105 protein-coding genes and 3 pseudogenes (2 of these 108 cut by a window edge) are annotated in these 113846 nt (G+C 61.4%); 50 read left to right on the forward strand and 58 right to left on the reverse strand.

Features of this window, described 5'->3' with window-relative positions; genetic code table 11:
- Window positions 1-316, reverse strand: the start of a protein-coding gene (lpxD, locus tag HSW_RS10600; protein WP_044001903.1) for a UDP-3-O-(3-hydroxymyristoyl)glucosamine N-acyltransferase. It extends 725 nt beyond the left edge of the window; the window shows 316 of its 1041 coding nt (coding positions 1-316); it begins with the start codon at window positions 314-316; its stop codon lies off the left edge, out of view.
- 123 nt (window positions 317-439) lie between these two features.
- Complete coding sequence (locus HSW_RS10605; RefSeq protein ID WP_044001904.1) at window positions 440-1669, reverse strand: HD domain-containing protein; 1230 nt, start codon at window positions 1667-1669, stop codon at window positions 440-442.
- Window positions 1670-2023: 354 nt separating this feature from the next.
- Between HSW_RS10605 and porX the strand changes: the two genes are divergently transcribed.
- The 3 genes from porX (at window position 2024) to HSW_RS10615 (ending at window position 5386) form a co-directional block, all read left to right on the forward strand.
- On the forward strand, window positions 2024-3592 hold the full coding sequence (gene porX / locus HSW_RS10610) for a T9SS response regulator signal transducer PorX (RefSeq protein WP_044001905.1): 1569 nt from the start codon (window positions 2024-2026) through the stop codon (window positions 3590-3592).
- A 78-nt stretch (window positions 3593-3670) separates the two neighbouring features.
- Entirely contained in the window at window positions 3671-4213 is a 543-nt protein-coding gene (locus tag HSW_RS24240; RefSeq protein WP_155832921.1) for a hypothetical protein, read from the forward strand.
- Window positions 4214-4756: 543 nt separating this feature from the next.
- Window positions 4757-5386, forward strand: coding sequence for a cysteine hydrolase family protein (locus HSW_RS10615; RefSeq protein ID WP_044001906.1), 630 nt, complete (start codon window positions 4757-4759; stop codon window positions 5384-5386).
- 15 nt (window positions 5387-5401) lie between these two features.
- Here HSW_RS10615 and HSW_RS10620 read toward each other — a convergent pair whose 3' ends face one another.
- Together HSW_RS10620 and HSW_RS10625 are read right to left on the reverse strand one after the other, a co-directional pair.
- Window positions 5402-7861: an outer membrane beta-barrel protein gene (locus HSW_RS10620; protein WP_081768363.1), complete on the reverse strand. Its 2460-nt coding sequence runs from the start codon at window positions 7859-7861 to the stop codon at window positions 5402-5404.
- Between the two features lie 261 nt (window positions 7862-8122).
- Window positions 8123-9379, reverse strand: a complete 1257-nt coding sequence (locus tag HSW_RS10625) for a pyridoxal phosphate-dependent aminotransferase (protein ID WP_044001908.1) — start codon at window positions 9377-9379, stop codon at window positions 8123-8125.
- A 244-nt stretch (window positions 9380-9623) separates the two neighbouring features.
- Between HSW_RS10625 and tsaE the strand changes: the two genes are divergently transcribed.
- Window positions 9624-10064 carry a tRNA (adenosine(37)-N6)-threonylcarbamoyltransferase complex ATPase subunit type 1 TsaE gene (gene tsaE, locus HSW_RS10630; protein ID WP_231501390.1) on the forward strand — a complete coding sequence of 147 codons (441 nt, stop codon included), beginning with the start codon at window positions 9624-9626 and terminating at the stop codon, window positions 10062-10064.
- Between the two features lie 80 nt (window positions 10065-10144).
- A complete protein-coding gene (locus HSW_RS10635; protein ID WP_044001909.1) occupies window positions 10145-11374 on the forward strand; it encodes an alanine dehydrogenase in 1230 nt (409 codons plus the stop codon).
- Between the two features lie 254 nt (window positions 11375-11628).
- Here HSW_RS10635 and HSW_RS10640 read toward each other — a convergent pair whose 3' ends face one another.
- The 3 genes from HSW_RS10640 to HSW_RS10650 all read right to left on the reverse strand — a co-directional run bounded on the left by HSW_RS10640 (window position 11629) and on the right by HSW_RS10650 (window position 14176).
- Window positions 11629-12225 carry a DUF6134 family protein gene (locus tag HSW_RS10640; RefSeq protein ID WP_155832922.1) on the reverse strand — a complete coding sequence of 199 codons (597 nt, stop codon included), beginning with the start codon at window positions 12223-12225 and terminating at the stop codon, window positions 11629-11631.
- Between the two features lie 132 nt (window positions 12226-12357).
- Window positions 12358-13326: an arsenosugar biosynthesis arsenite methyltransferase ArsM gene (arsM, locus tag HSW_RS10645; protein ID WP_044001911.1), complete on the reverse strand. Its 969-nt coding sequence runs from the start codon at window positions 13324-13326 to the stop codon at window positions 12358-12360.
- A gap of 52 nt (window positions 13327-13378) precedes the next feature.
- A complete protein-coding gene (locus HSW_RS10650) occupies window positions 13379-14176 on the reverse strand; it encodes a DUF547 domain-containing protein (protein WP_044001912.1) in 798 nt (265 codons plus the stop codon).
- A 98-nt stretch (window positions 14177-14274) separates the two neighbouring features.
- Here HSW_RS10650 and HSW_RS10655 point away from each other — a divergent pair, with 98 nt between their 5' ends.
- From HSW_RS10655 to HSW_RS10700, 10 genes are all read left to right on the forward strand, one after another.
- A complete protein-coding gene (locus tag HSW_RS10655) occupies window positions 14275-15372 on the forward strand; it encodes a BamA/TamA family outer membrane protein (RefSeq protein ID WP_044001913.1) in 1098 nt (365 codons plus the stop codon).
- 126 nt (window positions 15373-15498) lie between these two features.
- A complete protein-coding gene (locus HSW_RS10660; protein WP_044001914.1) occupies window positions 15499-16188 on the forward strand; it encodes a TIGR04283 family arsenosugar biosynthesis glycosyltransferase in 690 nt (229 codons plus the stop codon).
- Window positions 16188-17219 (forward strand): NAD-dependent epimerase/dehydratase family protein, encoded by a 1032-nt coding sequence (locus HSW_RS10665; protein ID WP_044001915.1) that lies wholly within the window; start codon window positions 16188-16190, stop codon window positions 17217-17219. Before HSW_RS10660 ends, HSW_RS10665 begins: the two co-directional genes overlap by 1 nt.
- Window positions 17209-18042 (forward strand): SDR family oxidoreductase, encoded by an 834-nt coding sequence (locus tag HSW_RS10670; protein ID WP_081768364.1) that lies wholly within the window; start codon window positions 17209-17211, stop codon window positions 18040-18042. The genes HSW_RS10665 and HSW_RS10670 overlap by 11 nt, the downstream gene beginning before the upstream one ends.
- A gap of 67 nt (window positions 18043-18109) precedes the next feature.
- The gene (locus tag HSW_RS10675; protein WP_044001916.1) at window positions 18110-18442 is read left to right on the forward strand and encodes an arsenosugar biosynthesis-associated peroxidase-like protein; all 333 of its coding nucleotides are present in this window, start codon (window positions 18110-18112) and stop codon (window positions 18440-18442) included.
- Window positions 18443-18589: 147 nt separating this feature from the next.
- On the forward strand, window positions 18590-19639 hold the full coding sequence (gene arsS / locus HSW_RS10680; RefSeq protein ID WP_044001917.1) for an arsenosugar biosynthesis radical SAM (seleno)protein ArsS: 1050 nt from the start codon (window positions 18590-18592) through the stop codon (window positions 19637-19639).
- Between the two features lie 101 nt (window positions 19640-19740).
- A complete protein-coding gene (locus HSW_RS22780; RefSeq protein ID WP_052346342.1) occupies window positions 19741-20199 on the forward strand; it encodes a BLUF domain-containing protein in 459 nt (152 codons plus the stop codon).
- Window positions 20200-20319: 120 nt separating this feature from the next.
- Window positions 20320-22137, forward strand: a complete 1818-nt coding sequence (locus HSW_RS10690; RefSeq protein ID WP_155832923.1) for a PAS domain-containing sensor histidine kinase — start codon at window positions 20320-20322, stop codon at window positions 22135-22137.
- Between the two features lie 229 nt (window positions 22138-22366).
- Window positions 22367-23047: an MIP/aquaporin family protein gene (locus HSW_RS10695; RefSeq protein WP_044001919.1), complete on the forward strand. Its 681-nt coding sequence runs from the start codon at window positions 22367-22369 to the stop codon at window positions 23045-23047.
- Window positions 23048-23195: 148 nt separating this feature from the next.
- Window positions 23196-23660: a hypothetical protein gene (locus tag HSW_RS10700; RefSeq protein WP_155832924.1), complete on the forward strand. Its 465-nt coding sequence runs from the start codon at window positions 23196-23198 to the stop codon at window positions 23658-23660.
- Between the two features lie 15 nt (window positions 23661-23675).
- Here the strand turns inward: HSW_RS10700 and HSW_RS10705 are convergent, their stop codons facing one another.
- Window positions 23676-24593 (reverse strand): flavin reductase family protein, encoded by a 918-nt coding sequence (locus HSW_RS10705; protein WP_044001921.1) that lies wholly within the window; start codon window positions 24591-24593, stop codon window positions 23676-23678.
- Between the two features lie 159 nt (window positions 24594-24752).
- On the opposite strand from HSW_RS10705, the gene HSW_RS10710 reads away from it, so the two are divergent.
- Both HSW_RS10710 and HSW_RS10715 read left to right on the forward strand, forming a co-directional pair.
- The gene (locus HSW_RS10710) at window positions 24753-25658 is read left to right on the forward strand and encodes a M28 family peptidase (RefSeq protein WP_052346343.1); all 906 of its coding nucleotides are present in this window, start codon (window positions 24753-24755) and stop codon (window positions 25656-25658) included.
- 78 nt (window positions 25659-25736) lie between these two features.
- Window positions 25737-26504 (forward strand): DUF2490 domain-containing protein, encoded by a 768-nt coding sequence (locus HSW_RS10715; RefSeq protein WP_044001922.1) that lies wholly within the window; start codon window positions 25737-25739, stop codon window positions 26502-26504.
- Window positions 26505-26686: 182 nt separating this feature from the next.
- Here HSW_RS10715 and HSW_RS25230 read toward each other — a convergent pair.
- From HSW_RS25230 to HSW_RS10735, 4 genes and pseudogenes are all read right to left on the reverse strand, one after another.
- Window positions 26687-26989 (reverse strand): annotated as a pseudogene (locus HSW_RS25230) (Tn3 family transposase); the annotation flags it as partial.
- 74 nt (window positions 26990-27063) lie between these two features.
- Window positions 27064-27718, reverse strand: a pseudogene (locus HSW_RS25235) (Tn3 family transposase); the annotation flags it as partial.
- 263 nt (window positions 27719-27981) lie between these two features.
- Window positions 27982-29037: a response regulator gene (locus tag HSW_RS10730; protein ID WP_044001925.1), complete on the reverse strand. Its 1056-nt coding sequence runs from the start codon at window positions 29035-29037 to the stop codon at window positions 27982-27984.
- Window positions 29015-30658, reverse strand: a complete 1644-nt coding sequence (locus tag HSW_RS10735) for a sensor histidine kinase (RefSeq protein ID WP_316931422.1) — start codon at window positions 30656-30658, stop codon at window positions 29015-29017. The genes HSW_RS10730 and HSW_RS10735 overlap by 23 nt, the downstream gene beginning before the upstream one ends.
- A gap of 102 nt (window positions 30659-30760) precedes the next feature.
- Between HSW_RS10735 and HSW_RS10740 the strand changes: the two genes are divergently transcribed.
- Complete coding sequence (locus HSW_RS10740) at window positions 30761-31069, forward strand: hypothetical protein (RefSeq protein WP_071883097.1); 309 nt, start codon at window positions 30761-30763, stop codon at window positions 31067-31069.
- Window positions 31070-31197: 128 nt separating this feature from the next.
- Here HSW_RS10740 and HSW_RS10745 read toward each other — a convergent pair whose 3' ends face one another.
- From HSW_RS10745 to HSW_RS10840, 20 genes are all read right to left on the reverse strand, one after another.
- Complete coding sequence (locus HSW_RS10745) at window positions 31198-31446, reverse strand: transposase (RefSeq protein ID WP_052346345.1); 249 nt, start codon at window positions 31444-31446, stop codon at window positions 31198-31200.
- Between the two features lie 14 nt (window positions 31447-31460).
- On the reverse strand, window positions 31461-31658 hold the full coding sequence (locus HSW_RS22785; RefSeq protein WP_052346346.1) for a hypothetical protein: 198 nt from the start codon (window positions 31656-31658) through the stop codon (window positions 31461-31463).
- Complete coding sequence (locus HSW_RS10750) at window positions 31655-31966, reverse strand: transposase (protein WP_052346347.1); 312 nt, start codon at window positions 31964-31966, stop codon at window positions 31655-31657. The genes HSW_RS22785 and HSW_RS10750 overlap by 4 nt, the downstream gene beginning before the upstream one ends.
- Before the next feature lie 121 nt (window positions 31967-32087).
- Window positions 32088-33092, reverse strand: coding sequence for an MlaD family protein (locus HSW_RS10755; protein ID WP_044001927.1), 1005 nt, complete (start codon window positions 33090-33092; stop codon window positions 32088-32090).
- Window positions 33093-33160: 68 nt separating this feature from the next.
- A complete protein-coding gene (locus tag HSW_RS10760; protein WP_231501391.1) occupies window positions 33161-33943 on the reverse strand; it encodes an ABC transporter ATP-binding protein in 783 nt (260 codons plus the stop codon).
- A 12-nt stretch (window positions 33944-33955) separates the two neighbouring features.
- Window positions 33956-34870, reverse strand: coding sequence for an MlaE family ABC transporter permease (locus HSW_RS10765; RefSeq protein WP_316931423.1), 915 nt, complete (start codon window positions 34868-34870; stop codon window positions 33956-33958).
- Between the two features lie 171 nt (window positions 34871-35041).
- Window positions 35042-35266: a YgaP family membrane protein gene (locus HSW_RS10770; RefSeq protein ID WP_044004534.1), complete on the reverse strand. Its 225-nt coding sequence runs from the start codon at window positions 35264-35266 to the stop codon at window positions 35042-35044.
- Between the two features lie 207 nt (window positions 35267-35473).
- Window positions 35474-38008, reverse strand: coding sequence for a cation-translocating P-type ATPase (locus HSW_RS10775; RefSeq protein WP_044001928.1), 2535 nt, complete (start codon window positions 38006-38008; stop codon window positions 35474-35476).
- 465 nt (window positions 38009-38473) lie between these two features.
- Window positions 38474-38659 carry a hypothetical protein gene (locus tag HSW_RS10785; protein WP_044001930.1) on the reverse strand — a complete coding sequence of 62 codons (186 nt, stop codon included), beginning with the start codon at window positions 38657-38659 and terminating at the stop codon, window positions 38474-38476.
- Between the two features lie 76 nt (window positions 38660-38735).
- Complete coding sequence (locus HSW_RS10790; protein WP_044001931.1) at window positions 38736-39587, reverse strand: universal stress protein; 852 nt, start codon at window positions 39585-39587, stop codon at window positions 38736-38738.
- Between the two features lie 95 nt (window positions 39588-39682).
- Entirely contained in the window at window positions 39683-40549 is an 867-nt protein-coding gene (locus tag HSW_RS10795) for a universal stress protein (RefSeq protein WP_044001932.1), read from the reverse strand.
- 202 nt (window positions 40550-40751) lie between these two features.
- Window positions 40752-41573 (reverse strand): universal stress protein, encoded by an 822-nt coding sequence (locus HSW_RS10800; protein ID WP_044001933.1) that lies wholly within the window; start codon window positions 41571-41573, stop codon window positions 40752-40754.
- Between the two features lie 31 nt (window positions 41574-41604).
- Complete coding sequence (locus HSW_RS10805) at window positions 41605-41814, reverse strand: hypothetical protein (protein ID WP_044001934.1); 210 nt, start codon at window positions 41812-41814, stop codon at window positions 41605-41607.
- A 20-nt stretch (window positions 41815-41834) separates the two neighbouring features.
- The gene (locus HSW_RS10810; RefSeq protein ID WP_044001935.1) at window positions 41835-43289 is read right to left on the reverse strand and encodes a BON domain-containing protein; all 1455 of its coding nucleotides are present in this window, start codon (window positions 43287-43289) and stop codon (window positions 41835-41837) included.
- A 370-nt stretch (window positions 43290-43659) separates the two neighbouring features.
- A complete protein-coding gene (locus HSW_RS10815; RefSeq protein ID WP_155832925.1) occupies window positions 43660-45147 on the reverse strand; it encodes a L,D-transpeptidase scaffold domain-containing protein in 1488 nt (495 codons plus the stop codon).
- A gap of 156 nt (window positions 45148-45303) precedes the next feature.
- Window positions 45304-46068 carry an LOG family protein gene (locus HSW_RS10820; RefSeq protein WP_044001937.1) on the reverse strand — a complete coding sequence of 255 codons (765 nt, stop codon included), beginning with the start codon at window positions 46066-46068 and terminating at the stop codon, window positions 45304-45306.
- Window positions 46069-46142: 74 nt separating this feature from the next.
- Window positions 46143-46973, reverse strand: coding sequence for a DUF6544 family protein (locus HSW_RS10825; protein WP_052346349.1), 831 nt, complete (start codon window positions 46971-46973; stop codon window positions 46143-46145).
- Between the two features lie 135 nt (window positions 46974-47108).
- Complete coding sequence (locus HSW_RS10830) at window positions 47109-47450, reverse strand: hypothetical protein (RefSeq protein WP_044001938.1); 342 nt, start codon at window positions 47448-47450, stop codon at window positions 47109-47111.
- An 85-nt stretch (window positions 47451-47535) separates the two neighbouring features.
- Window positions 47536-49002 carry an amidohydrolase family protein gene (locus tag HSW_RS10835; protein WP_081768367.1) on the reverse strand — a complete coding sequence of 489 codons (1467 nt, stop codon included), beginning with the start codon at window positions 49000-49002 and terminating at the stop codon, window positions 47536-47538.
- Window positions 49003-49061: 59 nt separating this feature from the next.
- Window positions 49062-50483 (reverse strand): MBL fold metallo-hydrolase RNA specificity domain-containing protein, encoded by a 1422-nt coding sequence (locus tag HSW_RS10840; protein WP_044001940.1) that lies wholly within the window; start codon window positions 50481-50483, stop codon window positions 49062-49064.
- A 504-nt stretch (window positions 50484-50987) separates the two neighbouring features.
- Between HSW_RS10840 and HSW_RS10850 the strand changes: the two are divergent.
- Window positions 50988-51557: pseudogene (locus HSW_RS10850) on the forward strand (recombinase family protein).
- Between the two features lie 97 nt (window positions 51558-51654).
- On the opposite strand, the gene HSW_RS10855 reads toward HSW_RS10850, so the two are convergent.
- A complete protein-coding gene (locus HSW_RS10855) occupies window positions 51655-52269 on the reverse strand; it encodes a hypothetical protein (RefSeq protein ID WP_044001942.1) in 615 nt (204 codons plus the stop codon).
- 99 nt (window positions 52270-52368) lie between these two features.
- Between HSW_RS10855 and HSW_RS10860 the strand changes: the two genes are divergently transcribed.
- The 8 genes from HSW_RS10860 (at window position 52369) to acs (ending at window position 63830) form a co-directional block, all read left to right on the forward strand.
- The gene (locus tag HSW_RS10860) at window positions 52369-52791 is read left to right on the forward strand and encodes an IS1/IS1595 family N-terminal zinc-binding domain-containing protein (protein WP_044001943.1); all 423 of its coding nucleotides are present in this window, start codon (window positions 52369-52371) and stop codon (window positions 52789-52791) included.
- A 141-nt stretch (window positions 52792-52932) separates the two neighbouring features.
- Window positions 52933-54468, forward strand: a complete 1536-nt coding sequence (locus HSW_RS10865; protein WP_044001944.1) for a hypothetical protein — start codon at window positions 52933-52935, stop codon at window positions 54466-54468.
- Between the two features lie 73 nt (window positions 54469-54541).
- Window positions 54542-56044 carry an MFS transporter gene (locus HSW_RS10870; protein WP_081768369.1) on the forward strand — a complete coding sequence of 501 codons (1503 nt, stop codon included), beginning with the start codon at window positions 54542-54544 and terminating at the stop codon, window positions 56042-56044.
- Window positions 56045-56212: 168 nt separating this feature from the next.
- Window positions 56213-56431: a hypothetical protein gene (locus HSW_RS10875; protein WP_044001945.1), complete on the forward strand. Its 219-nt coding sequence runs from the start codon at window positions 56213-56215 to the stop codon at window positions 56429-56431.
- Window positions 56432-56528: 97 nt separating this feature from the next.
- On the forward strand, window positions 56529-59279 hold the full coding sequence (locus HSW_RS10880; RefSeq protein ID WP_044001946.1) for a sensor histidine kinase: 2751 nt from the start codon (window positions 56529-56531) through the stop codon (window positions 59277-59279).
- Window positions 59280-59461: 182 nt separating this feature from the next.
- Window positions 59462-59842 carry a response regulator transcription factor gene (locus HSW_RS10885; RefSeq protein WP_044001947.1) on the forward strand — a complete coding sequence of 127 codons (381 nt, stop codon included), beginning with the start codon at window positions 59462-59464 and terminating at the stop codon, window positions 59840-59842.
- 43 nt (window positions 59843-59885) lie between these two features.
- Entirely contained in the window at window positions 59886-61820 is a 1935-nt protein-coding gene (locus HSW_RS10890; protein WP_044001948.1) for an AMP-binding protein, read from the forward strand.
- 84 nt (window positions 61821-61904) lie between these two features.
- Window positions 61905-63830, forward strand: coding sequence for an acetate--CoA ligase (gene acs / locus HSW_RS10895; protein WP_044001950.1), 1926 nt, complete (start codon window positions 61905-61907; stop codon window positions 63828-63830).
- 117 nt (window positions 63831-63947) lie between these two features.
- Here acs and HSW_RS10900 read toward each other — a convergent pair whose 3' ends face one another.
- On the reverse strand, window positions 63948-64502 hold the full coding sequence (locus HSW_RS10900; protein ID WP_044001951.1) for a hypothetical protein: 555 nt from the start codon (window positions 64500-64502) through the stop codon (window positions 63948-63950).
- A gap of 12 nt (window positions 64503-64514) precedes the next feature.
- Window positions 64515-65669, reverse strand: coding sequence for a zinc-dependent alcohol dehydrogenase (locus tag HSW_RS10905; protein ID WP_044004539.1), 1155 nt, complete (start codon window positions 65667-65669; stop codon window positions 64515-64517).
- A gap of 133 nt (window positions 65670-65802) precedes the next feature.
- Between HSW_RS10905 and cobT the strand changes: the two genes are divergently transcribed.
- The 3 genes from cobT to cobC are packed head-to-tail and all read left to right on the forward strand — an operon-like array spanning window position 65803 to window position 68305.
- Complete coding sequence (gene cobT, locus HSW_RS10910; RefSeq protein WP_316931424.1) at window positions 65803-66960, forward strand: nicotinate-nucleotide--dimethylbenzimidazole phosphoribosyltransferase; 1158 nt, start codon at window positions 65803-65805, stop codon at window positions 66958-66960.
- Entirely contained in the window at window positions 66957-67754 is a 798-nt protein-coding gene (locus tag HSW_RS10915; protein ID WP_316931425.1) for an adenosylcobinamide-GDP ribazoletransferase, read from the forward strand. The genes cobT and HSW_RS10915 overlap by 4 nt, the downstream gene beginning before the upstream one ends.
- The gene (gene cobC / locus HSW_RS10920) at window positions 67739-68305 is read left to right on the forward strand and encodes an alpha-ribazole phosphatase family protein (RefSeq protein WP_044001953.1); all 567 of its coding nucleotides are present in this window, start codon (window positions 67739-67741) and stop codon (window positions 68303-68305) included. The genes HSW_RS10915 and cobC overlap by 16 nt, the downstream gene beginning before the upstream one ends.
- An 83-nt stretch (window positions 68306-68388) precedes the next feature.
- On the opposite strand, the gene fahA is transcribed toward cobC, so the two are convergent.
- Complete coding sequence (gene fahA, locus HSW_RS10925; protein ID WP_044001954.1) at window positions 68389-69672, reverse strand: fumarylacetoacetase; 1284 nt, start codon at window positions 69670-69672, stop codon at window positions 68389-68391.
- Window positions 69673-69814: 142 nt separating this feature from the next.
- Between fahA and HSW_RS24250 the strand changes: the two genes are divergently transcribed.
- On the forward strand, window positions 69815-70570 hold the full coding sequence (locus HSW_RS24250) for a DUF6882 domain-containing protein (protein WP_071883098.1): 756 nt from the start codon (window positions 69815-69817) through the stop codon (window positions 70568-70570).
- A 97-nt stretch (window positions 70571-70667) separates the two neighbouring features.
- On the opposite strand, the gene HSW_RS10930 is transcribed toward HSW_RS24250, so the two are convergent.
- Both HSW_RS10930 and HSW_RS10935 read right to left on the reverse strand, forming a co-directional pair.
- Window positions 70668-71003: a NifU family protein gene (locus HSW_RS10930; protein ID WP_052346812.1), complete on the reverse strand. Its 336-nt coding sequence runs from the start codon at window positions 71001-71003 to the stop codon at window positions 70668-70670.
- A 227-nt stretch (window positions 71004-71230) separates the two neighbouring features.
- Window positions 71231-72334 carry an Mrp/NBP35 family ATP-binding protein gene (locus HSW_RS10935; RefSeq protein ID WP_044001955.1) on the reverse strand — a complete coding sequence of 368 codons (1104 nt, stop codon included), beginning with the start codon at window positions 72332-72334 and terminating at the stop codon, window positions 71231-71233.
- A 230-nt stretch (window positions 72335-72564) separates the two neighbouring features.
- Between HSW_RS10935 and HSW_RS10940 the strand changes: the two genes are divergently transcribed.
- The 4 genes from HSW_RS10940 (at window position 72565) to HSW_RS10955 (ending at window position 78730) form a co-directional block, all read left to right on the forward strand.
- A complete protein-coding gene (locus HSW_RS10940; protein ID WP_044001956.1) occupies window positions 72565-73824 on the forward strand; it encodes a hypothetical protein in 1260 nt (419 codons plus the stop codon).
- 212 nt (window positions 73825-74036) lie between these two features.
- Window positions 74037-76118: a DNA primase gene (dnaG, locus tag HSW_RS10945; protein WP_044001957.1), complete on the forward strand. Its 2082-nt coding sequence runs from the start codon at window positions 74037-74039 to the stop codon at window positions 76116-76118.
- A 181-nt stretch (window positions 76119-76299) separates the two neighbouring features.
- On the forward strand, window positions 76300-77541 hold the full coding sequence (locus tag HSW_RS10950; RefSeq protein WP_155832926.1) for a glycosyltransferase family 4 protein: 1242 nt from the start codon (window positions 76300-76302) through the stop codon (window positions 77539-77541).
- Entirely contained in the window at window positions 77525-78730 is a 1206-nt protein-coding gene (locus tag HSW_RS10955) for a glycosyltransferase (RefSeq protein WP_197031988.1), read from the forward strand. Before HSW_RS10950 ends, HSW_RS10955 begins: the two co-directional genes overlap by 17 nt.
- 196 nt (window positions 78731-78926) lie before the next feature.
- Here HSW_RS10955 and HSW_RS10960 read toward each other — a convergent pair whose 3' ends face one another.
- Window positions 78927-79550, reverse strand: coding sequence for a hypothetical protein (locus tag HSW_RS10960; protein ID WP_044001958.1), 624 nt, complete (start codon window positions 79548-79550; stop codon window positions 78927-78929).
- A 207-nt stretch (window positions 79551-79757) separates the two neighbouring features.
- Here HSW_RS10960 and proC point away from each other — a divergent pair, with 207 nt between their 5' ends.
- The 4 genes from proC (at window position 79758) to HSW_RS10980 (ending at window position 83754) form a co-directional block, all read left to right on the forward strand.
- Complete coding sequence (gene proC, locus HSW_RS10965; protein WP_044004546.1) at window positions 79758-80561, forward strand: pyrroline-5-carboxylate reductase; 804 nt, start codon at window positions 79758-79760, stop codon at window positions 80559-80561.
- 369 nt (window positions 80562-80930) lie between these two features.
- Window positions 80931-82175, forward strand: a complete 1245-nt coding sequence (locus HSW_RS10970) for a bifunctional 3,4-dihydroxy-2-butanone-4-phosphate synthase/GTP cyclohydrolase II (RefSeq protein ID WP_052346352.1) — start codon at window positions 80931-80933, stop codon at window positions 82173-82175.
- Window positions 82176-82363: 188 nt separating this feature from the next.
- The gene (locus tag HSW_RS10975; RefSeq protein WP_044001959.1) at window positions 82364-82915 is read left to right on the forward strand and encodes a cupin domain-containing protein; all 552 of its coding nucleotides are present in this window, start codon (window positions 82364-82366) and stop codon (window positions 82913-82915) included.
- Between the two features lie 44 nt (window positions 82916-82959).
- Window positions 82960-83754: a hypothetical protein gene (locus HSW_RS10980; protein ID WP_155832927.1), complete on the forward strand. Its 795-nt coding sequence runs from the start codon at window positions 82960-82962 to the stop codon at window positions 83752-83754.
- Window positions 83755-83823: 69 nt separating this feature from the next.
- Here HSW_RS10980 and HSW_RS10985 read toward each other — a convergent pair whose 3' ends face one another.
- From HSW_RS10985 to HSW_RS10995, 3 genes are all read right to left on the reverse strand, one after another.
- The gene (locus HSW_RS10985) at window positions 83824-85563 is read right to left on the reverse strand and encodes a M14 family metallopeptidase (protein WP_044001961.1); all 1740 of its coding nucleotides are present in this window, start codon (window positions 85561-85563) and stop codon (window positions 83824-83826) included.
- 114 nt (window positions 85564-85677) lie between these two features.
- Window positions 85678-86112, reverse strand: a complete 435-nt coding sequence (locus tag HSW_RS10990) for a DoxX family protein (protein ID WP_044001962.1) — start codon at window positions 86110-86112, stop codon at window positions 85678-85680.
- A 118-nt stretch (window positions 86113-86230) separates the two neighbouring features.
- On the reverse strand, window positions 86231-86914 hold the full coding sequence (locus HSW_RS10995; RefSeq protein WP_155832928.1) for a hypothetical protein: 684 nt from the start codon (window positions 86912-86914) through the stop codon (window positions 86231-86233).
- A gap of 161 nt (window positions 86915-87075) precedes the next feature.
- Here HSW_RS10995 and surE point away from each other — a divergent pair, with 161 nt between their 5' ends.
- A complete protein-coding gene (surE, locus tag HSW_RS11000) occupies window positions 87076-87951 on the forward strand; it encodes a 5'/3'-nucleotidase SurE (RefSeq protein ID WP_044001964.1) in 876 nt (291 codons plus the stop codon).
- A gap of 79 nt (window positions 87952-88030) precedes the next feature.
- Here surE and HSW_RS24255 read toward each other — a convergent pair whose 3' ends face one another.
- From HSW_RS24255 to HSW_RS11010, 3 genes are all read right to left on the reverse strand, one after another.
- A complete protein-coding gene (locus tag HSW_RS24255) occupies window positions 88031-88207 on the reverse strand; it encodes a hypothetical protein (RefSeq protein WP_155832929.1) in 177 nt (58 codons plus the stop codon).
- A gap of 69 nt (window positions 88208-88276) precedes the next feature.
- Entirely contained in the window at window positions 88277-89599 is a 1323-nt protein-coding gene (locus HSW_RS11005) for a sensor histidine kinase (RefSeq protein ID WP_044001965.1), read from the reverse strand.
- Window positions 89600-89680: 81 nt separating this feature from the next.
- On the reverse strand, window positions 89681-90367 hold the full coding sequence (locus tag HSW_RS11010) for a response regulator transcription factor (RefSeq protein WP_044001966.1): 687 nt from the start codon (window positions 90365-90367) through the stop codon (window positions 89681-89683).
- 137 nt (window positions 90368-90504) lie between these two features.
- On the opposite strand from HSW_RS11010, the gene HSW_RS11015 reads away from it, so the two are divergent.
- Window positions 90505-91233, forward strand: coding sequence for a TIGR04283 family arsenosugar biosynthesis glycosyltransferase (locus tag HSW_RS11015; protein WP_231501392.1), 729 nt, complete (start codon window positions 90505-90507; stop codon window positions 91231-91233).
- Window positions 91234-91255: 22 nt separating this feature from the next.
- On the opposite strand, the gene HSW_RS11020 is transcribed toward HSW_RS11015, so the two are convergent.
- The 3 genes from HSW_RS11020 to HSW_RS11030 form a co-directional block, all read right to left on the reverse strand.
- Window positions 91256-92815 (reverse strand): glycine betaine ABC transporter substrate-binding protein, encoded by a 1560-nt coding sequence (locus HSW_RS11020; RefSeq protein WP_044001967.1) that lies wholly within the window; start codon window positions 92813-92815, stop codon window positions 91256-91258.
- Window positions 92812-93852: an ABC transporter ATP-binding protein gene (locus HSW_RS11025; RefSeq protein WP_044001968.1), complete on the reverse strand. Its 1041-nt coding sequence runs from the start codon at window positions 93850-93852 to the stop codon at window positions 92812-92814. The genes HSW_RS11020 and HSW_RS11025 overlap by 4 nt, the downstream gene beginning before the upstream one ends.
- A gap of 90 nt (window positions 93853-93942) precedes the next feature.
- Window positions 93943-95367 (reverse strand): T9SS type A sorting domain-containing protein, encoded by a 1425-nt coding sequence (locus tag HSW_RS11030; RefSeq protein WP_044001969.1) that lies wholly within the window; start codon window positions 95365-95367, stop codon window positions 93943-93945.
- A gap of 209 nt (window positions 95368-95576) precedes the next feature.
- On the opposite strand from HSW_RS11030, the gene HSW_RS11035 reads away from it, so the two are divergent.
- The 4 genes from HSW_RS11035 (at window position 95577) to HSW_RS11050 (ending at window position 99388) form a co-directional block, all read left to right on the forward strand.
- On the forward strand, window positions 95577-96569 hold the full coding sequence (locus tag HSW_RS11035; RefSeq protein WP_044001970.1) for a DUF1028 domain-containing protein: 993 nt from the start codon (window positions 95577-95579) through the stop codon (window positions 96567-96569).
- Between the two features lie 82 nt (window positions 96570-96651).
- On the forward strand, window positions 96652-97224 hold the full coding sequence (locus HSW_RS11040) for a SixA phosphatase family protein (protein WP_052346354.1): 573 nt from the start codon (window positions 96652-96654) through the stop codon (window positions 97222-97224).
- 88 nt (window positions 97225-97312) lie between these two features.
- Window positions 97313-98707 carry a M28 family peptidase gene (locus tag HSW_RS11045; protein WP_044001971.1) on the forward strand — a complete coding sequence of 465 codons (1395 nt, stop codon included), beginning with the start codon at window positions 97313-97315 and terminating at the stop codon, window positions 98705-98707.
- A 105-nt stretch (window positions 98708-98812) separates the two neighbouring features.
- Entirely contained in the window at window positions 98813-99388 is a 576-nt protein-coding gene (locus tag HSW_RS11050) for a 2'-5' RNA ligase family protein (RefSeq protein WP_052346355.1), read from the forward strand.
- A 30-nt stretch (window positions 99389-99418) separates the two neighbouring features.
- On the opposite strand, the gene HSW_RS11055 is transcribed toward HSW_RS11050, so the two are convergent.
- The 3 genes from HSW_RS11055 to HSW_RS24260 all read right to left on the reverse strand — a co-directional run bounded on the left by HSW_RS11055 (window position 99419) and on the right by HSW_RS24260 (window position 100875).
- Entirely contained in the window at window positions 99419-99652 is a 234-nt protein-coding gene (locus HSW_RS11055; protein ID WP_044001972.1) for a hypothetical protein, read from the reverse strand.
- A 514-nt stretch (window positions 99653-100166) separates the two neighbouring features.
- Window positions 100167-100412, reverse strand: coding sequence for an OmpA family protein (locus tag HSW_RS25190; protein WP_081768371.1), 246 nt, complete (start codon window positions 100410-100412; stop codon window positions 100167-100169).
- A gap of 235 nt (window positions 100413-100647) precedes the next feature.
- On the reverse strand, window positions 100648-100875 hold the full coding sequence (locus HSW_RS24260; protein ID WP_155832930.1) for a hypothetical protein: 228 nt from the start codon (window positions 100873-100875) through the stop codon (window positions 100648-100650).
- A 175-nt stretch (window positions 100876-101050) separates the two neighbouring features.
- On the opposite strand from HSW_RS24260, the gene HSW_RS11060 reads away from it, so the two are divergent.
- The 3 genes from HSW_RS11060 (at window position 101051) to HSW_RS11070 (ending at window position 104295) form a co-directional block, all read left to right on the forward strand.
- On the forward strand, window positions 101051-102778 hold the full coding sequence (locus HSW_RS11060; protein ID WP_044001973.1) for a S8 family serine peptidase: 1728 nt from the start codon (window positions 101051-101053) through the stop codon (window positions 102776-102778).
- Complete coding sequence (locus tag HSW_RS11065) at window positions 102775-103497, forward strand: hypothetical protein (RefSeq protein ID WP_044001974.1); 723 nt, start codon at window positions 102775-102777, stop codon at window positions 103495-103497. Before HSW_RS11060 ends, HSW_RS11065 begins: the two co-directional genes overlap by 4 nt.
- Before the next feature lie 195 nt (window positions 103498-103692).
- Window positions 103693-104295 (forward strand): hypothetical protein, encoded by a 603-nt coding sequence (locus HSW_RS11070; RefSeq protein ID WP_044001975.1) that lies wholly within the window; start codon window positions 103693-103695, stop codon window positions 104293-104295.
- A gap of 76 nt (window positions 104296-104371) precedes the next feature.
- Here HSW_RS11070 and HSW_RS11075 read toward each other — a convergent pair whose 3' ends face one another.
- From HSW_RS11075 to HSW_RS11095, 5 genes are all read right to left on the reverse strand, one after another.
- Window positions 104372-105655 carry a DUF3570 domain-containing protein gene (locus HSW_RS11075; protein ID WP_052346356.1) on the reverse strand — a complete coding sequence of 428 codons (1284 nt, stop codon included), beginning with the start codon at window positions 105653-105655 and terminating at the stop codon, window positions 104372-104374.
- An 89-nt stretch (window positions 105656-105744) separates the two neighbouring features.
- Window positions 105745-105936 (reverse strand): DUF4266 domain-containing protein, encoded by a 192-nt coding sequence (locus HSW_RS24760; protein ID WP_316931428.1) that lies wholly within the window; start codon window positions 105934-105936, stop codon window positions 105745-105747.
- 97 nt (window positions 105937-106033) lie between these two features.
- A complete protein-coding gene (locus HSW_RS11085; RefSeq protein WP_052346358.1) occupies window positions 106034-107077 on the reverse strand; it encodes an FAD:protein FMN transferase in 1044 nt (347 codons plus the stop codon).
- Between the two features lie 75 nt (window positions 107078-107152).
- Window positions 107153-107641, reverse strand: a complete 489-nt coding sequence (locus HSW_RS11090) for a thioredoxin family protein (RefSeq protein ID WP_081768373.1) — start codon at window positions 107639-107641, stop codon at window positions 107153-107155.
- A gap of 456 nt (window positions 107642-108097) precedes the next feature.
- Complete coding sequence (locus tag HSW_RS11095; RefSeq protein ID WP_044001976.1) at window positions 108098-109432, reverse strand: M23 family metallopeptidase; 1335 nt, start codon at window positions 109430-109432, stop codon at window positions 108098-108100.
- A gap of 275 nt (window positions 109433-109707) precedes the next feature.
- Here HSW_RS11095 and HSW_RS11100 point away from each other — a divergent pair, with 275 nt between their 5' ends.
- Both HSW_RS11100 and HSW_RS11105 read left to right on the forward strand, forming a co-directional pair.
- Window positions 109708-110562, forward strand: coding sequence for a hydroxymethylglutaryl-CoA lyase (locus HSW_RS11100; protein WP_044001977.1), 855 nt, complete (start codon window positions 109708-109710; stop codon window positions 110560-110562).
- Window positions 110563-110878: 316 nt separating this feature from the next.
- A complete protein-coding gene (locus HSW_RS11105; RefSeq protein WP_044001978.1) occupies window positions 110879-111616 on the forward strand; it encodes a (Fe-S)-binding protein in 738 nt (245 codons plus the stop codon).
- Window positions 111617-111696: 80 nt separating this feature from the next.
- Here HSW_RS11105 and HSW_RS11110 read toward each other — a convergent pair whose 3' ends face one another.
- Entirely contained in the window at window positions 111697-112092 is a 396-nt protein-coding gene (locus HSW_RS11110) for a VOC family protein (RefSeq protein WP_052346359.1), read from the reverse strand.
- 968 nt (window positions 112093-113060) lie between these two features.
- A protein-coding gene (gene dapA, locus HSW_RS11120; RefSeq protein ID WP_044001980.1) for a 4-hydroxy-tetrahydrodipicolinate synthase crosses the window boundary here: on the reverse strand, window positions 113061-113846 show its 3' portion. 84 nt of this gene lie beyond the right edge of the window; the window shows 786 of its 870 coding nt (coding positions 85-870); its start codon lies off the right edge, out of view; the stop codon is at window positions 113061-113063.

Below are 113846 nucleotides of genomic sequence, written 5' to 3' on the forward strand. Positions count from 1 at the left end.
CCGGCTCCTCCACGCCGCGCTTGCCGGTGCGCGTGGCCTGCTGGTAGAATTCCAGCAGCGTGGTGAAGCTGGTATAGGGGTCATCTACCCGGATGAGGGTCGCCGTGGTGGGCTGGCGCAGCTCCAGGGTGCGACTGACAATGACGGCCGTGGCCCCAGTTGTGTAGAGGTGGTGCTCGTACTTGAGGTTGGCCAGAAACGACAGGGAGCCGGCCTGGCCCTCTTCAATCTTGGCAAGTCGGTCAATGCGCTGGGTGGCGTCGCCTTCTACTGCTCCGCGCAGCACTTCTGCTATCTGGCCTACGGTAAATTCCATCGGGCAAAAGTAAGGGTTGGTTTTTGGTTTTTGATTTTTGGTACCGTAAGCGGATATCTTTCACAGCATCTTGTTATGCCTCAGAACGAAGCCAAAAACCAAAAACAAGCCCAAAAAAATGCCTCACAGAATTTCCTTGGGATAACAGATATAGTGCTTCTCCACGCGCTGGCTGATGGCGCGGATGTTGGGCAGGTCCGAGGCCTCGGCCACGTTCACTACCCGGCCGCTTTTAGTGAGCACGTCAATGGGGTCTTGGCCGTCGGCATCGTAGGCGTTGTTGCTGATGCGGCCCGTGAGCATGAGCTGGGCCGCGTCGTGGGCGGGCAGGCAGAAATGCTCGGCAATCAAGTCCACGATGCCCAGCTGAAACTCATCGTCGAAAGGCTCGGCCTGGAGCGTGATTTTAAACAGGTGCCGGTCGAGCAGACTTTGGGCCAGGTAGTTGAGAACTTTGTCGGGATGGTCAGCCCAGAGCTTTACCGCGCCCCACACGTCGGTATCATCCAGCCGCACGAAGCGGCGCATCACCTGGTCGTCGTGCTCAAACTCCTGCTGCGTGACGTGGCGCGACAGGAAGAAATGCAGGTTGGGGGCGGCCGGGACTTCCACGCCGGCCCGCACCAAATCCCGGGCACGCTGCATAATGCGAATCACCATCTGCTCGGCTGAGGTAACGGTTTTGTGCAGATACACCTGCCAGTACATCAGCCGCCGGCTCACCAGGAAATTCTCAATACTGTACACAGCCTTCTCTTCCAGCACCAGCCGCTCGTCTACCACCGTCAGCATCTTGATGAGGCGGTCGGCTCCGGGACGGCCTTCCTGCACGCCGGTATAAAAGGAGTCCCGGTTGAGGTAGTCGAGCCGGTCCATGTCTAGCTGGCTGCTCACGAGCTGGTGAAAAAACGGCCGGTCATAAGTGCCCTCGAAGATAGCAATGGCCAGATCCAGCGCACCGTTGAATTGCGCGTTGAGCTTGCGCATGAGGTGCAGGCTCACGGCCTCGTGGTGCACATCGTGGAAGATGCTGCGCTCCAGGGCATGGGAGAGGGGGCCGTGGCCAATATCGTGAAGCAGAATGGCGGCCATGGCGGCCTCGCCCTCCCGGGCCGAAATCTTCACCCCTTTGTCCTTGAGCGTACGCAGGGCTAGCGTCATCAGGTGCATGGCGCCCAGCGCGTGGTGGAAGCGGGTGTGCAAAGCCCCCGGATACACGAACATGGTAAGGCCCAGCTGCTGAATCCGGCGCAGACGCTGGAAGTACGTGTGCTCAATGAGGTCAAACAACAACTCCGTCGGAATGGTCACGAAGCCGTACACCGGGTCGTTGAAGATTTTTTTCTTGTTCATGCGAAGGAGAGGGGCCGGGCTTCGGCAATACGCCAGAAAGCCGACGAAAAGGAACGGAAAGTGGATTTTACCGCTTCCTTCACTACGGGAAGCTGAAGCGGCCAGTGGTACTTGGAGCAGCCGGTATCAACATTTTTCGGCTTCTTTACCGCTGAGTTACCCGGAAAGTATAGCGCGGCCAGAATTTTTTAAACCAAAAAGCACGGATTGGGAGTAAAGCTACTTACGAAACTTCAGTTGCAACTTGTGGCCTCGTGCCCGCATCTGGTACACAAGTGCGGCTACCTGCATTTCGTAGAGTGCGTTTACTGACTCGTTGGGCCCTTGCCTGGCGCTACACCCCAAGTCCCCCCTATGCAACAATACAGCATACTCTGGGCCGATGATGAAATCGACCTGCTGAAACCCCACATTCTGTTTCTCAAAGACAAAGGCTACGAGGTAACCGGCGTAAACTCCGGGGCCGATGCCATTGAGGAAATTCAGGAGAAGACGTACGACATCGTATTTCTGGATGAGAACATGCCTGGTCTCACTGGCCTGGAAACCCTCACCGAAATCAAAGCGGTGCGCCCTACCGTACCCGTGGTCATGATTACCAAGAGCGAGGAAGAGCACATCATGGAGTCGGCCATCGGGGCCAAAATTGCCGATTACCTCATCAAGCCGGTGAATCCCAACCAGATTCTGCTGTCGGTAAAGAAGGTTCTCGACAACAAGCGGCTGGTCAGCGAAGCCACCAACAGCGGCTATCAGCGCGACTTCCGCCAGCTGGGCATGCAGCTCTCCGACCGCCTTTCGGCCACCGAGTGGGCTGATGTGTACAAGAAGCTGGTGTACTGGGAGCTGGAAATCAACGAGACAGAAGGCAAGAGCATGGCCGAAGTCTTCAATATGCAGAAGGACGAGGCTAACACGTACTTCGGCCGCTTCATCACGGAGAATTACGAGGACTGGGTAAACGGCGACGATAAGGAAGCCCCACTCATGTCGCACCAGCTGTTTCAGGAGCGGGTATTTCCGCTGCTCAAGGAAACCGGTGACCAGCCCGTGTATTTCCTGCTCATCGACAACCTGCGCTACGACCAGTGGAAGGTACTGGAGCCCATCATTGCCGAGCTATTTACCGTCGATTCGGAGGAAACCTACTATAGCATTCTGCCCACCACCACGGCGTATGCGCGTAATGCCATCTTCTCGGGCATGATGCCGGGTGAAATCCAGAAGAAGTATCCCAACCTGTGGGTGTGGGACGACGACGACGAGGGCAAGAACATGCACGAGGCCGAGTTCATGGAAATCATGTTCCAGAAGGCCAACCAGAAGCATAAGTTTAGCTATAACAAGGTGACCAACCTGCAGGCCGGTAAAGACCTGCTGGGCAAAATGGCTAACCTGCACAACAACTACAAGTGCAACGTCATCGTCTACAACTTTGTGGACATGCTCAGCCACGCCCGCACCGATATGGCCATGATCCGGGAGCTGGCCGCCGATGAGTCGGCGTACCGCAGCATCACCCGCTCGTGGTTCCTGCACTCGCCGCTGTATGAAATGCTCCAGCAGATTTCGGAGCGTAAAGGCAAGCTCATCATCACCACCGACCACGGCACCATCCGGGTGAAGCGGCCCTACAAGATTGTGGGCGACCGGAACACGAATACCAACCTGCGCTACAAGCACGGCAAAAACCTGGGCTTCGATGACTCCCGCGACGTGTACACCGTGCGCAAGCCGGAGCGCATTTTCCTGCCCCGCGAAAACGTGAGCACCGCCTACGTCTTCACGGTAGGTGACTACTTCTTCGCCTACCCCAACAACTACAATTACTACGTGAACTACTACAAGGACACGTTCCAGCACGGCGGCATCTCCCTGGAGGAATGCATCATTCCGTACGTCACGCTCAGCCCGAAAGGGTAAGAGTCAGAATTCTTTTTTAGGTTACAACGGCAGCTTTCCGGAAGGGAACTGCCGTTTGCTTTCGGAAAAAAATGGGAAATGAAAAAGACTTTCGGGCTGTGTCTGCTAGTATTTGTGTTGGCGACAAGTTGCCAAAATAAGGACGTGAATGGTCAGGCGCATCAACGCGTAGAAGTTGAGAAGCCAAAGACTGATCTGCCTCCAGCACTACTAAAACCTAAAGGAAAGGCCAGAGAATATGTTGTTTTGCCTTTCAGCGAAAAGCATACACATTCACTGGTAGGCGCAAGGCCATCAACCTTGACGGATAAGGAAATAAGCCAGGTATATGCTTTGGTGCAAAAGGCTATTGCAGAATATAATGCTAGTGATACCTATAAAGGTGAATACAGAGGAGCAAATGAACCGATTGATATTGCAAGCTATAGGCTTCAGTTGATACCAGGAATATCAGTTGTTGGGGAGAAAATAATTTGGGTGCAAGGCTTCTGCTCTGATATGCACACAGATTGGAAAACAACTCGCTTGCAGGTATATGATGGAGGAAATTGCTACATCCGAGTCGATATTAATTTGTCTCGAAAGAAATGGTCGAGGTTGACGACTGGGGGTGAAGCATAGGTAAACCGGTATATAAAATAAAGAGGGCGGTCAATTGACCGCCCTCTTTATTTCAGTTACACAGCCAGTGGCCGTTGTGTTTATGGTGGTAGGGGAAATGCACGTCCGTTTCCTCTGCGCCCTGCCGTAACTGAGCTAGAGCGGTGCGGCTTTGGTTCCGGTGTCGAACCCAAAGTAGGTGAGTGAAATCCTTACTAGGGTGATAGAGCCGATACGTGAAGCTGCGGTAAAGCCAGATGCGGCCACGCTGCCGGGATGTCCAGGCCCAGCGCTTTTTAGACTGTTTCATGGGAGTTGTAGGTTGATACCTACAGCTCGTGACAAGTGGCGAAATAACGTTGCATACACTAACTGGTTGATTGCCGGACACGGCCGGCAGGCAGGAAAGATGTGGAAAACTGCCGGAAATAGGAAGGCTACACCAGGATAATTGGGTAACAGTGAAGTAACTCAACTATAACGAGCCGGATGTCATACTGATGTTGCGTAATTATCCGGCAATCAGTAACTTGTTGTATCCCGAAACCCTAACGCCCCACCCTTATGAAGCCCATTACTACTGCCATTATCTTCATTGAGTTTCAGAACGATTTCACTACACCCGGCGGCTCTCTGCATGACGCGGTGAAGACAGTAATGAAGCAAACCAACATGTTGGCCCACGCCGAAGACCTGGTCCGGCAGGCCCGGATGGCCGGGGCGCTTATTGTGCATGTGCCCATCAGCTTCACCGAAAACTACCGGGAGCTGAGTCCCCGGCCCTACGGCATTCTGAAAGGAGTAGTAGACAGCAACTCGTTCCGCCAGGGCTCCTGGGGGGCGGAAATTGTGGACGTGCTCCGGCCACAGGCGGAGGATATTGTTATTGAAGGCAAGCGGGGGCTCGATGGATTTGTGAGTACCAACCTGGATTTTGTACTGCGGCAGCGCGGCATCACGCACGTTGCCCTGGCAGGTTTCCTCACCAACTGCTGCGTGGAATCTACCATGCGCACCGCGTACGAGTACGGCTATCAGGTGTACACGCTCACCGACTGCACCGCCACGGTAAGCGAGGAGGAGCAGCGCCTGGCTTGCGAGAAAAACTTCCCCATGTTCTCGCACCCGCTCACCCACCAGGATTTTCTTGAGCAGCTCCTGACCGCAGAAGTTCCTGAGACAGTGGAGCGGTAGGCAGGCAATGTGGCGTTATTGCACGTTGCCGGCCCGGCGCTTCTCGTCCTCGGCCCCACTGGCCCGGCGACGGGCGGCGGGCACCTTCTCGTTGCCAAAGCGGTAGGAAAGGGCCGCCGTCACCACGCGGGAATCCTGGGCGGAGCGGAACGTTTCGGTCAGCGGGCGGTAGCGGGAAGTAACGCGTAGCGGCGTGGTATAGAATATATCGGTGGCATTAAGCTTGACGGTAGTCGGGCCAAAGCTCTTCTGCACGCCTGCTCCCACCTGCCCGAAGGCCCGCACCGTCTGAAACCCGAAGCGCTCCAGCGAATTGTAGCTCCCATTCAGCTCGGCGCTCCAGCCGTGAGGCAGCGTGAAGGAGTTGCTGGCGCTCAAAATGGCTCCGGGCTGGCTCTGCGGGAGCTGTGCACCTTCCAGGCTGCCCTGGAAGCGAATGTAAAAGGCCTCGGCGCTGGCATATAGCTTCCACCATGGAGCCGGCTCCAGCGGGGCCGTGAACGTCAGGCTCCAGTAGTCCTGACTGTTCAGGTTCACATCGGTGGCCGCTACCAAGCCATCGGTATCCAGCAGGTACACGCTCAGGATGGGGCGGCGGGTGCGAGTGTAGCTGAGCGCGGTGCTGAACTTGTGGTTGAACGTATGCGTCAACTCGGCCTGGGTGCTGAGCTGAGGCCAGAGCGCCGGATTACCCACGCGGTAAGAAAGTGGGTCAACGTAGGAACGGAAGGGATTGAGCTGGTTGTACGTCGGCCGGTCGAGGCGGCGGCTGAGGGAAAAGCCCACCTCGTGGTGGTCAGTTACGGTGCGGGTAAGCCGAAGGCTGGGAAACAGCTGAAAATACCGGCGACTGAACTCCTGGCTCCCTATCTGCTGCCGGCCGTCGGTGGCAGTATGCTCTCCGCGCAGGCCGGCTGTGAGGGTAAGCGTAGGCCGGGAACGGGTCAGACTCACGTAAGCCGCGCTGATGGTTTCCTCGTAGCGGAAGCGGTTGGTAAGGCCCGCATCTACCTGCCGCACGCCATCTTTCTCCCGTTCAAATAGTACGTCATTATCCGATGAAACCCGGCTGGTTTTCAGGCCGGTTTCCAGCCGCAGCCCGTGCCGCAGGCTGCGTACGTAATCGGCCTTGGCACTCCCGATGGTCAGGCGGCCGTTCTGGTCGCCTAGCAGGCGACTGGGAGTGTAGTAGGAGCTAAGCAGGTTGCTGGATTGCAGGTCAAGCGTGCGGGTAAGGTCGTAGCGGGCCAAGTCGGCGTCCATTGTCAGTTCCGGGGTGCCCAGCGAGTCTTTCCGGAATTGATGCCGCAGGCTCAGGTTGGCGGCCACGTTGGGCGTCAGCAGCGTCCGGTGGTTCCGGGCTTCCAACTGCGCCGTCAGCTGCCCTTGGGCATCGTACAACTCCGAGTAGTTACGGCCCAGCGACGGTAAACGACTTGCCAGTCCGCTTACCACCGCCCCCAGAGTAGTGCGGTCGGTGAAGGAGTACTCGATGCCGGCGCGCCAGGTATGGGACTGTATATGGCTGCGGGTGTCGTTGCGCTGCGTAACGAAGCGGACCGGCTGCCCATCCTGCAGGTACGTGCGGTCAAAGCGCAGCTCCTGAAACAGCTGGCGGTCGGTGTACGCGTAAGAGCTATAGAGACTGAGCTTCTGACGGCGGTAATTGAGGTTCAGGCCACTGGTGAACTTGCCGTACCGTCCCCGGCCGTACGCCGCATTGGTGCTGCCATTGAAGCCCTGCCGCTGGTCTTTTTTCAGGCTGATGCTGATAACGCCGGCTCCACCCTGCGCATCGTATTTGGCAGGTGGGTTGGTAATAAGCTCGATACTGCGTATCTGCTCGGCCGGCAGGGCCTGGAGCATGCTGGCCAGCTCCGCCCCGGTAAGTGGCACCCGTTTACCGTCAATCAATACCAGCAAACCGGTTTTTCCGCGCAGCATCAGGTTGTCGTTGGCATCCAACACCATGCCGGGGGCACGGCCCAGCACGTCCAGAGTAGTATTGCCTGCGCTCAGCAGGCTGCCTTCCACGTTCACGATGGTCCGGTCAGCCAGGCGCTCAAACACGGGCCGCTGGCCGGTTACGGTCACCTCTTTAAGCTGTGTTGCTGTTCCGGTCACCAGCCGGAAAGCCAGGGGAGTGGCGGGGCCGGCCGTAACGTCCAGCGGGCCTGCCCAGCCCCGGCCGTAGCCTAGCTGACTGACCGATACCAGGTAACGGCCGATAACGGGTGGTTGCAGCTGAAATTGACCTGCCGCGTCGCTGAATTCAGTTTTGACTACTACTGAATCGGTGGCGCGGTGCAGCGTGACGGTGGCGTACTCCAGGGCTGAGCCGGTAGCAGTTCGTACAGCGCCAGTAATAGGAGCGGGGCGGAGTTGCTGCGCCCGCAAATCAGGGGCACTAAGTAGCAAAAGAACCGTGGTAGCCAATGGAAAGCCGGCTCCCGGGCAGGAAATAGAAGAAAGCATACAGTACACGTTCCGGTGGTTGTGAAAGGCGGAAAGTGCAATAGGAGATAGAGCGGTAACTGCAGATCAAACGCAGCTAAAACAGAGTAGAAACCTCTGGCTGCCACAAAATAGCGGCCGATAGCGGCAACAATATAGATAGTTTATCTTAATCTGATGCAAGAAAACCAGACCGATGCAAAAGGCGGGAAAACAGCCCGAACACACCACCGGCCTTGCAACTGCTGCAAGGCCGGTGGTGTAAAAAGCAGGAATGTAGGTTTACTTCAGTCGTTCCAGGGCAGCACGCAGCCGGGGCAGGGCGGCCTCAATGGATGCCAGCGAGGCACCTCCCACCGACATGCGGAACCACGGCGACGCGCCATCGGTACCAAAGGCACTGAAGGGTACCAGGGCCAGCCGCGCTTCGCTGATAAGGTAAGACGTTAGCTCCTTGGTAGAGGTCAGCACTTGGCCGTCAGGAGTAGTGCGGCCCAGCACGTCCAGCTTGGCCGTGAGGTAGATAGCCCCCATCGGTACCATCGAATCTACGGGCAGACCGTCGGCTTTCATGGCTTGCAGGCCCTGGTGCAACGCGTCGAGGCTGTGCTGCACCTTTTCTTTGAACGCACCCAGAAAGTCATCTACGGCAGCGGTTTGGGGGAGGTAGGTAGCAGTGGCAACCTGCTCGGCCTTGGGAGCCCACGCGCCTACGTGGCCCAGGATTGCCTTCATCTTGTCAATTACCGGAGCCGGTCCGAAGGCGTAGCCTACGCGCACTCCCGTAGCAGCCAGACACTTGGAAATACCGTCGATATAAACGGTGTACTCGCGCAGTTCGGGGCGCAGGTTCACCGGGTCGTAGTGCTCGGTATTGCCGAAAGTCAGTAACCAGTAAATCTGGTCGTAGAGTATATATAAGGGCTTTTCGCCGGGGGCGCGCCGCTTGTTCTCTGCCAGTACTAGGTCGCAGATGGCTTCCAGATCCTCGCGGCTGAACACGGTGCCGGTAGGGTTGAGCGGGGAGCACAGGGCCAGCAGCGTGGCCCCGGCCAGGTGCGGTGCCAGCTCGGCAGCCGTGGGCATGAAGTTGTTTTCGGGGCGGGTGGGCACCATTACGGCCTCGGCCGAGGAGAGGTGGCAGTAGTGGTTGTTGTTCCAACTGGGTACCGGAAATACCACTTTGTCACCGGGGTCTACCAGGGCCAGATAGGTGGCGTAGATGAGCGGCCGAGAGCCGCCCGCCACCAGAAAATCGTTGGGTGAGTAGCTCAGGCCCAGGCGCGACTCCGTAAAAGCCGCCGCCGCTTCGCGCAGGGCAGCCATACCGTTGGCGGGCGGGTAGTTGGTGTGCCCGGCCTGGTAGGCATGGGTAATTTCAGCCTGCAGCTCCGTGGGAATGGGGAAAATAGACGGGTCGAAGTCGCCAATGGTGAGGTTACAGATCTGCTCCCCCTTGCGGATCATGTCGTTGACTTCGTTGCCGATTTTGATGATTTCGGAGCCAATCAGGCTGCCGGCCATTCGCGAAACTTGCATGGTTGGTGTTGGTTTGGGTCGGCCAAATATAGAGGACAGCAGTTGCCGGGCCCGGTCTGGCGGGTAAAAACCTGCGAAAAAACCGGCTGCAACCAGATGATGGTGGAGATGCCGGGCCGCCGGGCCGGCATCGGCAGGCTAGCCCAACCCACCAAGGACAATGCAGAATAGGTAGACGAAAGAAAGCCACTGATTTCGCGGCAGAATAACCAAATTTGCAGGCTCAAGTTATTCAGGCGTACATATGCGGCCTCTCCGGATGATGAATCAGACCATCGAAATTCCTTCCCTCGACGCGTTGCCGGCTGTGGCCGGGCAGGTGCGCGCCGCGGTACAGGGCCACCCCATCATTTGCTTTGAAGGCGAGATGGGGGCGGGCAAAACCACCTTTATTAAAGCCCTATGCCGTAGCCTGGGCGTGCAGGAAGAGGTCAGCAGCCCCACGTTTTCCCTGATCAACGAATACCGCACGGCCCAGAACGAACCCATCTACCACTTCGATTTCTACCGCCTTAACACCCCACAGGAGGCCGAAGACATCGGGGCGCTAGAGTACTTTGATTCTGGCTATCTTTGCCTGATTGAGTGGCCGAGCCGCATTGAGGCCCTACTGCCCCCTGACCGACTGCTCATTACCCTCTCCGTCACCGGACCATCTGCGAGGGAATTAAGAATTAAAAATTAAAAATGGTCAGCTCTGCTTGCTGCAAAATTGACTGTGTGCTCAATTTTTAATTCATAATTCATAATTTTTAATTCAAGAAAATGCCCGACGCAGTGCCCCCCGGATTTGAGTCGCTGGCTACCAGCCGCGCCTATTTCACCCAGGAATCTATGCTGGCCGTGGAAACCCGGAAGCGGAAGCTGTTCATTGGGCTACCCCGGGAAACCTCCCTGCAGGAAAACCGCATCTGCCTTACGCCCGAGGCGGTGAAGCACCTGGTGGAAGCAGGCCACGAAATTCTGCTGGAAAGCGGGGCCGGGGAACCCAGCAAGTACTCCGACCACGAGTACTCCGAGGCCGGGGCCACCGTGGCCTACTCCCAGAAAGAGGTATTTGAGGCGGACATCATCCTGAAAGTGGCCCCCGTCACGTACGATGAGATGGAGTACCTGCGGGCTGGCCAGACGTTGATTTCGGCCCTGCAGTTTGGTTCGCTCACGGCCGAGTACATCACGGCTCTGCTGCGCAAAAAGGTAAACGCCATCAGCTTCGAGTTAATCAAGGACCCCAGCGGTACCCGGCCGGTAGTGCGGGCCATGTCGGAAATTGCGGGCTCCACCGTGATGCTCATTGCCGCCGAGTACCTGGCACGTTCCAACGAAGGCAAAGGCATTATTCTGGGCGGCATTACGGGCGTGCCGCCTTCGCAGGTGGTAATTCTGGGGGCCGGCACGGTAGCTGAATACGCTGCCCGCGCTGCCTCCGGGCTGGGGGCCGAGGTGAAGGTATTCGATAACCACCTCTACAAGCTGCGCCGCCTCAAGCAGAACCTGGGCCAGCCCCAACTCTATACCAGCACCCTCGATACCTTCGCGTTGAACCAGCAAATTCGGCGCGCCGACGTAGTTATTGGGGCCCTGAACGCCGAAGAAGGCCGGATTCCGTTCATGGTGTCGGAAGATGCTATTTCCATGATGGCTCCTGGCTCGGTGGTCATTGATGTGAGCATTGACCAGGGCGGCTGCTTTGCCACCAGCGAAATGACCAGTCATAGCAAACCCGTCTTCCGCAAATACGACGTGATTCACTACTGTGTACCCAACATTGCCTCCCGGGTACCACGCACGGCCACCAACGCGCTAAGCAACATTTTCACGCCTATTCTGCAGGAAATCAGCCAGCACGGCGGTATCAACGAGGTGCTATTTACCAACGAGCATTTCCGCTCCGGCGTGTACGTGTACAAAGGCTCTCTTACCAACGCCAGCATTGCCCGCCGCTTCAACATGCGCTATAAGGAACTGGCCCTGATGATTGCTGTACGTAACTAAATCACGGATTTAGCCGGATGTTGAGGATTACACGGATTTTAGGATTGTGTTGGCAGGTCAGGTCTGTCAGGTTGAGCGGAGTACGTCTGCAGCTTCAGAAAACCTGTTGTTCCGGCAAAGCCAGAACGTCATGCTGAGCTTGCCGAAGCATCTCTGCCGCTTCATTGTAGCAATCCAATGGAGTGGTGGAGATACTTCGGCAAGCTCAGCATGACGTTTTTGTTTGCAATTGCACCTACTAACCCTGCCACTGCTCAGCTTTCCGGGGGCAGGAGGCGAATGATGAAGTTTTTGAGTGGGTTCTTTTTGATGAGGGTGACCAGCTGGCCGTTGGCGTACTGGTACTCATCCTCGCGGCCGGCGCGGGTGGCGAGCCAGCGGCCGGGGCGGCCCGGGCGCAGCGTGAAGTAGTCGCCGAAGTATTCGGCAAAGGCCCGCGCCTGGCCGGCTGGCGGCTCGGCAAAAAACAGGTTCGTGACGGCGTAGCGGATGGGCTGGGTTTCGGTGGCCTGGTAGTCGTGCTTGTACTGGTGGGCCACGATGTCGTAATGGTCGCCCTTCCACTCGGTGCGGGTGCTGAAGTTGCCCTGGTTGGTACGCGCATCTACTGTGGACAGCACCAGCTGGCCGTTGCGGAAGCGGTTGACGACGTGGTAGTAGATGACGACGTGGTAGAACAGGAAATTTACCTGCACGTCGCTCACCAGCGAGTACGTCACCTCGGGGCCAACCGGTGGTTGGCGGGTGGCCGTCATGGTGCCTACCCGCACGCCCGCTACCTCAATGGCGTAGCGCCGTACCTCCGCCGCAGCCGGCGGCGGGCTGGCCGCCGCGGGCAGGGTACCGGACAAAAGCAAAGCCGACAGAAACATGTAGGTAGAGCAGAGAGGAAGTAAGGCGACGAGCAGAACGGTTAAAACACACCAAAGCCCGTCATGCTGAGCTTGCCGAAGCATGACGGGCTTTGGTAGTAATACCGCTGCCTAGCAGCAACCGCCGCCGTCGTAGTGGTAGGTGGAGGGAGAAATGAAGATATCGGAGCTGCCCAGGGCGGCCAGGTTAGCGGCGGTTTTGTCGCACACGGCCAGGGGCTGGTTCTGCAGCAGCACGTGGCCCTTGTGGTCGTCGAAGTATTCTTCGCCGCCGTAGTAGATGGCCGTGCGGCCCGTGAAGATGCAGGGACCATCGGCGGGCATGGGGTCCTTGATGGCGCACACTTCCACGCTCTCGATGAAAATCAGCTCGTCGGTGGCGTAGTGCTGGGGCGAAAGCACCCGGTAGGCGCGCTTGGCCCGCACTTCCACCGTACCGAAGCCGACTTCCGTAATCATATCCAGGTATTGCTGCAGCGGCAAGGAGCCGGTGAGGCAGAGCGCGCGCAAGCGCTCATCGGCCCGCAGCTCATCGCTCATGGGCTGCTCGCAGGTGGGGTCCGACATCACCAAGCGGCCGTGGGGCTTCAGCACCCGGTAGGTTTCCTGCAGGGCGCGGCGCAGATCATCCAGCTTGAAAATGTTGAACAGGCAGTTTTGGGCGGCCACGTCCACGCTTTCGTCGGCCACGGGCAGGTGCAATGCGTCGCCGGCCCGCAAATCCACGAATTCCGACTTAAACCAGTCGTTCTGACGCTCGGCTTCCTGCATGTTTTCGCGGGAGGCGTCCAGCATCTCGCTCACCACATCCACCCCGATGATGGCTCCGGGGCGGCGGCTGAAGTAGGCAAACTGCAGCAGTTCCATGCCCCCGCCCACGCCCACGTACAGCACGGTGGGGCTGTTGGTCAGGTCGCGCGGGTTCACGGTGCTGCCGCAGCCGTAGTTCATGGACAGCATCCGTTGCGGAATGCTCAGGCCGGGCAGCTGCCAGATGGGATTAGTCGTGCAGCAAAGGCCCACCTGGGGCTCCTGGGCCGCCTGGCGGTACACGTCGGCGGTGGTTTCTAAATAGCTCATGCGGGCTGGGGAGAGAAAAGAAAATAAGGCGGGGAGGGGCGTAGCCGGTAGGCTACTGCTTGTTTAGATTCCAGTTATAGTCGAGGTAGTCAATCTTCGTATTGCCGTCGATTTTGGTCGTGGCGTAGCGGTTCACCCACTTCACCACCGACTGCCCGTTCTGTTCCCAGTCGCCCTTGTACCAATCAAAGTACTTAGAGAGCTGGGCCTGGTCTTTGGCCAACTTGTTTTTGGCCGGGTTGTTCAGGAAGTCCCGGCCCTGGTCGTCGAGCTGGGCGTTGAGCTTGTCGGCGGTGTAGGCTTCGTTGCGCAGGCGGGGGCAGGAAATGGAGGCGCACACCAGCGCAAAGTGAATGCGGGGGTCGTTGTATTGCTTGCGCAGAATACCGTGCTCGATGTTGTCGAGGCTCATTTTCTCGCCCCCGATACTGAAGAACTTGGCCGCCCAAGGCGTGGTCACAAATGGAATCTTGATTTTGGAGCCGATGTCCTTGATGCTCTGTATCGGGTAATGGTCCAGAATCAGGCGGATGGTGTAGGCGTTGTAGGCATTGATCCAGAACACCATCTGGTCGTTTTTGGGCCAGCTGCTGGTGGGGCGGTTCTTGCTGAGCTGAGCCAGGTACTGGTTGAACGCCGCCTCATCGGCCTTGAAGCCTTTGTAATCGACGAGGCCCTGGGCATTCACGTGCTTTTTGAGCAGCTTATCGAAAGCCGCGTGATCGAGCGGAGCGGCGGCGGGACGGACGGTGGCTGCCGGGTGGGCAGGAGGGGTACCGAGGGCGGGGGAGAGGCCGGCCAGCGCTAGCGCGCCGCCGCCAAGGAGGGAAAAGGTCAGGAGCTGCTTCATTGGAGGGAATATACGGCGACTTGCCCCGGAAAAGATTGCCCGCCGGCAAACTCCCGGCCGCCGCAACTTCGTAAACCTAGCTTCATCACCCTGCCCGTATGCTCCTTGCCCTTGTGCTGCTGGGCAGTTCCGCCCTCGCCCCACCCGATACCGCGCGGCCCAAACGCCTGGCCCTCATTCCGGTGCCGCTGGTGTACTACACGCCCGAAACCCGGCTGGCCGTGGGCGCCGCCGCCACCGCCACCCTGCGCTTCCGCCGCGACGACGGCTTTGCCGCGGCCCGGCCCTCACAGGCCACCCTGGCCGTGGCCTACACCCAGAACCGCCAGCTGCTGCTGTACCTGCCGTTTCAGCTGTTCTACGACCACAACACCTACTACGCCTACGGCGAGGCCGGCTACTACCGCTACACCTATTACTTCTACGGGCTGGGCCGGCAGGAAGTCCCGCGCGAGCTGTACAGCGTCAACTTCCCACGGGTGCGGGTGAATGCGTTCCGGCGGGTGGGCCACCTATTGGGCGAGCGGGGCCAGCTCTACGCCGGGTTGCGCTACCAGTACGAGGACTACCAGGTGACGCGCGTGGCCCCGGGCGGGCTGCTGGCTGGCGGCACGGTGCCGGGCGGGCGGGGCAGCCGCCTCACGGGCGGCGGCCTGGGCCTGTTCTTCGACTCCCGCGACAACGTGTTTTACCCCCGCAAAGGCGTGGTGGCCGACGTGGGCGCCTTCCTGCGGAACCGGGCCGCCGGGGCCGGGCCGGCCGGCGAAACCACCCGCTTCAGCCGCTACGTGGCCGACGTGGCCGAGTACCACGTGCTAGGCCGTCGCGCCGTGCTGGCGCTCAACTACGCCGGCAGCCTGATAGTGGGCACGGCCCCGTTCAATGCTTTGTCGCAGCTGGGCGGCTCGCGGCGGCTGCGGGGCTACTACGAAGCCCGCTACCGCGACCAGAACCTGGCGTTGGTGCAGTCGGAACTGCGCCTGGAGGTGTACAAGCGGCTGGGCGCGGTGGTGTTCGGGGGCGTGGGCGCGCTAGGCGACCAGCAGACGCTGCTGCGGCTGCGCGACCCGAAAGCCGCCTACGGGGCCGGCCTGCGCTTTACCGCCAACCGCCGGGACCACCTCAACGTGCGCCTCGACTACGGTCTGGGCCGGCAATCCACGGGCTTTTACCTGACCGTGGGCGAAGCATTCTGACCCCTGGCCGCTTGCTTATTCGAAAACTGTGCGGAAGTTGCCGCCGCCTTCCCGCTACTGCTCTTATTGTTCTTACTTGCGACCTTTCCGTCGTGCGCGCCTTCCTTTCTTTCCTGCTTCTGCCCAATGATTAGCGTTATTATTCCTACGTATAACGAAGCCGACAACATTGCCCGGCTGGTGGCCGAGCTGGGCCGAGCAGCGCCTCCCGGCGCGGTGGAGGTGCTGGTGGTGGATGCCCACAGCCCCGACGGCACCGCCGCCGCCGCCCGGGCCGTCGGGGCCACTGTGCTGCTGGCCCCGCGGGCCGGCCGCGCCGCCCAGATGAATTTTGGGGCCCGCCACGCCCGCGGCTCGCTGCTCTACTTCGTGCACGCCGACGTGAGCATTCACCCCGACTACGCGGCCACGCTGCCGGCCGCCGTGGCGCAGGGCTACGCGGCGGGCTGCTACCGGTTCCGGTTCAACTCCCGCCACCCACTGCTGCGCCTCAACAGCTACGGCACCCGCTTCAAGGGCATTATGAGCCGGGGCGGCGACCAGACGCTGTTCATCACCCGGGCCCTGTTCGATGAGCTGGGCGGCTTCGATGAGCGGTTTGTGATAATGGAGGACTTCGAGCTGATCCAGCGCATCCGGCGGGTGGCGCGCTTCCACATTGTGCCCCAGGAAGTGGTGGTATCGGCTCGCAAGTACGAAACCAACAGCTGGCTGCGGGTGCAGCTGGCCAACCTCACGGCCTTTTCCCTGTTTTTTCTGCGCGTGTCGCCGCCCCGTATTGCGCGCACCTACAAGGCCCTGCTCAACTACCGCTGATGGAGGCTGCCAAGCTGCCGCGTGTGCTCCTGACCGGTGCCAACGGATTTTTGGGCCGCCACGTGCTGGCCGAGCTGCTGCGGCGCGGCTACCCCGTGCGCGCCCTGGTGCGACCCAGCCAGGCGGCCGGGGCAGCTCCCGGTCTGCCGCCGCTGGCTTCGTTGCCGATTGAACTAGCAGAGGCCGATCTGAGCCAGCCGCTGGAGCCGACGGCCCTGGCCGAGCTGGGGCGCGGGTGCGAAGCCATTGTGCACGCGGCGGCGCTGGCTCAGGTGAACCCGGCCCGCAACCCGGCCGTGTGGGCCGCCAACGAGGGCGGCACCCGGCAGGTGCTGGCCCTGGCGCACCTGCTGGGCGGCCCTCGGCTGGTGTATGTGGGCACGGCCAACGTGTTCGGCTTCGGCTCCCGCACCCACCCCGGTGACGAAACCCGGCCCTACGCTGGCCGCCGCTACGGCCTCGACTACATGGACAGCAAGCGCGCCGCCACCGAGCTGGTGCTACAGGCTGTGGCCCGCGAGCAGCTGCCAGCCGTGCTGGTGCATCCCACCTTCATGCTGGGGCCCGGGGATGCCAAGCCCACCTCCAACGCCCTCGTGCTGGAGCTGCGGGCCGGCCGCCTGCCCGGCTACCCGCCCGGCGGCAAAAACTACGTGCACGTGCGCGACGTGGCCGTGGCCACCGTCAACGCCCTGACGCGGGGGCGGGTGGGGGAGTCCTACATCCTCGGCCACGAAAACCTGAGCTACCGCGAAGCCTTTGCCCTGATTGCCGAAACCGTGGGCGCCGCCCCGCCCCGCTGGCCGCTGCCGGCCGCCGCCGCCCGCCTCTACGGTGCCCTCTGCGACGTGCGGGCCCGCCTCACGGGCCGCCCGGCGGCGCTCAACTCGGCCATGGCCGCCGTGGCTAATGATGGTCATTACTTCACTGCCCAGAAAGCCCGCACCGAGCTGCTACTGCCCCAAACGCCCATCCGGCAGGCCGTTACGGAGTCCTTTGCCTGGTTCACTGCCCACGGCTATGTTCAGTAACAACGCAGCCCCGCTGCCGCTGGCCGGTAAGGTGGCCCTGATAACCGGCTCCGAGTCGGGTATTGGGCGCGAAACGGCCCGGGCTTTCTGCCAACAGGGGGCGGCCGTGGTGCTTAATGGCCGCCAGCCCGAGCGGCTGGAAAGCACCCGCCAGGCCCTGGCCGCCGAGGGCTACCGGGTAGCCGCCTGCGTGGCCGACGTGACCGACTACGCCGCCTGCGAGCAGCTGGTGGCCGTGGCCATCCGGGAGTTTGGCCGGCTCGATATGCTGGTGGCCAACGCCAGCATTTCCATGCGGGCCTACTTTCTGGACATGACGCCCGACGTGTTCCGGCAGGTGCTGGATAGTAACGTGTACGGGGCCGTGTTTCCGCTGAAGGCCGCCTTGCCGCACCTCATCCGGAGCCGGGGCAGCGTCACGTTCATTTCCTCGATTTCGGCCCTGAACGGCATGCCCAGCGGCTCGGCCTACTGCGCCGGCAAGGCCGCTCTCACTAACCTGGCCCACACCCTGCGCCTGGAGCTGGCCGATACCGGCGTCCACTTCGGGGTGGTGCACATCGGCTTCACCCAGAACGACCCCGAGAAGCGCGTACTCGATGCCGCCGGCCAGCCCGTGCCCATTGCCCACCGCCCGCCCCGCTGGCAGAAGTCGCAGGCCCAGGTGGCGGCCATTATCCTGCGCCACGTGCAGCGGCGGCGGCAGCGCACCGTCATTTCGGCGTTGGGCCTGTTGATTCTCGTCGTACATTCGGTGCTGCCCCGGTTGGGCGACTGGGTGGTGCGCACCTCGCAGCAGCGGCTCCGCAACTTCTACGAATAGCTGCTGCCACTCAATCTGCCTGATCTGTTTCTCTCGTATTTCGTTTAAATCCTCGTTCCTCCCCCTCATGGAAACCTACTACAACCCCGCCGACCTCAAGAAATTCGGCAACATCGGCGAGTTTCAGAAAGAGTTTGCCGATAAGTTCTTCTCCTACTACGGCGCCGTATTCGCCGAAGGCGCCCTCACTGCCCGCGAAAAATCCCTGATTGCCCTAGCCGTGGCCCACGCCGTGCAGTGCCCGTACTGCATTGATGCCTACTCGGCCGATACGCTGGAAAAAGGCTGCACCGAGCCCGAAATGATGGAGGCCGTACACGTGGCCGCCGCCATCCGGGGCGGGGCCACGCTGGTGCACGGCGTGCAGATGATGAACAAGGTGAAAGAGCTTTCCATGTAGCCGGTTTGGGTTGTTCGTTTTTTGTGGTTGGTTTTTCGTTGTTCGGGCTTCGCCGCTTGAGGCGCGGAATGCTCAACCGACCGGATCCGCCCGAGTGTCAGGAAACGAATAACAAAAAACCAACCACGAAAAACGAACGACAAACCCGTGACGAAATCCCTCAAAGCCACCGGCAATCAGCTCGCCGATTCGGCTTTTCAACTGACCGTGCTGCGCCAGGAAGTGGTGGACGTGCTGCACCTGCCGCCTTTTCATCAGAAGATGGGGGAGGCTGGGCTGTTTCCGCTCCGGCCGGTGGCGCCGGCAGTGCTGCAGATCAACGTGGGTAAAATGTGCAACCAGGTGTGCAAGCACTGTCACGTGGACGCCGGCCCCGACCGGAAGGAAATCATGACCCGCGAGACGATGCAGCTCTGCCTCGACGCGCTGGCCCAGACCAACATTCCGACGGTGGACCTGACCGGCGGGGCCCCCGAAATGAACCCCGATTTCCGGTGGTTTGTGGAGGAAATCAGCAAGTTGGGGCGCAAGGTTATCGTGCGCTGCAACCTCACCATTATCGTGGCTAACAAGAAGTACCACGATTTGCCCGAGTTTTTCCGCCAGCACGGGGTAGAGGTGGTCAGCTCCCTGCCGTTCTACAGCGCCGATAAAACCGACCGTCAGCGCGGCGACGGGGTGTTTGCCGATTCCATCCGGGCACTGCAGATGCTTAACGCCGTAGGCTACGGCCAGCCCGGCAGCGGCCTCACCCTGAACCTGGTGTATAATCCGGCCGGGGCCTTCATGCCCGGTCCGCAGGCGGGGCTGGAGCTGCAATTCAAGCGCGCGTTGCAGAAGGATTTCGGCATCGTGTTTAACAGCCTGTTTGCCATCACCAACATTCCGGTGAGCCGGTTCCTGGATTACCTTATCGAGTCGGGCAACTACGCGGGCTACATGGAGAAGCTGGTGAATGCCTTCAACCCCACCGCCGCCGCTGGCGTGATGTGCCGCGACACTATCTCGGTGGGCTGGGACGGGGGCCTCTACGACTGCGACTTCAACCAGATGCTCGACCTGCACGTGGCCAGCCCCAGCCGCCACATCCGCAACTTCGACGCGGTGGCCCTGGCTCAGCGGGCGGTGGTGGTGAACCAGCACTGCTACGGCTGCACGGCCGGCGCCGGCTCCAGCTGCGGCGGTACCGTGGCATAAGTTGCCCTAAGTGGCTGATCAGAAGTGTGAACCAAGAGTAAGTGATGTATTTGCTGCAAGCAGGTCGGATAGATTAGCAAAGCGGGTTGTAGTTTAGCATCATGAAGCACATTGTGTATATAAGCCGGGCTGTACATGCGTTAACTGATGAGGATCTACAACACCTGCTGGACCAGAGTCGTCGGGACAACGCACAGCACGGTATTACTGGGATATTATTCTATAGCCATGGCAACATTGCCCAGCTATTTGAGGGCGATGCTACAACGGCCGATACACTGTATGAGCGGATCAGCCGCGACGGTCGGCATTCGGATGTGCGCAAGCTGATAGACCGGCCCATTGCCGCCCGCAGCTTTTCGGAATGGTCTATGGCATTTCATCCGCTGGCTGCCGAGAGCTTTCAAGCATTGCAGGGATTCTTGCTACCTCATCAGGTTCCGCCGGCCCCCGCCACGCTACCAGTTGCCGATGCACTCTTGGTTGAACTAGTGCGCTTGGCCGTATTCGGTCCTGACCCGTCGCAGCCCTATCATCACACAGTAGCCTCCTCGCTTTAACAAGTAGCTGCTTACTTCCGTTAGTGCTGCCGTGCATTATCTCTTACGGGCCCGCCCTCTCGATGCGTTAATCAGCCCACTTTGTGTTTGCCTTTGAAACCCATTCTCCCTTTTGAGCACATGCTGCGCCAACTACAGGCGGGTGTTGCAATACTGGAAGGCCCAGATCTACGCTACAGCTTTATAAACGACCGGATGCGGGAGTTGGTAGGCGAAGGACAGCTTGGCCAGCGGATAGCAGATCAGCCCGGACTGTTGTCCTCCACATTCCTGGAAGTGCTGCCCCGTATTTATGCGGCGGGGGAGGAATATACGGCTAAGGCCTGCGCGTGTGGTCCCCATCACTGCTACGATTTATCGGTGCAGCCTTACCACGATGAAGAGGGAAAGGTTGCTGGGCTACTCTTGCTAGCAGTGGACGTGAGTGAACAGGAAGTGGCCCGTCAGCGGGCCCATGAACTGGCCCTCACAACCCGCCACCTCGATGCCCGCTTGCGGGTGTTGACGGAAACAGCTCCTCTGATTACTTACACAGTGGATGCCAATGGGAAAACTACCTACGCAAGCCCGCAGTGGTACCGCTTTACGGGACAGCCCCCCACCGCCGACCTCACCGCCATCTGGCCGCTGCTCATCCATCCGGATGACCGCCTGCGGGTGTTATACGAAGCTGAGTTTGCGCGGCGGGCCGGAGCCGGCTGGAATTTTGAGTACCGCCTCCGCCGCTATGATGGAGCGTACCGCTGGCTGCTGAGCCGTGCCTTACCGGAAATGCACCCGCCCGATGCGCCGGTTTACTGGCATGGGGCACTCACAGAAGTACATCAGGAGCGTGAATTAAGCGAGGCCAGGCGCCGGGGTGAGGCTGAGCTCCGGTTTCTGGCTGATAGTATTCCAGAGCTGGTCTGGACGGCCTCAGCCGAGGGCCTGGTTGAGTACTATAACCAATATACACTGGAATACACTGGTCTGACCAAGGAGGAACTGGGTCCCACCGGGTGGGTGGGGTTGCTGCAGATGGAGGAACAGGCTGCTGCCGCCCGCCGCTGGGTGCAGAGTGTAGCCAGTGGTACCGAGTTCGAAGGCGAATACCGCATGCGCCGCCATGATGGTGTATACCGCTGGCATGTCATTCGGGCCCGGCAGCTGAGCGACGGTAGCGGTCTGCGCTGGTTTGGCACGTGCACCGATATAGAAGAGCAGTATCGGCTGCGCCAGGTGCTCCAGACCCAGTACGACGAACTTTCCCGCGCGCATCATAACCTCGATACCTTCGTGTATGCGGCCTCCCACGACCTACGGCAGCCTACCAATAACCTGCGCGGCCTGTTTGAGGAGCTACGACGCTCAGTTACCTTCGCTGACCCTGAACAGGCACTGATGCTACAGATGGTAGATGGCGCACTCTCGCAGCTGGATTCCACGCTGATTGACCTAGCTACTACCATTCGTACTCAACGGCAGCAGCAGGAACCGATAGAAATACTGGATCTTGCGTTAGTACTGGAAGAAATTCTGTTGGTACTTCGTCCTGAAATTATGCAGCGCGGTGCCCGAATTGATGTGCTGGTACAAGAGGCGCCCGGCCTGCGCTACAGCCGGGCCAATTTACGTTCGGTGGTGCACAACTTGGTTAGCAATGCTCTCAAGTTCAGTCATCCTGTCCGCCCTCCTCACATCGTATTGCGGAGCTACCTCACCGCCGAAGACCAACCTGTGCTGGAAGTGCATGATAACGGTTTGGGCATGCACATTGATGATCCGCTGCACCCTGTGTTTCAACTTTTTGCCCGCCAGCACCCGCACGTAGATGGAACCGGAGTAGGGCTGTACCTAGTGCAGCGTATAGTGAGTAGTCAAGGCGGGCATGTATCCGTGGTCAGTACCTTGGGTGAGGGTACTACTTTCACGGTGTACTGGACGGTTCCGACTACTTAACAACGTTAGCCAAACCAACCACAGTAATCCATCGGGCAGACTGCTTAGTACCTGACAGGAAAGTGAAAGTATTGACGCACATATTGGGTATCATAAAAAGTCAGATTGCACTCAAGCAATACAACCAGTCGTGAGGAAGCACTGACAGCTGAGTGATGCAGGCAAAGCTGTCTTGCTCAGTATTCTGCTTTCACACCCGTATTTACTACCTGTTTACTGCCCTCTGCGCATGACTGCTACGCTACGACAATGCCTGCTGGCCGAGGTACTCGGTACGGCCTTTCTGTTGATTTTCGGGACCGGGGCAGTAGTGGTGGACGAGCAGACGCACGCCATCGGGCACGGTGGGGTGGCGGCGGCTTTCGGGCTGATTGTGCTGATTATCATTCAGGGGCTGGGCCACATCAGCGGGGCCCACGTGAACCCGGCCGTGACCATTGGGTTCTGGGCGGCGGGGCGTTTTCCGGGGCGGCGGGTAGTGCCTTACGTGCTGGCCCAGCTGGTGGGCGCGGCCTTGGGCAGCGGGGCGGTGTGGCTACTGGCCGCGCCCGGTTCCTCGTTGGGGGCTACGCTGCCAGCCCACAGTGCCTGGCAGGCCTTCGGGGTGGAGTTGGGCCTGACCTTCTGGCTGATGCTGATTATTCTGCGCGTAACGTGCAGCTACTATGAGCAGGGCCTGCTCGTAGGCATCACCATCAGCAGCACGGTGGCCCTGGAGGCGCTGGTGGGCGGCCCCCTGAGCGGGGCCTCCATGAACCCGGCCCGTTCCCTCAGCCCAGCCCTGTTCAATGGGAACTTCACGGCTGCCTGGGTGTACGTGGCCGCGCCCGTGGCCGGCGTGCTACTGGCCGTGCTGGCCGACCGCCTGCTGGATTTGAAAGCTCCCGCTAACATCCAACCCCCGCAGTAGTCCTGCCAGAAGTTAGGGCCGGGACGGCTCGTTTCGCCGACCCACAGGTTTACCTCGTTTGGTAGTGGTGGCAGGTGGAAACCCTGGTGGTTGGCCTGACTATTGTACCCCAGTAATCCGTTTTTATCTATCCTCTTACCACTGTTTTATGTCGACACCCTCTACCGCATTAGTGGCTGCCTGCTTGCTGGGACTAGCTGCCCCCGGTTTTGCTCAAACTGCCCCGTCCTTTTCCGACCTCAGTACGGCCCGCTACGACCGTTCCGACACGATGCGGGCCGTGCAGCATCTGTTCATGCAACGCTCCAAAGCAACCAGGGTTTGGCTGAACATGGGTCTGGATGCGGCGGTGGGAGCCACACTCGACAAAGCTGCCCTGGCTGCCGTGGCAGCTTTCGAGCCTGATAAGCGCTACTACAAAACCTGGCAGCAGCAGGCCAATGGTGATATGGTGATGGGCAGTCTGGCGGCAGCGTATGGTTTTTACCGCCTTAGCCGGTTCGGACCGCAGCGATATCAGCGCGTGATGCAAGCGTATGCGCAGGGTGGTCCACTGCCGGAGTACTTGCAGCGTCGGCTGAAAAACCGGTATTTCCGCCTGCGGCCTTTGTAAGACTACAGCTTGGCGCTATTCGGCGGCCAGCAGCAGCACTTTCCAGGCTTCCAGCAGCCGGCCCTCTTCCAATAACTGCTTGCCAAGCTGCATCAGCGCCGCTCGTTGTCCGGCTGCATCAGGGTACTTGCTCAGCGTGTAGCTTACGATGGGCTCCTGGCGGAACGCCTGTACGTCGGCAGCGGAGGGAATGGCCTGCACTTCGATGTTGGCGAGGCGGCCCAGGTTGTTGCCGGTAAGCAAATCGGAGGTGCGGAAGTGTTCTGGCAACTGGTCGATGCCGATGCCCAGATTTCGGTTGGGCTTGGGTACTTCGAACAGCGTGGCAGCGGAGCGGCTGTACCAGTCGCCGCCCAGGCGGGCCACGGCGTCGAGTTTGCGCGGGTCGATGCCGATGCCGGAGGGCAGGATGAGGTCTTCGCGGAAGTGGGCCAGCACCACCCGGCACAGCACCAGGTTGCCGGCCCCATTATTCTGGCCCAGCTCAATCACTTGCTCCACCACGCACTCGAAGGCGGCCGGGGCCTCCAGCACCCGGGGCGGGCGCACCTGCTGGCTGGGTACTTCCGTGAAACCAGCTTTCACGAACTCATTCACACCTTTTGCATATTCTGTGCTAGCCAGTGACATCTGCTCCACCATGGCATAGTCGCAGATGTGGACTACGCACTCGGCCACCTCGCGCACGTTTTGCAGGGTGTGTTTCTGCGAGTTGTCACGGACGCGGTTGGCGGGCGAGAAGGCCAGGATGGGCGGGTTGGAGCCAAAGCAGTTGAAAAAGCTGTACGGACTCAGGTTCACGCTGCCGTCGGCCGCCACGGTGCTCACAAAGGCCACCGGGCGCGGGGCCACGGCTCCTACCATGAACGGGTGCCAGTCGGAGGGCGAGAGGTCAGAGGGAACGATGCTGCGAAACGGCGTGGGGGTAGACATGGGGCGAAGTTCGGCGTTAGCCGGCAAATATTCTTTGCCGATTTTTCCCGCAGGATTCCGCTGTGACATACGCCGTGACATACGCTGTGATGTGCGGTGGCCGTTCACTGCTGCAAAACCCTGCGTCATTCACCGCGAACCACTAGCACGAAACTGCCCATGCGTCTGCTGCTACCGTTACTGCTGCTAACCTCTCAGGCGCTGGCCCAGCCCGCCGATACAGTCCGACTGCGCCGCCACATCTTGGCCCTCACCAGCACGCCCGAGCCCCGCAACTACCTCCACGAAGTCAGCCTTAACCAAGCCGCCGACTACATCAAGGCCGAGCTGGCCGCCGCCGGGGCCCGACCCACCGAGCAGCCGTATGAGGTGGAAGGCCGTACCTACCGCAATATTCTGGGCCACTTTGGGCCTGAAACCGGCCCGCGCATCATCATTGGGGCGCATTATGACGTGTACGGGGAACAGCCCGGGGCTGATGACAATGGCAGCGGGGTAGCGGCCCTGCTGGAGCTGGCGCGCCTGCTTGGGCAGCAACAGGGGTTGCCCTGCCGGATTGATCTGGTAGCCTACACGCTGGAGGAGCCGCCGTTTTTCCGGACCCCTCACATGGGCAGCTATGTACACGCCGAAGCGCTACGTAAGGCTGGGGTGCCGGTGCGGGGCATGGTAGCGCTGGAAACGCTGGGCTATTTCGACGACCGGAAACGCACCCAGAGCTACCCGCTGGGGCCGCTGAAATGGGTGTATGGCACGCGGGGCAACTACGTCACGGTGGCGCAGAAATTCGGGAATGGCCACTTCGGCCGGCAGTTTGCCCGTTGCTACAAGCAGGCAGCCATTCTGCCTGTGAAGAGGTTTAAGGCCCCCGCCTGGTTGCCCGGTATCGACTTTTCGGATCATCTCAACTACTGGCACTTCGGCTACCCGGCTGTGCTGCTCACCGATACCGCCTTCTACCGTAACCACCACTACCACAAGCCTACCGATACGCTCAATCGCCTGGATCTGTACCGGCTGGGGCTGGCCGTGGAGGCGCTGCTGGCTACGGTATTGCGCCTGTAAGCCCACCGCTGCGTTAACCCCCGACGACAGGGTGGCGTATTGCTTTTTGTTTGACCCTGCTATTTCGGGGTATTGCGGATGAAAAATTACGTACTCGTATTTACCGGCTGCCTGCTGACCACCGCCAGCTTCGGCCAGGTTCCCCGTCTGCTCGACCACAATACCCTGGGCTGGTTCGTGTACTCCGGCGACCATGCCCTGGCCCCGAAATGGGCACTGCACACCGAGTACCAGTGGCGGCGTATCAACTGGGCACCGCAGCAGCAACTGGCGCGTTTGGGGCTGGTGCGCACGCTTTCGGAGCGGGTGAAGATATCGGGGGGCTATACGTATTTTCAGACCCACCGCTACGGCCGCTACCCCACGGTACCTAACCGCCCTGAGCCGGAAAACCGCCTCTACGAGGATGTCTCGCTGGATGACCAGCTGGGCCGGTTCACCTTTACGCACCGAGTGCGGCTGGAGCAGCGTTGGCTGGGCACCCGCGCTGAGGAGGGCCGGGGGCCGGTGGAAACATGGGAGTATCAGAACCGTATCCGTTACCAACTCTCGGGGCAGTTTCCGCTGCAGGGACCTGCCGTGGAAAATGGCGAGTGGTACCTGAATGCGTTTGATGAGCTGTTTATCGGCTTCGGGCGAAACGTGGGCGACAATGTGTTCAATCAGAACCGAATTTCCGGCGGCCTTGGCTACCAGTTTGCCGACAATGCCAAGGTCGAATTGAACTACCTCTACCAGATAAGCCAGCACGCGGAGCCCGAGCCGGTTTCGGGGCGGCCTGTGTTCGAAATCAACCACGGCTTCCGTCTGAACGTGCTGTACGACCTGGACTTTACCGGTGAGTAATTTAGGGAGAGGAACAGTAGGATAAAAGAACGTCATTCCGAGCGGAGCGAAGCATCTCGTGTGCTGATGTTGCAGGTGTAATCCAACGTCAGCGCGCGAGATGCTTCGCTCCGCTCTGTATGAGGTCTTCTCAGAAAACAGAATAAAATAGCACGTTAAGGCTTGATAAAGGGCCGTAGGGATTAAAATTTGCCGGATGCGCGTTTCGTGCGCCATGAATAGTCGCCCGTCAGATTGATGTGTTCCCAACCCAGTGATGATAAGTAGGGCAACAGCGCCTCGTCCACAGGCTGGCTGTGGGCCCACAGTGCCTGCACGGCGCGCTGTAGGTAGACCGTGTTCCACAACACGATGGCGGCCGTGAGCAGATTCAGCCCGCTGGCCCGGTAGTGCTGTTGCTCGAAGCCCTGGTCCTGGATTTCACTTAGTCAGTAGAAAAACAAGACCCGGGCCAGCGCGTTGCGAGCTTCGCCTTTATTAAGCCCAACCTTGGCCAACTGCTCCGTCAGCAACGCGAGACGCTGCTGTAGGCTTCCCATTCGGCTCTACCGCCAGCCGTAGCTCCAAACGATTTCGCTGGCACCAAGTACTCCTCAAAGTCCTTAAACTGGCGCGAGCCTAGCACCCACATATCGCTGGAGCGCAAAGCGTTTTTGAATTCGGCCAAGGTACACAGCTCGTAAGTGCGGCGGTCCAGTCCTTCTGCGGTGAGCACGAGCTTCTGCCAGCGCCGGCCGATAAAGACCGTTGGCGCATCGGCTGGCAGCTTGCGCGCGCCCGTTGCGTTCATCGAGCGCAGCGGCAGAGCGGCCAGAAACGCGGGGGCATAGCGGTGTATGGTCGCGTACTGTTCGCTCACGCAGTGCAGAAAGTCGAAATCAGCCGATTGGGCCAGCTGTTGCGCTTCGCCCATGCTGGCAGTGAACTCCTCCCACGGCAGCACCGATTCGATGGCCGCGAACGGGGCCGCCCGTGGCGCGGGCGCATGGAGCAGGGGCCTGCTCCATGCGCCCGAACAGACGCACTTACTGATTAATAGCCTTGCCCGAGGCCTGAAATTGCTGCTGGTGCTTGTTTTTGGCCGCGTTGAACAGCTTACCAATGAGGCGGTCGTGCAGGTCGAGCAGTTCATCCAGGACGGTGGCCGTACCTTCCAGGGCCAGCGCCACCAGCGTAGCCAAGCGCCGTACCGGCTCAAACTTAGCCAAGTCGGCCTCACTGAAGGTGTACTGCCAGATAAACCTTGGGGCTTTCGGGCAGCGCGAGCAGGTGCTCGCGCTCGGTCGCGAATAACGTGGAACGACGGGGCATGGGCAACTGGGGCGTGGAGAAAGAACGCGGCTAGAGGTGTTCATTCTAGGCCAGTAGAACAAGTAGCCCCCAACTAACTCCTTCCTGCCTGTTCAAGAAAAGGGCCGTATAACTTACTCATTGGTACCTTCAGTCAGCGTGTGAAGTGTTTTGGCGGGTAGGCGGTTTACCAGTTCGCCGTTAGTAATCGGTCAGGATTAAGCAGCTTAATGTGCTTAGGCGTCAGCTCGATCAGGCCATCTTGGCGAAATTCGCTCAACACGCGAATGACGGATTCGGAGGCGGTGCCGACGATGGCGGCCAAGTCATCGCGGGAAAGCTGGATGGGCATGTGGGCGGGGGTATGGGCCTGCTGGGCTAGGCGCAGAAGCGCGTCGGCCACACGGCGGCGGATGGAGCTATAAGCCATGCCCACTAGTTGTTGCTCTTGCTCGCGCACCCGCCCGGCCAGCAGACGAATGAAGCGTTGGCTGACTTCCGCGTTGCGCAGCAGTAGTTGAGTAAATTCGTCCTGCGGAATGTATACTAGTTCCGTGTCGTCGAGGGCCACGGCGGAGTCGGTGTGGGGAGTGCGCTCCAGCAGGGGCAGGTAGCCGAAAAACTCGCCGGGCCCATAAAGGCCGGTAATCAGTTCTTTGCCAGCAGCGGTAGTTTTCAAGCTTTTCACCCGCCCCGACAGGACGAAGTAAAGCCGGGTGGCTTCCTCGCCTTCCCCATATATCTCCTGCTTACGCCGTACCAAATGAGCCCGGCGGTTGGTGGTAAGGCCGGTTAGGCCGCCCACGGCCCGGGCGTCGTCGAGGAAGGCGGCGAGTCCGCCGGGGGCTTGCAGATTATAGTCGGGCTTGAGGTGCTGGAAGCGCTGCAAGCGGCCGGTAATGGCGCTCAGCAGCTCACTTTCCTCGAAGGGCTTGGTGAGGTAGTCATCGGCTCCCAGGTCCATGCCGCGCCGCTGGTCGGTGCGCTCAGTTTTGGCCGTCAGGAAAATGAACGGCACCCCGGCCAACTGCGGATTCTGGTTGAAGATGTGCAGCACGCCGTAGCCGTCGAGCACGGGCATCATAATATCGCAAATGACTAGGTCGGGCCGGTGGGCCAGGGCGTCTTCCACGCCCCGCTTACCATTTTCGGCGGTATGCACGGTGTAGCCGGCCAGTTCCAGAATCTCGGCCGTGTTTTCGCGTACCGCGTCGTTGTCCTCAATCAGCAGGATGGTTTTCATAGGGAATGGTCAGGGTGATGGTGGTACCCATGTGCAGCTCGCTGCGCAGGTCGATGGTGCCGCCCATCAGCTCCAGGTACTTGCCGATGATGTAGAGCCCCAGCCCGGTACCGGGAATGTTGGTGGCGTTGCGGGCCCGGAAAAACCGCTCGAAAAGGTGCTGCTGGTCTTCGGCCGAGATGCCCACGCCCTGGTCCTGCACCTGCAGGGTCAGCTGGCCGGCCTGGCAGGCGGCGCGCACCACCACAACGGTATGTTCGCCGGAGTATTTCAGGGCGTTAGACAGCAGGTTGACCAACACTTTGCGCAGCAGTGAGGTGTCCAGCCACATGGGTGGGCCGGCCGGCAGGTCCTGCTCGATGCGCTGGCCAGGCTTGCGCAGGCCCTGCACGTCGGCCACGGCTTCCTCCACCAGCGTAGGCAGCTCCAACAGGGCGGGGCGGGCGGCAATGCGGCCTTCTTCAATCTTGCCCACTGAAAGAAACTCCTCCAAGATATCCGTCAGGTGCTTCACCGAGACCCTGATCCGGTCGAGGTGGCGCTGGCGCTGGGGCTGCTGCTCAGCGGCGGGGTATTTCTCGATGAGCGTGGCCGACGTCAGGACGGCTGTGAGCGGGGTGCGGAACTCGTGCGAAGCCATACTCACGAAGCGCGACTTCAGCTCGCCCAGCTCCTGTTCGGCCGCCAAGGCCAGGGCCAGCTCCCGCTGCCGCTGCTCCAATTGCTCTAGGGTGGTCATGAGGGCATGGGTGCGGTCGGCTACTTTACGCTCCAAGTCGGCGTTGAGGCGCTCCACGCGCTGGCGCTGGGCAATCAGCTCCTGTTCGGCCTCGCGCTTAAACGTAACATCAATAATATAGGCCACCACAAACAGCTCCTCATCGAGCCGAAAATAGCTTAAGCTGATTTCCAAGGGAAACACGGAGCCATCCTGGCGCAGGCCTTCCAGCGTACCGCGGTGGGCACCCATCACCCGCACGCTGGGGCGGGCGTTAAAAGATTCGCGCAACTGCTGGTGGTGGCGGCCGGTGGCGTTGGGCACCAGCACCTCAATGCGCTGTCCCAGCAGCTCGGCTTCGGCGTAGCCAAACAGCTCCCGCGACTTCCCATTGGCCAGCACGATGCTGCCCTGCTGGTCGCAGACGATGATACCGATGGTGGCGTGAGCAAATACGGCCTCGAAACGCTCGACGCTCTGGGCCAAGTCGCGCTCAACGGCGTGCAGGGGGTTGGTATCGGCAATACGCACTAGAAAGTAGGACTGGCCATCTAGTTCCAGGCTGGTAGTTTCCACGTGGCTCCAAAACGTCTGGTCGGAATACCGCCGCAGCTCCGTTTCCAGCTCGTAGTGGCCCGTGCGCGCAATTTGCTCGCGCAAGGCAGCATTCTCCGCCGGGCTCAACTGCACCTGCAGGCTGCGGATAGGAGCATCGTAGAGGGCCTGGGCCGAGGGGTAGCCCAGCAGACGGTAGCCAGCAGGGTTCACGCGCACAAACCAGCCTTTGGCCACGTCATAGAGGCCTACAAATTCGCGGGCCTGCTCGAAGAGAATGTCAATCAGCGGATTGTGGTTGGCTTCGAGCATGGTGGTAGAGGAGAGGCGGCAGCGCAACTTCCACAAAAATCGGTAGATGACCAATGTCAGGCGGCGAGTTGACTGCCGTCATGCCGCGGCGGGAACTGAGCAGGTAGTTTTGAGCCACCACTTTTACCTGTCCCGCTTATGTCTGGTCCGTTGTCTGTTCCCGTAGCCGATTGGTCCGATGCAACGGTGCTGCTGCTGCTGCTACCGGGCAGACAGCCCACAACCAGCTCCCAGGCCGCCTTACAGCACCAACTGGGCGCGGGCGTGCTGGTGCTGCAGGTAGATGAAGCGACCTACCCGGCCGTGGTGCGCAGCTTTGCGCCGGCGCAACTGCCTACCAGCGTGCTGGTGCAGCACGGCGTGGAACTGTGGCGGCAGCCCGGCCTGCCTTCGGCCGAGGAAGTACACGCCGTGTTGCGGGAGCAGGCCAGATACTTCAGCCCTTAGCCAAACGCTGCTGGCCAGTTGATGGCTATAACGCTGCACTGAAGCGGGCCATACCCGGCTACCTGTGACCTGAGGAAATTTGGGCTACTCTCCCCAGCAAGCCCGCAAGCGGAGCTCTTAGAAGCTGTTTAAGTTAGCTTAGTGAGTCGTCGGATGTTGGCCAGATAGAGCCAAGCGACGGCGTGCTGGGTGTTGCGTTCGTACTCTTTGGCCAAGCGGCGGTTGGTGCCGGCCCAGGCAATGCTGCGTTCCACCACCCAGCGCTTAGTGTGGATGAAAAAGCGGCCTTTCTTGGCCACCACGCCCTGCGGCACCTGCGCTAGTACAACCCGGCCCGCCAATTGCTGGCGGAACCGGCGGCCGAAGCCGCCGTCCACGATACGGTCTGCAACTAGTCGAGCAGTTCGTTGTCCAGCGTCAGCGCGTCCCAGAGGCGGGCGGCGCTGGCCCCGTCGTGGCAGTGGGCCGCCACCACGCAGCAGGTGAGCAGGTTGCTCAACGTGTCCACAAGAAAAATGCGCTTGCGGCCTTTGGTACGCTTGCCCGCGTCATCGCCCACGCAGCGGGTGCTGATAGCCGTGTTCTTCACGCTTTGGCTGTCGAGGATGGCCGCATTGGGCTGGGCGTTTTTTTAGCTCGTGCCTCCACCGTCAAACAGCCACTCACCCGCTGGCAAGTGCCGTCCGCTGCCCACTTGGTGAAATAGTAGTACACTGTGGGCCAGGGCGGAAAGTCGGCCGGCACGTCGCACCACACGCACCCGTTCTTGAGCACGTAGAAAATGCCATTCACCACCGCCCGCAGCGGCCATTTGCTCGCGCGTTGCACCACCACCAACGGCGCCAGCTTCGTCCACTGCCGCTCCGTTATATCCCAACTGTACCGCTTTTGCGACATCCACAAAGTTACACGCTAACTTAAACAGCTTCTTAGTGCTAGGTACACCCACAAGCTGGAAAAACCGCGGGTCGCCTTTGCCCTGACAGCCACGATTTTCGACACAGAACTCCGCCGGGGATTAGTCGGTGGCCGGCGACTCGGCGGCAGCGGCCGGCACTGCCGTCGCGGCGGCCTGCTTTCTTTGCTGCCGACGCAGGTAGCCGCGTAGCAGGAAATTGTGCTGCAAGGCGTCCATGCTGTGATTGAAGCCGGCGGTACCCTGCTCGACGTGCTGCATGGTTTGGCGCAGCTGCCGGCTGGCGGTGGTGTCGTTGAGCAGCGTGTGCAGGGGGCCGGCGCCGGTGGCCACCTGACGTTTCAGGTTGGCCAGTAGAGCACCCAGCGTGTCGGAAGTGCCGGCCAGGCCCCGGGAGGCGTGCCTCAGCTGCCCAGCGAAGGCCGTGTCCGTGAGCAGGTAGCCCAGCAGCCCCCGACCCTGCCGCACTCCGCCGGTGAGCCGGGCCACATCGTTCGAGGCGGTGCTGAGCTGGGTGGTTGCCTCGGCGGCGTTGCGCAGGCTGTGGCGCAGGTTGTCGGCCATCTGCTGGTCGTCGAGTAGGCTCCAGAGAGCTTTGCTGTCGTTAAGCTTGCCGGTAATCTGGCGCAGGTCGCGGGTAATGTCGACCAGGTTTTTATTCGATACGTCGAGGGTGCCCAGCAGGTCATCCACGCCCACGGGGCGGCGGGTGCGCAGCAGGTCGCCGGGCTGCACGGGCGGGGCCGCGCTGGGGCCGGCCGTGAGGTTGATGATGGTGTTACCCACCAGCCCGTCGGTGCCGATGGCGGCCACCGCGTTTTTGCGCACGAAGGGCTGGGCGTCACGGTTCAGGTTGATGGCCACGCGCACGGTGCTGTCGTTCAGCAACTCAATGCGGCGCACCGTGCCCACCGTGATGCCACCCAGCCGCACGTTGTTGCCTGTAAGCAGCCCCGACACGTTACGAAAATCGGCCCGCACCTCGAAGCTGCGGCTGAACAGGTTCTGCTGCCGTCCCAGCAGAAAAAGCGTCACCAGCAGACACAGCGTGCCCACAACCACAAACAGGCCCAACTTCACATAATTTCCGGTCGGACGTTGGGGCATAGTGGTGAGATAGTTGAGTAGTGAGTAGAAGGAACATCATGCTGCGTTACGCGCTGCATGACGTTCTTTCAGGCAAAAAACTCGTGCACTTTCGGGTCCGAATTACGGGCCAATTCCTTATATGTCCCTTCCGCGTAGCAGCGGCCGTCTACCAGTAGCACCACGCGGTCGGCCACCAGGCGTACGCAGTTCATGTCGTGCGAGATGATGAGGGCCGACGTGTGGTATTTCTGCTGCACGTCGCGGATAAGGTGGCTGATTTCGCGGGCCGTGACGGGGTCGAGGCCGGTAGTGGGCTCGTCGTAGAGGATGATGTCGGGGCGCAGGATGAGGGTGCGGGCCAGGGCAATGCGCTTGCGCATGCCGCCCGATAGCTCAGCCGGCAGCATTTCGGCCGTATGGCCCAGGTCCACGTCGTCGAGGGCCTGGCGCACCAGCGCGTCTTCCTCGGCCGGGCCGTGAGCCAGCCAGTGGCGGCGCAGCGGGAAGAGCAGGTTTTCGCGCACCGTCATCGAGTCGTACAGGGCGTTACTCTGGAAGAGAAACCCCACTTTGGCCCGCAGCCGGTCCAGGGCGTCGTGGTCGAGGGCGGCCACGTCCTGACCCAGCACGGCGATTCGGCCAGCATCGGCTGGCAGCAGGCCAATGATGCACTTAATGAGCACCGACTTGCCCGAGCCCGATTTGCCCAGCACCACCACGTTTTCGCCCCGGTGCAGCACCAGCGAAAAGCCGCGCAGCACGTGGTTGTCGCCAAACGATTTGCTGACGTTGTCCACCGTCAGCACCATTTCCGCCGCGGGGGCAGTCGGGCGGGGCATTTCCTGCAGGACAGAGGCGGGCGTCAGCATGGCCGATTGGCGTTAGTTGAGGCCCAGCAGGCCGGTAACCTGCACGGCCAGCAGGTCGAGCAGAAAAATAACCAGCGACGACACCACCACGGCCGAGTTAGCGGCCTGTCCCACGCCCTCGGTGCCCTTGTTGGAGAAGTAGCCCTTGTAGCATCCGATTAGCCCGATGGTAAACCCAAAAAAGAAGGTTTTGAGAACGGCCGGCAGCACGTCGCCGAAGGTCAGCCCGCTCAGCACGTTGTTCACGAACAGCGCCAGCGTGGTGGTGCCCTTCATGTTGATGCCCAGATAGGAAGCGTACAGGGCAATGACATCGGCCAGGATAGTGAGCAGCGGCAGCATGAGTGTGGTGGCCAGCACCCGCGTGGCCACCAGGTACTTAAACGGGTTAGTGCCCGATACTTCCATGGCGTCGATCTGCTCGGTCACGCGCATCGAGCCCAGCTCGGCCCCGATGCTGCTCCCGATTTTGCCCGCAAAAATCAGCGCCGTAATAATCGGCCCCATCTCGCGGATAATCGTGAGTCCGACCATCACCGGAATCCACGATTCGGCCCCGAACTGGGCCATGGTGGGCCGGCTTTGCAGCGTGAGCACCAGACCCATGATAAAGCCCGTAATGCCCACCATCGGCAAGGATTGATAGCCTACCACGTAGCACTGGTACAGCAGCTCGGCCAACTCGTAGCGCGGCCGGAACCCCTCCCGGAAGAAGCGCTTGGCAAAGCTGGTGATTTTGCCGGCTTCGGCCAGTAAGGTGTTGATAGGCATAGTGGCGCGGGATTGGTTTAGCGGTAGAAGTGTATCAACAAGCGCCGCCGGACGGGCTGCTGCTACTTCCGGCATGCCCTCAACCCTGACCAGCGCCAGCCCGGCCTGCACCATGTTGGCCATGCCGGTGAGCAGCGCGTTGGGGGTGAAGGCCATGATGGGGAGGGGATTTTGTGGGAAGTTTGTTCTGATAAGACTTCGTCTCCCAGCCCCCTCCCAAAAGAGAGGAGGAGTCGGACGAATAGGTTAGGTGGATTGAACGGTATAAAGACGCGACACTTTGCGTCTCTATACCGCTTAGATTGTCTGGAAAGACGCATAAACAAGTCAGACGCGGGGCGGGTGGTGCGTATTCAGGCCAAACAGCGCGTAAAGCGGACAGTAGCCCAGTATGCCGGTGCCCAGCAGCACCAGCGCCACCGGCACGACTAAGGCGGCTACCCAGAGCTGCAGGGCGGGCGGCAGCAGGTTGCGGCCCACAAGCAGAGCCGCCAGCGTGGCCCCCAGCAGAATGCGGATGCCACGTTCCAGAGAGCCTACGTTTTGTTGCATGATTGACAGTGAGTTAAAAAGGAGAAAAGGCCAGGTCCGGCGCAGGTAGGTTTGCGCTTCATTCATAGGGTAAAGTCCTGCTGGACGGGGTGTTGAGGCGCCTTGTAAAGGTGTCCGAAACCCGCCGGCTTCACCCTGACTATCGTCAGCCCCGCACCTGATTTACCTCAGGCTGCCCGGCCATCAGCGCCGGCTGGCTCCCGTTGGCTATAGGCTCAAAATAGGCTCAAAAGAAGCCAGCCCAACGGCGGGCGTTGTTTTTCGCAGGAGCTTATATACTTCCATCCAGCCCACACCGGCCAGCGCCGCCAACGCACACCAGCCCAGAGCTGCCCCCGAAACCGGCGCAAACCCGAACAGCTGCCGCGCCGTCGGTACGTCCAGCACCGTGAGCAGCAGCGCCAGCGTAACACTCAGCAGCAACCACAGCAGCCGGTTGGGGACCCGAATGGTGCGCCACACCGGCTCCGTAAAGGAACGGTTCACCAAGGCCAAACCAATGTTGCTTAGCACCAGCGTGGTGAACACCAATGTACGCACCACCGGCGCCGCGGCACCCTGCTGCATAGCCGCGTAGTACACGCCCAGCACCGCCAGCGAAATGCCTATGCCCTGCAACACACTACGACCTAGCGCCGGGCCGGCCAGGAAGCTGGCCGGGCGGGGCCGGGGCGGCTGGCGCATCTGTCCCGCTTCAGCGGGCTCGTTTTCGAAGGCAATGGAGCAGGTGGGGCCCATCACCAGCTCCAGAAAGATGATGTGCACGGGCCCGAACAGGTTGGCCAGCGGCCAGGCGGCCAACAGCGGCACGGCCACCGTCAGGATGATGGGCAGGTGGATGGAAACGATGTAGGAAACGGCCTTTTGCAGGTTCTGGTAGATGCGGCGGCCCTGGGCAATGGCTGTCACCATGCTGCCCAGGTCGTCGTCGGTGAGCACCAGGGCAGCGGCCTGGCGGGCCACCTCGGTGCCGCGCCGGCCCATGGCTACCCCGATGTGGGCCGCCTTGAGGGCCGGGCCGTCGTTGACGCCGTCGCCGGTCATGGCCACTACCTCGCCGTTGGCTTTCAGCGCTTCCACCACGCGCAGCTTGGCTTCCGGGAACATGCGGGCAAACACGGCCGTGCGGGCGGCCAGTGGGCGCAACTCGGCATCAGAAAGCGCCAGTACCTGCGCGCCGGTGAGCAGGGTATCGGCTCCGCCCAGGCCTACTTGGCGGGCAATGGCCTGGGCGGTTTCGGGGAAGTCGCCGGTTATCATCTTCACCTGAATGCCCGCTGCGCCGAACGCTTGGATAACCGCCGCGGCGTTGGCTTTCGGCGGATTTTCCAGCGCCACCAGCCCCCGAAACTGCCAGTCGAAATCGTCCTGCGCGGCCGGGAATGGCGCCGCCTGCGCGGCTTCCGCCACGCCCAGGACCCGGTAGCCCTGCCCCGACAGCTCCCGTGTCACATGGCGTACGTACTCGGCGGCGTCGGGCGCGAGGTGGCACACGGCCAGCACATGCTCTACTGCCCCCTTGGCGGCCACCACCAGCGCGCCGCCGGGGGGCTGGCGCACGTGCGTCATCATGGGCGGGGTGCCGGCCAGCGGGTACTCGTGCACCATGGGGTATGGCGCGGCGGCCGCGGCAGGGTCGGTGGTGGCGTGTGCGGCTACCAGGGCTTTTTCCATGGCATCGAAGGGGGCGGTTTCGCTGGCCCAGCGGGCGGTGGCCAGCAGGGTGGCGGCCGTGGCCGGCAGCGCCTGGTTGGGGCCGGGTACGGGCAGCAGCGTGCCGGTGGCGTGGTCGTAGAGCTGGCGCACGGCCATGCCTTCCTGGGTGATGGTGCCGGTTTTGTCGACGCAGATGACGGTGGCCGAGCCCAGGCTTTCCACGGTCTGGGGCTGCTTGGTGAGCACGCCAGCCCTACTCAGACGGGCCGCGCCCAACGCCATGAAGGAACTGAAGGCCACCGGAATTTCCTCGGGCAGCAGCGACATAGCCAGCGTCAGGCCAAAGAGTAGGGCCGTTACCCAGTCGCCGGAGCGGGCGTAGTTCACGCCCCACACCAGTAGAAACGCCCCCGCCCCCAGCCAGGCCATGCGCAGCACAAACCGCCGAATCTGCAGCTGCAGTGGGGTTGGCACGGGTGCAATAGTGTCCAGGCTCTTGCCGATGCGGCCCAATTCCGTGGCGTTGCCCACAGCCGTGACGCGCAGCCAGGCGCTGCCCGCCGTGGTACTAGTGCCGGCAAATACCAATTGGCCGACTGGCTTGGCCACCGGCACCGACTCGCCGGTCAGGATGGCCTCGTCTACAGTGAAGTCGTTGGCCAGCAGCAGAGTGCCATCGGCCGGAATCCGGTTGCCTTCCGCCACCAGCACGGCGTCGCCGACCACTACCTCCGCCACCGGCACCGTCGTCAGGGTGCCGTTACGGGCCACCTGGGCCCGAGGTTGGGTCAGCTCGCGCAGGGCGGCCAGCGCCCGGCCGCTGCGCACCGATTGATACACCGAAATGCCGGAAACCAGCAGCAGCGCCACCAGCAGCGTTACGGCTTCCTCGGCCTGTCCCAGCCCGAAATACGTGGCGCTGGCCGCCAGCAGCAGCACAAACATGGGCTCCGTCACGATGTCGCGCAGCGTTGTGAGCAGGCTGCTGCCGGGCTGCGTGTTCAGCAGGTTGGGGCCGTGCGCTGCTCTTGACGCGGCTACGGCGTCATCGGTGAGCGTATCGGTGGGGAAGAAAGCTGCTGGCATGGAGACAGTTGTTGTATGGATGCTGTAGTCGCCTTACCCTCAACTTCTTCTAAAAAGGAGAGGGGGTTCTAGTTTTAGTGTCGTTCTGCTGCCTGCCAACCACTCCTAATCCCTGGTTTAAGCAGGGGAGCTAGCCCTAACTCTGGCTGCAGATTGGATTCCAAAACAAATAGCAGCGCCAGATTCGCCAGGGTGTTCCCCGCCAATCTGCCGCCGCCATGCGGCTGCTTTTTGAGTGGCTATTTGGCAGGTATTCGGTTGAAAATGGTGTGTCTCAGCGGCCAGCCCTGGCACCCTGTAGGGGGCTGTTGCGGGGTGCAAGGGGACTTCGGTGGTGGGCAGTACCAGCAGTGGCACGGGGCAATCAGCCATCAACTGAGCCGTTACGTTGCGATGGAACAGTTCGCCGACGTAGCTGCGCTGGCGGGCCAGCACCAGTACTAGGTGGGCGGCAATGTCCTGGACCTAGCGCGCTAGCTCCTCCGCATGCAGGGCTTCACCCATCAGTGCGTAGGGGGCGTAGAGGGAGGCCCGATTGACGTGGAGCAGTCCCAGCTCGCCGCGCAGGGGTTGGACCAGCCCATCGGCATACTGCACGGCGCGGTGGGCAGCAGGATAGAAACCTGCCAGAACAACGAAGGTGAGGGGCATGTAGCCGGAGAGTAAATGACGAGCCGTTTGCTGTTTCGAAACGGCGTGGTAAGCTTACCTGCTATGCGCCGACGGTTCAATCAACCGGGGGAACTGGCGCGGCGGGCAGCAGCAGTACGGGTACCGGCGTATGGCGCAGCACGTAGCCGATGACGCTGCCGACGAATACCTGGTGCAGCCAGCCGTGGTCCTGGTCGAGCAAAGCCAGTGTATCGGCCTGTAGCTCACGCACGCCTTGCAGAATGCCGCTGGCCGGCAGGGTGCTGTCTACTTTGTGCAGGCCGCTGCGGATGGCGGCGTTGCCGAGGCCGCAGTGCTGCACGGCCCGCAGGCCTTCCCAGCCGCCGGCGCGTTCTTCGTGGGGCAGCACGCATACCGTTACCAGGTCGGCGGCCAGTGTGTCAAGCAGCGGGGCCAGGCCAACGGCGGCCGGGGAAAGCCGAAAATTCTGGTCTTCCACGGCCAGCGCAATGCGTCTGGGTGGGTGTAGGGCTGTGGCCGGCAGCGATTCGGGCACCAGTAGTAGCGGGCAGCCGGTTTGGTGGGCCAGCGACCGGGTGCGGTTACTGAGCCACTCATCGAGCCAGCCGTGGGTAGCCGAGAGGCCGGCAACGATTAGCTGGGGACGGTACTGCTCAATTGCCTGCTCAATAGCCGCATCCCACGTGGTTTCCAGCAGCTCGGCCGTGGCCGACACCGGCAGCCCGGCGGCCACCTGCGCCAACGACTGCCGGGTTTCCTGTACGTAGCGGGCATCGGTGGGCGGCATCAGCATCACCCCCGATTCGGTGGGAATAGGCGGCAGCGGCGCTACTACGTGCACTAGGTGCAGCTCGGCTCCGAGCGGACCGGCCAGGGCCGCCGCATACGCGCGGGCCCGCTCCGCGGCAGGCGAAAAATCGGTGAGGACAACCAGGCTGGGTTTCATAGCAGAGCAAGAGAGAAAGTGAGTGGAAACACTGGTTGCCGCGTGCTGACGTTGTTACATCCCGGCCGGACGCCTGCGGCGGCGGATCGGGGCACTCAGCTCAGATGCGGCATCCAGCCGGGCAGCTCGGGCGCTTCGGCGGGCAGCAGCAGCACCGGCACGCGGCTGCGGCGCAGCACCTGGGCCGTGACGCTATGGTGAAAAAGCCGCCCCAAGAAGCTGCGGGGCCGGGTAATCAGTACTAGCAGATCGGCCTGCACATCGTTTACGGCCTGCAGGATGCCGTCGGCGGGAGCCAGGTGCCGGGACTCGCACAGCTCGGGGCGCGTGGCCGGGGGGAGCAGGCCGCTCTGGTGCACATTGCCCAGGGCGTGCTGCCCCGGAAAGGCTTCCTGCTCGTGCTCAGTGGCTACATGCACCACGGTATAGGTCGCTGGCCAGGCCGCCAGCAGCGGTGCTACTGCACGGGCTGCCGGGTTGGGCACGAAAGGCTCCGCATCAACGGCCACGGCCACGCGGCGCGGCGGCGCTGCCAGCAGCGCCGCACCTTCGGGCACCAGCAGCAGCGGGCGGTGGGTGGCGCGTAGCACGGGCAGCGCCTGGTTGCGCAGCAGGTTATCGAAGAGGTCGTGCTCAGAACTCAGGCCCATAGCCAGCAGCAGCGGCTGGTAACGGCGCGCAACGTCTTCCACCGCCTCAAACGCGCCCTGCACCGATAGCAGTGCCTCGCTGGGAGCCGGCAGACGCCGCCCCATAGCCTCCAGCCGGCTGAGCGTTTCGGCCTGGCTGCGCACGGCCTGGGCGGTGGTGATGGTGGCCAGTTCGGGGTCCAGTATGGGGTCGTGGTAGAGGTGGAGCAGGCGCAATTGGGCGTGCACCGGCTGCCCCAGCACGGCCGCGTAGCGGGCCGCCTGCTCGGCAGCCGGCGTCAGGTTGGTGAGTACGACGATGGAAGGTAGCATGGGGAAGGGGGGGATTGGAAGGAAGTGTCTGCGCTGGAGGTTGGTTGGGTATAGAGGTATCCAGGCACGTCATGCTGAGCGCAATCGAAGCATTTCTCCCGCAGTGGTAATCAAATTACTTTGGCAGCGAAGCGGTAGAGATGCTTCGATTGCGCTCAGCATGACGTTCTTTTCTCCTCAATTACAATCCGTACTCCTCCACCTAACCCTCAGCCGGCAGCACCAGCACCGGAATCGGGCTTTCCTGGATGAGCTGGGCCGTAATGCTGCGGTGGAATAGGCCGCCGAGCAGGCTGTGACGACGGGCCACCACCACCACTAGGTCGGCTTCGCGGCGGGCAGCTTCCTGCAGAACGCCGCCCGTAACAGTCGGCTGGTAGAGTTCCGTAACGCTGGTTTCCGTTAGCGCATCGGCTAGGTCATTTTCCCGCACGGTGGCCAGCACCGCTGCGGTGCCGGGCCGGGCGTGCTCATCGTCCGTGATGTGCAGCACCTCAAGGGTGCCCTGCGTAGCCTGCAGCAGCTGGCGCAGCACATCCTGGTGCTCAACGAGGCGGAACGACTGTCCATCGACGGCCAGCAGCAGGCGCCGGGGCGGAAACGAGTCCCAGCCCACGGTGGGTACAATCAGCAGCGGGTGCGGCGCGTGGCGCAGCAAATCCATGGCGGTGCTCACCACGATTTCCTCGGGGGCGGTGGCCGAGCCGGGGCGGCCCAACACCAGCAGCAGCGGCTGGTGCCGGTCTACGGCTTCCTGCACGGCATCAGGCAGGTACTGCTCCGACACGTCTACGTCGGTGGGCACGGGCTGCTCGGCGGCCAGCTTCAGCAGCGCACGGTCGGTGCGGCGTTCGGCTGATGGGGTGTGGCGGCTGCGGTATTCGTCGGGTGCCAGCAGGCCGTCGTGGCGCACGTGCAGGAGTACCAGATGGGCGTGCAGGGGCACAGCCAGCCCGGCAGCGTAGGAAAGGGCCCGATTCGAGACGGCAAAAAAATCGGTGAGGACAACCAGCGAAGTACTCATGGCAGAAAGGAAATAGGGATGAACATTGACATCAGTAAGGCCAAGCGGCCGCGGGCACCGGCCGCGACGGCCGGACCGGTGGGGTGGGCAGAAACTCCTGTTCCCACTCTCTGGCTAACAGCGCGTCGGCGTCCTGCGCGGCCCGCAGCGTGTCGGGGCTAATGGAAAGCGCCGAAATAGTACTGCCTATGCCATCGTAGCGGGGCAGGCCCCGAGAAAATTTTTGCGCGTAGGATTTCATCGGCTAAGGTTGAAAAGGCACTAGCCGACGTAGGCCGCTGATGTCACGCGCAGATGATTGTTCACGTCGCGGGCCCCGGCTTCGTAGGCTTCCTGAGCGGCCTGTCGGCGGTCCAGCCAGGTGTGCACGGTGCCCAAGAGCGTCACGCGGCCCTTTTCTGCCTGTATCTCTATTTCCTGAGCATGCAGCGTTGCCGACCAGTAGCAGCGCCGCCGAATGTTTTCGGCCAACGTGTGGTCGGAGAGAACCCCGGACGGGGCACCGGGTGCGGCGTTTTCCAGCGGCAGCATCTCGGTGGGGTTAGGCTGGCCGGGCAAGCTGAGTCGGTTTTCCACTTCCACCACCTCGTTCACGCCGGCCGCAATGTCGCCGGCCTGGGCTTGCTCAAAATGGCTGCCAACCTGTCCGTAGAGTGTGGCCTTGCCGTGCTGCACGTTCACCACAAACGAGTAGTGCCCCAGGTACGGGTCGCGGGCCAGTGCATCTACGATGGTGGCCTGAATGTCGGCGTCGGGAGAAGTGCGCTCGGCGCGCACCTTCAGCAGGTTGTGCACATCGCAGACGCCCACCACAAGGCGGGCATCCTGCTCGGCTACCTGGCGGGCCCGAAGGTTGCTCACGCTCCCAGCCAGCGTCACGGTGCCATCGTGTACCTGCACCAGAGGAGCAAAGGCCTGCACCCGTGGGTCAAGGCGCAGCGCGTCGCGCACGGCTTGCGCAATATCGGTGTCGGCTTTGGGAGCGAATTTGTCGCGGCGCAGTTCTGGGCCCAGCGCCCAGGCCGCCACAAACAAGTCACGGGCATCAACGTGCTCCGCACCGGCCTGATAGGCAGTGGCTATGATGCGGGCCTTTTCGGCGGCTGAGCCCACCGTGCCCGACAGGTGCACCACCTGTTGAGCGGTGCGTACCTGCACCAGCGCACTGTTCACCCGAATGTCCCAGTCGAGCAGCTCCCGGATCTGGATAGTGATATCCTCGTCGGAATTTAACACCTCGGCCCCGCGGCTTACCAGCCGGTCGGCGTTGATTTCGTGCACGCCACGCACGCCTTCCACCACGCGCAGCACCAGCTGCTTTTCCGCCCACGACTGCACAGTACCCACCAGCCGCACTGTTCCGGCCTGCACGTAGCAGCGCACGTTATAGTCGCTGGTGGCGGGGTCGTCGGCGAGGGCGCTGGCCACGGCGCTGTGCACGGCGGTATCGGGCAGGTCGGGCGTGTTCACGGTCAGCTCGTTGATGACGCCGCGCACGCCGCGCACGGCCAGCGCAATGTCCTCGGCCCGTTGCCGCGAGAGCAGGCTGTCGGTGCTGCCGCTCAGCTCCACGATGCCGTCTTTCGTGACGACATCAATCAGGTGCGAAGTCACCCCTTTGCGGGTGAGAAATAGCATCTCGACAGCGGCCGTAATGTCCGCGTCGGCCAAAGATTCCGCGTTAGCGGGCGGCGTGAAGGTGGCAGTAGCTAGCATGGTGAATGAGGGAAGAAATGAGAGAAAGGTGTGCGGCAACCGAAGTCGGCCCGCCGCCTGGCAGCGGGCTGCCCCGGCGCTCAGCGGCACTAGGCGGCGGGGTGCTGATTGGTGCCGCGCAGATAGGCACTGAATACAGCCAGCGTAGCCAGCAGCAGCACCGTGAACATGAGAGTGGGAGTGACCATGGCGAGGGAAAGTTGAGCGAGCCCACAGGCTTGCGGTGAATGAAATAACTGCTCCAAAATTCAGAATAATGAATATATAATGCCCTGATAAGCATCTGTTTGCCGGGTGACTTTTGTCATGTAAATTCCCTGCCCCTGCGTCGGCGACAAGCAATCGGCAAGCGTGGGCCGCCAGAAAAACGCTACGAGCGGGGGCCGAACAGGGCGCGGCGCAGGGGCTCGTCGCGGCGGTACACGTCGGGGAAAAACTGTAGGTGGCCGTGCTCGGCGGTGCAGGTGGCGTAGCGCACGTACAGTGGCATCGGGCGGCGTAGGCGAACGTCGCGGGGCGTGGGCTGGCGGGCGCACTCGGCCTCGCCGGGCAGGTGCACCGGGCGGCCCTCGCGGCGCAGCAGGTAGGCAGCCAGCGCCAGCGGCTCCTGCAGGCGCATGCAGCCGTGGCTCATAGCGCGGTCGGGCCGCTCAAAAAACTGCCGCATGGGCGTGTCGTGCAGATACACCGAATACGGATTGGCGAAGCGGAATACGATGTTACCCAGGGCATTGTCGCAGCCCGCCGACTGCCGGATGGTGAAGCGGAAGTTCTGGGCCGTAACCGCCGTCCAGTTCACGCGGTAGGGGTCCAGATACCGGCCACCAGCGTCGTAGAGCGAGTAGTTGTTACGGGCCAGGTAGCCGGCATCGACTTTCAGGCGGGGCAGGATTTCCTTGGTGGCAATGGAGCGGGGCACGTGCCAGTCGGGGGCCAGGGTGAAGTGCGTGAGGCGGCTGCTGAGCGTAGACGTGGGCGTGCGGGGCTGCCCCACAATCACGCGGTGGCGGCGCACCACCGAGTCGTGCACCACCACCAGCAGCTCATAGGCTGGGATATTGATAAGAATGTAGCTGGAGTCGCCGGGCAGGGCATCCCAGCGCCACCGTTCCAGATTCAGGGCCGCCTGCTCATACTGGGCCTGTCGCCCGGCCACCGAATCAGCAGGCGCGGGCAGGGTCAGCCAGTGGGCCAGGGCCTGCTGGAGCTGCCGGTACTCGCGGTGGCGGGGCTGGCCGGCTACCATAGCCGCTGGCACCGCGCCACCGCCCAGGGCCGCCCGCAGTACTGGCGCCGGCCGCCACGCCCGCCCGGCTGCTTTCTCCGCCCCCGACCACGCGTACGGCTGCAACCGGCCCCGGCTCAGGTCGCGCATAAAGCGCAGGGTGGCGTCGCTCAGGTATACGTCCAGCAATGCTTGCTGCCGGACGTGTTGGGCCGGCAGCGCGGGCCGCCGCAACGAGTCGCGTAGGGCCTGCAGGCGCGGCCAATGGTAGTCAGTCGGGCGCAGGCCGTGTTCCAGGGCACGGGCCAGCTGGGCCAGGGCCGCCCGGGCATCAGCCGTCACCGAATCAGTGGCCAAAGTCCAGGCAGGGATAAAGTCGGCACCGTAAAATGCCCGCACATCGGGGCCGGCCTGCAGCCCCAGGCGCGCTTCGGCCCCGGGCACCACTGCCGTATCCAGCAGCTGCCGTATCTGGTCCGCTACGAGTGGTTGCGGACGAGCGGGGGCACCGGCCAGCGCCTGCGCAACCGGCATAGGCTGCTGCTGCTGCTGCTGCACTGATCCACACCACTGCCCGGCCAGGGCCAAGCCAAAACAGCAGCAAACAAGACGGATGGCAGCCGGAGCAGTCATAGGATGGATATAAGTGCAGAAAACGCCGGTGGGTTAGGTGTTTGCAGCATCCGGCTGGTGCTGGGGTCAGTTTGGCGGGAGAGATACTGCGCCGAACTCACCACGACACTGTCTCACTCAGAATGACGTCCTTTTGACATTCATTTTTCTTAATCGTCACTCCCAAAACCACCACCAGCGGCGGGGGCGGTGGGTGGCGGTCAGTTGAAATTTGAGCACGGCGTGCTGCTCGATGTGGGCCAGGGCTTCCTCTACCGAATCAGTGTAGGTGAGCAGCTGCAGATCAGTGGGCGCTACCATGCCCTGCGCCTCCAGGCGGGCCAGCAGCGCCGGCAGCGGCTGCCAGTAGTCACGCCCCACTACCACCACCGGGAAGTTCTGAATCTTGCGGGTCTGGATCAGGGTCAGGGCCTCGAACAGCTCATCCAGCGTGCCAATACCGCCGGGCATGATGATGAAGGCGTAGGAATATTTGACCAGCAGCACCTTGCGCACGAAAAAATAGTGGCAGGCGAGCCACTTGTCGAGGTAGGCATTGGGCCGCTGCTCCTGGTCCAGCACGATGTTGCAGCCCACCGACAGCCCGCCTGCCTCGCGCGCACCGCGGTTGGCGGCCTCCATAATGCCCGGCCCGCCGCCGGTCAGCACCGTGAAGCCCTGCCGGCTCAGGCCCGCGCCTAGCTGCCGGGCCAGCTCGTAGTAGGGCGAGCCCGCTGCCACCCGCGCCGACCCAAAAACCGATACGCACGGCCCCACGAAGTGCAGCGCCCGAAATCCGCGTAGAAACTCGTGTAGCACGGTCCAGAGAAAGCGCATCTCGCTACGGCGGCTGCGCGGCCCGGCCAGAAACCGCCGTTCCGCCCGCCCGGCACTGCGCGCGGCGGTGTTAGGTTTCGGGACAGGAGCAGCAACAGCAGGCATGGCAATGGGTAAGAAGCAGCAGGGAAAAGGGAAGCTGATGCGGTAGCTACCCCCAGTCGTGGACCATAAGGCGGCTAAAATGGCTCCAGCGGCTCGTAGTGCAGTTCCTGCACCGTGAAGCGGGCGTAGGGGCGCTCCTGTCCATCCAACACCCACATGCCTTCCAGCAGCGTGGGCACCCGCACGCCGTGCAGCTGCTGGTAGTCACTAAACCGGCCCCGCCACGGCAGCAGCTGGTTTTCGCCTTGATAGCGCTGGGTTTCGCACTGCACCAGTTCACCCTGGTGGTCAAAGCTGAACAGGTATTGCAGCGTCTGGCCGCCGTACGTGAGGGTGAGGCGGGCTGAGTGCTCGTCTATGGCCGACCACTGCAGCCGTTCGGAGGGCAGCAGTGCCGTGGGCAGGAAGGCGCATTCGCTCAGCCAGCGCAGCAGCTCGCCCTGGTCGAAGTGCGGGCCGGTGCCATCCACTATCGGCACGGCTCCCAGCAGACGCACCCGCAGGCGGCCGTGGCCATCCACGAACTCGTCGCGGGCCGTAAACTGGCGGCTGGTGCCCTGCCAGATGAAAGCGGGCGGGTCGGCCATGATGTACTGTTCGCCTGCTATGTCAACCCAGCCTTTATCGAGGTCGGTTTTGAACTGGCCGGTGTGGCGCAGCCGGACGCCGCGCAGGTAGGGCTGGCCGTCGGGCAGCACCCGGCGGAAGTAGCGCTGCACCGGGGCCGGCAGCCCGATTAGTTGGGCTTCGTGGTAGTGGCGCGGCGCGGCGTCGATGACGCCGGCAAACAAGTCGCGTACATCCTGGCGCAGCTGCCGGGCGGCCAGCGCCCGACTTACCAGCACGGCCGCTCCCGCCGCTCCCAGTGTGGCGGCCGTCAGCCATACTTTGGTGGTCGTTTTCATAAGTGAAGCAAACAGCAAGAGCGAGAGGAAAAGAGCAGATAGCGCGAATTAGAAAATTGACAATCAATAATTTGTATAAGTTTTTGTGCTTGCCGATCCGCGGTTGGAGTGCCCTGCGGCGCTGGTGCCATAGCCCTACTGTTGCACCAGCTGGTAAGCCGTGATGAGCAGGATAAGCAGCACGATGCCGGAGTAGATGCGCTGATTATACCTGGCCAGCCAATTGGGCAAGTAGATGTCGAAATTGTCGGCCAGGGAGCTGGAGTAGCGGCGGGCCAGCACCGTGAGCGGGCACCTCAACCGGAACAGCAGCAGCACCAGCCCTTCCGTCGCAATCAGACCGTAGCCCAGCCACAGCCGCCAGTCGAGCCGGCCCGCTACCGCCGCGTACAGCATGTAGAAAATGACGCCGTTGAAAAACAGCCAGATCAGTGTGTGCAGCGTCTTGATCAGCGTCAGGCTCAGGTGCCGGGTCATGGTAGAGAGAATGAGTAGCAGCTCAGAGTATATCCTGAGAGTTGTCGCGCTTCGGCAAGTTCAGCACGACAACTCCCCAAATACGCTAGTGAGTCGACGCTGCCGGTTCGGGTCGGGCGAGCTGCGCGGACCGTGCGGCGTCGGCGGCCAGCGCGGCCAGCGCGCTCTGGTTGAGCACCCGGCCGCGCAGCACCACGGCCCGCACCCGGCGCAGGTTGCGGATATCCTCCAGCGGGTTGCCTTCGAGCAGCAGCAGGTCGGCGTGGTAGTCGGGCGCAATCTGGCCTAGGTCGAAGCGGTGGCCAGCGGCTATGGCGGGCACAACGGTAGCCGCCTGCAGGGCCTGGCCGGGGCTAAGGCCGGCGGCCACCAGGCAATCCAACTCATCGAGCAGACTTGCGCCGTGAAAGACGTAGGGTACCGGCCCACCCGCGCCGGATCCGGCCATCAGCGGCACGCCCAGCCGCTGAAACTCCGCCACCATCCGGCGCCGCAAAGAGTCGATGGCGTGGGCCGCCTCGGCGGGGCGGCGGGCCTCGGCGGCCGCCCACTGCTGGCGCACGGCGGCGGGCACGTAGCGCAGGCGCGCATCGTTGGGAGTAAGGTCCCGGTGTTGTTGCGCGGCGCCGGTTAGCAGCATCGGTATCACTACGGTTTGCTGCCGGGCCAGCGCCTGGCCCAGCACCTGGCAGCGCGCCAGGCTGAAAGAGGCCGCAATGGCTTTCTGCTGTCCCGCAATCCGGGCCGGCAGATCACCCAGCGGCTGGGAGCCTGCCAGGGAGTGGGCACGCGCCGCCGCCAGTTCCTCTTCGCGGGTAGAGCAGCCCAGCAGCAGCTTATCGGTACCCTCTATCCAGCGGTGCCCGGCTGAGGCGGCTTCCAGGGCCAGCACTGCTTCGGGGATGGGCCCCACCAACGGAACGTGCCAGGTACGGGCGGCTTCCGCTACCCCCAGATAGGCCTCGCGCGGGAGCTGCACGGTGGTCGTGAGCCCGCGCCAGCCCTCTTGCAACAGCGCCTCGGCCTGGGCGCGGCCTTCTGCGCGGGTGGCGGCCCGGTGCCGGCCGGCCCCGTTCGGGCCATCCACCACGCCCCCGGCCAGCTCGATGCGGGGGCTGGATTGCTGGCCGCTTTCCAGGGCGCGCACTATAGCCAGCAGCTCAGCGCGGGGCCGCCCGGTGCTCTGGTCGCGGATGCTGGTGATGCCGTAAGCTACGTATAGCGGCAGGGCTTGCACGTCGGCGGCGGCATCAAGCACGCACACGCGGCTGTCCCAGAGGCCCGGCACCAGGTACAGGCCGCGGCCGTTAAGGCGCTGCACCGCCCGCCCCGTCGGCGCCTGCTTGCCCACCGACTCAATGCAGCCGTCGCGCACCACCACCGTACGGTCTTCCAGCACGTACTCGCGCACCACGTCCACTATATTGACGTGCGAAATCACCAGCAGGCCGGCCGCCGGCAAGGGGTGCGGCGGGGCTATGGGCGGGGTTTGGGCCTGCCCGGCGGTGAAGCTCAGGCAAGCCAATAGCCAGGATAAGACGGACGTTTTCATACAATCCAAGTCGAAAGCTAGGGAGTCGCATCAGGGTTAATGCGGGCGGAATGGTCTTGCTAGATGCCCTCGAATAACCGGGCGGCTTCCAGGTAGTCGGGTACTTTCACGTTGGGCCAGTGGTGCTCCTGGCGCAGCGTTTCGGCCAGGGCTCCGGCGGCTTCCGGCTCGCCGTGCACCACGAAGGTGCGCTTGGGCGGCTGCTGGAAGTTGCTTAGCCAGCGCAGCAGCTCTCCACGGTCGGCGTGGGCCGAGAAGCCGTCTAGGTGCTCGACGTGGCAGCGCACCGGCACCAGCTCGCCAAACATCTTCACCTCCGACTCGCCGTCCTGCAGGCGGCGGCCGCGGGTGCCTTCGGCCTGGTAGCCGATGAGCAGCAGCGTGTCCTGGGGGCGGGGCAGGCGGTGGTAGAGGTGATGCACGATGCGCCCGCCGGTGCACATGCCGCTGGCCGAGATGATGATGGCCTGGCCGGCTTTATCATTAAGCGCTTTCGAGTCCGGGGCTTCCGTGACGAAGTGCAGCCCCGGAAAGTCGAACACGTTGCCGTGACCCAGCCGGTGCGCCGCCGGGTGGCGCGGGTACAAATCCGACACCCGAATACCCATGGGGCTGTCCACGTACACCGGCACCTGAGGCACGCGGCCCTCGGCGCGCAGGTTTTTGAGGTAGTAGAGCAACGTTTGGGTGCGGCCTACGGCAAAGGCCGCCACTAGCAGCACGCCGCCCCGGCCCAGAGCCTCGTTCACCACCCGCGCCAGTTCGGCCTCGGGGTCTTCGATGCGCGTTTCGCGGTTGCCGTACGTGGATTCCACCAGCAGTACATCGGCCTGCCCTATGGCCGCCGGGTCGTGCATCACGGGGTTGTCGTAGCGGCCCAGGTCGCCGCTGAATACCAGCTGCTTGCGCTGGGTGGTGCCCTGCACGCCCAGCTCCGCAATGGCCGAGCCCAGGATGTGGCCGGCCTCGCGGAACGTGAGCGTGAGGGAACCCTCGAGGAAAGTAAGGGGGGCGTCGTAGGCCACGCTTTCCACCAGCGGCAGCACCTGCTGCACATCGGCCTGGGTGTAGAGGGGCTGGGCAGGGTGATGCTTGGAGTAGCCTTTCCTGTTGGCGAAGGCCGCTTCCTCTTCCTGCAGCTTGGCCGAGTCGAGAAGCATGATGCTGAGCAGGTCGGCGGTGGGCTCAGTGCAGAAGATGCGGCCCCGGAACCCGTCGCGCACCAGCTTGGGCAAGTAGCCACTGTGGTCGATGTGGGCGTGGGTGAGCACCACGGCCGCCAGCCCGGCCGGGTCGAAGGGCAAACTTTCCCGGTTGCGCAGCCGTAGCTCCTTCAGCCCCTGAAACAGGCCGCAATCGATGAGCACCTGGCGCCGGCCGCCGGGCGCACCGGGCATGTCGCCACTGCCATCGAGGGTGAGCAGGTACTTGGACCCCGTGACGCAGTGGGCGGCACCGAGAAATTGCAGACTGACATCCATGAGACAAGGGAGAAGGTGAAGCTGCTGCAAGATTGCCGGTCCTGATGCCAGCTCCCATGACGGAAATCAGCCCGCCAACTAACATTCAGCATAGTGCGGGCCGGGCCGAGCAGGGGCTTTGCCTAACGTTTCATGTTGCTGCCGCTGCTGCTCATGGTGCCGTCCCTGCTCATCCTCACCGACTGTCTTGTCCTGAATAAGTTGACAGTTTCGTCGGGCGCAGGTCAAGAGGTGGGTCATGTAGTTATCGTTCCAGCCCGCGTTACGTCGTTGGGCTCGCAGACTTTCGGGGTTTTCCTTGCTGCAAGAAGTTGAAAGCCAGTTTGTGCAAGACAGCGAAGTTTCAGGTCGCTACCCGGTCGCGGCTGCGGGCCTCATTCTCGTGGAAGGCGAAGTCTAGCACCCAATGCAGGCTGTTTTCGATGGTTCAGTGGCGGCAAATAGCCCGGATGAGCACGGCCGTGGCATCGGGACAACTGGTTAAGTAGTAACGCCACTCGCCTGCTGGCCAGTTTGCGCAAAGGGCGGACCGTGTATATCTATAAACTAGATCGGCTGGGGCGCCCACTCAAGCACCCGCTGGGCATGGTAGCCGAGCTGGAGTTTAAGAGCGTGTTTAGGGATTTATGAAAATGTCGTTTCCGTCATGCTTTGACAGGCGGCCGCCAGATGAAGCGTGACGTTCTTTTTACATTCCCAAACATACTCTAAAGGGTAGGGCTGGCCTCGCTTACAGATGCCATTAACACGACCTCCGCCCAGAGACGGCTTGTGTTTAACCTGTTTGCCTCGCTGGCCGAATTCGAGCGAGAGCTCATCCAGGAACGGACCTACGTCAGCTTAGCAGCCGCTCGGGCGCCGTGCCGCGTTGGGGGCCGCCGACGGAGACTATCGGAAGAAGCCGAGCGCACGGCCATTGTGGCCGAGAAGATCTATAAGGAACAGAAACTGAGTGTCAATGAGATTGCCCAGCGTCTGCGCATCTCCAAAGTCACCCTCTGCAAATATTTGCGCCATCTGGGCGTCGTTATCCACAGTTATCATAAAGCCATCGTAGCCAAGTTGACCGCTTGAGTTTTGGGCCTACCCATTGGTCAAATTCCTTAACGTGCCATTTATTCCGTTTTCTGAGATGACCACGCATAACGTTCTATCCACTTATCCAGACACCTCAGGCCAGCTGCCCCACCCATACCCAGCCGGTTTGTACCAGCAGGTACTCGTCGTTATCCTCAGGTTGATAGAGATTGTGCGGTTTTTCGAGGGCCCAGGCGGGCCAGCCGTCGGGGTAATCAAACGAATCCACCAGTATTTCCCAGGGGTACGTCTGCCACGTCAGCTTATCCGCGCCGGGTAGTTCCCAGTATTCCGCCGGCAGGGGTGGGCCTTCGGGGGCAGGTTCTCCGAATAGTGTGCGGTAGTAGTTTGCCCTTGCACCGATTCCCGCTACTACCTGGGAGCTATGTGCGAATTCCGGCTCTACCAGCCATATGGCGGTATACACTGGTTCGGCTAGCGCAGCCAAGGCCGGTTGCCACACGAAGAAGGTCGTAAGCAGATGCTGGGTCGCCAGTTGCCGCACCTGCTTCGGCGGCTGCCGGTGGTGCCAGTGCCACGGGTGCAAGCCCAGCTTTTCATAGTAGTACTGATGCTCCAGCAGGGTGTCAATAGAGAAAGGGGCTACCCAGGTGCTTTCGGCCTGGAGCCGCCTCAGATGCCGCTTGCCGCCTCGTAACTTCTTGTAATCCCGGTAGTAGGTGCCGCGACGATGCTTTATTGCCCTCATGCTTGTGCGTTGAGTATGGGAGACAAAGTAATATTTGCTAAAATGCTATATCTTTACTAATTACCTATAGGTTGTCTGTAAGTCCTTACTCACCATTGCATGTCCCAGCTGCGTTGTCCCAAGTGCGAATCGATGGAAGCCACCAAAAGCGGCGTGGTAGGCGGGCGGCAGCGGTTCAAGTGCAAGAATTGCGGCTACCACTACTCGGTGGCCAAAACGGGCAAGGAAACCAGTCCCTACTACGTAATTAAGGCATTGCAACTGTACGTGGAAGGCGTGAGCTACCGCGAAATTGAGCGCCTGCTGGGCGTGAGCCATGTATCGGTAATGAACTGGGTGAAGAAGTACGGGATGAAGGCCCCGCGCCAGACGGAGTATCACCCGACCTATAAAATCCTGAACCAAAAGGAACTGGCAGAATTCTTTCAGAAGCCCGAAAACCTGAAAGGAGCGGGGTTGGTGGTAACGGAGCTAGGTGATAAATACATGATGATCAAGTGGGAACGGTTTAAACAGGGGTAAGGCTATACCTGCTTAGCGGAAGTATAGTTGGAATGTGGCGTAGCGGCAGGGATTTTTCTACTTGGGCTACTACTTCGTCGCCCTGGCAGCGGCGGCGGGGTTTTCGCTGACCTTCCCACTCCCCAGATTTCCACCCCACTCATGCAAAAAGCCCGTTACGCCCTCACCTTAAGCGCGCTGCTGGCTGCCGCCGGTGCCTCCGCCCAGGTAACCCCCCCGCCCCCCGCCGAGACTCCGGCTCCGCCGCCCGCCGCGCCGGTTCCGGTGGTGGCAGCTCCCGCTCCGCCTCCCACGGAATCAGCTCCGTACGGGCCGGGCATGAAGGTGAATATCTCGCCCGATGGCTCCAAGTACATTCGCTTCATCACCTGGCACCAGATCTGGACGCGCTACACGGAAAACAACACCGGCACGTTGCGCGCCCCCGGCAAACCGCAGTCTGATCAGATTGATTTCTCGCTGCGCCGCTCCCGCTTTATCGTGCTGTCGCAGCTGAACCCGCGGTTTCTGGTGTACACCCACATCGGTATCAACAACCAGACGGCCGTGAGCGGCGGCACGGCCCCCACGGTGGATGGCAAAAAGCCCCAGCTGTTCGTGCACGAGGCCGTGGTGGAGTACAAGGTGAATAAGTACCTGAACCTGGGAGCTGGTATGCACTACCAGAACGGCCTCTCGCGCATGACGCGCTCCAGCACCATCAACTACCTCACGCTAGATGCGCCGCTTACCAACTGGCCCGTCATTGAAGCCATCGACCAGTTCGTGCGGGGCATTGGGGTGTACGGCAAGGGCCGCGTGGGCAAACTGGACTACGTGCTGTCGGTGAACGAGTCGTTCCTGACCAACCAGACCGGCGCGTTCAGCACGCCGCTGGGCCTGGGCACCACCACGGGCACGGGCAGCGCGGCTGTGAACCGGGGTACCAACACGGCGCAGTACAATCCGCAGGGCACTAACCATGTGTATCAGGGCTACGCCAGCTATGAGTTTCTGGACCAGGAAGCCAACCTGCTGCCGTTCAACGTGGGTACCTACCTGGGTTCCAAGCGCGTGTTCAACATCGGGGCCGGCTTCTTCTACAATAAGGACGGCATGGTGTCGCGCTCCAGCAACAGTGTGCTGGATGCTGCGGGCATTGCCGCCACTACGGCGGCCGGCACCAGCGCCTTCAATACGGTGCCGGTCGACAAGCACGACATTGCCCTGTTCTCGGTCGACGCATTCTTTGACACGCCCATCAATAAGGAAACCGGCACCGCTTTCACGGCCTACGCCGTGTACTACAACTATAACATGGGCCCCAACCACGTGCGCTTCATTGGGGCCGCCAACCCCGGCTGGGGCACCGATGCCCGCCGCGGCAACGCTGTGCCGCACTCCGGTACCGGCAACGTAGGTTACGTGCAGGCCGGCTATTTGCTGCCAAAAAGCCTGCTGGGCCCCAAACTGCGGGTGCAGCCCTACGCCTCCCACCTGCTGGCCGGCTACGAGGGCCTGCGCACCAGCAGCGGCGAGCAGAAGAACGTGAACATCTTCGATGCCGGCGCCAACTTCTACGTCGATGGCCACAACGCCAAATTCACGCTCAACTACCGCGCCCGCCCCGATTTTACGGACGTGAACAACGTGAACTACAAGCCGGAAATCACCCTCCAGACGCAGGTAGCCCTGTAGCATTACAGATGCCAGTTGGCAACTGGCAACACACAACCGATAACTCATCTTCCCACTTTACTTCTCACCCATCATGCACCAGAACTTACCGCAGCGCGACGCCTACGCCGGCGCCACGCCCCTGGGTGGCACTCCCGTCGCCGACGATGCCGTGGCCCACGACAACAACGCCGTTTCGACCAGCAAAATCTGGCAGGTGATTACCGCTTCCTCGGTGGGTACAGTCATTGAGTGGTACGATTTCTACATCTTTGGCTCGTTGGCCGCTATTATCGGGCCGGTGTTGTTTGGCTCCACGGGCAAGCTGGAAGACTCCCTGCTGGGCGCGCTGGCTGTATTTGGGGCCGGGTTTGTGGTGCGGCCGTTCGGGGCCCTGTTCTTCGGCCGTATCGGTGACATGATCGGGCGCAAGTATACCTTCCTAGTTACGCTGCTGATTATGGGCGGGGCCACCTTCGTGACGGGCTTGGTGCCCAGCTACGATACCATCGGCATTGCCGCGCCCCTGATTGTGGTGGTGCTGCGCCTGCTGCAGGGCCTGGCGCTGGGCGGCGAGTACGGCGGAGCCGCCACCTACGTGGCCGAGCATGCCCCCGATAAAAAGCGGGGCTACTTCACCAGTTTTATCCAGATTACTGCCACAGGCGGGCTGATTCTGAGTATCTCGGTGATTGTGATTACCCGCAAAATAATGGGTGAAGAAGCTTTTAAAGAGTGGGGCTGGCGCGTGCCGTTCCTGCTGTCGGGGTTGCTGGTTATTGCCTCGTACTACATTCGTCGGAAGCTGCATGAGTCGCCATTGTTTGCCAAGGCCAAAGCGGCCGGCACCACCAGCACCAACCCCCTGCGCGACTCCTTCGTGAACCCTGTAAACCGCCGGCTGGTGCTCATCGCCCTGTTCGGGGTGACGATGGGCCAGGGCGTAATCTTCTATACCAGTCAGTTTCAGGCCTATTCTTTCATGAATAACACCCTGAAAATGGACCTTGTGGATTCCAGCACTATTTTGGTAGTATCAATGCTACTGGCCACGCCGCTGTTCGTGTATTTCGGGGCTCTTTCGGACCGTATTGGCCGCAAGCGCATTATTATGACCGGTATGATTTGCGGGGCGCTGTTCACCATTCCGCTGTTCTATGGTATCAAGGCATTTGCCGGGCCACTCACTGAAATTACGCCCGCTACCGTGGATGCCGCTGGCAAAGCCGTGCCTGCCGTCATGAAAGCCCTGACGCCGAACATTCCCGCTATGATTGCGCTGACGTTTATTCTGGTACTGTTCGTGACGATGGTGTACGGGCCCATTGCCGCTTACCTGGTGGAGCTGTTTCCCACCAAAGTACGTTACACTTCCCTTTCGGTGCCCTACCATATTGGCAATGGGGTTTTCGGAGGCTTCGTGCCGCTGGTGGCCACCTGGATTGGGGTGTGGGCCGCCACCCAGCCGGAGGGCACCTTTGCCAAAGACCACAGCAGCCTCATCGGGCTGGCGTACCCCTGCATCATCGCCCTGATCTGCTTCTTCATCGGGGTGGCCTACATGCGCGATGTGCGCAACGTGCGCATCATGGACTAGTAACCGGGTGCCAAGTGCCTGGTACCGTTAAAAGTCCGCTGCGCCGCTGGTGCGGCGGACTTTGGTATGAAAAGGGAAGGGCTGGCTCAAAGAGGTAGTGCGAAATCTTTCGCAGATGAGTGCCCTGGCAGATGAGGTAGCCACTTTTTAGTTTTCTTCCTGACGCCTATGTCTTCTACGCCGACTCCGGAACGAACCGAGCAACGACGCGGCCAGCGGCTGCTGTTCGTGGCCGTGCTGTTTGCTGTGCTGCTCAATTTTCCCTTCCTGGCTGTGTTCAACCACGATGGCCGCGTAGCCGGCATTCCGGTCCTGTACCTCTACGTGCTGGTTGTCTGGGCGCTGCTGGTGCTGATAACCGGATGGCTGGCTAAGGTGAAATTGTGAAGCAGTGAATTGACGTTCTGCTTGCGCACTCTGTGCAGACAGGTCATACTTCACAAATTCAACAGCTCGCCACTTCACCACTTCACAAATTCACCGCATGCCCACCCTGCTTGTCATCGGCTTTTCCTTCGGGTACCTCGTCCTGCTGTTCGGGGTGGCGTATGCGGCGGAGCGTCGGTCGGCGGCGCGGCGCAGCCTGGTGAGCAATCCCTACGTGTACGCCCTGAGCATGGCCGTGTACTGCACTGCCTGGACGTACTACGGCTCGGTAGGGCGGGCCGCACACTTTGGGCTGGAGTTCATCGGGATTTATCTGGGGCCCACGCTTATGGCCCCGGTGACCTGGCTGGTGCTGCGCAAAATCATCCGCATCTGCCGCAGCCAGCGTCTTACCTCCATTGCCGATTTCATTTCGGCCCGCTACGGCAAAAGCGCCGGGCTGGGGGCCCTAGTGACGGTGGTGTGCGTGCTGGGTGTGGTACCCTACATTTCTTTGCAGATCAAAGCCATTGCCGCTTCCTTCGACATCCTGACCCGCGACGTGGCGTCCCTGAACCTGCCGGTGCAGGATGCGGCAGCGGCAGCCGGCTCGGCGTTCTACACTACGGTAGCCCTGGCGTTTTTTACTATCATCTTCGGGGTGCGCTCCATTGAGGCCACCGAGCGGCACGAGGGTATGGTGCTGGCCGTGGCCCTGGAAAGCTTAGTGAAGCTGGTGGCGTTTCTGGCAGCTGGCCTGTTCGTCACCTACGGCCTGTTCAATGGCTTTGCTGATGTGTTTGAGCGGGCCGCCGCGCTGCCCGACCTGCGCCGCCTGTTTACGTTGGACGGAGCCGGCACCACGCCGGGCCAGTGGTTTACGCTGCTGCTGCTGAGTATGACGGCTATTCTGCTGCTACCCCGGCAGTTTCAGGTATCGGTGGTGGAAAACGTGAACGAGGACCACCTGCGCAAAGCTATGTGGCTGTTTCCGCTCTACCTGATCATCATTAACCTGCTGGTGCTGCCGCTGGCGTTTGGGGGCCGGCTGCTCGACCCCACCGGCCGCTTCGATGCCGATACGTTTGTGCTGGCGCTGCCCTTGCAGGCGGGCCACCCGTGGCTGGCGCTGCTTATTTACCTGGGTGGGTTGTCGGCGGCCTCCAGTATGATTATCGTGGAAACCATTGCCCTGAGCGTGATGATGAGCAACCACCTGCTTATGCCGCTGCTGGTGCGCATTCCCGCGGCCCGGGCCGCTGGGCCCAGCTGGTTTGCCACCCTGGGGCAGGTGGCCCTCAACAGCCGCCGGATGGCCGTGGTGCTGGTGCTGCTGCTAGCCTTTGGGTACTATGCAGCCGTGGGCCATCAGCTGCCGCTGGTGAACATCGGGCTGGTATCGTTTGCGGCGGTGGCGCAGTTTGCGCCGGTAGTACTGGGTGGGCTTTACTGGAAGGGCGGTACCCGGCAAGGCGCTACGGCCGGTATTCTGGCGGGCTTTGTGGTGTGGTTCTTTACCCTGGTGCTGCCTACTATGGTCGGCCCCGATCTGCTGCCTGATACCCTGCTGGCGCAGGGCCTGTTTGGCCTGAGCTGGCTGCGGCCGTTTGCGTTGTTCGGGCTAACCGGGCTCGATTATTTGTCGCACGGCTTGTTCTGGAGCTGGTTTTTTAACCTCGGGCTGTACGTGGCCGTGTCGCTCGGGCGGCAGCCTTCGGTGCTGGAGCAGCGGCAGGCCGAGGTGTTTGTGGATGTGTTTCGGCATGGCACCAGCTTCGAGGCACCCACCGGCTGGCACAGTGCCGCCGCCCTGCCCGATGTGCGGGCCCTGCTCACCGGCTTCCTCGGGAAAAAGCGCACCACCCAGGCGCTACGGGCGTTTCAGGAGCGTTTTCCCGAAGCCCATGCCACCGATTCAGTGGCTCCGCCCCAAGCCGATCCGCGCCTGCTGGCCTACGCCGAAAAGCTGCTGGCCGGTTCCATCGGCCCGGCTTCGGCTAGGCTACTGCTGCGCTCTTCGGTAGGGGTAGAGGACATCAGCTTTGATAGTGTGGTGGGAATTCTCAGGGAAAGTCAGCAGCTGCTGGAAGCCAACCGCCAGCTCCAGAAGCAGCAGCGGCAGCTCCAGCGGCTCACCCAGCAGCTCCAGCAAGCCTACGATCAGCTGCAGGAGCTCGACCAGCATAAGGACGAATTCCTCTACACCGTCACCCACGAACTGCGCACCCCGCTCACCAGTATTCGGGCCTTGTCCGAAATTCTCTCCGATAATCCCGATCTGGAAGAGGAAGAGCGGCAACGGTTTCTGCTCACCATCACCCGCGAATCGGAGCGGCTGAGCCGGCTCATTACGCTGGTGCTGGATCTGGAGAAGTACGAATCAGGTAAGGCCACGCTGGAAAAAGTCCCGGTAGATGTGGCCGACGTGGTAACCGACGCCCTGGAAGCCGTGGGCCAGCTGCTGCGCGACAAGCACATTCACTTGGACCTGGCCGTGCCGCCCGGCCTGCCGCCCCTGCCCGGCGACCGGGACCGGCTCATGCAGGTACTGGTAAACCTGCTCTCAAACGCCGTGAAATCGTGCCGGGCCGATGGTACCGGCCGCATTGCAGTATTGGCTACGGCCTCGCCGGAGGCCCTGCGCATCACGGTGCAGGACAATGGCAAAGGCATTGACCCGGAGTTCCACCAGCTCATCTTTGATAAGTTCTTTCAGGCCCGGCATCAGACTATGCGCAAGCCCGAAGGCTCGGGCCTGGGCCTGGCCATCACCAAAAAGATTGTGGAACTGCACGCCGGCCGCATCTGGGTGGAAAGTGCCCCCGAGCAGGGGGCCAGGTTTTCCTTCGAGCTACCGGTTTTGAATTAAAAAATGAGGAGTAAAAGGCATGTCATGCTGAGCGGAGTCGAAGCATCTCTACCGAGGGCTACTCAGTTAGTATTGCAACGAAGCTGTAGAGATGCTTCGACTCCGCTCAGCATGACGGGATTTTCCACTCAAAAACCTTCCGCGTCTTCTGCGGGAACATCCATCTGAACCTTCCATGTGCTATGAAACCTGCTTCTCCCCACATTCTCATAGTTGATGACGAGCCCAACATCGTCATGTCCCTGGAATTTCTGATGCGCAAGGCTGGCTACCAGGTCAGCATTGCCCGCAACGGCACCGAGGCCCTAGAGGCCATCGACCACGCAGCTTTTGATGTAGTGCTGCTGGATATTATGATGCCCGATGTGGATGGCTACCAGGTGTGCCGCCACCTGCGCCAGCACCCCGCCCGCCAGACTACCCGCGTTATCATGCTCTCGGCCAAAAGCAAGGATGCCGACGTACAGAAAGGGTATGATGCCGGGGCCGACCTCTACCTGCCCAAGCCCTTCAGCACCCGTCAACTCATGGAGAAAGTGCGGGAGCTGTTGCCCACCACCTGACTTCCGCCGCGTTACTGCCCGCACCTTCCCACCCACTCCGCCTATGTCTCTCACCCGCTCTTACCCCGCCGACCACGCGGCCAGCCTGCAGGACCCCGAAGAATTCTGGGACGCGCAGGCCCGGCAGCTTGCCTGGTTTCAGCCGCCGCCCCGGCCCGTACTGAGCCAGGACAGCACCACCGGTTTTTACCATTGGTTTCGGGGCGGGCAGTTGAATACCTGTTGGTTGTGCCTCGATTACCACGTGGAGAATAGCCGTGCCGACCAGGTGGCCCTCATCTATGATTCGCCGGTAACCCACACGGTGCGCCGCTATACCTACCGCGAGCTGCTGGACCTGACCAGCCGTTTTGCCGGCGGCCTGCGCCAGTTGGGCGTGGAGCGCGGCGACCGGGTAATCATCTACATGCCTAATATGCCCGAAGCGGTGGTGGCCATGCTGGCCTGCGCCCGGCTGGGGGCCGTGCATTCGGTGGTGTTTGGGGGCTTCGCGCCCCACGAACTGGCCGTGCGTATTGATGATGCCCAGCCCCGCGTGATTATCTGTGCCTCCGCCGGACTGGAGTTTGACAAGGTGATTCCCTACAAGCCGCTGGTGGAGGCTGCTCTGCAGCGGGCTGTGCATCAGCCCGCTGCCGTGGTCGTGCTGCAGCGCGCCTTTTGCCCAGCCGCGCTATCCGCCGCCCACGATGCAGACTACCAGACACTGCTGCAGGCCGCGCCCGTTGCCGCCGTGCCCCTTGAATCCATCGACCCGCTCTACATCCTCTACACCTCCGGTACCACGGGCAAACCCAAAGGCGTAGTGCGTGACAACGGCGGCCACGCCGTGGCCCTCAAGTACAGCATGGCCGCCATATATGGGGTGCAGCCCGGCGACACGTTCTGGGCCGCCTCGGATATTGGGTGGGCCGTGGGCCACAGCTACTGTGTGTATGGCCCCTTGCTGCACGGCTGCACCACGGTGCTGTTCGAGGGAAAACCCGTCCGGACGCCCGATGCCGGCACCTTCTGGCGCGTGGTGCAGGACCATCAGGTACGGGTGCTGTTCACGGCTCCCACTGCCATTCGGGCTATCAAGAAAGAAGATGCCGCCGGCGCGCTGGCCCGGCAGTATAACCTGCGCAGCCTGCGCCACCTGTTTGTGGCCGGGGAGCGGTGCGACCCCGCCACGTACGAGTGGGCGGGTCGTACGCTGGGGGTGCCCGTGGTAGACCACTGGTGGCAGACGGAATCGGGCTGGCCGATGCTGGCCACGCTGGTGGGTTACCCGGATATGCCTGCGCCCAAGGCCGGCTCGGCGGGCTTTCCCGTGCCCGGCTACGATGTCCGGATTCTGGATGAGGCCGGCCAGTCCGTGCCGCGTGGTATCACCGGGCTGGTGGCCGTGCGCCTGCCATTGCCGCCCGGCTGCCTGCCTACCCTTTGGCAGGATGATGCCCGTTTCCGCAGCAGCTACCTCGAAACGTTTCCCGGCTATTACTTCTCCGGCGACGGGGGGTACCACGACGCGGACGGCTACCTCTACATTATGGGCCGGGTGGATGATGTGATAAACGTGGCCGGCCACCGCCTGAGCACCGGCGAAATGGAAGAGTTGCTGGCTGCCCACCCGGCCGTGGCCGAGTGCGCCGTGCTGGGTATTGCCTGCGCGCTGCGCGGTCAGGTGCCAATAGGCTTGGTAGTGCTCAAAGATGGCCAGACTCCCGATGAACCCCAGCTGGAGCAGGAGCTGGTCCAGCTGATTCGGGGGCAGATCGGGGCACTGGCCTGCTTCCGGCAGGCGGCCGTGGTGGCGCGGCTGCCCAAAACCCGCTCGGGCAAAATCCTGCGCAAAACCCTGCGTCAGCTGGCTGACGGCGAGCCGTTCACCGTACCTTCCACCATCGATGACCCGCTCATCCTCGACGAAATTCGGCAGGTGCTGGAGCGGCGGGCCATTGGTCAGGCCTTCGACAACCCACCCGCTTCCCGCTGAAACCCGAATTCGACTACTGCCCCGGGATGGAAGGGGGCTGATTCCAAAAACTTTACAACTTTGCCACTTCACTCTTTCGTAACCATGCCCGAAACCCCTGCCAAGCACGCTCGCATCCGTAGCATCGAAGGCTACCACGAAGCCTACCATCTCAGCATCAACCACCCTGAAGAGTTCTGGGCGTCGGTGGCCGCGCCCTTTACCTGGCGCCGCAAGTGGGACAAAGTGCTGAACTCCGATATGGCCGCCGGCAAGAACGAGTGGTTTGCCGGAGCCCGCCTCAACATCACTGAAAACTGCCTGGACCGCCACCTGGCTACGCGCGGCAACAAGCTGGCCCTCATCTGGGAGCCTAACGATACCAAAACCCGCCACCTGCGCCTGACTTACCGCGAGCTGCATCAGCAGGTGTGCCAGTTTGCCAACGTGCTGCACAATAACGGCGTGGAGAAGGGCGACCGGGTGTGCATCTACATGCCCATGATTCCGGAACTGGCCATTGCCGTGCTGGCCTGCGCCCGCATCGGGGCGGTACATTCCGTGATTTTCGCCGGCTTCTCAGCCACTGCTATTGCCGATAGGGTGAACGATGCCCAGGCCAGTGTGGTGCTGACTTCTGATGGCCTGAACCGTGGCCCCAAGCAAATTCCGGTGAAACGGGTGGTAGACGAGGCCCTGGAAACCTGCCCCTCCGTGCGCCGCGTGATTGTGGTGGAGCACCTGGGCTGGCCTGTGCAGATGGAAGCCGACCGCGACGTGTGGTACCACGAGGAAGCTGAGGGCGTGGCCAAAACCTGCCCGGCCGAAGAAATGGACGCCGAGGACCCACTGTTCATCCTCTATACCTCGGGCAGCACTGGCAAGCCCAAAGGCGTGGTGCACAGCACCGCCGGCTACATGGTGTGGGCCGATTACACGTTCCGCAACGTGTTTCAGGTAGAAGAAAACGACATCTACTGGTGCACGGCCGATATTGGCTGGGTAACAGGTCACTCGTACCTGCTCTACGGCCCGCTGCTGGCCGGCAGCACCTCGCTCATGTTCGAGGGCGTGCCCACCTACCCCGATGCCGGCCGCTTCTGGGAGGTGATTGACAAGCACTCGGTCAGCATTTTCTACACCGCACCCACGGCCATCCGCAGCCTCATGGCCGCGCCTTTGGATAACGTACTCAGCTACTCGCTCGATTCATTGCGGGTGCTGGGCTCGGTGGGGGAGCCCATCAACGAGGAAGCCTGGCACTGGTACCACACCCACGTGGGCAAAGAGCGCTGCCCCATTGTAGATACGTGGTGGCAGACGGAAACCGGCGGCATCATGATTTCGGCGCTGGCGGGCATCACGCCCTCGGTACCGGCCCGGGCCGGTTTGCCGCTGCCGGGCGTGCAGCCCGTGCTGCTCAATCAGGAAGGCCAGGAAATCGAAGGCAACGACCAGGAAGGCTACCTGGCCATCAAGCAGAGCTGGCCCGGTATCATCCGCACCACCTACGGCGACCATGAGCGGGCCGTGCAGACGTACTTCGGGGTGTACCCGGGCTACTACTTCACCGGCGACGGCGCCCGCCGCGACGCCAACGGCCTGTACCGCATCATCGGCCGCGTGGATGACGTGATAAACGTATCGGGCCACCGCTTCGGCACGGCCGAAATTGAAAACGCCATCAACCAGAACGCCAACGTGGTGGAGTCGGCCGTGGTAGGCTACCCCCACGACGTGAAGGGCCAGGGCATCTACGCCTACGTCATCTGCCGCGAGGGGGCCTGCGAGAAGGAATCCGACAAAGCCCACGTAGAAGCCAGCATCATCGAAACGGTGGTGGCCGAAATCGGCAAAATCGCCAAGCCCGATAAGATTCAGATTGTGAGCGGCCTGCCCAAAACCCGCTCCGGCAAAATCATGCGGCGCATCCTGCGCAAAGTAGCCGAAGGCGAAACCAGTTCCCTCGGCGACACCACCACGCTGCTCGACCCGGCCGTGGTGGAGGAGATTATCAAAGGCAAGAAGTAGCGGGCCGCAGGCTGGCACCTGCAGGCTTCCGGCAACAAGGCTTGTCAACAAAAAAACACCTCAGCTGGAAAGCTGAGGTGTTTTTTTGTTAGGGATGGTCAGAAAAGCACCGGGCAGTTAAAACCGGCTCAGGTAATCTTTCTTAACCGTTTTGGTCGGTTTTTTCTTCCCCGAGGACAGCCACACTACCAGTCCGGCCGTGACGGCCCCGATGGTAGCCAGCTTGGTGATGAAAGCCGTGCGGTTGTGCTTCCACTCCATGTCGTAGCCTTTCTCGGCCCAGATGTTGGGCAGCTTGCCGTGGGCCAGGTCGCCCACGATGCCTTCCACCACGTTTACCCGGTCGGCCACAATCAGCGGCAGCCAGTGTTTGTACTCATTCTCGCTGTACTTGAAGGCGGCCCGCCGAATCAGGCCACTCAGGCCGGTTGGCGGGGCTGGCGTGCCGAACACGGCCGACACATTGGGCCGCTCAATGGAGCGCAGTACTTCCGTATCCTCCGGCTGGAGGTGGTCGGGACGGTGCTTACTGTCGGGGTCCTGGCCCACATTCATGCGCTGGCGCATGGGGTAGGTGGGGTCGTTTTTGGGGTCGGCATCAATACCCCAGCCTTTGATCTGCTTAGGGTCGATGCGCGGATTTTTCGGGGTGTTCTTCGGAGTACTTTCCATGATGACGAGGCGTTACTGGTTGGCGGTAGGGGGCATCAGCACGGTTTTGATGCAGTTATCCAGCTTGGCGGAGAACATGCGGTAGCCGTCAGCCACGTCTTCCAGCGGGATGCGGTGCGTAATCAGCCCCTTGGGGTTGAGGACGCCGTTCTGCACGTGCTCGATCAGGCGCGGCAGCAGGCGCTTCACCGAGGTCTGGTTGCCCCGGATGGTGAGGCCCTTGTTCATCATGTTGCCAATCGGAACCAAGTTGTCGGTAGGGCCATATACGCCCACAATGCTCACCACGCCGCCTTTTTTCACGGAGTTGATGGCCCAGTGCAGCGCCGTAGCCGAGCCGGCCTGCAGCAGCAGCTTGCGGCCCGTAACGGTCTGCATAGTGTTGCCAGCAGCTTCGGCGCCCACGGCATCAATCACGCAGTCGGCGCCCATCCAGTCGGTTATCTTCTTGATGAACACCACCGGGTCATTCATTTCCTTGAAGTTGTAAGCCTCGCAGTAGGAGTAGTTGCGGGCAAACTCCAGGCGGTAGTCTTCCTGATCAATAATGATGACGCGGCCGGCCCCAAACAGCCAGGCGCAGCGGGCAGCCACAATGCCAATGGGCCCGGCCCCGAACACCACCACCGTGTCGCCAGTCTGAATGCCGGCCATTTCGGCGGCCTGGTAACCGGTAGGCACCACGTCGGTGAGCAGCACGGCGTCGTCGAGGTCCATATCCGGCGGGATGATGGTGGGACCCACGTTGGCGTAGGGCACCCGGGCATATTCAGCTTGGCCGCCGTTGTAGCCGCCGGCCGTGTGCGAGTAGCCGAAAATGGCTCCTACGGCCGTCGATTCGGTGTTCGACTCGTGGCAGTTGCCAAACATACCCTGGCGGCAGAAGTGGCACTCGCCGCAGGCAATGTTGAAGGGCACCAGTACCCGGTCGCCCACTTTTACTTTGGTGACATCGGCCCCGATTTCCACGATTTCGCCCACAAACTCGTGGCCGAAGGTGGAGCCCACGCGGGTGTCGGGCACGTTGCCGTTGTAGAGGTGCAGGTCGGAGCCGCAGATGCAGGTGCGCAGCACGCGCACAATGGCATCCTGCGGGTGCTTTATTTCCGGCATGGGTTTTTGCACGGCGCGGACCCTTTTAGGGCCCCGGTAATCCATAGCTAACATACTGAGGTTGGTTTTGTGGAGCAGGGAAAGGACAGAAAGCCGGTTGCAGCCACCCACCGGAAAAGCGCCGCGAGAAACGAAGGCGGCCGGCCATAACAAGACTGCTGGGTAATACTCCCCCCCCTGCGTAAGGTTGTCGGAACCTTTCCTGAAACGGGTAAACCCGTATTTGCGCGGAACTGGCCGCGAGAAATACGTAGGGCCGCTGCTGCCCGCCCGCCCCGTGGCTAGTACCTTCGCCGACATGTTCTCCATTCCTGCTCTCAACCCGGCGCTGGCTCCCGCAATCCAGCACAAAATCGACCATAAAACCAAGCCGCTTGGGGCGCTGGGGCAGCTGGAGGGCCTGGCCCGGCAGATCTGCCTGATTCAGCAGACCCTAACGCCGACGCTGCACCAGCCGCACCTGCTGGTATTCGCCGCCGACCACGGCATTGCCCGCGAAGGCGTGAGCAAGTATCCGCCCGAAGTTACTTACCAGATGGTGCTCAATTTTGTGCAGAACGGAGCGGCCATCAACGTGTTCTGCCGCCAGCACGGTATTACCCTGAAAATACTAGACGCCGGCGTGGCTGGCAGCTTCGCCGATTATCCAACCGTCATCGACCAGAAAATTGCGCCTGGTACCCGTAGCTTCCTTCACGAGCCAGCCATGACGGCCCAGGAGTGCACCCGGGCCCTGGAGGCCGGGGCCGCCGTGGTGCGTGAGGTGGCGGCCACTGGCTGCAACGTGCTGGGATGCGGCGAAATGGGTATCGGCAACACGTCGGCGGCCACGCTGCTCATGCACCGCTTCACGGGCCTGCCGCTGGCCGAGTGCCTGGGTCGTGGCACCGGCCTCGATGATGCGCAGCTGCGCCACAAAGCCGCCGTGCTGGCCGCTGCCGCCGAAACCCATGCCCATCTGACTGAGCCGTTGGACATTCTGGCGGCTTGCGGGGGCTTCGAGCTGGTACAGATGGCCGGGGCTATGCTGCAGGCTGCCGCCTTGGGCATGGTGGTGCTGGTAGATGGCTTCATTGCCACGGCCGCCCTGCTGGCCGCTGCCCGGCTGCACCCCGAGGTACTAGCCTACTGCGTATTCTGCCATCAGTCCGACGAGGCCGGGCACGCACGGCTGCTGGCCCATTTGGGTGCCTGGCCGCTGCTACAGCTGGGGCTGCGGCTGGGAGAGGGCACGGGCTGCGCGCTGGCGTATCCGCTGCTGCTAGCGGCGGTGGGCTTTCTCACGGAAATGGCATCGTTCGAGAGTGCCGGCGTAAGTCAGGCCGTAACCCCGCCTGCCGTATGATGCGCCGGCAGCTAGAGCTGTTTTTCACGGCCCTCATGTTCTACACCCGCGTGCCCTGCCCCCGGTGGATTGGCCATTCCGAGGAGCTGCTCAACAAATCTACCGTGTACTTTCCGCTGATTGGCTGGCTGGTGGGCGGGGTGGCAGCCCTGGCCTTCGGGGGGCTGCAGTATTTTTTTTCGGTAGATCTTGCTTTGCTGCTGAGTATGGTAGCCAGTATCTGGATGACGGGAGCTTTCCACGAAGACGGCTTTGCCGACGTGTGTGACGGCTTCGGAGGCGGCTGGACCCAGCAGCGTATCCTCGATATTATGAAGGACAGCCGCCTGGGCACTTACGGCGCGGCCGGGCTGGGGCTGCTGCTCGCCATGAAATTCTGCGCCCTGAAAAGTCTGGCAGATATGCCGGGGTTTTCGCCCTGGTCGTTGCCCGTGCTGCTGGTGGTGGCGCACGCCCTGAGCCGGGCCACTGCCCTTACCTTCATCTTCACCCACGAGTACGTGCGGGCCAATGAAGACAGCAAAGCTAAGCCGGTGGCCAAAAAGATGCGGCTGCCGGAACTGCTCATTGGTCTTGGCTTTGGGCTGCTGCCGCTACTGGCTTACGCGGTGTGGCTACGCAGCCTGTGGCCGCTGCTGGTGCTGCTGCCGCTCTGGCTCGTGAAGGTTTACCTGGCCCGCTTCTTCCAGCGCTGGATTGGCGGCTACACCGGCGACTGTCTGGGAGCCACTCAGCAGGTAGCTGAGGTGGTGATTTACTTGTTTTTCTGCTCTTCGCTATGGATATCTACCTAATTCGTCACACCCGCGTGGCTACTGAAGCCGGCATCTGCTACGGCCGTTCCGATGTGCCCATGGCCGCCACGTACCCGCAGGATGAGGCGGCTGTGCGCGCTCGGCTGGCCCCGGTGCTGGCCGCTCCGCACCGGGCCTGGGCCAGTCCGCTCACCCGCTGCCGCCAGTTGGCCGAAGCCCTGGTTCCCGGTCCCGTTCAGCTTGATGACCGTTTGATGGAGTACGATTTCGGCCGCTGGGAGCTGCAGCCCTGGGATGCGCTACCGGCCCCGGAACTCAACCCCTGGATGGCCGATTTCGTGCAGGTGCCCGCGCCCGGCGGCGAAACGTTTCAGCAGTTGCAAACTCGCGCCGTCGATTTTTTTCAGGAAGCCTTGGTTGGTGAAGAGCCGCTGCTGCTGTTCAGTCATTCGGCCGTTATCCGGAGCCTGCTCTGCCACTGTATGGGTCTGCCGCTGGCCCACGCCTTCCGGATTGATGTAGACTACGGCTCCATCTCAAAGGTGCGCCACCGGCACGGCCACTTCAGCGTGGCCTACACGAATGCCTGACGGGTTTTCTCGCTGACCCCCCCCAAGGGGTGCGCGGAGGTTCGCAGTGAACGACCTCCGCGCACCTCCGCGAGAAACTATGCCTACACCGTCGGGGCCGGCAGTACCTTGCCCGTTACCTCGCCAAAACCGATGCGCAGGCCATCCTTCTCGCAATAGCCGCGCATGGTCACCCGGTCGCCGTCGAGCAGGAACCTGCGCTCCGAGCCGTCGGCCAGGGGCAGGGGGCGGGTGCCGCGCCAGGCCAGCTCCAGCATCGAGCCCAATGAGTCGGGCGTGGCGCCCGAGATGGTGCCCGAAGCGTACAGGTCGCCGACCTGCAGGTTGCAGCCGTTGGAAGCTTGGTGGGTGAGCTGCTGGGCCATGCTCCAGTACATCAGCCCGAAGTTGGAGCGCGAAATGGTGGTGGCCGGGCCGTTTTCGGGCTGCAGATCCACTTCCAGGTGCACGTCGAAGTTGTGCTTATCCAGCTGGCGCAGGTAGAGCAGCGGCTCGGGCTCCTGAACCGGTCCGGCCACCCGGAACGGCTCCAGCGCATCCAGCGTCACCACCCACGCCGACATGCTGCTGCCGAAGCTTTTGCCCAGAAATGGCCCCAGCGGCACGTACTCCCAGCTCTGGATGTCGCGCGCGCTCCAGTCGTTGAACAGCACCAGCCCGAAGATGTGGTCCTCGGCATGCTGAATCGGCACGGTGTCGCCAAGGTGCGTGCCCTGGCCCACAATAAAGCCCACTTCCAGCTCGAAATCCAGCTGCTGCGACGGCCCGAAGGTGGGCGCGGCGGCATCGGGGGCCTTGCGCTGGCCGTTGGGCCGGCGCATATCGGTGCCGCTCACCACGATGCTGCTGGCCCGGCCGTGGTAGCCGATGGGAATGTGGCGCCAGTTGGGCAGCAGTGCGTTGGCCGGGTCGCGGAACATGATGCCCACGTTGGTGGCGTGCTCGATGCTGCTGTAGAAATCGGTGTAGTTGTGGGGCTTCACGGGGCGCAGCATCCGCACCTCCGTCTGGCGCAGCAGGCACTCGCGCATCACCTCATCCGAGCGGAGGGAGGCATTGTCGTGGCGCAGCAGCTCCGACACGCGCTGGCGCACGGCCCGCCACACTGGCCGGCCCAGGGCAATGAACTGGTTGAGCGAGCGGCGGCGGAACACCTTGGGCATCTTCGCGCCCAGTTCCAGGTCCTCAAAAAAGCCGAACTGGGCCACGGCGTACAGATCCAGCACGTACTCGCCAATGGCCACGCCCAGCCGCGGGCCTCGCTCCTCCGTCTCAAACACGCCGAACGGCAGGTTCTGAATGGGAAAGTCGCTGCCGGGGGCAATATCAATCCAGGAGTGCAGAGCGGGGTCGTTGGGGTTAGCCATTCGGGAAGGGTGGTTGATGGTAGGAGCAGCAAAGGTAATGGGGCCGGCGGAATGCGGGTAAGTGAGGCAGAATCCTTGATGCAAGAAGCATTACCTTTACCAAGGCATCAGCTACAACCATCAACGACTAATAGACCCGAGAATGAGTCAAATTAACTATCCGAAATTTGCTAATGAATGTCTTCAAGAGTTAATAGAAAAGCAGGATGTATTTAATGTTGAATATGATATTGATGGATATGAGAACTGGTTCTATAATGATGCCACTGGTCTATTGACTTTTTCGACTGGTGAAGAAGAAGTCAATTTCAAATATCTAAGAGTTGGTAGCTTATCTAAAAATTCCAATACATGGAAATGGTCATGGGATAATGATATGATTTCACCAGATGCAAAAGAGAAGCTGAATTGTGTTAGAGAGTTTGGTGAGAAATACGATTTCGATAAATTGACTGATGGCTATTTTGAAAGTAGCGAGGAAGAAGCATGGGAGTTAAGCGCCATTACAGCTAAGCTTACGGACGGTATTGGAGTTTACCGACCCGTTTCAGAGCATCTGTTGGTTTTTATAGTTGTAAAAGAATTTGTTGATACCGAATCTGCACAACTCATTAAAGAAAGATATATAGAGTGTGATGTCCATGATTATAGACGAATAGCGTTTGTCTGTAAACACCTCAATCACACATCTAAAGTGGGTTTCGAAGAATCATTTGAAACGCACGAAAATATGGAATTAGAAGAAGAAGAAGATTTTCAGGCTTGGTGTGATGAATGTGAAAAAGTGAGGCAAAAAGAGGGTGGATGGAATGATAAATCAATGGTTTTTGCAAATATTAAGCTTGTATGTGAACAGTGTTATTTTGAAATGAAAGAGTTGAATTTAGGCTATAAGTAAGCATTACCTTTACTCGCCTCTCCCTCAAACCCACAACGCCCCGCCCCAACCGGAAAACCGGCAGGAGCGGGGCGTTACTGTCCGTTACCTGAGAAGCTTAGAACTGCGGAGTAGGTACCGGCGAGGGCGACTGAGGGTGGCCGGTCTGGCCGGCGGGCTGGGCCGACATGGGCGTGAGGTTGATGGCCTCCACGGCGCGGATTTCGGGCACGGCCTTCTTCACCGATTCCTCTACGCCGGCTTTCAGCGTCATCGGCGACATGGGGCAGGTACCGCAGGCGCCGAGCAGCTCCAGGCGCAGCACCATGTCATCGGTGATTTCCAGCACGCGCACGTTGCCTCCGTCGGCGGCCAGATAGGGCCGGATGGTATCCAAGGCCTGTTCGATGCGGGGCAGGAGCGGATGGGTTTCCACGGTGGGCGATACGGTCATAACGGGAATTTCACGGGTTGTACGCTGGTTGGGCGGCAAAGTGCCCGACAGCGTCGGCAATACGAAAGCAAAGGTAGAACATTCGCCCGACGCTACGGTAAACCGGCCGGAGCGGGGAGAAGTTCAGGAGAAACGCAGGCCCCAGAGCTGAAGCCCTGGGCTATGCAGCGAAAAACGAGAAGCCCGCTGATTAGCCCCAGGCTTCAGCCCTAAGGCCCGGGTTTCCATTACGACTTCATTTCCACGATGTTGGTTTTGGGCGCCACGGCGTTACGGATGCTTACTTGGCGGGCCAACTCCTCGGCCAGCTGCGCGAAGACGGCGGCGGCCGGCGTGTTTTCCTGCAGGATGGCAGGCGTGCCCAGGTCGCCGTTTTCGCGGATAGTTTGCACCAGCGGAATCTGGCCCAGCAGTGGCACCTGGTGCTTTTCGGCCAGGGCCACGCCTCCGCCTTCGCCGAAGATGAAGTACTTATTACCGGGTAGCTCAGCAGGCGTAAACCAAGCCATGTTTTCCACAATGCCCAGCACCGGCACGTTGATTTGCGGCAACCGGAACATCTGCAGACCCTTCTCGGCGTCGGCCAAAGCCACTTTTTGTGGCGTGGTCACGATGAGCGAGCCGGTGACGGGCACCGTCTGCACCATGGTGAGGTGGATGTCGGAGGTTCCGGGGGGCATGTCGAGGAGCAGATAGTCCAGCTCGCCCCAATCCACTTCCGTGATGAACTGCTTGAGGGCCGACGAAGCCATCGGGCCGCGCCACACAATGGCCGACTCGGACGGGGCTAGGAATCCGATGCTCATCAGCTTCACGCCGTGGGCAATGATGGGCTGGATGAGGTTTTTGCCGTCGGGGCCTTGGAACACGTGGGGCCGCTCGTTCATCACGCCGAACATGAGGGGCATGCTGGGGCCGCTGATATCGGCATCCACGAGGCCTACTTTGGCGCCGGTTTTGGCCAAGGCAATGGCCAGATTGGCCGTGACGGTGCTTTTGCCTACGCCGCCCTTGCCCGAGGCAATGGCAATGATGTTCTTCACGCCGGGCAGCAAGTCGCGGTTCTGGCGCATGGTGGTCACGCGCGAGGTCATTACGATGACGACTTCTGCGTCCTTATCTACCATCGTGTGGATGGCCCGCTCGCAGGCGTCGTGGATGAGCTGTTTGAGGGGGCAGGCAGGGGTGGTGAGCACCACCGTGAACGAGACGCGGCGTCCGTCAATCTGCACGTCCTCAATCATATTGAGCGTCACGAGGTCTTTGCCCAGGTCGGGCTCCTCCACGTAGCTTAGGGCCTTGAGGACGGCTTCTTTGGTAATGGGTTCCATTATAGTCAGTCGGGAAAAGTCAGGAGGTAAAGCGCAAAGATAACCCGGAAAACGGGCCTGAAGTTGTGCGGCCACTTGCCGGTCGGTGCCGCAGTCCGGATTTCTGTTCGGGCTATTCTGGCAGTCGGTGAGGATTCCCCTCTGTTCCACGGCTGGCCCGATAATCCGGCGGAAAGCCAGTATTCTTGCGGATTCTATTGCTACACTTCATTTTTTACACTTCAGGTTGTATGCTCGTTTCTTCCCGTTTCCGGCGTTGCTTTACTCGCGGAGCCGGCTCCCTGCTGCTGGCAGTAGTTTTCAGCACCGCCGCGCATGCGCAAGCCCCCACCGATACCACTTTCCAGCGGCTGTTGCGCCAGAACCAGTTTAGCCTCACCCAAACGGGTGCGCAGTTTAGCGGGCCGGGGTGGGAAAAGCTGCAGCAGGATATTCGCAAAAGCGCCTGGGTGCTGGTGGGTGAAGACCACGGCATGGCCCAGATTCCGGCCTTCACCCAGGCGGTGGCGCAGGTGCTGCAACCCAAAGTGTACGTAGCCGAAATCGACAAGTACCAGGCCCGCAACCTGAGCCAGTTGGCCGCCAAACCCGGGCTGCCCACGGCCTTCGAGCACAAGTACCCCATGGCCTTATCCTTCTATAGCTGGGCCGAGGAATTTGAGCTGGCCCGGGCCCTGCGGTCCCAGAATACGGCTATTGTGGGCGTGGAGCAGGTAGGGGCGGCCACGGCCGGCCTCACGCTGGATGGTATGGCCGATCAGGTGAAAAATAAAGCGGCTAAAAGCTACCTGCGCCGCCTGGCTGCAGTTTCGCAGACCCGCGACCGGGCAGATATGGTGAGGGGCAAGTACGACCACAGCACCGTGATTGTGCTGCAGCCGGTTACCATCGACAGCCTACGCACCATTGCGCGCCAGGAAAGCCCGGCGGTGCAGGATATGCTGGATAACTTTCTGGCCAGCGTCGCCATTTACCAGACCAATGCGTCCGGTAAGCCCGGTGCCCACCAGGCCCGGCTGAACCTGATGAAACGTAACCTGCTGACGGAGCTACAGCCCTACCAGAAAGCCGGGGAACCATTGCCCACTATGCTCTTTAAGTTTGGGGCGGCGCATATGGGCCGGGGCCGCAGTATCTCGGGCAACTTCTATGACGTAGGGAATCTGGCCGTGAACCTGGCCGACATGCACGACCAGAAAACCCTCCACATCTTCGTCATCGGCAAACAGGGCGAGCAGGCAGGTGGGGCTAACCCCGACGATTTCACCAAGAACATCGCCACGTATTCGTACGATAACGAGGCCATGGTCAAGCCCTTCACCAACAGTACCGCCGCTACCGGCCCGTGGCAGGTATTCGACGTGCGCCCCCTGCGCCGGGCCCTGCTCCAAGACAAACTCACCGTGAGCAGTCAGGAGCTACAGGCTACCATTCTGGGCTACGATTACGTGGTTATCATTCCCAAAACCACCGCCAGCCACAATTACTAGGAGCAACGAAAGACCGTTATATGGAGCTTGTTGAAGTATCTCTACCACTTCGTTGTTAAACATAGCAAAGCGGTAGAGATGCTTCGGCAAGCTCCGCATGACGTTCACAAGGGCTTCGCCGCGAAGTGACAAGCCTGAGGCATGCCACTTCGCCGCCGTTCCTGCCTACCTTTGGGGTTCCGTTCTGCTGCTACCCCGTTGCCCGCACCGCCTTGGCCCGTATCCCCAAAGAAACCGTCGACCAGATTATCCACCACGCCGACATTGTGGAGGTGGTGGGCGACTTCGTGAGCCTCAAGCGCAAGGGCCAGAATATGTGGGCCTGCTGCCCGTTTCACCACGAAAAGTCGCCGAGCTTCTCGGTGGCCCCGGCCAAGGGCCTGTACAAGTGCTTCGGGTGCGGCAAGGCCGGCGGGGTGGTGCAGTTCATCATGGACATCGAGGGCACCAGCTACGTGGAGGCCCTGAAATACTTGGCCAAAAAGTATGGTATCGACGTTCAGGAGGAAGAAAAGACGCCCGAGCAGCAGCTAGCCCAGAACGAAAAGGACTCTCAGTTCATCGTCTCGAACTGGGCCAAAGACCACTACCACAAGCTGCTCCAGGACAACGAGGAAGGCCAGAGCATTGGCTGGAGCTACCTCCGGCAGCGCGGCCTCAACCAGGCCACCATCAAAACCTTCGAGCTGGGCTACTCGCTGGACCAGTGGGACGACCTGCTGAAATCGGCCACGGTGGCAGGCTTCGAGCTGAAGTACCTGGAGAAAACCGGCCTCGTGGTGCGCCGCGAAGACGACCAGGGCCAGGACACCGGCCGCCGCTACGACCGGTTCCGGGGCCGCGTGATGTTCCCCATTCACAACGTGTCGGGCCGCGTCATCGGCTTCGGGGCGCGCACGCTCAAGCCCAACGACAAGACCGCCAAGTACCTCAACTCGCCCGAGTCGGAGATTTACCACAAGTCGGATGTGCTGTATGGGCTCTACCAGGCCCGGCAGCCCATCCGCTCGGAGGAGCTATGCTATCTGGTGGAAGGCTACCTCGACGTGCTGAGTCTGCACCAGGGTGGCATCAAGAACGTGGTGGCCTCGTCGGGTACCTCGCTCACCGACGGCCAGATCCGCCTCATCAAGCGCTACACCGACAACGTGACGGTGCTGTATGACGGCGACGCGGCCGGCATCCGGGCCTCGCTGCGCGGCATTGATATGCTGCTGGAAGGTGGCTTGAACGTGCGCGTGGTGCTGTTTCCCGACGGCGACGACCCCGACAGCTACATCCGCAAAGTCGGCGACCAGCGCTTCCGGGAGCACCTGGAAGGCGCCAGCCAGGATTTTATCCAGTTCAAAACCGACCTGGTGAGCAGGGAGGCGGCCCACGACCCGGTGAAGAAGGCCGAGGCCATTCGGGAAGTGCTGCAAAGCATCAGCAAAGTGCCCGACCCCATCAAGCGGCAGGTATTTCTGCAGCAGACTTCGCAGGAATTTGGTATCGATGAGCAGGTGCTCATCACGGAGTACAACAAGCTGGTGCGCAACGCTTCCGGTAAATCCCCCGGCGGCCAGAGCAGCAGCGGGAGCGGGGCGGCGGGCGGCTACAGTGGCGGCCAGCAGGCGCCGAGTAGTGGCGGCGCCAGCCCGCGCCCGGCCCCGCGGCCCATGAGCCCTGAGGAAGAAGCCGAGGCCCTGATGTACGGCGCGTCGCCGGAGGACCTGATGGGTGGCGGCGACCTGCAGACCCTCACCCGCGAGGACCTGGAGCCGGTGCCCGACGTGCTGGAGCGGTGCGAGCGGGAAGTAGTGCGGCTGCTGCTGCTCTACTCGGCACAGCCACTGGCCCCGGAGGTATCGGTGGCGCAGTATCTGCTGGAGCAGCTGGAGGGCACTGGCTTCAAAACCGGCCTCTACGCCGATTTGCTGCACCTGTGCCGCGAAGAGCTGAACCAGGGCCGCTGGCCCGAGGTGCGCACACTCATCCAGCATGGCCGCTCCGATATCCGCAGCGTAGTGGCCGAACTGGCCACCGAGAAGTACGAGCTCAGCCCCAACTGGACCACCCACCAGATTCACGTACCCCGCGAACTGGACCTGTTGCAAACCGCCTGCGATAACGCTATTCTGCGCCTCAATAAGGTGAATGTGGAGCGGGAGCTGGCCGTGCGTCTCGAAGCCCTGCGTAACCCGGTAGACGAGGCTAGTATGATGGAAAATTTACAAACTATCCACTTGCTCAAGCAGATGGACAACCAGCTGGCTAATATGCTGGGCACCGTCATTCCACGGGCTTCCATGTAAACCAGACGAAAAAGCCGGCATAGGCGCCGGTTTGCTACTTGGGGCGTCGCGAGGAATCCGGTGTGCTGGTGCTGCTCTGTGGTGGCCGGGTATTCGGTTCTGTGCCGGAAGAAGGCCGGAAGTAGGTTGCGGGCTGTTGGTTCGTAGCTTTGCGGTCTGACCTGAATCCTCCTTTCTGCCCGTGCATATTCTGCAGCTTTGTCCGCGCGTTCCGTATCCGCCCCACGATGGCGGGGCCATTGCCATGTACGACGTGGCCGCCGGCTTGGCCCGCGCCGGGCACCGCGTAACGGTGCTGGCCATCAACACGCCCAAGCACCACCAGCCCGCCACCGTCCTCGACCACCTGGGCCCCAACGTGCGCCTGTTGACCGTGGACGTGAACACCAACCTCTCTCCCCTAAAGGCCCTGCGCAACCTGCTTTCCAGCCAGCTACCCTACAACGTGGAGCGGTTTGTGAGCGAGGAAGTGAAGGTCCGGCTGGCCGAGCTGCTGGCCCGGGAACAGGTTGACGTGGTGCAGCTGGAAGGCACGTTTGTGGCCTGGTACGCTGGCTATTGGGCTGAGGCCGATAAGGAAGCCGCCCGGCCGTTGCCGCCGGTGGTGCTGCGGGCGCACAACGTGGAGTACACCATCTGGGAGCAACTGGCGCGCAACGCGGGCAATCCGCTGAAGAAATGGTACCTGCGCAAACTGGCTCAGCGGCTTAAAATCTTTGAAGAAAGGATGTTGCACCGCGTGGACGGGGTGGCCGCCATTACCGAGGCCGACCAGCAGCGCCTGCGCCAACTGGGCTGCCCTGAGCCGGTGGTGTTCGTGCCCGCTGGCGTGGACCTGAGCCGCTTCCGCCGCGACCCGGCCATCCGGCCCCGGCCGCGCACTTTGTTTATGATTGGCTCGCTGAACTGGCTGCCCAACCTGGAGGGCTTTGATTGGTTTCTGCGCGAAGTCTGGCCCCGGGCCAAGGCGCAGTACCCTGAGCTGGAGCTGCACATTGCCGGCAAAGACACGCCCGAGCACATCCGCAGCCTGCAGCTGCCCGGCGTGACGGTGCACGGCTTCGTGGAGTCGGCCCAGCAGTTTATGCAGCAGTACGAGCTGATGCTGGTGCCCTTGCTGAGCGGGGGCGGCATGCGCATCAAGATTATTGAGGGTATGGCGTTGGGCAAGTGCATCCTGAGTACCGGCCTGGGGGCCGAGGGCATCCACGTGCGGCCCGGCTTTGATATTGTGCTCGGCGACTCGCCCGAGGAGTGGCTCGCGCACCTGGGCCGCTACTACCGCGGCGAGCTGGGCCAGCAGGCCATCGGGGAGGAAGCCGCCCGCACCATTTCCCGCCTCTACGATAACCGCCGGGTAGTGGAAAGCTTCCTCGATTTGTACACCATTCTGCAGCCCGCGCCCCGTGTTGCCGCTCATTGACGGGCTGGCCGCCGTGGGCCTCTGGGGCAGTCTGGGACTAGTGGCGCACACCTACGTGCTGTTTCCGGCCCTGCTGGGCCGCCTGGCCCAGGGCCGCCAACAAAATACCGACGTGTACGCGCCCGACAGCCCCGAGCTGCCCCGGGTAGACGTGCTGCTGGCCGTGTACAACGAGGAGCAGGTGATCGAGCAGAAAATCCACTCCACCTTCGCCACCACCTACCCGCCCGAGAAGCTCACCTTCTACATCGGCTCCGACAATTCCTCTGACCGCACCAACGCGCTGGTGGAGCAACTGGCCCGCGAGTATCCCCGGTTGCGGTTCCGGCCGTTCGGGCAGCGCACCGGCAAGCCCGGCGTGATGGAAGCCTTATCGGCGGAGGCAACTGCGCCGGTGCTGGTGCTCACCGATGCCAACGTGTTTTTCACGCCCGATACGCTGTACAAGCTCGTGAAGCACTTTCGCAACCCCCGCGTGGGGCAGGTGGGCGGCAACATTCTCAACCCCGACCACCGTCAGGACGGCATTTCGGGTCAGGAAAAAGCCTATCTGGAGCGCGAAAACCTCATCAAGTATCAGGAAGGCGTGGTGTGGGGCAGCATGATTGGGGCTTTCGGGGGCTGCTTTGCGGTGCGCCGCGCCTGCTACCACCCGGCCCCACGCACCTTCATCGTCGATGACTTCTTCATTTCGATGGCTGTGCTGGAGGACGGCTACCAGGCCCTCAACGAACTGCAGGCCGTGTGCCACGAGGACGTGTCGGACAAGCTCCCGGAGGAATTCCGGCGCAAGGCCCGCATATCGGCCGGCAACTTCCAGAATCTGGTGGCGTTCCGGCGGCTGCTGTGGCCGCCCTGGCGGGGCGTGAGTTTCGCGTACTGGTCGCATAAGGTGCTACGCTGGCTCACGCCGCTGCTGCTGCTGCTCATGCTGCTGTGCAACGCGGTGCTGGTGCTGTGGGGGGGAGGCTGGTTTTACCAGCTGATGCTGGCCGGGCAGTTGGCCGCGCCGGCTTTGCTGCTCCTGGACGCGGCCCTGCACCGGCTGGGCGTGCATCTGCGGCTGTTGCGGTTTATCACGCATTTCTACAGCATGAATGGGGCCTTGCTGCTGGGGTTGGGGCGGTTTCTGCGGGGCGTGAAAACCACTGTCTGGGAGCCCACCCAACGGTTTCAGCACAAGCGGTGAGGGAAGCAATAGGAACTGTCATTGCGAGGCCGGAGGCCGAAGCAATCCGTCCTTTTCTGCGCGCCAAACCCCGAAGAAGCAAAAAGCCCCTGATGGTCGTTCTGGCGTCAGGGGCTTTTGCATAGGTCAAAGCTGGGAGCTTCGTGAAGGACAGATTGCTTCGGCTACCCCTCGCAATGACAGTTCCTGCTTTGTCTTACATCTCCGCCAGTTTCTCTAGCTGCATCTGCTTGGCTACCGATTCTACCAGCTCCAGATCGGGCTGCTTGTCGGCGGAGACTTTGATCAGGAACCGGTTGCCGACGGCCAGCATCAGCTCGGCCTGGCGGTCCTTTTTGCGGTAGGTGGCCATGCCCGAAGCGCCTTTAATGCCCAGCGTGGTGGATTTGGTAATCTGCTCGTCATCCTCGCTTTCCATGCCCAGGCCCAGCATGGCCGAGGCCCCCTGATAGAGCTGATTGGCGCCGTTGTAGTCGATGAGTTCGGTTTTTACCGTTACGCTGTCCTTGGTGAAGTCGCGACCGGCCGTGGAAAACGCAATGCCGCTCATCTTCATCGACTGGCCGGTGGGGTTGGCCGCGGTGTAGCCGCTCACCTCGGTGGGCAGAAAAGCCTGCAGCTCCTTGTAGGGCAACGACAGCGTATCGCCGCGCTTCACGCGTTCCTCGCGCTGGGTTTTGGCCTGGTCCATGTTGGCTTCCAGGTTCTCGCCGGCTTCTTTCAGCTTCGAGAGGGCCGAGTACGATTCTTTGGCTTGCTGGGCCTGCTCGCAGCCCGTGAGTAAGGCAGCACCCAGCAGCGCAGTGACGAATGTTTTCATAGTAGGTAGGGGAAGAGGAAATATTCGGATGGAAATATATAGGTAAAAATGATAGGGTTCGACCCGGCTCAGCCTGCCCGCCGTCCGGTGCAGCTAGTCAGGCGGCGTAGAAAGCCGGCCCGGTGCGCATCGGTTTTCCGGCTTTCCTGCTTATGTTGGGCCGGCTGCCGGGCTATTTTCCGGCCGGCCGCTGCTTGTATGAAACCACTGCGCATTGCCATTCTGGGCTGCGGAAACATGGGCATGGCCTTCGCCAAATCCTTTCTACACTACAACCTCGTCGGCCGCCCCGATCTGCTGTTGCTGGGCCGCCACCTCGACCATTGCCAGCGCCTCACGGCCACGCACCCGGGCCTGCCCGTAGCCGAGCTCAGCCCCGCCGTGGGCGACTACGACATGGTATTCGTGGCCGTGAAGCCCCAGGATTTCAGCAAAGTAGCCGCCGGCCTGCGGGCGGTGCTGCGGCCCGAGCAGGTGGTGGTATCCATTATGGCCGGCATTCCTATTGCCCGACTGCAGCGCGAGCTTGAGCATCGGCAGGTGCTGCGGGCCATGCCCAACACGCCGGCGCTGCTGGGCATGGGCATTACCGGGTTTTCGGCCTCGCCCGAGGTGGAACGCAGCCGTTTACACCAGGTCGAAAACCTGCTCAATGCCACTGGGCGGTCCATTTTTCTGGAAGATGAGAGCCTGCTCGACGCCGTGACGGCCGTGAGTGGCAGCGGCCCAGCCTACTTCTACTACATTGTGCAGGCCATGATGCGGGCCGGACAGGAGCTGGGCTTCTCGGAGTCGGTGGCCGGGCTACTGGTGAAGCAGACGATGCTGGGCGCTTACCACCTGCTCAACACCTCCGACAAAAGCCCAGACGAACTCATTGCCGCCGTGGCTTCCAAAGGCGGCACCACTGAAGCGGCCCTACGCGAGTTCCGCGCCGGCGGCCTGGCAGAAACCCTCACAGCCGGTATCAAAGCCGCTCAGCACCGCGCCACCGAACTGGCGGGGGAGTAAGTAATGAGGTTGTGAAAGGTGAAATTGTGCAACACTTCCGGTCAGTGCGAGCATGTGGCGTATCAAGCCAGTGTCGAAGCAATCCGTCCTCCTAGACAAAACAAACCCTGGAAAGCTGACAAGCCACTGCTATTAAAACAGCAAATGTTATGGTACGTCGTTGCCCCAACGTTTCGCGCCTCTAAAAGGATAGATTGCTTCGCTCTGCTCGCACTGACTGAAGAGGTTTCACAATTTCACCTTTCGCAACTTCACCGCTTCGTAACTTCGCGGCACCGTTGCTGGTTGTAGCGGCACTCCGGCGTGGATTCCTGCCCAGGAAATCCGAAATCCGCGCCCTTCACACTCCATCCGTTTAATCCGCGCTCCATGCTGGATTCCATTGAAGACGCCATTGCCGATATCCGCGCCGGCAAAGTCGTAGTAGTCGTTGACGACGAAGACCGTGAAAACGAAGGCGACTTTATCTGTGCCGCCCGCTGCGCCACGCCCGAAGTCATCAACTTTATGGCCACCCACGGCCGCGGCCTCGTGTGCGCCCCGCTCATTGAGCAGCGTTGCGAAGAGCTGGGTTTGGAGCTGATGGTGGGCCGCAACACGGCCCTGCACTCCACGCCCTTCACCGTGAGCATCGACCTGTTGAAGAACGGCGTGACCACCGGCATTTCGGCCTCTGACCGCTCTAAAACCATTCTGGCCCTCATCGACCCCGACACCAAGCCGGAGGAACTGGGCAAGCCGGGCCATATTTTCCCGCTCAAAGCCCGCAAGGAAGGCGTGCTGCGTCGCGCCGGCCACACCGAAGCCGCCATCGACCTTTCCCGTCTCGCCGGGTTCGAGCCGGCCGGGGTACTGGTGGAAATCCTGAAGGAAGACGGCGAAATGGCCCGCCTGCCTGAGCTGCGTGAAATTGCCGATAAGTGGAACCTGAAGCTGATTTCGGTGCAGGACCTGATCAAGTATCGTCTCGAGAAGGAGAGCCTCATCAACCGCGAAATTTCGGTGAAGCTGCCCACCGACTACGGCGACTTCGACCTGATTGCCTACACCCAGCGCACTACCAATGCCCAGCACCTAGCCCTAGTGAAAGGCGACATTTCGGGACCCGAGCCGGTGCTGGTGCGCGTGCACAGCTCCTGCGTGACGGGCGACATCTTCGGGAGCTGCCGCTGCGACTGTGGCCCCCAGCTGCACCGCGCCATGCAGCAGATTGAGCGCGAGGGCCGGGGCGTGATTGTGTACATGAACCAGGAGGGCCGGGGTATCGGGCTGCTCAACAAGCTACGCGCTTACAAGCTGCAGGAGCAGGGCCGCGACACGGTGGAAGCCAACATCGAGCTGGGCTTCGGCATGGATGAGCGGGACTACGGCGTGGGTGCCCAAATCCTGCGCGACCTGGGTATCTCGCAGATGCGCCTGCTCTCCAATAACCCCCGCAAGCGCACCGGCCTGATGGGTTACGGCCTCGAAATCGTGGAGTCGGTAGCTATTGAGGTGGAGCCCAATGAGCACAACGAGCGGTACCTGACCACCAAGCGCGACAAACTGGGCCACACCATCCTGCACAAAGACCGTACCCCGCACCCGGATACGGCGGCCACTGCGGCGGAGTAATCCGTCCGGCTGCTACCCTACAGGAACGTCCGTGGCCCTAACCGGCCGCGGACGTTCCTGTTTTTACGCTTTTGGTAATGCCGGTAAGTAGAGTGAAAACCCGGAGTACTGCATCACATGATTGGGTGAATTGATTGAATGTCAGGATGATAAATGGTAAATTCAATTTCGCCTAACATTTCATTCCTATGCAACGTCGTTCTTTTTTGCAGCTGTCTTTGGCTGCGCCAGCGTTGGCCTATACCCTGCCCGCGCTGGGGACCACGGGCCCTTTGCCAAAGAGAAGTATATTGGTGCGGGCGGGTCAGGACCGGTCAGGCCAGCCTTTTCAGTTTCTGGATGCTACGTTTACTGTGAAGGTATCGGGCCAGGATAATGAAGGACGATGCGTGATTTTTGATACGCTACGGCGCGCTAAAATTGGTCCGGCGCTTCATTTGCACACCGACCTTGACGAGTGGTTTTACGTGGTGGAAGGCGAGTTCAAGTTCCAGGCCGGAACCGAGATGTTGCGCCTGCGGGCCGGCGACTCCCTGTTCGTTCCCCGGGAAGTGGTGCACGCCTTTGTAAAAACAAGCGAAGGTCCGGCCCGTCTTATCGTGATGCATCAGCCGGCCGGCTCCATGGAGGAGTATTTTCGGTTAGTGAGCCAACTGCCCGATCAAGGTCCGGATAGTCGGAAAGCATTAGCCGAAAAGCACGGAACGCGGTTTGTAGGCCCGCAACTGACACCGGACTGATAGGGAGCGGGGGAATGTCGGAACAGATATATACCTTCCCCCACATGAAACGCAATTGGTTTTTCCGGGTGATTATGATTGGGTTGTCGGCGCTTTGTTCACTGGCTGCCCAAGCCCAGCGCGGCGGGCAGGGTTTCACCCAGCAGTTCAACCGGGCCACTGTACTGCTCACTACCGGCGACACGCTCACCGGGCCCGTGCAGCTGCACCGCACTGAGGAGACGCTGCTCATGGAGCTGGCCGATAACACCGTGCGTACCCTACCGGCCGTGAGCGTGCAGAGCTTCGCGGTGCAGGGCGAGCAATACGACCAAAGCCGGGAACGGTTCTACTACGACGATTTTTACGCCATGCGGCAGGGCTACTACTATGGCAACCCGCTCTACACCCAACCCATACCCCGCCGCCGTGAGCGGCCTGATACGGAGTTGGTGCGTGTGTTCCGGACCTACCGCTGGAACCGGGACAACGACTATAGCGACTTCCGGGCTCCCGGCTTCTTCGAGCAGCTAAGCAATGGCCCCATCATTTTGTTGCGGCGTGAGGGGCTGGTACAGCGGCCCGTTACGGCTACCGGCCCGTACGGCTACGGTTACGGTGGAGCCGGCCGCACCGTGGGGTATTATACCGATGTCAAGGACAACTTCTACCTGGGTTTGCCCAATGGCAATGTCATCAGCCTGCGCAACCCCAAAAAAGATCTGCTGGCTTACTTCCACGGCAATTCGCGGCAGCTGGAGCAATACGCCAAAGACAACAAGCTCAGCTATACCGACGCCCGCGAACTGGCCTATCTGGTGAACTACGCCAACTCGCTGAACGCCGGTAAGAGTAAGTAGCTGTAAAAAAGAACGTCATTCCGCCAGATTTCTCGCAACCTCGGAATGCTGGGCAGCTATGAAAGCGGCCTACAGCACCCGCAGCACCGGGTAGCGCAGGTGCGAGGCCTCGTAGTGGTCGGATTGGCGGTACACCCAGTCGAGCTGGGCGGCGGCACTGGCGGCAAAGGCAGGGTCCTGTTTCTTCTTTGCTTCTAGTTGAACGCGTAACTCCGGCCGGCGGCGCAGCAGGTCGGCGGCTATATCCTCGAACACGTAATCGGAAAAGTGCTCCTTCTGCTGCAACACGCTGTCGAAGAACCCCCAGGCGAAAAAGGAATCGGTGGCCTGGGGCTCCAGCGTTTCGATGAGGTAGCGGGCCGCCGGCTGGTCGAGCGGAATCAGGTAGTCGCCGCGCAGGAAGGGCCGGGGCTGCTGTACCGGGCGCACCTGTACCTGAGAGTGCAGGTAGTGGCCCTCGTAGGGGCGGGAAGCAGTTTTGTAATCCTGAATGTAGTACGATTCACCGTTGATGATGGTATCGGCGGATAGCGGCCGCATCTGCACGCCGGAGAGGCGCAGCCGCTCCACCACTTCGCCCCAGGCCTGGGGCAGCACGTAGGCGCGGGGGCGCTGCACGGTGGTGGTGGGCCGGAAGGTATTGTAGTACGGAATGGATTTGGTGTAGGGCGCGGCGCGGTCATAATAGAGGCGGGGCAGGCCACTGACTTCGCTGGGCTTTGTTTTGCCCGCGAAGCCCCGGAACGTGAACTGTTCGGCCTGGGTGGTATCCAGCCGCCAGCCCAAGGCAAACTGCTGCTGCTCACGGGTCTGCTGCGCGGCCGTGGTACGGGCTTGGGCAATGGCCGCACCGTCTTGGTGCACTTGCCGGATGAGCAGGTCCAGGAAATCGTAGGTGGCGCGCACGCGGGGCGCGTACGCCTTCAGCATGTGCGTTTCCGTCACGAAGCCGATGGTGTTGAACAGGGTGGTGTAGCCGGTGGAGTAGCGGGGCGTTTCCAGAAAACCTACCAGGCCCCGGGCGTCGGGCGTGCGGCCCTCGAAGTCTACATACGGCGTCAGGTACCACTTTTTCTTGTCCATTCCACCGTACAAAGCAGGTAGTAACCGTTGCTGCATGTACTGACTCAGGGCTGGATGCAGCTTGTCCTTCTGGGTGGCAATGAGCGTCATCGTGTACTGGTAATCGGCCCCATTGGAGGTGTGGGTGTCCACGTATATCTCGGGCTGCCAGCGCTGAAACAGCTGGGCAAAGGCGCGGGCGTTGCGCGAGTCCTGCTTGATGTAGTCCCGGTTCAGGTCGAGGTTGCGGGCGTTGCCCCGGAAGCCGTAGCTCTCGGGTCCGTTCTGGTTGGTACGGGTGGTGGCGTTGCGGTTCAGGGCGCCGTCCACGTTGTAGATGGGGATGATGACCAGCACCACATCGGCCAGCTGCTGGCGCAGCTCCTTCTTCTGCACGTAGTCGCGGGCCAGCTGCATACTGGCATCGATGCCCTCCGGCTCGCCGGGGTGAATCCCGTTCTGAATGAACACCACACGCCGGTTTTTGGCCCGCACGGAAGCAGGCTCAAAATCTCCATCCAGTGAGACCACCACCTCGTGCAGCGGCCGGCCGCTGTCGGTCTGGCCTGCTTCGCGCAGCTGAATTTCGGGGTAGGCCGTATCCAACTGCTGGTAGTAGCGGATGCACTCAGCATGGGTGGTGGTGGTATTGCCGTTGCCTTTCTCGAAGGGCGTGCGCCAGTCGGTAGGGGCAGCTGGAATAGCGGCGGAAGTAAGCAGTAGGGAAGTAAGGAAAGCAGGGAACATAGACACGGGCTGGTAGGGCGGTAAGGACGTAGATCGGCCCCGAAGGTGGCGCATAAAAAGAAAAGTCACTCCGTGCCGGGCACGAAATGACTTTCACAGGGGCCGGAAGAAAAGTTAGTACAGACGCCGCGGAGCCGGAAACAGCAGCTGATCCACGCTGTAGCGGCCGGGGCCAATAAACGCCAGGCTCAGGAACAGGATGGCCGATTCAAGGGCGTGGGAATAAGCGTTGAAATCGTCGCCGCTGCTCAGGTGCATGATGGTCGCCATGATCATCGTACCCAGCAGAAACACGCAGGCCACCCGGAAAAACAGCCCAATGGCCAGCAGCTGGCCGCCCACCGCTTCGGCCGCCGCCGCTAGAAACCCCCAAAAGGCCGGCGCGAAGTTGATGCCGATGAGCTTCATGGTGCCGCCCACCTGGGTCCAGGCTTCCATGCCCCCCGTCAGCTTGGGGTAACCATGCAGGGTGAACATCACGCCAATGCCCACGCGGAGCAGTAAAAGCCCCAGATCATGGGTGCGGTAGCGGTTTGCAAACAGAGCCATAGGAGGGCAGAGGGTCGGGCCGGGACGGTTTAGTGCAACAATACGGATGTATCGGAATACATCTGAGTTTGCCAAAGTACACTATTTGCGGCGGAGTACAATCTGACCGTAGCGGAGCCTACTTGTACAGCAGTACACCCGTGATGCGCGAGGCGGGTGGAATCTCGCTGGACTGAATCTGCTCCGGGGGCTTATTGGGCAGGGAATTGGGGTCGATAACCCAGGCCAGCTGCACCTCGCCCGACACCGCCGCCAGCCCCGCCGGGGTGTTGCGGATGCGCGTGAGCCCCAGGTTCTGGCGGGCCGCCCCAAACGGCGAGCCTACCCCAATACCTTCGGCCGTGCGATACAGGGACGAATAGATCCGGATGCGCCGCAACCGAAAGCCGGTGGCTGAGTCGCCGATGAGGTGTAGGATAGTAGCCGGGGCCTGGGGGTTCTGGGCGTCGCGTAGTTCGTAGGCGGGCAGGCGTCGGCCGTCCCGGTCCTGGTAAGTGGTGCGGGTGAGTAACTCGGTGGGAACTACGTTTTTCAAGCGTTTTTCCGTCATGCCCAGCCGCAGCCGGCCCGCCCGGCCGGGGCTGATAAGGTGCAGCGAATCGGGGAGGGGCGCGCCCGAGGGAGCCGTGCCCACGGAGCCCGCCTGGGCTACGGCCGCCGAGCCGGGGGAGGCCGGCGACTCGCCGTTGGCGGCCGTGAAGGGCGGCGTGCCAGGGTCAGAGGCCGTGCGGGTGGTAGTAGGCGAGTCGCAGCCCGTGAGGCCGGACAGGAAAAGGGCCATCAGCGGGACGGCGGCAGGCAAAACACGAAGCAGCATAGCCGGGCTATACGCAGGCTGCGCGGCAGATGTTGAAAACCCCGGCCCGGCCGTTGGCGTTTGGTTAAGTAAGGCAAGACGGTGGTAAGCTCAGCGCCGACCGCCTTACCTTTGCCCCAGTTCCCTTTTTCTACTTCCTTTTCCTGTTGTCCGTGTCTGCTGAACCTCGCAAGCCCTTGATTCTGATTTCCAACGACGACGGCATCACGGCCCCCGGTATTGCCGTGCTGGTGCGCGTGATGCGCCGGCTGGGCGAAGTTGTAGTGGTAGCGCCCAACTCACCGCAGTCGGGCATGGGCCACGCTATTACTATCGGCCACCCGCTGCGGCTTGATGCCAGCAACATCTTTGAAGGCGTGGAAGCCTACGAGTGCAGCGGTACCCCGGCCGACTGCGTGAAGCTGGCCAAGCACCACGTCCTCAAGGACCGCCGCCCCGATCTGGTGGTGTCGGGCATCAACCACGGTTCCAACTCGGCCGTGAATGTGCTGTACTCCGGTACGATGTCGGCGGCAATTGAAGCGGCAATTGAAGGCCTGCCGGCTATCGGCTTCTCCCTCTGTGACTACGGCCACAATGCCGACTTCTCCCACGTGGAGCCCTGGGTGGAGCAGTTGGCCCGCCAAGCCCTGACCCACGGCATCCCGCAGGGTACGGCCCTGAACGTAAACATCCCGAAGAACTCGGCCGAGCCCATTGCCGGCGTGCGCCTGTGCCGCCAGGCCCGGGCCAAGTGGCAGGAGGAATTCGACCTACGCCACGACCCCTACAAGCGCCCTTATTACTGGCTGATCGGCTCCTTCGTGAACTTCGATGAGGGCCAGGATACGGATGAGTACGCACTGGCTCACAACTACATTTCCATCGTGCCCTGCCAGTACGACCTCACCGCTTACGCCGGCCTGCGCGAAATGCAAACCACTTGGGACCTGAGCCCAATGCCCGCCGGCCCTGCCGCAACGGCCCCCACCCTGGGCAGCGCCGAGCCTGCCCCCGGCGAATCCGCCGAAGGCCTGGGATAGAGGTGAAATTGTGGAAGGTGAAGTTGTGAAGGATGTTCAATCTGCCCAGTTAACGCAAGCAGAACGGCATTTCACAACTTCACCACTTTCCCGGAAGCGTGACGCGTTTGGGGTGCTGGGGCGGAGGATGGTAGGGTTTGCGCACGACAGGAACGGCCGCCAGATGGGGCGGCACCGGTAACGCGGGCGGCAGCAGGTGCTGCCCCAGCCAGAGTGCGGCCAGTAGCAAGGCGGCCCAGAACAGGAGCTTTTTCATGGTCGGGTGGGAAGGAAGCCGGCGGTGGCCAAAGCTACTTTCGCCCGGATGAAGGCCGCGTGAATCAGCCTACGGGAACAGCAAGGAAAACGTCGTGCCCTTGCCTTCTTCTGACTCTACCGTAAGCGTGGCTTTGTGGAATTCGGCAATGGTTTTGGCGATGGGCAGCCCCAGCCCGTAACCCTCGGGTGCCGAAGCCCCGGCCTGAAAACGCCGGAACCGGTCGAACAAATGGGGTAGGTGCTGGGCCGCAATGCCCGGGCCGGTATCCGTAATGGAAAGGCGGTAACCGCTCGTCTCGGGTCGGCCCTGCACCGTGATACTGCCGCCCCAGCGGTTATACTTGATGGCGTTGCTGACCAGGTTGAACAACAGAGTAAACAGCAGCGTCCGGTTGGCTTCGGGCAATACGTAATCTGGCCGCAACTCTTCCAGCAGCCGGATTTCGCGTTGGGCCAGCCGGTCCTCCAACTCGTTGGTCACATCGGCCAGCACGGCGGCCAACGACACGGACTCGTCGCGCAGGTACTGTTCGTTTTCGATGTTGGCAATCAGCAGCAGGGTTTTTACCGTGTTGCGCAGGCGGTAAAGGGTCTTCTGCGAATCCACGATTTTGAGGGAATGCGCGTGGCCCAGCGTGGGGTCCTGCAGCATATTCTCAAACCTCGACTGCAGAATGCTCACCGGCGTCAGCAGCTCGTGCGATACGTTCGACATGAACTCCCGCTCCTTCTCGAAGGCCGTTTGTACCCGCCGCATGGTTTCGCTCAGGCTGTCATCGAGGCGGCGGAAGTCGGTGGTGGTGGTTTCCAGGGGCGCGTAGGAGAAGGCCGAGGGGTGATGCACGCCCTGCAATTTGCTGCTGATGAGCCGGCGCAACGGCCGCAGCAGGTAATGGGCAAAGGCGGCATCGGTGAAAATGGTGAGCAGCGCCCCAATCACCAGCACCCACAGGGCCATACGCCGTAGCGTGTCGGTCAGCAGTTCCACGGTGGCCAGGGACGAGCCGATTTCCAATCGGTAATTGCGGCCCCCGCTGGTGAACTGCTGGCTCAGAATCCGAAAATCCTCCACCTGGTTATCCACCTGCCGGGGCTCGTCGAAGATGCGGGGCGGGTGGGGGCGGTGCCCGCCTTCGGGCGGCAGCGGCGTGAGCGTAATGTATTCCTGCTTGAGAATGTTATAATCGGCGTAGGCCTCGCCTTGTACGAAGGTGGAAATGCCGTCTCGCTCAATAAGCTGCAGCACTTCCGTGCGCTTCTCGTGCAGGCGTTGATCGGTGTGCGACACGGCCACCCGGCTCACGATGGGCGGAATCACTACCGCCCCCAGCAACACCAGCAGCAGCTTCGACAACGCATTGAACAGGGCGAGCTTCGCTTCGAGACGCATGTGGTTGAGTTATGAATCAGGAATTGCCTCTCTTCTATTAAGGTGCCGGGAGGTCGGGACTAAGTGAAGTATCAGCAATTTTTAATTGTCACCAGCCATGCGGTAGCCTATTCCCCGCACGGTTTCGAGGAAGTCGGCGGGGGCGAACTGGCCGAGCTTTTTGCGCAGGTTCTTGATGTGCACGTCGATGTAGTTGGAGTCGGAATCGTCTTCCAGCACGTTGCCCCACAGGTGCTCACCGAGCTGCAAGCGGGTGAGCACGCGGGTTTTGTGCAGCAGCAGGTAGTGCAGTAAGTCGAATTCTTTTTTGGTGAGGACCACGTCCTGGTCGTGGTAGCGCAGGGTGCGGCCGGTGGCATCCAGCAGGAACCCGTTGCCGAAGGTGAGTTCCTGGCGCTTGAGCCCGAATTTGCGGCGCGTGATGGCCTGCATCCGGCTTTGCAGCTCCAGCAGGGAGAAAGGCTTAGGCAGGTAGTCATCGGCCCCCAGGTCCAGCCCTTTCACCCGGTCATCAATGGTGCCGCGCGCCGTCAGGATGATGAAGGAAGCCTCTTGCCGGTCATTGCGCCGGGCCTCCCGCAGTAGATCCAGGCCGTCGCCGCCGGGCAGACCCAAGTCCAGCAGCACGAAATCGTAGCTGTTGACGAAGATTTTCTCCGACGCCTCGGCGTAGGTGTACGCCGAATCGACGAGATACTGAGACTGAACCAGGAACTGCTGCACCTCGTGGTGCAGACTTTTTTCGTCTTCGATGATGAGAACGTGCATGGGGCGGGCGTAAAGTATGGTGCAACATACGCAGCACCGTGGTGAAGGACAGATGAAGCCGGCCTCGGCTGCCAGGAAACCAGCCGGGCGGCGGTGCATCCGCAGAAGGGCTTTACCTTGCGCTACTACTTGATTTCTTGGCCGCCTTTTACACCGTGTTACCCGTTCCCGCCGCGCCGGTTTTAGTCAGCATCATTATCCCGACCTACAACGAAGCGGCCGGGCTGCCGGCTTTGCTGCAGTATCTGCGGGTCGAGGTCAATACTGACGTGGAAGTGCTGGTGGCTGACGGTGGCAGCTCCGATGCTACTGCCGCCGTGGCTCGCAGCTATGGGGCGCGGCTGGTAAGGTGTCCGCAGCGCGGCCGGGCCGTCCAGCTTAATTGCGGGGCCGCAGCGGCTACCGGGGTCATCCTCTACTTTCTGCACGCCGACACGTACCCACCGGCCGGTTTTGTGGCGGCCATCCGGGCGGCGGTGGCGGCTGGGGCAGGCAGCGGCTGTTTCCGGTTGCGGTTCGACCACCCGCACTGGCTTCTGCGACTGAGCGGGTGGTGTACCCGTTTTGATGTGGATATTATCCGGTTCGGTGACCAGAGCCTGTTTGTGCGGCGGGAAGTGTTCGGGCAGGCGGGTGGCTTCCGGCCCGAGCTGCTGCTGCTGGAAGACCAGGAAATTGTGAGCCGGCTGCGGCGGTACGGCCCGTTCTGGGTGCTGCCGGCCAGCGTGACCACCTCGGCCCGAAAGTACCTGGAAAACGGCGTAGTGCGGCTGCAGGCCAGCTTCATGCTGCTCACGCTACTCTATCGGCTGGGCGTGTCCCAGGCGCGGCTGGTGCAACTCTACCGCCGGCTGGTTGTGGGCTGAACGGCGTAACTTTCCGGGCCGGCTACCGCAGAAAAGCACTCAGTTCCGATACCGTGGCAATGCCCAGCTGCCGGGCCTGGCGGCGGCGCATTAGCAAAGCGTAGGTGTTGTTGAAGCCGATGGGGGCCAGCCACTCCAACTGGTAGCGGCGACGGTACTCGCGGCGCACGTAGCCCAGCACTGCCGCCGGGTCGGGGCCCAGGGAGTCGAGGGTGGCGGCAGAAGGCTGCAGCACCACCAGCAGCCCGGTACCGGTGTACTCCGGGTACATATCAATGGCCCCGGTGCGCAACGCTTCGGCGCAGATGGTGGTGCCGCCCAGGCCGGTTTTGGCCTCCACGCCCAGGTTGGTGTAGCCCCGGATTAGCGCCGCGTAGAGCTCCACTAGAATGTACTGCTCCCCGAAAATCTTAGAGCCCAGCCGGATAACCGGGCCCTGCACCGGCCGGGCCGCCTGCCACAGCCCGCGCCGCTGCAAAAAGCTCTCGGCCACGGCCTGGGGCGTTTCGTGGCGGTAATCGACCCGGTAGTTCAGTTCCGTCATCATCGAATCGGAAAGCTGCCCGGCGAGGCGGCCTAGTGCTGCCGCCAGTTCCGGATGCTGCCGCAGCACCTGCTGCCGCACCACGGGCACGGCCTGGTAGGGCGGAAACGCGTGCCGGTCGTCGCGCAGCACCTGCAGGTCGTACGCCCGGATGCGGCCGTCAGTTGAGTACCCGTCGATCAGGTCCACGTCGCCGTGGCGGGCGGCCTCGTACACCAAAGCGGGGGCCAGCACCACCGAGGCCGGTCGCAGTCCGTAGAGGCGTTGCAGGCCCGGCAACCCATCGGAGCGGCCCACAAACTCAGGACTAAAGCCGGCCAGCAGCTTACTGGCCGCCCGGGGCAGCAGGTACAGGCCCGCCAGCAGGGGCAGGGCTACCAGCAACGTCCGCCCGGTCCACACCAGGCGGCGGCCGGTGAGGTGCTGCACGCCGGCCAGGGCCGCATCAAATACCAGCGCCAGCAGCGCCGCCGGAATGGCCCCGGCCAGAATCATGGCCGGATTATTCAGGGCAATACCGCCGAAGATGAACTCGCCCAGCCCGCCCGCCGCAATGTAGGCCGCCAGCGTGGCCACCCCCACATTGATAACGGCCGCCGTCCGGATGCCGGCCAGCAGCACCGGCAGGGCCAGCGGCAGCTCCACCCGGCGCAGTACCTGCCCGTCGGTGAGGCCCAGGCCCCGGGCCGCGTCCACCACGGCCGCATCTACCCCCCGAATGCCGGTGAGGGTGTTGCGCACGATGGGCAGCAGGGAGTACAGGAACAAGGCCAGAATAGCCGGCCCCGGCCCGATGCCCAAAGCCGGAATCAGGAAGCCGAGCAGGGCAATGCTGGGAATGGTTTGCAGCACGCCGGCCGCGCCCAGCACCCATGGGGCCAGCCGGGGGCGGCGCGTGAGCAGTAACCCCAGCGGCACGCCCACCAGCACCCCCAGTACCAACGAAGCCGCCGTCAGGCCGATGTGCTGCACCGTCTGCTGGCCCAGCTTATCGGCCTGGGCCTGCCAGAAGGTGAGCAGTTCCGTGAGCGTGTTCATACGGTTGAAAGCTGTTGCACCGCCCGGCCGAAAGCCGTCATGAGCGAAGCGTAGGTGAGGGGCCGTGGGGCCAGGTCGGGGCGGTTTCCCGGGGCACTTACCCACACCATCGGCTCCGGAGCCGGCGGGCCGTGCGTGGCCGATGGCTGACTAAGTAGCTCTAGCGCTGCTTGAATGGTTGCGCTAGGTGGTAGTGTATTTGTATCTGATTGGTAATGGTTTATGCTGTTTGATTGCGAGGATGAGAGTTCATCTGTCAATACGTCAGCCAGCCGCAGTGTCCGGAGTTGCAGGCCCAGTCGCTCGGCCTCGAAGAACTGGCGCACGAAGTCGTTGGCGGGCCGAAACAGCAGCTCGTGGGGCGTGCCCAGCTGTTGGGTCTGGCCGGCATTAAGTAGCAGAATCCGGTCAGCCAGCTCGAAGGCTTCCGTTACGTCGTGGGTCACGAGTACCACGGTTTTGCGGCGCAGCTCCGGCAGTTCCCGAAACTCGCGGCGGATGCTGGCGCGCGTGATGGGGTCCAGCGCCCCGAAGGGTTCATCGAGCAGAATAATGGGCGGGTCGGCGGCCAGGGCGCGGGCCAGCCCCACGCGCTGTTGCTGTCCCCCGGAAAGCTGATGCGGGTACTGCCGGCCGTAGCGCTCCGGCGGCAGGTGCAGGCGCCGGAGCAGCTCCTCGGTGCGGGCCGCCACCTGCGCGGCGGGGTGACCCAGCAGCTGCGGCACCACCGCCACGTTTTCGGCCACCGTATAATGCGGGAGGAGCCCCACCTGCTGAATCACGTAGCCGATTCCCCGGCGTAGCTGCTCGGGCTGCTGCTGGCGCACGTCCTGCCCATTGATGGTCACGGTTCCGGCGTCAGGCTCGATAAGGCGGTTGAGCATGCGCAGCAACGTGGTTTTGCCGCAGCCGCTGGGGCCCAGCAGCACCAGCGTCTCGCCGGCTTGCAGGGTGAAGGATACGTCCTGCACCACGGCCTGGGCACCGTAGTACCGGGTGAGATGGTGGGCTTCAATAACGGGGGCGTCCTGGGGCATAGGGCAAGCAAGGTAAACGCAAATCAACAAAAAAGGCCCTCCCAGCCGGGGAGGACCTTTTTGGTAATACCCAATATAGGGGCCGGGAGCTTATCTCTTCTCTACTTTCAGTACCGTTACCTTGCCATCCAGGATTACTCGGGCCAGGTACAGGCCGGCCGGCAGCGCGGGCAGGCCCGGCAACTCCAACACCGCCGCCTGGCTGAGGCGGCCGCTGAAATCATGTGTATACACGGTGCGGCCAGCTAGTGTGGTGAGGGTAACGGTGGCCGAGACGGGCACCGCGCCGGGACTGCTCACGAACAACTCCAGCTTGTCGTGGAAGGGGTTGGGCGCGGCCGTGACGGTAGGAGCCCCGGCGGTGCGTTTGGCTGTCAGCGTCACCACGGAGGAGTAGGCGCTGGTGCCGTCTCGGTCCAGCTGCCGCAGGCGGTAGTAGCGCGGGCCGGCCTGAGTGGTGGCATGGCGGTAGGTGTAGCGGCGCGCCTGGGTGGAGTTGCCGGCGGCGGCTACCCGACCCACCGGCCGGAACGTACGACCATCGGCACTGGCTTCCACCTCAAACGCCTCCGAATTCACTTCCTGGGCCGTGTTCCAGGTAAGCTCCGAGTATGTGGCTGTGGCTTGACCCCCGAAGGAGGTCAGCTGCACGGGCAGCGGCGGGTTGGAGAAGGTAGCTGTCTGGGCGTTGTAGGCCACAAAAGCCAGGTCACTATTGCCGCTCAGCAGCACCCGAAACTTACGGATACTGGTTACGTTGACGCTGGTGATACCAAAGGCACTCAAATCGGCGGCCCAGAGACGCAGGTCCCGGTCTGTCTGCCGGAAGCCGGTGGTCAGGGACATGGGTCGCTGGGAGGCTTCGTAGAAGTCAGCCGTCCAGTTTCCTACCGGGTCAATGCTGGTGAAGGTCACCGTCACGGTGTTGCCGATAACCTGGTTGTTGGCATCCAGAAACTGATACTGGTCCTGGGAGCCGGCCGGATCGGCAATCTGCGTTACCAGAATATCCGGTGTGCCATCACCCAACGAGGTGGCGACAACCTCAGAAATGGAGAAGTCGAGGGTACCGCTAGGCACGTTGGCCGCGCCCGTACCCAGGTTGAGGCCATTGCGGCCGTCGCGCAAATAGAACGGAATATCGTTGGCCGGGGCCGGGGAGCTGGCCCCATTGGCCACGTTATCATACAGCTCGCCCAGACCAACTTTGGTGTTGCCACCAACAGTGCCGCTGAGGGCCAGTACGGGCAGTGCCTTGAACTGGGCGGGCGTGAACGTCAGCTTATTCGTGCCCAGCAGCGCGTCATCCACCCCGGTGGAATACCGCACGTTGTTCAGCGAGAAGGCCAGTAAATCGTGCGAATTATTGGGTTTGACTGGGTTTTTGGCGGTGGCCGAGCTTTGCCAGAAACCGCCGAAACTGGTGACAGCTTCCGTTACGTTATTGACGGCCTGCGCCGCTGCCAGTTGGCTCAGGCCCAGGCTGGCCGCAACAAGGAGAATACGTGGTGACATAATAGGAAATGATAAGGTACAGTTCAGGCAGGTGTGCAGGACAGATCTGAGTTCCCACTTTGCAAAACTACAGTTCAAAATCGGAATGGTAATCCGGCTGGTTTAAATTGAATTAAAAATATAGATATAAGCTGAACCGTAGCCGCTCGCCGTTTCGCTGCCTCGCTCAGCAGTTGCACCAGCCCTACAATCCTGTTTAGCTTGCCTGCATGAAACAACTGTTACTGGCTTTGGCTTTGCTGAGCGGCCTCACCCGCCCGGTGCGCGCCCAAGTGTACTCCGCTACCGATCCGCTAGCGCATACCTACAGCATTGTGGCCCGCGACCCGCAAACCGGCGACTTGGCCGTGGCCGTGCAGAGTCACTGGTTTTCGGTGGGTACCAGTGTGAGCTGGGCCGAAGCCGGGGTGGGGGCCATTGCCACTCAGTCATTCACCAACAAATCCTTCGGGCCCCGGGGGCTAGCCCTGCTGCGCAGCGGCCAGTCGGCCCAGCAGACCCTGGCCGAGCTGCTGCGCACCGACGAGGGGCGCGATGTGCGCCAAGTAGCCGTGGTGGACCGCAACGGCCAGGTGGCCGTGCATACCGGGATCAAGTGCATTGATTTTGCCGGCCACCGAACCGGGCCGCAGTTCTCGGTGCAGGCCAACATGATGCTCACCGACCAGGTGCCCGCCGCCATGGCCCAGGCCTACGAGGCCGCCGCCGCTCTGCCGCTGCCCGAGCGGGTGCTGGCGGCCCTGGAAGCAGCCCAGGCCGCCGGCGGCGACATTCGCGGGCGGCAGTCGGCGGCGCTGCTGGTGGTGCGGGCCCAGGCCACGGCCGAGCCCTGGACCGACCGGCTGGTGGATTTGCGGGTGGAAGATGCGGCCGAGCCCCTCCAGGAGCTGGGCCGGCTGTTGCGCCTGCATCGGGCCTACGAGCACATGAACGCCGGCGACCTGGCCGTGGAGCGCAACGACGTGCCCGGGGCCATCCAGGAATACGAAGCCGCTGAGAAACTCTTCCCGCGTAACCTTGAAATGCAGTACTGGCACGCCATCAGTCTGGCCAACAAGCAGCGCTTGCTGGAGGCCCTGAAGCTGCTGCGCCCGGTGTTCCGGCAGGAGCCTAACTGGCGCACGCTCACCGGCCGCCTGCCCAAGGTGGGCCTGCTAACGGTATCGGCCGCCGAGCTGCATCAGATTTTGACTTTGCGGTAAGTGCCTGCTTGCGTGAGGCAGTGAGTCTTCTGGAACGGTTCTGCTTCACGCCCGATTTTTTCATCTGTAATTCTGCCTGCGTATGCGTTTCTCTTCCCGTTTTTCGTCCCGGGTGTGGTTGCTGGGGCTGCTGGTACTGCTGCTGGGCAGCAACTGTGGCCGCCAGGTGTGGCAAAACCACTACGCCAAAGAGTTTGATACCCACGTGTACATCGTGCGCCACGGCGAGAAGGAGCTGACGCCCGGCCTGGCCGACCCACCGCTGACTGCTGCCGGGCAACAGCGTGCCCTGGCCCTACGCGACTCGCTGCAAGGTAACGTGATGGTGGCGGGCGTGTTCAGCACTGCTACCGCCCGCACCAAAGGCACCGCCCAGCCTCTGGCTGATAAGCTCCGACTACCCGTGCAACCCTATGACGCCCGGCAGCTGGCCGCCTTGGTTACCCGCATCCGCCGCGAGTTCCGGGGCCGCAGCGTACTGGTGGTAGGACACTCCAATACCATCCTCGAAACGGTGGAAGCCTTCGGGGCCGTCCGGCCCGTGCCCACTATCGGCGATAATGAGTACGATTATCTGCTGGAAGTGCGCATTCCCCGCGACTCCACCCAACAGCCCACTGCCACTGCCCGTCGCTACGGGGCCGTCAGCCACTAAGTATAAGCCACTAGGCACAGGCAACCCTGCGGTTGGTTTCGGTTCTATTGGGCACATTTACGCAAATTCCTGTTTCTCTCCTTTCCTGATGCGTACACCTTTCTTCCGCCGGACCCTGGGATTGGCCGCTGTGCTGCTAACCACCGCGCCGCTGGCCGCCACCGCTCAAACTACCACTACCGACTCGGTGGCCATCCGCAAAATCTACGATGAGGCTTTGGCCCATGGGCAGAGCTACGAAAACCTGCGCTACCTCACCGGCCAGATTGGCGGCCGGCTCAGCGGCTCACCCCAGGCCGAGCAGGCTGTGCAGTGGGGCAAGGTGACGATGGAAAAAATGGGCCTCGACCGGGTATATCTGCAGGAGGTGATGGTGCCGCACTGGGAGCGGGGCGCGAAGGAAAAAGCCCAGGTGAAAGGCTCCAAAGGCAAGGGCCTACTGCTGAATGTGTGCGCCTTGGGCGGCTCGGTAGGTACCAACGGCAAGCTGAAAGCCCAGGTAATTGAGGTGCAAAGCCTGAAAGAACTGGCCGCTTTGCCCGCCGACAAGGTGAAGGGCAAATTCGTGTTCTTCAACCGTCCTATGAACCCGCTGTACGTAGAAACCGGCCGGGCCTACGGCGAAGCCGGCGACCAGCGCCGCAGCGGTGCCGCCGAGGCCGCCAAGCGTGGTGCCATCGGGGCACTAGTGCGTAGCCTGTCACTGGCCCACGACGATTTCCCGCATACCGGCATGATGCGCTACGACGAGAACGGGAGCAAAGTGCCCGCCGCCGCCCTTAGCACCAACGGGGCCGATGAGCTTAGCCAGCTACTGAAAGCTGACCCCGACCTGACCGTGGAGCTGGAAATGAGTTGCCGCCAGCTACCCGAAACTAAGAGTTACAACGTCATTGGCGAAATCAAGGGCTCCAAATACCCGGCGGAAATCATTAGCATTGGCGGCCACCTCGATTCCTGGGACCTGGGCCAGGGTGCCCACGACGATGGTACCGGCTGCACCCAGAGTATGGAGGTGCTGCGCCTGCTGAAGGCCACCGGCCTGCGGCCCGAGCGCACCGTGCGGGCCGTGCTGTTCATGAACGAGGAAAACGGCGTACGCGGCGGCAACAAGTACGCTGAGCAGGCCAAGTCCCTCGGTGAACAGCACTTGGCCGCCATGGAGTCGGACGGAGGCGGCTTTACGCCCCGGGGCTTCAATATTGAGGCCGACCCCGCTACCGTGCGCAAAATCCAGACCTGGCAGCCGCTGCTACGCCCCTACGGCAGCGCCGAGTTTCAGCCCGGTCACTCCGGCACCGACATAGAGCCCCTGAAAAGCCAGGTCAAAGCCCTTATCGGTTTCGACTGCGACTCGCAGCGCTACTTCGACATCCACCACACCGCCGCTGACACGTTCGATAAAGTCAACCGCCGCGAACTGGAACTGGGCGGCGCCAGCATGGCCGCTTTGGTGTACCTTATCAGCAAATACGGCCTGTAAACGGCCGCTTTTCATGGTCTTTGCCCCGTACCAGCCGCTGCCATTCGCGTAGTGTGTCGGTACGGGGCTTTGTGTGCAAAAGCTTCGCATTAAACCGTTTTGCCAATGTACCAATATCTGCTGGCCCTGCTGCTGCCCGAGCCCTTGCACAGTGAGGTGTGGAGTCTCAAGCAGGAAGTGCACCAGCGCACAGGGAGTCGCAACGCGGTGCGCCTGCCGCCGCACATTACCCTGATGCCGCCCCTGCGCCAACCTACAAATTTTGCCACGGAAGCTCTGCCAGTGCTAACCCGGTTTGCTACGCAGCACGCTGCCTGTCCGCTTCAACTGGACGATTTTGCCTGGTTTCAGGACCGGACCCTGTACGTGCGGGTAACGCAGGATAACGGGCTGCAACAACTGCACGCGGCCCTCTATGCTCAGCTACGGCAGCAACTGCCGGCCGTGCCGCCGCCCACGCGCCCGTTCGTGCCCCATGTCACGCTGGCCACCCGTGACCTGCCGCCGGAGCTGGTTCCTGGTCTGCAGCAGGAATTTGCGTACCGCACGTACCAGACGGCCGGCTGGCTGCGGGAACTGGCCTTCTTCCACCACGATGGGCAGCAGTGGCAGGAAATGGAGCGGTTCCTCCTGCAGTTGCCACCAAACGCAGAAAACCCCGGCTACCCTGTAAAAAGGTAGTCGGGGTTTTTGCTGAATAGCAAAGCCGGATTACTCGGCGCTGGCGTTCTTTTTAGGGCGGCCGGGGCGTTTACCGGTGGTGCTTACTGCGCGGGGCTTACGCTCTTTCTTCTCCACTTTGTACTCAGGATCGAGCATGGTATTCAGCTCGCTCATCAGCTCATTTACCTTCGCTACGTGCTTCCGGATTTGCGTCAGTACGGCGTCATTGTCTTCGGCGTTAGCCAGAATTTGTTGCAATTTGTTCAGGTCAGCAGTTGCCATGGGACTGAAAATAATATTTGAAGAGAAAATCGGGAGTCAAAGGTGAAGGTTTTTTTCGGAGTTGACAAATAGCACACTTAAAACGATTTAACGCCTGCTTGAAAAAAACAATTGGTACGCTATAATGACCGTCAAGATATTTAAAAAATGAAGCTAGCCTTCGGTGAAATAGCGACGCATCTGAATTCAGCACTCCATACGATGGTAAGCCAACTAGGTTTCTTCTGACGCCGTGTAATCTGCCCGGGTGAAAGCATAAGCAGGCTGCCGCTACGCTTATCTGCCCGTTAATATTCTGCGTCAATGGGCCGGAGAAATTAATTTTACGATATAAAAACAACCTCTTCAGGTGCTCGGAAAAGGCTGTATTTATTCGGCGACAGGCAGTCGTTAATTCTGCTTCAGAATTTGAAATAGCTCGTCAAGCTTCGGGGGTAGAATAATCTTGGTGCGGCGGCTGAAGGCCTTGGTGGCGGGGGGATTGTTGTGGGATACGGGGGGCTTATTGCGCACACTATGAATGTGTTACCTGCGTTGTCGGTAACCCGGACTGTGGGAGAAGCCGGTTGATTTCCGTGGCTCGCAATACGTTCAAATCCCACTTGTCGCGTATGCCGGCCGTTCCTTTAGCAATAGGTACATTGTTGGTGTAGCCTTCTGCCAGCATGTTCACATCCCGGTTTTCCTTCAGGGCTGTGGCCAGTTTGCGCAGGGCTTCCTGGCCTTTCGGATCTACTTTGGTAGAGTCCGATTTGAACAGGAGTTACTCGGCAAGCGATACATATACTTTACCGTTACGCACATCTACCTGCAAATTCTGCGCATTAAATCCCAACAGGACATCAGCTACTTTCTTACGCAGGGCTTTCACAGCGGCATTTCTGATCCAGAATGCGGTGCGTATCGGCAATCCGCTGTTCCTTGCCGCGCAAATCGGCTGATAATTGGGCGTTTTCCTGTTGTGCTCCGTTCAGGTTGGTATTTAATTCATTCACTCACTGGTTTTTGGAAAGTAAGCTGGTACGCAGGGATTCCTTGTTGCGGGCTTTTTCTTCCAGCAGAACTGTTTTTTCTACCTGCAGCTGGTCGCGTGACCAGGCCACATCGGTGTACTGTGTTTGCAGCGTAGTATATTTATTCTGAGAAACACAACTAACAGTGCCAGTGATTAATCCGCTTCCGCAGATTGTAGTAAGCAGAGAAGTTAGCAAAGAATAGTTCATGAGAGAGAATACGAAAAAGAAAAACAATTAAGGAGTTACCGGTGTCGGGGTACAATGCAAAGGCTGAACGAGTAGTTACGCCGCCCCGCCCGACCAGCGGTGTAACGCCAGCATACAGCCTTTATCGTATCTTCGAAAATTCAAGGAGTTACCGCTGTATTTATCGTTTTTTCGTTTGCGTTTTTCTCTCATTTTAGGGCTGCTGCTGGAATTGACCGTGCTTCGGACGCACGCGCGGCAGATGCCTCCGCCTACGGCGCGGTACTGGGTCAGCTTTCGGGATAAAGCCGGCCAGACGCTGCAGCCGACGGCCTATTTCCACCCGGCGGCCCAGGCCCGGCGGCAGCGGCAGTACCTGCCCGCTGCCGATAGCACCGATTTCCCCGTCCGCCCCGATTACGTGGCCCGGGTGCAAGCCGCTGCTGATACCGTGACGCTGGTAAGCCGCTGGTTTAACGCCGTGGCCTGCCGGGCTACTCCGGCCCAGGCTGCCCGCTTACGTCGGCTGCCCGGCGTACGCAGCGTGGAAGAGTGGCCCATAAATGAACTGCTGCCCACCAGCCGTCCCGTGGCTTTGTCCCGGCCCCTCACCGCCGCCGACCGTTCTCTGGCGCGCCGTCAAACGGCTTCCCTGGGCGGGGTCGATTTTCGGCGGGCCCGGCTGAATGGATACGGTCTGCGCATTGCCATTTTCGACGTGGGTTTCAATGGCGCAGACCGGCACGCGGCTTTTGCTCATTTGCGGCGGCGGCAGGCCATTGTGGCCACCTATGATTTCCTGCGGCGTACACCCGACGTGTACCAAGGCGGCAACCACGGCACGGAGGTATTCTCCTGCATTGCCGGTCAGCTACCCGACAGCACGTTTCTGGGTCTGGCTCCCGGGGCTGAATTTCTGCTGGCTCGCACCGAGCAGATGTACCGCGAGCGGTACGCAGAGGAGGAAGCCTGGCTGGCCGCCGCCGAGTGGGCTGACCGCAACGGGGCCGACATCATCAACTCCTCCCTGGGCTACACCGACCGGCGCTACTTCCCCGAGCAGATGAACGGCCGCATTAGCCTGGTGGCCCGCGCCGCCGAGCTGGCCGTGCGCAAAGGTATCTTGGTGGTAAACGCCGCCGGCAACGACGGCGACGACCCCAAATGGCGTACCGTGGGCACTCCCGCCGATGGCGACTCGGTTCTGGCCGTGGGTGGCCTCGACCCCGATACCTACCTCCATATTGATTTCAGCAGCTATGGGCCAGCCCCCGGCAAGCGGCTGAAACCCAACGTGGCAGCTTTTGGCGTGGCCATAACGGCCGTGCCCGGGGGGTATTCTCGTACCGAAGGCACCTCGTTCGCCAGTCCGTTGGTGGCCGGCTTTGCCGCCTGCGCCTGGCAGCAGCAGCGTAACTTGTCAGTGATGGAGCTGTTTGGGCGGCTGCAGCAGGCCGGGCGGCTTTACCCGTACTTCGATTATGCGCACGGCTACGGGCTGCTGCAGGCTAGTCGGTTCACCGCTCCGGCAACGCTGCCCGCGCCCACGTTCGATTTCGTGCGGCAGGACTCGGCAGTACGCGTGGTCATTCGGCCCGAAGCGGCTTTCGTGCCCGCCCGCACCCTGCCGCTGTTTGCCGATTCAGTACAGGCTACCACGCCCGCCGAGGCCGCCCCCGTGGCCGCCGTGGGGCAGGAACAGGCCCGCCCGGCCGCGTCACCCCAGCCCGATGAGCTGGTGTCGCCGACTCCTCCCGATTACCTGTATTGGCAACTGCTGGACGCCGCTGGCCGGCCGGTACGCTACGAGGTGCTGGAAGTAGCGCAGCGGGTTGTATTGCGGCTGCCGCTGGCACGCCTCGCGGCTGGCACCACTCTGCGCGTGCATTATAAAGGGTACACGGCAACTTATCCGGGGCAATGAAAATATACGTAGCAACCGCCGCTCTGCTGCTGGCGGCAGCAGGGGCCGGCCCGGCCGCCCACGCCCAACGGGTCCTGTTCCGGGCCGACCCCGCCACCGATTCGATGCAGGTGAGCTATGGGCCTAACCGGAAGTTCTACCAGCACCTGTTTGTGGGATATACTCCCGTGGTGGGTAGTCCTGCCGGCCCCGGGGCCGCTTTGCGCCCCTTCAAGTCGGCGGAGCTGTTTATTGGTGTGCGTTCCAAATTTCGGCTCACCCGAACGGTTTCAACCGGGTTCGATGTGCAATATGCCCGGCTGGTATACGCTTTGGAGCAGAACAGCCGGAAACTGCTTCCCAACCCGCAACTGCACGAGCAGGAGTCGTTGGTGCTTTCTCAGGTGCAGGTGCAGCCCTTCGTGCGGCTGGGCTTTGGCCGGCGCGGCAACGTCATCGGGCATTACCTCGACCTGAGCGGCTGGGGCGGCTGGGTGATGGCCACCTCGCATCGCACCGAGGACCAGCCCGGTACCGGCGGCAGTGCGCGCACGGTAGTTGTGGAGCATGGCTTGGGCTATCTGCGCCGCTGGTCGTTTGGGATAGGAGCGCGGCTGGGGGCGGGGCGCTACGCTGCCACGGCCCGCTACCGCCTTTCCGATACGTTTACTGCCGGGGCCGATCCGACCTACGTGGAACTTCCGCGCTGGCTGGTGGGGCTGGAGTTGGGATTGTTTTAAAAATTGCTGAAAAAAGCCCGGTCGGTATAGCCTACTGTACCGTTTGTCCCGTAAATAGCTCCAAACCAGCCGGCACTCACGGCCGCCTGATTGGCTTTTCTCTCACTGCATGCTGCCTTTGTAGGTACCACTATTCTGCTGTTAGCAGGTTTTGTATTTTGCCGAACTGATTTAACGATGGTTCACTCCTCTTTCATGAAAAAGCTTGTACTCCCCGCCGCCGGAGCCTTGTTTCTGCTCCAGCTGTCTTCCTGCATCAATACGGAGCGCGAGGTGGGGACTTCTAAAAATAATGATCGGGTATTTACGCCCACGCCCGAAGCCAACCGAGGCCGCGTGTCGGAACGCACGGTACTGCGCACGGTGAATGCGACGCATAGCTTCTCCAGCGCCAAAACCAAGGATAAATTCGTGCTGCAACTGCGCGGAACGAAAATTGCCACGTCCCAGGCCTACTTCATCATTGTGGGACCGACCGGCGACACCCTGCGCAAGGAAATGATACCGGCTACGGCCCTCATCAACGAGCGGAACCTCGATGACCCGCAGGCCGCAACCGTGCGCGACAAGGAAATTGCCATTCTGCAGGGTATGAATAGCTTTTTCAGCGAAGACCGGTTTGTGCAGCCCGCCGTGGCCCGCACCGCCACTCAACCTGAAAACGTAGATACCCAAACCTGGACGTCGGTAAAAGATGACTCCCGCGCTGTAGGCTTCGATTATCCGGCGGCCGACGGCCGGGAGCGGCGCTTGGCGTACTCCAAAAAGCTGGGCCGCGCCGTGGTAGTGGCCGAGTAGGTTTCGCTGTTTTTATACAAAAGCCCCGCCCGATACAGTATCGGACGGGGCTTTCTGCTGCTTGGTTGAGCCGGGCCTACGGCATGGTGAAAGCCAGATCGAAGCTTACCACGCTGGCCTGGAAGTCGATGTTGCGCTGGTAGTAGGCATAGCGCACATCCAGCGACTTAAACTTGGCCACCTTGCGGCCGCCTGCCCCGTTGCTGAACGGCGTCTTGAAGCGCGAAATGCCGTACACCGGCGAGTAGCGCAGCCCCAGCCCGTACTTGTTGGCCGAGAACTTCGACAGGTCGTAGTCAGAGGTGTAGAACTCGTCGGTGAGGCTGTGCTGGGCGTAGGCGGCAAAGTACTTGGCGGCCGTCTGGGTGTGGTAGCGGTAGAAGGGATACACCACGAAAAAGGGCGTCACCTTCAGGGGTGCTTCCAACTCCAGGGTATGGGCCGTAATACCGAAGTTATCGTTGTAGAAGCGGTAGAAACCGCGCAGCTGCACTAGGTCGGAGGCGTAGTAGCTTACGCGTAGGCCCACCGGATACTTGAAGCGGCGCTGGGGCAGCTGCTCCACTTTGGGCGCGGTGGAGCCCTGAAAGTATACCCGGTGGAATGGCGTGCTCAGCAGCCCGTTCTGGTACACCAGTTCGGTGCTCACGGCCAGCTGCAGCCGCTGGCTGATGACCTGCGAGTACACCAGGTTCAGGTTGTAGCTCTGGCGCTTATTGGTGGGCACCAGCATCTGACCGGTGCGCAGCTCGGTGGGGTAAATTAGCTTGGCTTGGTCGAAAAAGGCCTGCCCGGCTACGCTCAGCTCCCGGTTGCCATCCTGGGAGCTTTTTGCCCATGAGGCAGCCACGTTCACCGAGAAGTAGTCGTACTCCTTCGATACGCCGCCGCCCACCCCGATGATGCGGTGCTTGGCCTTGTTTTCGCGGGAATAGCCCAGGTCTACATGGTAGCGCACATCGTGGGCGGAAGGGGTGGAAAGGTAGTAGCCTTCCACGCCGTCAATGCGGTCAGTGGAAGCCGAGGCGTAGAAGTCGGCTCCGATGTTGGCCGTCAGGCGGCTGACGGTATCGAGCGGGATGTTGAGAATGATGGTGGGCGTCACGTCGGTGAGCTGCTCGGTGCCCTGCCCGCCTTGCACGGCCCCGTGGGAGCCGTCCTGCTGGTAGTAGCTGCCGAGGATGTTCACCTCCGTCTCGCCGGGCGAGGCCGTGCTGAGGTTGGTAGTAGCAGGCGTAGCGGGCACGCCGGAGCCATCAAGGCGGTTGGGCGTGAGGCCACCCTGCGCCAGGGCCAGCCCCGGCAGCAGCAGTAACCCCGCTGCCACCCGGCCACCGCGGAAAATAGAAGAGAAGTTCATAACAAAACGAGGGGAGTTATGTGGGAAGAAACCTACAGCCCGTCATTCCTCGGCAAGCTCGGAATGACGGGCTGTAAACCAGCTAAAAGCTAATTACAGCCGCAGCCGCCGCCGACTTTGCCGCCGTTGGCACCGCCGGCACCCTCGCGGTAGCTTTCGAAGTTGGATTCATACACTTCTACCCGCTTGTTGGCGAGCTTCATATCCTCGTCGTTGAGATAGACTTTCTGGTAAGCGGCCACCGAGACGCAGCCCGAGAGGCTGGCCGCAGCAGCCAGCAGCCCGACCAGCCCCAGCAAGGGGCGGCACAGGCGCGAAAAAACAGGAATTCGGTTCACGGGCGAGGGGAGAAAAAGGGCGAAAGAACAGATCCGGCCGCTAGGGCCGCGGGGCAAGCAGAGTGGGCACCGGCGCATTGTTGCGCAGGTAGCGCACCTGCATGTTTTTGGATACCAGCGTGCGGTTGTCGTCGGTGATAAGCGTACAATCTACCCCTTTCAGCGTGTTGATGAAAGCTAAACCGTCGACGGACCCTTTGACGAAGACGACCTCATCCAGACAGTCGGCCAATTCCACATCGGGGCAGATGATGGTGACTGAGCGCAGGCCGGTGGCGGGCATACCGGTGGCGGGGTTGAGAATATGCCCGTACACCTTGCCTGCGGAAGTAAAATACTGCTCGTAATTGCCGGCCGTCACCACGGCCACGTCGGTTACCTGCACCCAGGAGGAGATGCTGCCCGGGTGGTCCGGGGCGCCGATGGCCACGCGCCACAGCGAGCCGTCGGCCTGCCGGCCCCAGCACAGGATGTCGCCTGAGCCATTGAGCAGGCCGCCTTTGATACTGAGCCTGTCCAGCACCTGCCGGGCTCGCCGGATGCCGTAGCCCTGCAGTACTCCCGCCAGATTCATGCGCATGCCCTTGTCTTTGAGTAGCACGGTCCGGCGGGCGGCATCCAGCACCACATTGCGGTAGTTGATGCGGGCCACGGCGGCCTTCATCACCTCGGGCGGGGGGAGCGGGTGTTCTTGGCGGTCGAACGTATAGATCTTATCGGCCGAGGCAAACGTGACGTCAAACGCTCCGCCGCTCAACTCCGAGATACGCAGGGTGCGCTGAATCAGGTCGAACACCTCCTGATCCACTACCACCGGCCGCAGCCCGGCGGCGCGGTTGATCTGGGTAATCTGGGAAGTGGAATCCCAGAACGACATCAGCCGGTCGATGCGGCGGGTTTCGGCAATGGCGGCGTTGAGGGCGTTCCAGCCCAGGGTGTCATTGTCGGCTACCACCGTGTAGGTGAAGTGAGAGCCCATCAGGCGGGCTTCTTTGGTGAAGTTGCGCGGGTGACCAGGGGCCGCAGCGGCAGCCAGCGGCAGCAGGCTCAGCAGCCAGAAAAACCGAAGAAAATGCAAAAGCATGGCGGCAGCAGAACAAGACAGAAAAACGGCCGGTGCCGCCGAAGAATCGGGCCCCGGCCGCCGGTAAACTACGGGTTATTTCTGCGCCAGCAGGGTGTTCAGGTAGTTGGTGTAAGCCATGGCCCCGCCGGCCCGGTAGCCGGTTTTGGCCAGCACCTTGCCCTCGGGCGACAACAGCACCACCAGTGGGAAGGTGCCTTCCTTGTTCAGCTTGGCGGCAGTCTGTTCGTTGAGCTTGGTTTGTTCGGCCGGCAGCTTATTTTTCTTGCTGCGCGGGAAGTCGAAGCGGGCCAGCACCAGCTTATCCTGGGCGTATTGCTCAAACTCGGGTTTGTCGAACACTTCCTGCTTGAGCATGATGCAGGGCTTGCACCAGTCGGAGCCCGAGAAAACGGCCAGCACAGGCCGGCCGGTGGCCTTGGCCTGCTGCAGAGCCGCATCGAGGGTCGTGTTCCAGGTAGCGGACGTGGCGGTGTGTGCGGGTGCAGGGGCCTGGGCGAAGGAAACGGGGGCGGTGCCGGTCAGCAACAGGGCAAACGCGGCAGCAAAGAGGGGAGTGCGCATCAGAAGGGCGGTCTTGAAAAGAGAACAGAAAATTCTGAGCCGTGTACGGGGCAACCGATGTGCTGGGGTAAGAAAAACGCGGAACTGCTTCGTTGACAAAGCGGCCCCGCGTTTTTACTCCAATCACCGCATCAAACCTACGGTCCGGTGCATGAAGCCCAGATGAAGAAACGGAGCATATGGGAGAAAATTATCAGTGCAATAACAAGTTGCTAATGGAAAAATTGCGAGAGAATAAAAGAATATAGCGGTTGTGCGAATAGCGTAGAGACGCGACACTTTGCGTCTCCTCGTGCGAGTAAACTCAACGATGCTGTTCAACGTGGAGACGCGAAGTGTCGCGTCTCTATACCACCCATACATCGTTCACGAAACTGCTATAAGAAGACCGTCGTGGTTTGATTCTACTCAGCATGATAGTCTCTACTTGTGTCAGCCAAACTGCCGGCCCGGGACCTATACTGGTCGTACCGCTACCCAGCCGGTGCGGCCATCGGCCTGGCGCACCAACCGGTAGCCTCCAAACTCGCCCAGCACCGAAACGGCCGTCTGGGCCGGGAGGGAAGCAATGGCGGGGGCGTCGGGTAGCGGGAAGGAGCGTAGCTCGGCCACGGCCGCCAGGTTTTCGCGGCGCAACGGCGCGGCCGTTAGCACGGCTTTGGCGGGCACGAAGCCAGTGCGGCCGGCCGGCAGCTGCACCCGCAGCCACTCGGCGGAGGCCCCCAGTACCAGCAGCGGGGTGGCGCGGGTAGCAGCGGCGGCCACGGCGGCCGTGGTAGCCGGGGTGCGGCGTAGGTTCAGTTTGGCCTCCCGGGCCCGCACCCACTGGCCCAGGCGGGCCGGTAGCACTTTCGGGGCCGGCAGCACCGCATCCGGACGCCGCACGAAGGGGAATGGGTCGACGGCCCCGTTACGGTACACGCCAAAGTGCAGGTGGGGCGGGGTGGTTTTGGCGTTGCCGGTGTTGCCTACCAGACCCAGCGTATCGCCGGGTTTCACCTGCTGACCGGCTTGCACCAGCTGCTTATCGAGGTGGGCGTAGTAGAGGTGCTGGCCGTGGTCGGTATCGGCCAGCCATACCACCCGGCCCCCGCGTGGGGTTTCCTGCACCCGCGTAATGTAGCCGCGGGCGGCGGCCACGGCTGGCGTGCCACGCTGGGCGAAGATGTCGATGCCCTCGTGGCGGCGGGCTCCGCCGTCCCGGTCCACGCCCCAGAACGAGCCCACTGCCACGTCCGATTTGCCCTTTACCGGAAAGCCCAGGCTCGGCTCTCGCAGGATGCGCAGGGTGTAGCGGCCGCCACGCAGCAGCTCCGGCTGCACCCGCAGCAGGTGCTGGCGGTCGGCGTCGGCCACGTAGCGGAAGCTCAGGTCGGCGGTATCGGCGGAGGCCAGAGGGCGCGGGGCCGAGCGGTCAGGGTTCAACTCGAAGGCATCCACGAATACTTTGGGGACGCGGGTGCCGGGTGCCAGCGTGAGGCTGATGTGGATGGCCTCGCCCTGCCGCACCTGGTAGCGCAGGCCAGTGGACACGGCCCGGTCGGCGGGAAAAAAGCCCGACTCCTGGAAGGGCAGCTTCACCACCAGCGAATCGCGCAGGGCCTGGTCGGCGGCCCGCAGCCAGTCACGGCCCAGGGCCGTTTCGGCGAGGCCGGCCTCCTTTAGCTTGTGGGCGTAGGCTTCATGCGGGGTGCGGCTTTGGAAGATGCCCTGCAGCGTCTGGCTCTGGCTACAGGCGGTAAGAAATAGGACAAACAGAACGGCGGGCAAGGCCCGGAGTCGGTGCAGCATGAATACAGGGAGAGAGGTCGAACTAGGTAATAGGATAAACCCCAGCCGCGGCGGAGTAGTTCTTTGGTAAGTGGTGAAGTTGTGAAAGGTGAAATTGTGAATTACGGCCTCCGTTGTCCCATGTTAGGCTTCTGCCTGCGCAGGAGCCTATTAGTTTCGTGTATTGCACTGTCAAACTTCTTGCTACCACCATCTGAGCCTATTCGTGCAGTTCTGAATGCCGTGGGTTCTTGCACAATTTCACAACTTCGCAACTTCACCACCCTTCCCCCCCCATGCTCCACCTCACCGAATGCCCGCGCGACGCCATGCAGGGCTGGCCTACGTTCATCCCTACCGCCGATAAAATCAGCTACCTCAACGCTTTGCTGCGGGTGGGGTTTGATACGCTTGATTTCGGCTCCTTCGTGTCGCCGAAGGCCATTCCGCAGCTGGCCGACACGACCGAGGTGCTGGCGGGCCTCGACGTAAGCCAGTCAAAAACGCAGCTGCTGGCCATCGTGGCCAACCTGCGCGGGGCCGAAACTGCCGCTCAGCACCCGCAGATCCGGTTTATCGGCTTCCCGCTGTCGGTGTCCGAAACCTTTCAGCAGCGCAACACCAACAAGAGCATTGTCCAGGCCCTCGACGACGTGGCCCGCATGCAGGAGCTGTGTGCCCGCACTGGGCAGGAGCAGGTAGTGTACCTGAGTATGGGCTTCGGCAACCCCTACGGCGACGCCTGGGGCCCCGCCGTGCTGGGCGAGTTCACTCAGAAGCTCGATGTGCTGGGCGTGGGCATCGTGGCGCTGTCGGATACCATCGGGGCCAGCACGCCGGCCACCATTGCCCCCGCCTTCCGGGAGCTGACGGCCGCCTACCCGCACATCCGCTTTGGGGCGCACCTGCACACCACGCCCACCACCTGGCGCGAGAAGATACAGGCCGCCTACGATGCCGGCTGCCACCACTTCGATGGCGCGCTGGGCGGCTACGGCGGCTGCCCCATGGCGGCCGATGAGCTAACTGGTAACATGCCCACCGAACGGCTCCTGGACTTCGCCGCCGAAGTTGGTGCCGCACCGGAGCTGAATCGGGAGGCGTTGAAGGAGGCAATGGCTTGGAATCAGCGCATATTTGCGGGGCATTGATGATGTTAACCGCTTAAAATGAACACCCAGAATCTAGCGCAAATTCTTAAAAGAATAAGTATTCGCCCCGACTCTTATGACTTAAGAGGTGGCCTTCCTAATGAAACCATGTGCTTAAATAAAAACGGTCAGGTTTGGGAAGTATATTATAGTGAGCGTGGGAGAAAGTCTGGTTTGCATAGCTTTCACTCCGAGGATGTAGCTTGCAAATACTTGCTTGGAACGCTGGTAAACATGTTCTACTGACGTGCTCACTACCAAGCAGCTTCTTCCGTGTCATCGTACCAGTGCTGAAACTTCACTAGTTCTGTTTCCTATGCCAGCCCCTCAAGTCGACCTGTTTATTCCCTGCTTTGTTGACCAGCTTTTCCCCCACACGGCCCTGAACATGGTTAAGGTGCTGGAGGCGGTGGGCTGCCAGGTGCATTACAACGCCAACCAGACGTGCTGCGGCCAGCCCGCATACAACGCCGGCTATAAGGAGCAGAGCTGTGAGGTGGCCCGCAAGTTCCTGGCCGATTTCCCCACCGAGCAGGAGCACTACATCGTGAGCCCCTCGGCTTCCTGCATTGGAATGGTGCGCAACACCTACGCCGACTTGTTCGAGGGTACGCCCGACTCGGGCCGCTACCACGGGGTGCAGCGCCGGGCATATGAGCTGACGGAGTTTCTGGTGGATGTACTGGGCGTGAAGTCGATTCCGCAAGCCCGTCTCAGCGGCAAATACACTTACCATGACTCCTGCTCAGCTTTGCGCGAATGTGGCATTCGGGAGGCCCCACGCCAGCTGCTGGATGCCGTGCCGGGCCTGGAACGGCTGGAAATGACCGAAACTGAAACCTGCTGCGGCTTCGGCGGTACCTTCGCCGTGAAGTTCGAGGCCATTTCCGTCGCCATGGCCGAGCAGAAGGTGGAACATGCCCTGGCCACCGGTGCCGACTACCTCATCAGCACCGACACGAGCTGCCTCATGCACCTCGACGCCTACATCCGCCGCGAGAAAAAGCCCCTCAAAACCCTGCATGTGGCCGATGTGCTGGCCAGTGGCTGGTAAATCACGGATTTAGACGGATTTGTCGGATTATAACGAGTGGGCTTCGCACCTGTAGGTGGGAGGCTGCGGTAGTTTTCCAGCTAGCTACTTATGTTCTCGGCAAACTCCAGGATGTTGCCGTGCAGGTCGGTGACGAATCCGCACCGCTTGCCAATAGCCGGCACCTCGAATGGCTCCCGCACAACCTGCACTCCTCTTTCCTGCAGGGCCGATAACGTGGCGTTCAGGTCCTCTACCTCCAGGCAGAGGTGATGGAAGCCGGCTGTAACCGGCAGAGCCGGCGGCGGTGTTGAATCCGTGGCGGCTTCGCACACTACTTCCAGCCAGAAGGTGTCGTCGTTGGCTGGTGCCAGAAAGGCCAGCCGCAGGTTCCCAACGGTCCACTCTTTGAGTATGCGGAAGCCGAGCTTTTCGGCGTACCAGTTGAGCGTGTCGGTGTAATGGGCCGTGCGCAGGCCTACGTGGGCGGCCCGCATTGTGCCATTAATGCCTGCTGGATTTTTTGCCGGTAACGGCATCTGTGGGTTCTGCATGTAGATTCTTTGTGTCAGTGTAAATCGTCGGCTGTCGAATATGGGGCGGGTAGGAGAACTACCGGGGCCGCAGCAGCTAACGAAGCACAAAGGTCCGGAGCTTTCAGCGGGGCGTGCTGGTGAATATTTCAGTTTTTACCGCGTGGAGTACGGCAGTTTTGCGGCTGGCATACCGATTTGGAGTCTGCCGGGGCCGTTGGGCTGGCTGCTGTGTTAAGGTTGTACCGTCGTTATCCTAGTGTTATCGAATAGTAACCAGAGGGTGGTTCACTGAGCGAACTGGGTCTTGAACTGACGACTCTGAGTTGAAATCAGGACTATAGTTGTATCCCGGTGAGGTGACGGTAAGAGTTGGATGGCCACCGCGGAATCGAGGGCGGTAAACTGCGCTGCTTCCAAGTCAACGCAGGTGCCGTTATGTCGCTCAAATAGACCCGCACAAGCCGTAACCAGCGCCACGCGGGGTGGTCCTAACGGAGTGCTGGCACTGCGAAAGGTGTAGGCGCTGTGCCGGTACATATCGGTCTGCGGGAGCAGGGCGAAAACCGGAGCTGATACCACCAAGAAAAATATCCGGTCGAACAGAAAGGCCCCAGCCAACAGGATAGGGTAGTAGGTACAGGTGCCAAAGTATAGTTTACCGGCCCAGCCCATCTGCTTGCGGCGTAGCAGGAAGTAGCTGCCGGCGGCCACCAATGCTACTGCAACAGGTAGTATCTCAAACCATTGCCCGCGTAAGGATATTTTTCCGCCTGCATAAACTGCTGCTAATAGCAACGAAAAGCCCCAACTGCTCCAGTGAACTAACCGGAGAAGCTGGGGCTTTTGCCGAAGCAGTCGAATTCTGGTTAAGCCAGCTACGCAGCCGTAAAACCCTACCAGGAATAGGCTGATGGCGGCTTCCAATGCGTTTACAGCAATGCGCTGATGCGGGCTTTCAGCCCCTCCGAGCCTTCTACCAGCGGCAGGCGCACGGCATCGGCGCAGAGGCTCTGGGCGGCCAGGGCGGCTTTCACGCCGACGGGGTTGCTTTCCTCATACATCAGCGGGTTCAGCTCCACGAAGCCGAACAGCAGCTTGGAAGCGGCCGGGAAGTCGCCGGCCAGGGCGGCGCGGGTCATATCGGAGAAGCTGCGGGGGAAGGCGTTGGCCAGCACCGAGATAATGCCCACGGCTCCGAAGCTGATGAGCGAAGTCGTCATCATATCGTCGCCGGAAATCAGCAGGAAATCGTCGGGCTTGGCGGCGGCAATGGCAATGCACTGCTCCAGGTTGCCGCTGGCTTCCTTGATGCCGATAATGTTGGGGTGCTTAGCTAACTCCAGGGTGGTAGCGGCCGTGAGGTTGGAGCTGGTGCGCCCGGGCACGTTGTAGAGCAGCACCGGCACCGGTGAGGCGTCGGCCACGCGCTGATAATGGGCCACGATGCCGCGCTGGGTTGGCTTGTTGTAGTAGGGCGAGGCCGAGAGCAGGGCCGCAATGCCCGTGAGGTCGGTGCTGCGGATGGTGCGCTCCACGGCGGCCGTATCGTTGCCGCCGATGCCGTACACCAGCGGTACGCGGCCAGCCACGTGCTCCTTGGCTACGCGCAGAATTTCGGCCTTTTCCTCGGTGGTGAGGGTCGGCGACTCGGCCGTGGTGCCGTTGATGACGAGGTATTCCACCCCGCCGTCGAGGGTGAAATCAATGAGCCGCCG

The sequence above is a fragment of the Hymenobacter swuensis DY53 genome (assembly GCF_000576555.1).
GTDB classification, from domain to species: Bacteria; Bacteroidota; Bacteroidia; order Cytophagales; family Hymenobacteraceae; genus Hymenobacter; species Hymenobacter swuensis.

Bases quoted from the DNA above. Each gene is read 5' to 3' on its own strand.
- HSW_RS22780 (WP_052346342.1), top strand. From the start codon at position 19,741: ATGAAGCACATTGTGTATATAAGCCGGGCTGTACATGCGTTAACTGAT.
- HSW_RS10760 (WP_231501391.1), bottom strand. From the start codon at position 33,943: ATGCTGACGCCCGCCTCTGTCCTGCAGGAAATGCCCCGCCCGACTGCC.
- HSW_RS11010 (WP_044001966.1), bottom strand. From the start codon at position 90,367: ATGCACGTTCTCATCATCGAAGACGAAAAAAGTCTGCACCACGAGGTG.
- HSW_RS11055 (WP_044001972.1), bottom strand. From the start codon at position 99,652: ATGGCAACTGCTGACCTGAACAAATTGCAACAAATTCTGGCTAACGCC.
- HSW_RS10880 (WP_044001946.1), top strand. From the start codon at position 56,529: ATGCCCACCCTGCTTGTCATCGGCTTTTCCTTCGGGTACCTCGTCCTG.
- HSW_RS10860 (WP_044001943.1), top strand. From the start codon at position 52,369: ATGTCCCAGCTGCGTTGTCCCAAGTGCGAATCGATGGAAGCCACCAAA.
- HSW_RS10650 (WP_044001912.1), bottom strand. From the start codon at position 14,176: ATGAAGCAGCTCCTGACCTTTTCCCTCCTTGGCGGCGGCGCGCTAGCG.
- HSW_RS11020 (WP_044001967.1), bottom strand. From the start codon at position 92,815: ATGAACACGCTCACGGAACTGCTCACCTTCTGGCAGGCCCAGGCCGAT.
- HSW_RS10665 (WP_044001915.1), top strand. From the start codon at position 16,188: ATGGAGGCTGCCAAGCTGCCGCGTGTGCTCCTGACCGGTGCCAACGGA.
- HSW_RS10635 (WP_044001909.1), top strand. From the start codon at position 10,145: ATGCCCGACGCAGTGCCCCCCGGATTTGAGTCGCTGGCTACCAGCCGC.
- HSW_RS10840 (WP_044001940.1), bottom strand. From the start codon at position 50,483: ATGGATGTCAGTCTGCAATTTCTCGGTGCCGCCCACTGCGTCACGGGG.
- HSW_RS10625 (WP_044001908.1), bottom strand. From the start codon at position 9,379: ATGCAAGTTTCGCGAATGGCCGGCAGCCTGATTGGCTCCGAAATCATC.
- HSW_RS11050 (WP_052346355.1), top strand. From the start codon at position 98,813: ATGTACCAATATCTGCTGGCCCTGCTGCTGCCCGAGCCCTTGCACAGT.
- HSW_RS10615 (WP_044001906.1), top strand. From the start codon at position 4,757: ATGAAGCCCATTACTACTGCCATTATCTTCATTGAGTTTCAGAACGAT.
- HSW_RS11025 (WP_044001968.1), bottom strand. From the start codon at position 93,852: ATGCCCCAGGACGCCCCCGTTATTGAAGCCCACCATCTCACCCGGTAC.
- HSW_RS10690 (WP_155832923.1), top strand. From the start codon at position 20,320: ATGCTGCGCCAACTACAGGCGGGTGTTGCAATACTGGAAGGCCCAGAT.
- HSW_RS11085 (WP_052346358.1), bottom strand. From the start codon at position 107,077: ATGCTTTTGCATTTTCTTCGGTTTTTCTGGCTGCTGAGCCTGCTGCCG.
- HSW_RS11100 (WP_044001977.1), top strand. From the start codon at position 109,708: ATGCTCCACCTCACCGAATGCCCGCGCGACGCCATGCAGGGCTGGCCT.
- HSW_RS24250 (WP_071883098.1), top strand. From the start codon at position 69,815: ATGAGTCAAATTAACTATCCGAAATTTGCTAATGAATGTCTTCAAGAG.
- HSW_RS11040 (WP_052346354.1), top strand. From the start codon at position 96,652: ATGCGTTTCTCTTCCCGTTTTTCGTCCCGGGTGTGGTTGCTGGGGCTG.
- HSW_RS11035 (WP_044001970.1), top strand. From the start codon at position 95,577: ATGAAACAACTGTTACTGGCTTTGGCTTTGCTGAGCGGCCTCACCCGC.
- cobC (WP_044001953.1), top strand. From the start codon at position 67,739: ATGGATATCTACCTAATTCGTCACACCCGCGTGGCTACTGAAGCCGGC.
- HSW_RS10740 (WP_071883097.1), top strand. From the start codon at position 30,761: ATGTCTGGTCCGTTGTCTGTTCCCGTAGCCGATTGGTCCGATGCAACG.
- HSW_RS10820 (WP_044001937.1), bottom strand. From the start codon at position 46,068: ATGCCTGCTGTTGCTGCTCCTGTCCCGAAACCTAACACCGCCGCGCGC.
- HSW_RS10985 (WP_044001961.1), bottom strand. From the start codon at position 85,563: ATGTTCCCTGCTTTCCTTACTTCCCTACTGCTTACTTCCGCCGCTATT.
- HSW_RS11105 (WP_044001978.1), top strand. From the start codon at position 110,879: ATGCCAGCCCCTCAAGTCGACCTGTTTATTCCCTGCTTTGTTGACCAG.
- HSW_RS24240 (WP_155832921.1), top strand. From the start codon at position 3,671: ATGAAAAAGACTTTCGGGCTGTGTCTGCTAGTATTTGTGTTGGCGACA.
- acs (WP_044001950.1), top strand. From the start codon at position 61,905: ATGCCCGAAACCCCTGCCAAGCACGCTCGCATCCGTAGCATCGAAGGC.
- HSW_RS10775 (WP_044001928.1), bottom strand. From the start codon at position 38,008: ATGCCAGCAGCTTTCTTCCCCACCGATACGCTCACCGATGACGCCGTA.
- HSW_RS11090 (WP_081768373.1), bottom strand. From the start codon at position 107,641: ATGCGCACTCCCCTCTTTGCTGCCGCGTTTGCCCTGTTGCTGACCGGC.
- HSW_RS10875 (WP_044001945.1), top strand. From the start codon at position 56,213: ATGTCTTCTACGCCGACTCCGGAACGAACCGAGCAACGACGCGGCCAG.
- HSW_RS10810 (WP_044001935.1), bottom strand. From the start codon at position 43,289: ATGCTAGCTACTGCCACCTTCACGCCGCCCGCTAACGCGGAATCTTTG.
- HSW_RS10890 (WP_044001948.1), top strand. From the start codon at position 59,886: ATGTCTCTCACCCGCTCTTACCCCGCCGACCACGCGGCCAGCCTGCAG.
- HSW_RS10755 (WP_044001927.1), bottom strand. From the start codon at position 33,092: ATGCCCCAACGTCCGACCGGAAATTATGTGAAGTTGGGCCTGTTTGTG.
- HSW_RS11065 (WP_044001974.1), top strand. From the start codon at position 102,775: ATGAAAATATACGTAGCAACCGCCGCTCTGCTGCTGGCGGCAGCAGGG.
- HSW_RS10870 (WP_081768369.1), top strand. From the start codon at position 54,542: ATGCACCAGAACTTACCGCAGCGCGACGCCTACGCCGGCGCCACGCCC.
- HSW_RS10800 (WP_044001933.1), bottom strand. From the start codon at position 41,573: ATGAGTACTTCGCTGGTTGTCCTCACCGATTTTTTTGCCGTCTCGAAT.
- HSW_RS10700 (WP_155832924.1), top strand. From the start codon at position 23,196: ATGTCGACACCCTCTACCGCATTAGTGGCTGCCTGCTTGCTGGGACTA.
- HSW_RS10655 (WP_044001913.1), top strand. From the start codon at position 14,275: ATGCTCCTTGCCCTTGTGCTGCTGGGCAGTTCCGCCCTCGCCCCACCC.
- HSW_RS10960 (WP_044001958.1), bottom strand. From the start codon at position 79,550: ATGAAAACATTCGTCACTGCGCTGCTGGGTGCTGCCTTACTCACGGGC.
- HSW_RS10715 (WP_044001922.1), top strand. From the start codon at position 25,737: ATGAAAAATTACGTACTCGTATTTACCGGCTGCCTGCTGACCACCGCC.
- HSW_RS10675 (WP_044001916.1), top strand. From the start codon at position 18,110: ATGGAAACCTACTACAACCCCGCCGACCTCAAGAAATTCGGCAACATC.
- HSW_RS10620 (WP_081768363.1), bottom strand. From the start codon at position 7,861: ATGCTTTCTTCTATTTCCTGCCCGGGAGCCGGCTTTCCATTGGCTACC.
- HSW_RS10825 (WP_052346349.1), bottom strand. From the start codon at position 46,973: ATGAAAACGACCACCAAAGTATGGCTGACGGCCGCCACACTGGGAGCG.
- HSW_RS10930 (WP_052346812.1), bottom strand. From the start codon at position 71,003: ATGACCGTATCGCCCACCGTGGAAACCCATCCGCTCCTGCCCCGCATC.
- HSW_RS24255 (WP_155832929.1), bottom strand. From the start codon at position 88,207: ATGAAAAAGCTCCTGTTCTGGGCCGCCTTGCTACTGGCCGCACTCTGG.
- HSW_RS10970 (WP_052346352.1), top strand. From the start codon at position 80,931: ATGCTGGATTCCATTGAAGACGCCATTGCCGATATCCGCGCCGGCAAA.
- HSW_RS10900 (WP_044001951.1), bottom strand. From the start codon at position 64,502: ATGGAAAGTACTCCGAAGAACACCCCGAAAAATCCGCGCATCGACCCT.
- HSW_RS11075 (WP_052346356.1), bottom strand. From the start codon at position 105,655: ATGAACTTCTCTTCTATTTTCCGCGGTGGCCGGGTGGCAGCGGGGTTA.
- HSW_RS11070 (WP_044001975.1), top strand. From the start codon at position 103,693: ATGAAAAAGCTTGTACTCCCCGCCGCCGGAGCCTTGTTTCTGCTCCAG.
- HSW_RS10915 (WP_316931425.1), top strand. From the start codon at position 66,957: ATGATGCGCCGGCAGCTAGAGCTGTTTTTCACGGCCCTCATGTTCTAC.
- HSW_RS11030 (WP_044001969.1), bottom strand. From the start codon at position 95,367: ATGTCACCACGTATTCTCCTTGTTGCGGCCAGCCTGGGCCTGAGCCAA.
- HSW_RS10670 (WP_081768364.1), top strand. From the start codon at position 17,209: ATGTTCAGTAACAACGCAGCCCCGCTGCCGCTGGCCGGTAAGGTGGCC.
- HSW_RS10765 (WP_316931423.1), bottom strand. From the start codon at position 34,870: ATGGCCTTCACCCCCAACGCGCTGCTCACCGGCATGGCCAACATGGTG.
- HSW_RS10830 (WP_044001938.1), bottom strand. From the start codon at position 47,450: ATGACCCGGCACCTGAGCCTGACGCTGATCAAGACGCTGCACACACTG.
- HSW_RS10905 (WP_044004539.1), bottom strand. From the start codon at position 65,669: ATGTTAGCTATGGATTACCGGGGCCCTAAAAGGGTCCGCGCCGTGCAA.
- HSW_RS10980 (WP_155832927.1), top strand. From the start codon at position 82,960: ATGAAACGCAATTGGTTTTTCCGGGTGATTATGATTGGGTTGTCGGCG.
- HSW_RS11005 (WP_044001965.1), bottom strand. From the start codon at position 89,599: ATGCGTCTCGAAGCGAAGCTCGCCCTGTTCAATGCGTTGTCGAAGCTG.
- HSW_RS10935 (WP_044001955.1), bottom strand. From the start codon at position 72,334: ATGGAACCCATTACCAAAGAAGCCGTCCTCAAGGCCCTAAGCTACGTG.
- HSW_RS10990 (WP_044001962.1), bottom strand. From the start codon at position 86,112: ATGGCTCTGTTTGCAAACCGCTACCGCACCCATGATCTGGGGCTTTTA.
- HSW_RS11095 (WP_044001976.1), bottom strand. From the start codon at position 109,432: ATGCTGCACCGACTCCGGGCCTTGCCCGCCGTTCTGTTTGTCCTATTT.
- HSW_RS10790 (WP_044001931.1), bottom strand. From the start codon at position 39,587: ATGAAACCCAGCCTGGTTGTCCTCACCGATTTTTCGCCTGCCGCGGAG.
- HSW_RS10730 (WP_044001925.1), bottom strand. From the start codon at position 29,037: ATGAAAACCATCCTGCTGATTGAGGACAACGACGCGGTACGCGAAAAC.
- HSW_RS11045 (WP_044001971.1), top strand. From the start codon at position 97,313: ATGCGTACACCTTTCTTCCGCCGGACCCTGGGATTGGCCGCTGTGCTG.
- HSW_RS10605 (WP_044001904.1), bottom strand. From the start codon at position 1,669: ATGAACAAGAAAAAAATCTTCAACGACCCGGTGTACGGCTTCGTGACC.
- HSW_RS10975 (WP_044001959.1), top strand. From the start codon at position 82,364: ATGCAACGTCGTTCTTTTTTGCAGCTGTCTTTGGCTGCGCCAGCGTTG.
- HSW_RS10835 (WP_081768367.1), bottom strand. From the start codon at position 49,002: ATGAAAACGTCCGTCTTATCCTGGCTATTGGCTTGCCTGAGCTTCACC.
- fahA (WP_044001954.1), bottom strand. From the start codon at position 69,672: ATGGCTAACCCCAACGACCCCGCTCTGCACTCCTGGATTGATATTGCC.
- porX (WP_044001905.1), top strand. From the start codon at position 2,024: ATGCAACAATACAGCATACTCTGGGCCGATGATGAAATCGACCTGCTG.
- arsM (WP_044001911.1), bottom strand. From the start codon at position 13,326: ATGAGCTATTTAGAAACCACCGCCGACGTGTACCGCCAGGCGGCCCAG.
- HSW_RS10885 (WP_044001947.1), top strand. From the start codon at position 59,462: ATGAAACCTGCTTCTCCCCACATTCTCATAGTTGATGACGAGCCCAAC.
- HSW_RS10660 (WP_044001914.1), top strand. From the start codon at position 15,499: ATGATTAGCGTTATTATTCCTACGTATAACGAAGCCGACAACATTGCC.
- HSW_RS10855 (WP_044001942.1), bottom strand. From the start codon at position 52,269: ATGAGGGCAATAAAGCATCGTCGCGGCACCTACTACCGGGATTACAAG.
- HSW_RS10805 (WP_044001934.1), bottom strand. From the start codon at position 41,814: ATGAAATCCTACGCGCAAAAATTTTCTCGGGGCCTGCCCCGCTACGAT.
- HSW_RS10865 (WP_044001944.1), top strand. From the start codon at position 52,933: ATGCAAAAAGCCCGTTACGCCCTCACCTTAAGCGCGCTGCTGGCTGCC.
- HSW_RS10940 (WP_044001956.1), top strand. From the start codon at position 72,565: ATGCTCGTTTCTTCCCGTTTCCGGCGTTGCTTTACTCGCGGAGCCGGC.
- tsaE (WP_231501390.1), top strand. From the start codon at position 9,624: ATGCGGCCTCTCCGGATGATGAATCAGACCATCGAAATTCCTTCCCTC.
- HSW_RS10705 (WP_044001921.1), bottom strand. From the start codon at position 24,593: ATGTCTACCCCCACGCCGTTTCGCAGCATCGTTCCCTCTGACCTCTCG.
- HSW_RS10785 (WP_044001930.1), bottom strand. From the start codon at position 38,659: ATGCCCCTCACCTTCGTTGTTCTGGCAGGTTTCTATCCTGCTGCCCAC.
- HSW_RS10750 (WP_052346347.1), bottom strand. From the start codon at position 31,966: ATGTCGCAAAAGCGGTACAGTTGGGATATAACGGAGCGGCAGTGGACG.
- HSW_RS10815 (WP_155832925.1), bottom strand. From the start codon at position 45,147: ATGACTGCTCCGGCTGCCATCCGTCTTGTTTGCTGCTGTTTTGGCTTG.
- HSW_RS10795 (WP_044001932.1), bottom strand. From the start codon at position 40,549: ATGCTACCTTCCATCGTCGTACTCACCAACCTGACGCCGGCTGCCGAG.
- HSW_RS10710 (WP_052346343.1), top strand. From the start codon at position 24,753: ATGCGTCTGCTGCTACCGTTACTGCTGCTAACCTCTCAGGCGCTGGCC.
- HSW_RS10770 (WP_044004534.1), bottom strand. From the start codon at position 35,266: ATGCAACAAAACGTAGGCTCTCTGGAACGTGGCATCCGCATTCTGCTG.
- HSW_RS11110 (WP_052346359.1), bottom strand. From the start codon at position 112,092: ATGCGGGCCGCCCACGTAGGCCTGCGCACGGCCCATTACACCGACACG.
- HSW_RS10695 (WP_044001919.1), top strand. From the start codon at position 22,367: ATGACTGCTACGCTACGACAATGCCTGCTGGCCGAGGTACTCGGTACG.
- HSW_RS24260 (WP_155832930.1), bottom strand. From the start codon at position 100,875: ATGAACTATTCTTTGCTAACTTCTCTGCTTACTACAATCTGCGGAAGC.